At 61.9% G+C, this 115,343-nt stretch carries 114 protein-coding genes, 1 pseudogene and 1 riboswitch (2 of these 116 running past the window's edge); of the genes and pseudogenes, 66 read left to right on the forward strand and 49 right to left on the reverse strand.

Annotation, left to right across the window (positions count from 1 at the left end; translation table 11 throughout):
* The 16 genes and pseudogenes from R4P64_RS18540 to R4P64_RS18615 form a co-directional block, all read left to right on the forward strand.
* A pseudogene (locus tag R4P64_RS18540) lies at nt 1-515 on the forward strand (ABC transporter ATP-binding protein); it begins 555 nt to the left of the window's first position.
* A 74-nt stretch (nt 516-589) separates the two neighbouring features.
* A complete protein-coding gene (locus R4P64_RS18545) occupies nt 590-1,399 on the forward strand; it encodes an ABC transporter permease (RefSeq protein ID WP_317822158.1) in 810 nt (269 codons plus the stop codon).
* Entirely contained in the window at nt 1,396-2,244 is an 849-nt protein-coding gene (locus R4P64_RS18550) for an MlaE family ABC transporter permease (RefSeq protein WP_172935744.1), read from the forward strand. The genes R4P64_RS18545 and R4P64_RS18550 overlap by 4 nt, the downstream gene beginning before the upstream one ends.
* 4 nt (nt 2,245-2,248) lie before the next feature.
* Entirely contained in the window at nt 2,249-3,337 is a 1,089-nt protein-coding gene (locus R4P64_RS18555) for an Mce family protein (protein ID WP_317822160.1), read from the forward strand.
* Nucleotides 3,334-4,347, forward strand: coding sequence for an MlaD family protein (locus R4P64_RS18560; RefSeq protein ID WP_317822162.1), 1,014 nt, complete (start codon nt 3,334-3,336; stop codon nt 4,345-4,347). The genes R4P64_RS18555 and R4P64_RS18560 overlap by 4 nt, the downstream gene beginning before the upstream one ends.
* Before the next feature lie 41 nt (nt 4,348-4,388).
* Nucleotides 4,389-5,348 carry an MlaD family protein gene (locus tag R4P64_RS18565; RefSeq protein WP_317540733.1) on the forward strand — a complete coding sequence of 320 codons (960 nt, stop codon included), beginning with the start codon at nt 4,389-4,391 and terminating at the stop codon, nt 5,346-5,348.
* A 1-nt stretch (nt 5,349) separates the two neighbouring features.
* Entirely contained in the window at nt 5,350-6,375 is a 1,026-nt protein-coding gene (locus R4P64_RS18570) for an MlaD family protein (protein ID WP_317822163.1), read from the forward strand.
* A gap of 1 nt (nt 6,376) precedes the next feature.
* Nucleotides 6,377-7,378, forward strand: a complete 1,002-nt coding sequence (locus tag R4P64_RS18575) for an MlaD family protein (protein WP_317822164.1) — start codon at nt 6,377-6,379, stop codon at nt 7,376-7,378.
* Nucleotides 7,375-8,331 (forward strand): MlaD family protein, encoded by a 957-nt coding sequence (locus R4P64_RS18580; RefSeq protein WP_317822165.1) that lies wholly within the window; start codon nt 7,375-7,377, stop codon nt 8,329-8,331. Before R4P64_RS18575 ends, R4P64_RS18580 begins: the two co-directional genes overlap by 4 nt.
* Nucleotides 8,332-8,372: 41 nt before the next feature.
* Entirely contained in the window at nt 8,373-8,993 is a 621-nt protein-coding gene (locus R4P64_RS18585) for a hypothetical protein (RefSeq protein ID WP_317822167.1), read from the forward strand.
* Nucleotides 8,994-9,074: 81 nt separating this feature from the next.
* On the forward strand, nt 9,075-9,653 hold the full coding sequence (locus tag R4P64_RS18590) for a carboxymuconolactone decarboxylase family protein (protein ID WP_317822168.1): 579 nt from the start codon (nt 9,075-9,077) through the stop codon (nt 9,651-9,653).
* A 92-nt stretch (nt 9,654-9,745) separates the two neighbouring features.
* On the forward strand, nt 9,746-10,159 hold the full coding sequence (locus R4P64_RS18595; RefSeq protein WP_033234071.1) for a molybdopterin-binding protein: 414 nt from the start codon (nt 9,746-9,748) through the stop codon (nt 10,157-10,159).
* The gene (gene modA, locus R4P64_RS18600) at nt 10,156-10,968 is read left to right on the forward strand and encodes a molybdate ABC transporter substrate-binding protein (protein WP_411742689.1); all 813 of its coding nucleotides are present in this window, start codon (nt 10,156-10,158) and stop codon (nt 10,966-10,968) included. Before R4P64_RS18595 ends, modA begins: the two co-directional genes overlap by 4 nt.
* Nucleotides 10,968-11,774, forward strand: a complete 807-nt coding sequence (locus R4P64_RS18605) for an ABC transporter permease (RefSeq protein ID WP_317822537.1) — start codon at nt 10,968-10,970, stop codon at nt 11,772-11,774. The genes modA and R4P64_RS18605 overlap by 1 nt, the downstream gene beginning before the upstream one ends.
* Nucleotides 11,771-12,844, forward strand: a complete 1,074-nt coding sequence (locus R4P64_RS18610; protein ID WP_317822170.1) for an ABC transporter ATP-binding protein — start codon at nt 11,771-11,773, stop codon at nt 12,842-12,844. The genes R4P64_RS18605 and R4P64_RS18610 overlap by 4 nt, the downstream gene beginning before the upstream one ends.
* Nucleotides 12,845-12,878: 34 nt before the next feature.
* The gene (locus R4P64_RS18615; protein ID WP_317822171.1) at nt 12,879-14,558 is read left to right on the forward strand and encodes an FUSC family protein; all 1,680 of its coding nucleotides are present in this window, start codon (nt 12,879-12,881) and stop codon (nt 14,556-14,558) included.
* An 18-nt stretch (nt 14,559-14,576) separates the two neighbouring features.
* On the opposite strand, the gene R4P64_RS18620 is transcribed toward R4P64_RS18615, so the two are convergent.
* Nucleotides 14,577-15,065, reverse strand: coding sequence for a DUF1269 domain-containing protein (locus R4P64_RS18620; protein WP_045068985.1), 489 nt, complete (start codon nt 15,063-15,065; stop codon nt 14,577-14,579).
* Nucleotides 15,066-15,630: 565 nt separating this feature from the next.
* On the opposite strand from R4P64_RS18620, the gene R4P64_RS18625 reads away from it, so the two are divergent.
* The 7 genes from R4P64_RS18625 to R4P64_RS18655 all read left to right on the forward strand — a co-directional run bounded on the left by R4P64_RS18625 (nt 15,631) and on the right by R4P64_RS18655 (nt 22,625).
* The gene (locus tag R4P64_RS18625) at nt 15,631-15,840 is read left to right on the forward strand and encodes a hypothetical protein (protein WP_317822172.1); all 210 of its coding nucleotides are present in this window, start codon (nt 15,631-15,633) and stop codon (nt 15,838-15,840) included.
* Nucleotides 15,841-16,246: 406 nt separating this feature from the next.
* Complete coding sequence (locus tag R4P64_RS18630; RefSeq protein WP_317822173.1) at nt 16,247-17,326, forward strand: ABC transporter substrate-binding protein; 1,080 nt, start codon at nt 16,247-16,249, stop codon at nt 17,324-17,326.
* A complete protein-coding gene (locus tag R4P64_RS18635) occupies nt 17,323-18,144 on the forward strand; it encodes an ABC transporter ATP-binding protein (protein ID WP_233365172.1) in 822 nt (273 codons plus the stop codon). The genes R4P64_RS18630 and R4P64_RS18635 overlap by 4 nt, the downstream gene beginning before the upstream one ends.
* Nucleotides 18,137-19,015: an ABC transporter permease gene (locus R4P64_RS18640; RefSeq protein ID WP_317822175.1), complete on the forward strand. Its 879-nt coding sequence runs from the start codon at nt 18,137-18,139 to the stop codon at nt 19,013-19,015. Before R4P64_RS18635 ends, R4P64_RS18640 begins: the two co-directional genes overlap by 8 nt.
* 35 nt (nt 19,016-19,050) lie before the next feature.
* Entirely contained in the window at nt 19,051-20,397 is a 1,347-nt protein-coding gene (locus R4P64_RS18645) for an LLM class flavin-dependent oxidoreductase (RefSeq protein ID WP_317822177.1), read from the forward strand.
* Complete coding sequence (locus R4P64_RS18650) at nt 20,394-21,629, forward strand: MFS transporter (protein ID WP_317822179.1); 1,236 nt, start codon at nt 20,394-20,396, stop codon at nt 21,627-21,629. Before R4P64_RS18645 ends, R4P64_RS18650 begins: the two co-directional genes overlap by 4 nt.
* 9 nt (nt 21,630-21,638) lie before the next feature.
* Nucleotides 21,639-22,625: an LLM class F420-dependent oxidoreductase gene (locus tag R4P64_RS18655; protein ID WP_033234360.1), complete on the forward strand. Its 987-nt coding sequence runs from the start codon at nt 21,639-21,641 to the stop codon at nt 22,623-22,625.
* Between the two features lie 23 nt (nt 22,626-22,648).
* Here R4P64_RS18655 and R4P64_RS18660 read toward each other — a convergent pair whose 3' ends face one another.
* The 6 genes from R4P64_RS18660 to R4P64_RS18685 all read right to left on the reverse strand — a co-directional run bounded on the left by R4P64_RS18660 (nt 22,649) and on the right by R4P64_RS18685 (nt 30,393).
* Entirely contained in the window at nt 22,649-23,311 is a 663-nt protein-coding gene (locus tag R4P64_RS18660; protein ID WP_033234082.1) for a DUF3239 domain-containing protein, read from the reverse strand.
* Between the two features lie 82 nt (nt 23,312-23,393).
* The gene (locus R4P64_RS18665; protein WP_411742692.1) at nt 23,394-25,481 is read right to left on the reverse strand and encodes a peptidase; all 2,088 of its coding nucleotides are present in this window, start codon (nt 25,479-25,481) and stop codon (nt 23,394-23,396) included.
* Nucleotides 25,482-25,581: 100 nt separating this feature from the next.
* A complete protein-coding gene (locus tag R4P64_RS18670) occupies nt 25,582-27,240 on the reverse strand; it encodes a DNA repair helicase XPB (protein ID WP_092806577.1) in 1,659 nt (552 codons plus the stop codon).
* A 216-nt stretch (nt 27,241-27,456) separates the two neighbouring features.
* The gene (locus tag R4P64_RS18675) at nt 27,457-27,621 is read right to left on the reverse strand and encodes a hypothetical protein (protein WP_165826323.1); all 165 of its coding nucleotides are present in this window, start codon (nt 27,619-27,621) and stop codon (nt 27,457-27,459) included.
* A gap of 234 nt (nt 27,622-27,855) precedes the next feature.
* Nucleotides 27,856-27,981, reverse strand: coding sequence for a hypothetical protein (locus R4P64_RS18680; RefSeq protein ID WP_254922770.1), 126 nt, complete (start codon nt 27,979-27,981; stop codon nt 27,856-27,858).
* Between the two features lie 87 nt (nt 27,982-28,068).
* Nucleotides 28,069-30,393: a helicase-associated domain-containing protein gene (locus R4P64_RS18685; protein ID WP_317822183.1), complete on the reverse strand. Its 2,325-nt coding sequence runs from the start codon at nt 30,391-30,393 to the stop codon at nt 28,069-28,071.
* A gap of 60 nt (nt 30,394-30,453) precedes the next feature.
* Here R4P64_RS18685 and R4P64_RS18690 point away from each other — a divergent pair, with 60 nt between their 5' ends.
* The gene (locus R4P64_RS18690) at nt 30,454-30,642 is read left to right on the forward strand and encodes a hypothetical protein (protein WP_033234086.1); all 189 of its coding nucleotides are present in this window, start codon (nt 30,454-30,456) and stop codon (nt 30,640-30,642) included.
* A gap of 88 nt (nt 30,643-30,730) precedes the next feature.
* Here R4P64_RS18690 and R4P64_RS18695 read toward each other — a convergent pair whose 3' ends face one another.
* The 3 genes from R4P64_RS18695 to R4P64_RS18705 form a co-directional block, all read right to left on the reverse strand.
* Nucleotides 30,731-31,291: a transglycosylase family protein gene (locus tag R4P64_RS18695; protein WP_033234087.1), complete on the reverse strand. Its 561-nt coding sequence runs from the start codon at nt 31,289-31,291 to the stop codon at nt 30,731-30,733.
* Between the two features lie 8 nt (nt 31,292-31,299).
* A riboswitch (cyclic di-AMP (ydaO/yuaA leader) is annotated at nt 31,300-31,518 on the reverse strand.
* 255 nt (nt 31,519-31,773) lie between these two features.
* On the reverse strand, nt 31,774-32,163 hold the full coding sequence (locus tag R4P64_RS18700; protein WP_138872204.1) for a YccF domain-containing protein: 390 nt from the start codon (nt 32,161-32,163) through the stop codon (nt 31,774-31,776).
* Nucleotides 32,164-32,196: 33 nt separating this feature from the next.
* Nucleotides 32,197-32,424, reverse strand: a complete 228-nt coding sequence (locus R4P64_RS18705) for a membrane protein (RefSeq protein WP_033234089.1) — start codon at nt 32,422-32,424, stop codon at nt 32,197-32,199.
* A 233-nt stretch (nt 32,425-32,657) separates the two neighbouring features.
* Here R4P64_RS18705 and R4P64_RS18710 point away from each other — a divergent pair, with 233 nt between their 5' ends.
* Nucleotides 32,658-33,071, forward strand: a complete 414-nt coding sequence (locus tag R4P64_RS18710; protein WP_165826321.1) for a cold-shock protein — start codon at nt 32,658-32,660, stop codon at nt 33,069-33,071.
* A gap of 67 nt (nt 33,072-33,138) precedes the next feature.
* On the opposite strand, the gene R4P64_RS18715 is transcribed toward R4P64_RS18710, so the two are convergent.
* From R4P64_RS18715 to R4P64_RS18725, 3 genes are all read right to left on the reverse strand, one after another.
* Nucleotides 33,139-33,624 (reverse strand): DUF2771 domain-containing protein, encoded by a 486-nt coding sequence (locus tag R4P64_RS18715; protein WP_033234362.1) that lies wholly within the window; start codon nt 33,622-33,624, stop codon nt 33,139-33,141.
* Nucleotides 33,625-33,626: 2 nt separating this feature from the next.
* Nucleotides 33,627-35,303, reverse strand: a complete 1,677-nt coding sequence (locus R4P64_RS18720; protein WP_219111489.1) for an MFS transporter — start codon at nt 35,301-35,303, stop codon at nt 33,627-33,629.
* 71 nt (nt 35,304-35,374) lie between these two features.
* Nucleotides 35,375-36,211, reverse strand: coding sequence for a glutaminyl-peptide cyclotransferase (locus R4P64_RS18725; protein ID WP_317822187.1), 837 nt, complete (start codon nt 36,209-36,211; stop codon nt 35,375-35,377).
* A gap of 38 nt (nt 36,212-36,249) precedes the next feature.
* On the opposite strand from R4P64_RS18725, the gene R4P64_RS18730 reads away from it, so the two are divergent.
* From R4P64_RS18730 to R4P64_RS18740, 3 genes are all read left to right on the forward strand, one after another.
* Nucleotides 36,250-37,062 (forward strand): DUF3027 domain-containing protein, encoded by an 813-nt coding sequence (locus tag R4P64_RS18730; protein WP_317540920.1) that lies wholly within the window; start codon nt 36,250-36,252, stop codon nt 37,060-37,062.
* Between the two features lie 68 nt (nt 37,063-37,130).
* Entirely contained in the window at nt 37,131-39,803 is a 2,673-nt protein-coding gene (locus tag R4P64_RS18735; protein WP_317822538.1) for a sacsin N-terminal ATP-binding-like domain-containing protein, read from the forward strand.
* A gap of 10 nt (nt 39,804-39,813) precedes the next feature.
* Nucleotides 39,814-40,368 (forward strand): phosphatase PAP2 family protein, encoded by a 555-nt coding sequence (locus tag R4P64_RS18740; protein WP_033234094.1) that lies wholly within the window; start codon nt 39,814-39,816, stop codon nt 40,366-40,368.
* Between the two features lie 7 nt (nt 40,369-40,375).
* Here the strand turns inward: R4P64_RS18740 and R4P64_RS18745 are convergent, their stop codons facing one another.
* A complete protein-coding gene (locus R4P64_RS18745) occupies nt 40,376-40,630 on the reverse strand; it encodes a DUF2530 domain-containing protein (RefSeq protein ID WP_092806589.1) in 255 nt (84 codons plus the stop codon).
* Between the two features lie 115 nt (nt 40,631-40,745).
* Here R4P64_RS18745 and R4P64_RS18750 point away from each other — a divergent pair, with 115 nt between their 5' ends.
* The 3 genes from R4P64_RS18750 (at nt 40,746) to R4P64_RS18760 (ending at nt 44,093) form a co-directional block, all read left to right on the forward strand.
* Entirely contained in the window at nt 40,746-42,200 is a 1,455-nt protein-coding gene (locus tag R4P64_RS18750; protein ID WP_033234096.1) for an NCS2 family permease, read from the forward strand.
* 63 nt (nt 42,201-42,263) lie between these two features.
* Nucleotides 42,264-42,695 (forward strand): MarR family winged helix-turn-helix transcriptional regulator, encoded by a 432-nt coding sequence (locus R4P64_RS18755; RefSeq protein ID WP_033234097.1) that lies wholly within the window; start codon nt 42,264-42,266, stop codon nt 42,693-42,695.
* 90 nt (nt 42,696-42,785) lie between these two features.
* The gene (locus R4P64_RS18760; protein WP_095888700.1) at nt 42,786-44,093 is read left to right on the forward strand and encodes an MFS transporter; all 1,308 of its coding nucleotides are present in this window, start codon (nt 42,786-42,788) and stop codon (nt 44,091-44,093) included.
* Here the strand turns inward: R4P64_RS18760 and R4P64_RS18765 are convergent.
* Nucleotides 44,077-44,625, reverse strand: coding sequence for a hypothetical protein (locus R4P64_RS18765; RefSeq protein WP_317822188.1), 549 nt, complete (start codon nt 44,623-44,625; stop codon nt 44,077-44,079). The two genes, R4P64_RS18760 and R4P64_RS18765, sit on opposite strands and share 17 nt — an antisense overlap.
* A gap of 67 nt (nt 44,626-44,692) precedes the next feature.
* On the opposite strand from R4P64_RS18765, the gene R4P64_RS18770 reads away from it, so the two are divergent.
* Genes R4P64_RS18770 through R4P64_RS18780 form a run of 3 tightly spaced genes read left to right on the forward strand, consistent with a single transcriptional unit; the run spans nt 44,693 to nt 46,393 of the window.
* Entirely contained in the window at nt 44,693-45,301 is a 609-nt protein-coding gene (locus R4P64_RS18770; protein WP_317822189.1) for a TetR/AcrR family transcriptional regulator, read from the forward strand.
* Nucleotides 45,302-45,332: 31 nt separating this feature from the next.
* Nucleotides 45,333-46,139 carry a TrmH family RNA methyltransferase gene (locus tag R4P64_RS18775; protein WP_045069787.1) on the forward strand — a complete coding sequence of 269 codons (807 nt, stop codon included), beginning with the start codon at nt 45,333-45,335 and terminating at the stop codon, nt 46,137-46,139.
* On the forward strand, nt 46,139-46,393 hold the full coding sequence (locus R4P64_RS18780) for a DUF2537 domain-containing protein (protein WP_172935731.1): 255 nt from the start codon (nt 46,139-46,141) through the stop codon (nt 46,391-46,393). Before R4P64_RS18775 ends, R4P64_RS18780 begins: the two co-directional genes overlap by 1 nt.
* 4 nt (nt 46,394-46,397) lie before the next feature.
* Here R4P64_RS18780 and R4P64_RS18785 read toward each other — a convergent pair whose 3' ends face one another.
* The 3 genes from R4P64_RS18785 to serC form a co-directional block, all read right to left on the reverse strand.
* Nucleotides 46,398-47,390 carry a DUF6928 family protein gene (locus R4P64_RS18785; RefSeq protein WP_317822191.1) on the reverse strand — a complete coding sequence of 331 codons (993 nt, stop codon included), beginning with the start codon at nt 47,388-47,390 and terminating at the stop codon, nt 46,398-46,400.
* A 90-nt stretch (nt 47,391-47,480) separates the two neighbouring features.
* Nucleotides 47,481-48,455 (reverse strand): septation protein SepH, encoded by a 975-nt coding sequence (sepH, locus tag R4P64_RS18790; RefSeq protein ID WP_317540752.1) that lies wholly within the window; start codon nt 48,453-48,455, stop codon nt 47,481-47,483.
* A 190-nt stretch (nt 48,456-48,645) separates the two neighbouring features.
* Entirely contained in the window at nt 48,646-49,773 is a 1,128-nt protein-coding gene (gene serC / locus R4P64_RS18795) for a phosphoserine transaminase (protein ID WP_033234102.1), read from the reverse strand.
* Between the two features lie 192 nt (nt 49,774-49,965).
* On the opposite strand from serC, the gene R4P64_RS18800 reads away from it, so the two are divergent.
* Nucleotides 49,966-50,943: an iron-siderophore ABC transporter substrate-binding protein gene (locus tag R4P64_RS18800; protein WP_317822194.1), complete on the forward strand. Its 978-nt coding sequence runs from the start codon at nt 49,966-49,968 to the stop codon at nt 50,941-50,943.
* 76 nt (nt 50,944-51,019) lie between these two features.
* On the opposite strand, the gene R4P64_RS18805 is transcribed toward R4P64_RS18800, so the two are convergent.
* The gene (locus R4P64_RS18805) at nt 51,020-52,147 is read right to left on the reverse strand and encodes a citrate synthase 2 (RefSeq protein ID WP_033234104.1); all 1,128 of its coding nucleotides are present in this window, start codon (nt 52,145-52,147) and stop codon (nt 51,020-51,022) included.
* 245 nt (nt 52,148-52,392) lie between these two features.
* Between R4P64_RS18805 and pdxH the strand changes: the two genes are divergently transcribed.
* The 5 genes from pdxH to R4P64_RS18830 all read left to right on the forward strand — a co-directional run bounded on the left by pdxH (nt 52,393) and on the right by R4P64_RS18830 (nt 57,599).
* Nucleotides 52,393-53,106: a pyridoxamine 5'-phosphate oxidase gene (gene pdxH, locus R4P64_RS18810; protein ID WP_219111481.1), complete on the forward strand. Its 714-nt coding sequence runs from the start codon at nt 52,393-52,395 to the stop codon at nt 53,104-53,106.
* Nucleotides 53,103-54,368, forward strand: coding sequence for an MFS transporter (locus tag R4P64_RS18815; protein ID WP_033234105.1), 1,266 nt, complete (start codon nt 53,103-53,105; stop codon nt 54,366-54,368). Before pdxH ends, R4P64_RS18815 begins: the two co-directional genes overlap by 4 nt.
* A gap of 40 nt (nt 54,369-54,408) precedes the next feature.
* Nucleotides 54,409-55,356: an aldose 1-epimerase family protein gene (locus R4P64_RS18820; RefSeq protein ID WP_317540755.1), complete on the forward strand. Its 948-nt coding sequence runs from the start codon at nt 54,409-54,411 to the stop codon at nt 55,354-55,356.
* A 449-nt stretch (nt 55,357-55,805) separates the two neighbouring features.
* Entirely contained in the window at nt 55,806-57,104 is a 1,299-nt protein-coding gene (locus R4P64_RS18825) for a citrate synthase (protein ID WP_138872223.1), read from the forward strand.
* A gap of 132 nt (nt 57,105-57,236) precedes the next feature.
* Nucleotides 57,237-57,599 carry an FKBP-type peptidyl-prolyl cis-trans isomerase gene (locus R4P64_RS18830; RefSeq protein ID WP_003940440.1) on the forward strand — a complete coding sequence of 121 codons (363 nt, stop codon included), beginning with the start codon at nt 57,237-57,239 and terminating at the stop codon, nt 57,597-57,599.
* 90 nt (nt 57,600-57,689) lie between these two features.
* Here R4P64_RS18830 and R4P64_RS18835 read toward each other — a convergent pair whose 3' ends face one another.
* Nucleotides 57,690-58,451, reverse strand: coding sequence for an ABC transporter permease (locus tag R4P64_RS18835; protein WP_045069042.1), 762 nt, complete (start codon nt 58,449-58,451; stop codon nt 57,690-57,692).
* On the reverse strand, nt 58,448-59,401 hold the full coding sequence (locus R4P64_RS18840) for an ATP-binding cassette domain-containing protein (RefSeq protein WP_317822201.1): 954 nt from the start codon (nt 59,399-59,401) through the stop codon (nt 58,448-58,450). Before R4P64_RS18840 ends, R4P64_RS18835 begins: the two co-directional genes overlap by 4 nt.
* Before the next feature lie 94 nt (nt 59,402-59,495).
* On the opposite strand from R4P64_RS18840, the gene R4P64_RS18845 reads away from it, so the two are divergent.
* Nucleotides 59,496-60,299 (forward strand): TetR/AcrR family transcriptional regulator, encoded by an 804-nt coding sequence (locus tag R4P64_RS18845; RefSeq protein ID WP_317822539.1) that lies wholly within the window; start codon nt 59,496-59,498, stop codon nt 60,297-60,299.
* Here R4P64_RS18845 and R4P64_RS18850 read toward each other — a convergent pair.
* Nucleotides 60,234-61,217 carry a sugar-binding transcriptional regulator gene (locus R4P64_RS18850; RefSeq protein ID WP_317822203.1) on the reverse strand — a complete coding sequence of 328 codons (984 nt, stop codon included), beginning with the start codon at nt 61,215-61,217 and terminating at the stop codon, nt 60,234-60,236. The two genes, R4P64_RS18845 and R4P64_RS18850, sit on opposite strands and share 66 nt — an antisense overlap.
* A gap of 238 nt (nt 61,218-61,455) precedes the next feature.
* Here R4P64_RS18850 and R4P64_RS18855 point away from each other — a divergent pair, with 238 nt between their 5' ends.
* From R4P64_RS18855 to R4P64_RS18865, 3 genes are all read left to right on the forward strand, one after another.
* On the forward strand, nt 61,456-62,286 hold the full coding sequence (locus R4P64_RS18855) for an MIP/aquaporin family protein (protein ID WP_317540758.1): 831 nt from the start codon (nt 61,456-61,458) through the stop codon (nt 62,284-62,286).
* A 64-nt stretch (nt 62,287-62,350) separates the two neighbouring features.
* Nucleotides 62,351-63,859: a glycerol kinase GlpK gene (gene glpK, locus R4P64_RS18860; protein ID WP_141486396.1), complete on the forward strand. Its 1,509-nt coding sequence runs from the start codon at nt 62,351-62,353 to the stop codon at nt 63,857-63,859.
* Nucleotides 63,860-63,907: 48 nt separating this feature from the next.
* Complete coding sequence (locus R4P64_RS18865) at nt 63,908-65,617, forward strand: glycerol-3-phosphate dehydrogenase/oxidase (RefSeq protein ID WP_317822205.1); 1,710 nt, start codon at nt 63,908-63,910, stop codon at nt 65,615-65,617.
* 32 nt (nt 65,618-65,649) lie between these two features.
* Here the strand turns inward: R4P64_RS18865 and R4P64_RS18870 are convergent, their stop codons facing one another.
* A complete protein-coding gene (locus tag R4P64_RS18870; protein WP_317822207.1) occupies nt 65,650-66,861 on the reverse strand; it encodes a low temperature requirement protein A in 1,212 nt (403 codons plus the stop codon).
* Between the two features lie 124 nt (nt 66,862-66,985).
* On the opposite strand from R4P64_RS18870, the gene R4P64_RS18875 reads away from it, so the two are divergent.
* The 3 genes from R4P64_RS18875 to R4P64_RS18885 all read left to right on the forward strand — a co-directional run bounded on the left by R4P64_RS18875 (nt 66,986) and on the right by R4P64_RS18885 (nt 69,297).
* Complete coding sequence (locus R4P64_RS18875) at nt 66,986-67,756, forward strand: helix-turn-helix transcriptional regulator (protein WP_317822209.1); 771 nt, start codon at nt 66,986-66,988, stop codon at nt 67,754-67,756.
* A gap of 94 nt (nt 67,757-67,850) precedes the next feature.
* Nucleotides 67,851-69,017 carry an LLM class flavin-dependent oxidoreductase gene (locus R4P64_RS18880; protein ID WP_045069061.1) on the forward strand — a complete coding sequence of 389 codons (1,167 nt, stop codon included), beginning with the start codon at nt 67,851-67,853 and terminating at the stop codon, nt 69,015-69,017.
* A gap of 1 nt (nt 69,018) precedes the next feature.
* Nucleotides 69,019-69,297, forward strand: coding sequence for a hypothetical protein (locus R4P64_RS18885; protein WP_317822210.1), 279 nt, complete (start codon nt 69,019-69,021; stop codon nt 69,295-69,297).
* 9 nt (nt 69,298-69,306) lie between these two features.
* Here R4P64_RS18885 and R4P64_RS18890 read toward each other — a convergent pair whose 3' ends face one another.
* A complete protein-coding gene (locus tag R4P64_RS18890) occupies nt 69,307-71,739 on the reverse strand; it encodes a lysylphosphatidylglycerol synthase transmembrane domain-containing protein (RefSeq protein ID WP_317822211.1) in 2,433 nt (810 codons plus the stop codon).
* A 225-nt stretch (nt 71,740-71,964) separates the two neighbouring features.
* On the opposite strand from R4P64_RS18890, the gene ppk2 reads away from it, so the two are divergent.
* A complete protein-coding gene (ppk2, locus tag R4P64_RS18895) occupies nt 71,965-72,933 on the forward strand; it encodes a polyphosphate kinase 2 (protein ID WP_162487757.1) in 969 nt (322 codons plus the stop codon).
* A 10-nt stretch (nt 72,934-72,943) separates the two neighbouring features.
* On the opposite strand, the gene mgrA is transcribed toward ppk2, so the two are convergent.
* Genes mgrA through R4P64_RS18915 form a run of 4 tightly spaced genes read right to left on the reverse strand, consistent with a single transcriptional unit; the run spans nt 72,944 to nt 76,649 of the window.
* Entirely contained in the window at nt 72,944-73,975 is a 1,032-nt protein-coding gene (gene mgrA, locus R4P64_RS18900) for an L-glyceraldehyde 3-phosphate reductase (RefSeq protein WP_317822213.1), read from the reverse strand.
* 16 nt (nt 73,976-73,991) lie between these two features.
* Nucleotides 73,992-75,335, reverse strand: a complete 1,344-nt coding sequence (locus R4P64_RS18905; RefSeq protein WP_317822215.1) for a HAMP domain-containing sensor histidine kinase — start codon at nt 75,333-75,335, stop codon at nt 73,992-73,994.
* Nucleotides 75,332-76,036, reverse strand: a complete 705-nt coding sequence (locus tag R4P64_RS18910; RefSeq protein ID WP_033234120.1) for a response regulator transcription factor — start codon at nt 76,034-76,036, stop codon at nt 75,332-75,334. The genes R4P64_RS18905 and R4P64_RS18910 overlap by 4 nt, the downstream gene beginning before the upstream one ends.
* Nucleotides 76,037-76,073: 37 nt before the next feature.
* Nucleotides 76,074-76,649: a TetR/AcrR family transcriptional regulator gene (locus tag R4P64_RS18915; RefSeq protein ID WP_033234121.1), complete on the reverse strand. Its 576-nt coding sequence runs from the start codon at nt 76,647-76,649 to the stop codon at nt 76,074-76,076.
* Nucleotides 76,650-76,738: 89 nt separating this feature from the next.
* Here R4P64_RS18915 and R4P64_RS18920 point away from each other — a divergent pair, with 89 nt between their 5' ends.
* Nucleotides 76,739-77,734, forward strand: coding sequence for a hypothetical protein (locus R4P64_RS18920; RefSeq protein WP_045069791.1), 996 nt, complete (start codon nt 76,739-76,741; stop codon nt 77,732-77,734).
* Here R4P64_RS18920 and R4P64_RS18925 read toward each other — a convergent pair.
* On the reverse strand, nt 77,731-78,108 hold the full coding sequence (locus tag R4P64_RS18925) for a DUF952 domain-containing protein (protein WP_317822218.1): 378 nt from the start codon (nt 78,106-78,108) through the stop codon (nt 77,731-77,733). The two genes, R4P64_RS18920 and R4P64_RS18925, sit on opposite strands and share 4 nt — an antisense overlap.
* A 76-nt stretch (nt 78,109-78,184) precedes the next feature.
* Here R4P64_RS18925 and R4P64_RS18930 point away from each other — a divergent pair, with 76 nt between their 5' ends.
* A complete protein-coding gene (locus R4P64_RS18930) occupies nt 78,185-78,772 on the forward strand; it encodes a TetR/AcrR family transcriptional regulator (protein ID WP_095888704.1) in 588 nt (195 codons plus the stop codon).
* A gap of 10 nt (nt 78,773-78,782) precedes the next feature.
* Nucleotides 78,783-80,132 (forward strand): cryptochrome/photolyase family protein, encoded by a 1,350-nt coding sequence (locus tag R4P64_RS18935; RefSeq protein WP_095888703.1) that lies wholly within the window; start codon nt 78,783-78,785, stop codon nt 80,130-80,132.
* A gap of 62 nt (nt 80,133-80,194) precedes the next feature.
* Here R4P64_RS18935 and R4P64_RS18940 read toward each other — a convergent pair whose 3' ends face one another.
* Nucleotides 80,195-81,415 carry an MFS transporter gene (locus tag R4P64_RS18940; protein ID WP_317822221.1) on the reverse strand — a complete coding sequence of 407 codons (1,221 nt, stop codon included), beginning with the start codon at nt 81,413-81,415 and terminating at the stop codon, nt 80,195-80,197.
* A 105-nt stretch (nt 81,416-81,520) separates the two neighbouring features.
* On the opposite strand from R4P64_RS18940, the gene R4P64_RS18945 reads away from it, so the two are divergent.
* Complete coding sequence (locus R4P64_RS18945; RefSeq protein ID WP_033234124.1) at nt 81,521-82,108, forward strand: TetR/AcrR family transcriptional regulator; 588 nt, start codon at nt 81,521-81,523, stop codon at nt 82,106-82,108.
* 29 nt (nt 82,109-82,137) lie between these two features.
* Here the strand turns inward: R4P64_RS18945 and R4P64_RS18950 are convergent, their stop codons facing one another.
* Entirely contained in the window at nt 82,138-82,719 is a 582-nt protein-coding gene (locus R4P64_RS18950; RefSeq protein ID WP_033234125.1) for a TetR/AcrR family transcriptional regulator, read from the reverse strand.
* 85 nt (nt 82,720-82,804) lie between these two features.
* Between R4P64_RS18950 and R4P64_RS18955 the strand changes: the two genes are divergently transcribed.
* The gene (locus R4P64_RS18955) at nt 82,805-83,191 is read left to right on the forward strand and encodes a DUF1304 domain-containing protein (protein ID WP_033234126.1); all 387 of its coding nucleotides are present in this window, start codon (nt 82,805-82,807) and stop codon (nt 83,189-83,191) included.
* Between the two features lie 323 nt (nt 83,192-83,514).
* Here R4P64_RS18955 and R4P64_RS18960 read toward each other — a convergent pair whose 3' ends face one another.
* The 8 genes from R4P64_RS18960 to R4P64_RS18995 all read right to left on the reverse strand — a co-directional run bounded on the left by R4P64_RS18960 (nt 83,515) and on the right by R4P64_RS18995 (nt 92,082).
* Nucleotides 83,515-84,360 carry a mycofactocin-coupled SDR family oxidoreductase gene (locus tag R4P64_RS18960; protein WP_033234127.1) on the reverse strand — a complete coding sequence of 282 codons (846 nt, stop codon included), beginning with the start codon at nt 84,358-84,360 and terminating at the stop codon, nt 83,515-83,517.
* A gap of 92 nt (nt 84,361-84,452) precedes the next feature.
* Nucleotides 84,453-86,369, reverse strand: a complete 1,917-nt coding sequence (locus R4P64_RS18965) for a propionyl-CoA synthetase (RefSeq protein WP_045069082.1) — start codon at nt 86,367-86,369, stop codon at nt 84,453-84,455.
* Between the two features lie 126 nt (nt 86,370-86,495).
* Complete coding sequence (locus tag R4P64_RS18970; protein ID WP_317822224.1) at nt 86,496-87,560, reverse strand: hypothetical protein; 1,065 nt, start codon at nt 87,558-87,560, stop codon at nt 86,496-86,498.
* Nucleotides 87,557-89,044 carry an acetyl-coenzyme A carboxylase carboxyl transferase subunits beta/alpha gene (locus tag R4P64_RS18975; RefSeq protein WP_033234129.1) on the reverse strand — a complete coding sequence of 496 codons (1,488 nt, stop codon included), beginning with the start codon at nt 89,042-89,044 and terminating at the stop codon, nt 87,557-87,559. Before R4P64_RS18975 ends, R4P64_RS18970 begins: the two co-directional genes overlap by 4 nt.
* 75 nt (nt 89,045-89,119) lie before the next feature.
* The gene (locus R4P64_RS18980) at nt 89,120-90,313 is read right to left on the reverse strand and encodes an ABC transporter permease (protein ID WP_092806647.1); all 1,194 of its coding nucleotides are present in this window, start codon (nt 90,311-90,313) and stop codon (nt 89,120-89,122) included.
* On the reverse strand, nt 90,310-91,206 hold the full coding sequence (locus R4P64_RS18985) for an ABC transporter ATP-binding protein (protein WP_033234131.1): 897 nt from the start codon (nt 91,204-91,206) through the stop codon (nt 90,310-90,312). The genes R4P64_RS18980 and R4P64_RS18985 overlap by 4 nt, the downstream gene beginning before the upstream one ends.
* Nucleotides 91,207-91,241: 35 nt before the next feature.
* Nucleotides 91,242-91,778: a hypothetical protein gene (locus R4P64_RS18990; protein WP_095888705.1), complete on the reverse strand. Its 537-nt coding sequence runs from the start codon at nt 91,776-91,778 to the stop codon at nt 91,242-91,244.
* Nucleotides 91,771-92,082 (reverse strand): helix-turn-helix transcriptional regulator, encoded by a 312-nt coding sequence (locus R4P64_RS18995; protein ID WP_033234132.1) that lies wholly within the window; start codon nt 92,080-92,082, stop codon nt 91,771-91,773. Before R4P64_RS18995 ends, R4P64_RS18990 begins: the two co-directional genes overlap by 8 nt.
* A 92-nt stretch (nt 92,083-92,174) precedes the next feature.
* Between R4P64_RS18995 and R4P64_RS19000 the strand changes: the two genes are divergently transcribed.
* From R4P64_RS19000 to R4P64_RS19010, 3 genes are read left to right on the forward strand one after another with little or no spacing between them, the layout of a single operon-like run.
* A complete protein-coding gene (locus R4P64_RS19000) occupies nt 92,175-92,594 on the forward strand; it encodes a hypothetical protein (RefSeq protein WP_317822227.1) in 420 nt (139 codons plus the stop codon).
* A 34-nt stretch (nt 92,595-92,628) separates the two neighbouring features.
* Complete coding sequence (locus R4P64_RS19005) at nt 92,629-93,042, forward strand: VOC family protein (protein ID WP_033234134.1); 414 nt, start codon at nt 92,629-92,631, stop codon at nt 93,040-93,042.
* Nucleotides 93,043-93,618: a TetR/AcrR family transcriptional regulator gene (locus R4P64_RS19010; RefSeq protein ID WP_033234135.1), complete on the forward strand. Its 576-nt coding sequence runs from the start codon at nt 93,043-93,045 to the stop codon at nt 93,616-93,618.
* 13 nt (nt 93,619-93,631) lie between these two features.
* Here R4P64_RS19010 and R4P64_RS19015 read toward each other — a convergent pair whose 3' ends face one another.
* From R4P64_RS19015 to R4P64_RS19025, 3 genes are all read right to left on the reverse strand, one after another.
* Nucleotides 93,632-94,471 carry an aldo/keto reductase gene (locus tag R4P64_RS19015; protein ID WP_317822229.1) on the reverse strand — a complete coding sequence of 280 codons (840 nt, stop codon included), beginning with the start codon at nt 94,469-94,471 and terminating at the stop codon, nt 93,632-93,634.
* A 132-nt stretch (nt 94,472-94,603) separates the two neighbouring features.
* A complete protein-coding gene (locus R4P64_RS19020) occupies nt 94,604-96,235 on the reverse strand; it encodes an ABC-F family ATP-binding cassette domain-containing protein (RefSeq protein WP_317822231.1) in 1,632 nt (543 codons plus the stop codon).
* Between the two features lie 31 nt (nt 96,236-96,266).
* A complete protein-coding gene (locus R4P64_RS19025; RefSeq protein WP_033234138.1) occupies nt 96,267-96,863 on the reverse strand; it encodes a class I SAM-dependent methyltransferase in 597 nt (198 codons plus the stop codon).
* Between the two features lie 118 nt (nt 96,864-96,981).
* On the opposite strand from R4P64_RS19025, the gene R4P64_RS19030 reads away from it, so the two are divergent.
* Nucleotides 96,982-97,830, forward strand: coding sequence for an aldo/keto reductase (locus R4P64_RS19030; protein ID WP_092806665.1), 849 nt, complete (start codon nt 96,982-96,984; stop codon nt 97,828-97,830).
* Between the two features lie 68 nt (nt 97,831-97,898).
* Here the strand turns inward: R4P64_RS19030 and R4P64_RS19035 are convergent, their stop codons facing one another.
* Nucleotides 97,899-99,050 carry an NADH:flavin oxidoreductase gene (locus tag R4P64_RS19035; protein WP_233366127.1) on the reverse strand — a complete coding sequence of 384 codons (1,152 nt, stop codon included), beginning with the start codon at nt 99,048-99,050 and terminating at the stop codon, nt 97,899-97,901.
* A 106-nt stretch (nt 99,051-99,156) separates the two neighbouring features.
* On the opposite strand from R4P64_RS19035, the gene R4P64_RS19040 reads away from it, so the two are divergent.
* Complete coding sequence (locus tag R4P64_RS19040; RefSeq protein ID WP_033234140.1) at nt 99,157-99,621, forward strand: MarR family winged helix-turn-helix transcriptional regulator; 465 nt, start codon at nt 99,157-99,159, stop codon at nt 99,619-99,621.
* An 11-nt stretch (nt 99,622-99,632) separates the two neighbouring features.
* The gene (locus R4P64_RS19045; protein ID WP_242484456.1) at nt 99,633-100,031 is read left to right on the forward strand and encodes a DUF5313 family protein; all 399 of its coding nucleotides are present in this window, start codon (nt 99,633-99,635) and stop codon (nt 100,029-100,031) included.
* A gap of 16 nt (nt 100,032-100,047) precedes the next feature.
* On the opposite strand, the gene R4P64_RS19050 is transcribed toward R4P64_RS19045, so the two are convergent.
* The 6 genes from R4P64_RS19050 to R4P64_RS19075 all read right to left on the reverse strand — a co-directional run bounded on the left by R4P64_RS19050 (nt 100,048) and on the right by R4P64_RS19075 (nt 106,400).
* On the reverse strand, nt 100,048-100,842 hold the full coding sequence (locus R4P64_RS19050; RefSeq protein WP_092806673.1) for an MHYT domain-containing protein: 795 nt from the start codon (nt 100,840-100,842) through the stop codon (nt 100,048-100,050).
* 33 nt (nt 100,843-100,875) lie between these two features.
* Nucleotides 100,876-101,463, reverse strand: a complete 588-nt coding sequence (locus R4P64_RS19055; RefSeq protein ID WP_033234142.1) for a GTP-binding protein — start codon at nt 101,461-101,463, stop codon at nt 100,876-100,878.
* Nucleotides 101,444-101,815: a DUF742 domain-containing protein gene (locus R4P64_RS19060; protein ID WP_033234143.1), complete on the reverse strand. Its 372-nt coding sequence runs from the start codon at nt 101,813-101,815 to the stop codon at nt 101,444-101,446. The genes R4P64_RS19055 and R4P64_RS19060 overlap by 20 nt, the downstream gene beginning before the upstream one ends.
* A 5-nt stretch (nt 101,816-101,820) precedes the next feature.
* The gene (locus tag R4P64_RS19065; protein ID WP_095888401.1) at nt 101,821-102,237 is read right to left on the reverse strand and encodes a roadblock/LC7 domain-containing protein; all 417 of its coding nucleotides are present in this window, start codon (nt 102,235-102,237) and stop codon (nt 101,821-101,823) included.
* A complete protein-coding gene (locus R4P64_RS19070; RefSeq protein ID WP_317822236.1) occupies nt 102,234-105,071 on the reverse strand; it encodes an ATP-binding protein in 2,838 nt (945 codons plus the stop codon). The genes R4P64_RS19065 and R4P64_RS19070 overlap by 4 nt, the downstream gene beginning before the upstream one ends.
* Nucleotides 105,072-105,293: 222 nt before the next feature.
* Complete coding sequence (locus tag R4P64_RS19075) at nt 105,294-106,400, reverse strand: NAD(P)-binding domain-containing protein (protein WP_317822237.1); 1,107 nt, start codon at nt 106,398-106,400, stop codon at nt 105,294-105,296.
* A 115-nt stretch (nt 106,401-106,515) separates the two neighbouring features.
* On the opposite strand from R4P64_RS19075, the gene R4P64_RS19080 reads away from it, so the two are divergent.
* The 7 genes from R4P64_RS19080 to R4P64_RS19110 form a co-directional block, all read left to right on the forward strand.
* Entirely contained in the window at nt 106,516-107,247 is a 732-nt protein-coding gene (locus R4P64_RS19080) for an enoyl-CoA hydratase (protein WP_045069110.1), read from the forward strand.
* Between the two features lie 69 nt (nt 107,248-107,316).
* The gene (locus R4P64_RS19085; protein WP_033234147.1) at nt 107,317-108,432 is read left to right on the forward strand and encodes an MBL fold metallo-hydrolase; all 1,116 of its coding nucleotides are present in this window, start codon (nt 107,317-107,319) and stop codon (nt 108,430-108,432) included.
* A 68-nt stretch (nt 108,433-108,500) separates the two neighbouring features.
* Nucleotides 108,501-110,999, forward strand: a complete 2,499-nt coding sequence (locus tag R4P64_RS19090; protein WP_317822238.1) for an HAD-IC family P-type ATPase — start codon at nt 108,501-108,503, stop codon at nt 110,997-110,999.
* Between the two features lie 116 nt (nt 111,000-111,115).
* A complete protein-coding gene (locus R4P64_RS19095; protein WP_033234149.1) occupies nt 111,116-111,307 on the forward strand; it encodes an antitoxin in 192 nt (63 codons plus the stop codon).
* Nucleotides 111,308-111,401: 94 nt separating this feature from the next.
* A complete protein-coding gene (locus R4P64_RS19100; RefSeq protein WP_033234150.1) occupies nt 111,402-113,063 on the forward strand; it encodes a Na+/H+ antiporter in 1,662 nt (553 codons plus the stop codon).
* Nucleotides 113,060-114,274, forward strand: a complete 1,215-nt coding sequence (locus R4P64_RS19105) for a lipase family protein (protein WP_317822239.1) — start codon at nt 113,060-113,062, stop codon at nt 114,272-114,274. The genes R4P64_RS19100 and R4P64_RS19105 overlap by 4 nt, the downstream gene beginning before the upstream one ends.
* Nucleotides 114,275-115,343 carry the 5' portion of a histidine kinase gene (locus R4P64_RS19110; protein WP_116102162.1) on the forward strand. The gene runs 149 nt beyond the window's last position, so 1,069 of the gene's 1,218 nt are visible here — the first part of the coding sequence; it begins with the start codon at nt 114,275-114,277; its stop codon lies beyond the right edge, outside the window. It begins immediately after the preceding gene.

Genomic DNA, 115,343 nt, shown 5'->3' on the forward strand with positions numbered 1-115,343 from the left:
TCAATGCTCAGTCCGATGCGACGATTCTTATTGTTTCGCACAACATCAACCTTGCTCGTACGGTTCCGGACAATATCGGGATGCTGTTCCGCCGTCAGTTGGTGATGTTCGGTCCTCGTGAGGTGTTGCTCACCTCGGATGAGCCGGTGGTCAAGCAGTTCCTCAACGGCACGATGATCGGTCCGATCGGTATGTCGGAGGAGAAGGACGAGGCTCAGATGGCGCACGAGCAGGCGCTCGTGGATGCCGGTCACCATGCCGGTGGTGTCGACGACGTCGAGGGCATCGTGCCGCAGATGAAGGCGACGCCCGGTAATCCGGAGCGTCAGGCTGTTCGTCGTCGTCAGGAACGCGTCCGTCAGATCATGCACACCCTCCCACCGCTCGCGCAGGAAGCCATTCGGGAAAGTCTTGCATCGGAATCGTTCGAATCCGACGTGGCGGCACCGTATTACGACGATTCTGTGACCGGCGAGATTCCCGTGGTAGAAGACGGTTGGTTCGTATCGTCATGACAACAGGAACAGACATGCTGCCCCACGAGTCGGCGACGATGTCGCACAAACCCGTGCGGAGACAGCCATACGTCATGATCGCTAGGCTGCGTACCTATCTGACAGAAACCCCGATGCGGAGCTTGGCTACCTTGGGACGTTCCGCTCAGTTGGCGGCAGAGATCCTCACATATACCGTCACCGACATCGTGGCGTTCCGGCTTCCTGTCCGTGAAGTTGCCGAGCAGATGTGGAAGTTGCTCAAAGTGACAGCTTTGCCGGCATTGCTGATGGCAGTGCCGATCGGTGCGGAGGTGTCGGTCCAGGTTGGCGGAATCATGAATCAGGTCGGCGCCAATTCGCTTGCCGGTGCCGCAAGCGGTTTGGGTGTTGTCGGTCAGGGTGCACCCATGGCAGCCGGTTTGCTGATGAGTGGCGCCGCAGCGTCTGCTATCGCGTCGGACCTGGGCGCGCGTGCCATTCGCGAGGAGATCGAAGCTATTCGGGTGATGGGAATCGACCCTGTCCAGCGCTTGGTGGTTCCGCGATTCATCGCGATGATCGCCATCGCCCCGATGTTGTGCGTTTCGATGATTGCCGCCGGTGTTGCTGCAGGACTTATTATTTCGGCAAATGTGAACAACGTGGTCCCCGGCAGTTTCTGGCAGTCGTTCGGTTCATTCGCCACAACAACGGATTTGGCGTTCTCAGTACTCAAGTCGGTACTGTTCGCGGCCATTGTGGTCTTGATCGCGAGCCTGCGTGGCCTCGAGGCAAAGGGTGGACCCAAGGGTGTGGCGAATGCCGTCAACGCCTCGGTTGTCCTGAGCGTGTTCTGTATCTTCATGACCAATTTGGGTGTCAGTCAGCTGCAGATGATGTTCTTCCCGGCGAGGTTGGCATGACGGGCGGCGGAGTGCTGTTGCGTCCTGCTCGCGCCGTGGGGCAAGCGGTATCACGCGGTGTCGAGGAAGTCGGCCAAGCCGCGGTGTTCACTGCCAAGACGATCTCGCTGTTGCCGAAAACTGTTCGGCACTATCGGAAACAGACGATGACCACGATGAACAACATGGCGTGGGGCAACGGTTCTCTGATCGTCGACGGTGGCGTCGTGAGCTTGATGTTCTTCCTCGGTGTCGCAGTTGGGGCGGTAGTTGCCATTCAGGCCTTCATGGCTTTCGATCTGTTGGGCTTCGGAGCACTTACCGGGATTATCGGTTCTTTCGGCAACGTCCGGGTAATCGCGCCGATCATCACCGGTATCGGGTTCGCAGCGCAGGCTGGGTGCCGCATGACAGCGGAGATCGGCGCCATGCGGATCTCCGAGGAGATCGATGCCACGGAATCGATGGGCTTACAGGCAATTCCGTTTGTGGTGGGTACCAGGTTGATCGGCAGCATGCTGATTGTCATTCCCGGATATCTGATGGCACTCGTGGTCAGCTTCATCACCGGAGGTTTCATCATCAAGACTTTTCACAGCCAACCGTCGGGCACCTACGATCACTACTTCAGTCAATTTCTCAGTGTTCCCGATCTGGCGGCCTCGGTACTCAAAGCCGTGATCTTCTGTGGTGTCGTGACGATGATCCATTGCTACTACGGCTATTTTGCCAGCGGCGGTCCGGCCGGCGTCGGTGCTGCGTCTGGGCAGGCGATCAGGGCGAGTTTGGTCGCAATTGTTGTTCTCAATTTTCTCATGACTGTGGCGATTTGGGGCCTCAGCCCCGAGTTGGCGTTCAAAGGATGATGCGGTGAGCAGATCGAGCAGTCAGGACTTCCTGCGTGGGGTGCCGAGGCGGCAAGCCAAGGTTCTGCAGTCAGCGGGACTGGGTGTGATCGCAACGGCATGTGCGATAGTCGTCTCCGCAGTCTGGATCCTTCCGAAGTTCGACGAACCCAGTGGGATGCCGATCAGCATCGACGTCCCGTTTGTGGGACCGGGTGTCACAACCGGCACCAAAGTCATCTTGCGTGGTGGCGAGGTCGGGGAGGTGGTCCGTCTCGAGCGGACGGATTCGGAATCCGTTCGCTTGGATTTGGAGCTCGATCACAACCAAATCGGCGGACTCACAGATACATTCGACGTCGACTTCCGGCCCCGCAACTACTTCGGCTCGACGGCCGTGAATCTGGTCAGCCGTTCCGGTGGTGTTGCATTGGCGTCCGGGGCGACACTCGAGCGGCTTCCCCTCGGCGACTTCACGATGTCCACCATGATCGAGAAGGGCTCGTTGACGATTGACGGCACCTTGACCGATTCCATGATCACCACGCTGAACAAGACGATCCGCTATACCGACGGATTGACTCCGTTGTTCGACGCCGGACTGATTGTGGCCGACCGGGTCGCTCAGACTCAGCAAGAGCTGCCGAGCGATCTCCTCGGGTACTTCAACGACGTTCTCGACGAGATGCCGGCGTTCAACCGAGCGGCGATCGACGCACTGACCAGCATCTACTACAGCGTGTTCAACGTGAAGCCGGACGGATCGATCGGAGTCGACGACGCGCTCTTGGACGAGGCAGATCAAGGACTTGCATTGGCGGCAACCAAATTGTTCGGACAAGCCGGCGCGCTGTTGGCCTCGCACGGAGAAGAATTGACGCCGGTCACCCAGGTGGTTGCGACGATCGCGGACATGATCCCGCACCTTCGGGAGGACGGCGCGCGGCCCGAGCGACTACGAGCATCGATCGAAAGCCTCGACAGTGCGTTTTCCGACACGGATACGGGTAAGCGCCTCGATCTGCGCATCGTCCTCGACGACATTCCGTCTTTGGCGGTACCTCTCGGAATCACACGCGCGTCCGCGCCCCTCGGTGAAGGAGCAGGCGAGTGAGAATCAGTTCGGAGTATGCCGTCACGCTGATCAAGCTTGCCGTCGCGGTACTGATTTCGGCACTGCTGTTCGTCATTGTGGTGAGCGCGATGAAGAACCCGGTGTCCGGTGAAACACGAAGCTATAGTGCTGAATTCACCGACGTATCGGGTTTGGGCATCAATGGGGACGTAAGGACACAAGGTGTTCGGATCGGAAAGGTCGAGGGTGTCGATCTTGTTCGTGAAGATGGGCGCAGCGTTGCGAAAGTCCGTTTCACCATGGAGACCGACTACGACCTGACCGAGAACACAATCCTGGCAGTCAAGTATCAGAACCTTACCGGCGTGCGCTATATCGATGCGGAATTCCCGGCACTTGCGGGCAATTCGGTGGAGTCGCTCTCAGTCGACCGGACACATCCGTCCTTCGACATCACGACGCTGTTCAACGGACTGCAACCGGTGCTGGCCACGATGAGCACAGACGACATCAATACCTTCACCGAGAACGCAATTGCGCTCTTGCAAGGTGACGGCGGCGGGTTGGCTCCCATGCTCGACGACGCCCAGAAGCTGGCTGATCTCGCGCACGACCGCGAACAGGTGTTGTCCACACTCACCGGTAATCTCGCTCGTATTTCCGACAGCATGGGCGGTCGTTCGCCTGAAGTCGTGGAGTTCCTGGAGTCGGTCAGTTTTCCGATCGCAAAAGCGATGTCGGTGCTCGACGAATTTCCGAAGACAGCGAAGTTCGGACCCGAGTTTCTCACTCCGATAAAGCGTCTCATCGACGGTTCGGGGCTCCACCCCGGAATGGACGTCGACAAGATGATGTCGGACGCGTTCTCGTCGATGCCCGATGCTGCGGAGGCTCTGCGACTTCTGCCCGTGGCCTTTGCCGGCCTTCAATTGCCCAACGCCGCACCACAGGGTCCCGATGCATTGCAGTGCAGCAACGGAATTGCTCAATTGCCCAGTGAGGTCAAGGTTTTGCTGAGAGGTATCGAGGTGGTCGTATGCAACCCTTGACCAGAATTCGAAAGCGCATGCCGCCCGGACCGGAGTCGGAGGTGAGGCGACAGGTTGCCTACGGCTCGGTAGTTGTACTGGCTTTGGTGATTGTGATCGTCCTCGCGACGGTGTTCTACCTCAACCCGCTCGGACGGAAGACCTTCTCGTTCAGGACTACTGACGCGTCGGCGATTACCGTCGGTCAGGACGTACGCGTCGCCGGGATCGGCGTCGGATCGGTGACCGCTGTGTCGATGGAGGCGGATTCGGTAGTGGTGGAAGCCGAGATCGAAGATTCCGTCCTGGTCGGGTCCGACTCCCGCATCGAAGTGCGGATGCTCACGCCGGTCGGCGGGTACGCCATCACCTTGATTCCTCTCGGCGAAATACCCATCGGCGACCAACCGATTCCGATGGAACAGGTTCAGGTTCCCTACTCCATCGGCGACGTGCTTCAAGCTGCACCGAATACGACGGACAACGTCAAGGGCGAGACGGTCGACGCAAACTTGGACGAGGTCGCTCGGGCCCTCGGCGACAACCCGTCCTCGGTCGGTTCGGTCATCTCGGGAATGACGAGTATCGCCCGAATCATGGACGAACAACGTGAGCAAGTCCGTACCGTCGCCGCGCTCGCCGCGGAGTACACCCAGACATTCAATGCCAACCGCGAATTCGTCTTCGATCTCATCCGGCAGATAGACATCGTCCTCTCCACGTACAACACCACTCACGTGGGATTCAACGAGGCTTACCGTTTGCTCGGCGAGGTCTTGATGACACTTGCGCCCTTCGAGTCGTATTACCTCGACCACAAGGAAGAGGTGCTCGGCGCAGTGAACCAGGCGAAGTCCGTCATCGAGGATTTCCAGACCACGGTCGGACCGACGATCACCAATCTCGAAACGATGAGGTCGCAACTCGCCGCCTGGTTGACACCTGACGGACTGGCCACCATTGCGGGAGGTCAACTCATGGCATCCGATATCTGTGTTCCGGTTCCCGGACGGAAGTGCTGATATGACCAAGAATTCACGTGTATTCCTGACTGTGGGTGCCCTAGTCGGAGTTGCTCTTGTCACGGTGGCCGGCGTTGCTGCGGCCACAACTGTGACCAGGGAGGACCGTTCGCAATTCTGCGCGGAGATGCCCGACGCAATCGGTCTGTATGCCGGGAACCCGGTGACACAGATGGGATACGAGGTCGGTCGAGTCGAGTCCATCGAACCCCGGGGAGACCATGTCGAGGTGACCTTCTCGTTGGCTTCCGGACGAGCGTATCCGGCAGACGTGCGCGCGGTTACTCGATCGAAGTCGATCCTGGCCGATCGCACCCTCGAACTGGTGGGAAACTACAGCACCGGTCCGGAGATGGCGTCGGGGAGCTGTATTCCGCTGGAGCACAGCTACACTCCGAAGAGCATCTCCGAGATTACGGGTTCGGCTGCTGATTTCATCGACGCAATCGCGCCGAACGACGGAAATCAGAGCGTCGCTGCCACGGTGGCGGGACTGGAAGAAGCATTGCGGGGGCAAGGAGACAATGCGCGTCAGTTGATGACGCATGCCGCCTCCGCTGCCTCGAATCCAGACAAACTCATTGCGGATATCGGTTCGGCGATCGCGAACATGGCCCCGCTTTCCGAAGACGCGCTGCAGAATTGGAGTTCGATCCGGTCGATTGTCGAGCAACTTCCCGACATCGTTGCAGCGGGGCCCTCGCTGTGGCCAGGAGTTATTGCAGTGTGCGAGGGTATCGGCTGGCTGGTCGCGACGCTGGACGACATCCAGCAGAGTTACGGCGCCGATATTTGGTCCTTCATGCACGGAAACGCCACAGCGTCGATAAAACTGGCGGCAACTCAGTCGAAAGATCTTGCCGGACTCATATCTTCGATTCCATCTGTTGCCCCACTGCTCACACAGCAGTCGTCGAATCAGAACGAGATCAGCTTTGCGTATCAACCGGCGACCGTGAAGTTGGATTCCGCGACCGAACTTCCAGTAGTCAGTCTGCTCGACCTTGTTCTCTTGGAAGGGAAGTGACGTGACGATCAACAGAGTTCGAAAGCTGCTGTGCATCATCACCTGTGGTGCAGCCCTGTCGAGCCTGTCGGCTTGCTCGCTCGGGCCGGACGATTTGCCCTCGGCGCGAAGCGGTATCGGTGAGGGCTACGAGATGATGCTGGAATTCTCGAGTGTGATGAACCTGCCGACCGGCGCAGACGTGATCATGGATGGCTTGCGAGTGGGCGAAGTGCGCTCTCTCGAAGTGTCCGACAACATGGTGACGGTTCATGCCGGCATCAGAACCGATACGAAGGTCCCCGCGAATGCGGGTGCCATTATCCGCCAGGACACGCTTCTCGGAGACACCTACATCGCGATTACCCGAGACCCCGAGATTCCTGGTGGCACAATCCCACCCGGAGGCACCGTTCCGGTCAGCCGAACCATCTCTCCGCCTCAGCTCGAGGACACTATCGCGGTTCTGGCGAACTTCGTGAACGGCGGAAGTATCCAGAAGATCGAAGACGTCATGGGCCGGGTGAACAGTGTGATGCCGTCGAAGGCCGCAGTGGGCGACCTTGCGTCGATCGTGGCAGTGGACATGCACGACCTGGCAGGTCGCACCGGTGAAATCGACCGGACTTTGGACGGATTGAATGCAACGGCGCTCTCGATGACGGATCGTGGGGAACAACTGGCCACGATATTCGACCCGTCAGCAGTCCATTACTGGCGCCGTGTGGCGATTTCCGTCGTATCGCACATCGGTCAGATCCTTCCCTCCGTCGGAAGTGTCTACGAAGGCGGACTGTGGATGGTGCCGATGTTGAACTCCATGGCCGACTCGGCGGATTCCATCGGTGAAACGTTGGTAGAAGCGCCACGGACATCGGTGACCGTAGCGAATTTCCTTCGCACCACCTTGATTCCGTTTGCGCAAAACCCTTCGATCGACGTCAAGTCCGTCGAAACGTCAGGCGGCGACCAAGTGATCGCCGACGCCGAGAACGTCCTTCGTTTACTAGGAGCAGTGAAATGAGGGGCAAGACACTGATGTCCGTCGTCGGGATGATTGCCATCGCGGCAGCATCATTCGTGTACATGGGTAAGGCGGGTCTGCAGTTCGGTGCGTTCGAAAATGTGAACTCTGCTCGGATGGAGATCCGCGACACCAACGGTCTTGTGGTCGGTTCGAGGGTGCTGTTGAGAGGGGTGGCAATCGGGCACGTCAGCGAAGTGAGCGCATCAGCGGACAGCATCGAAGTTGGATGGAATTACACACGTGGGCAGAGCATTCCAGTTGACAGCGTCTTTCGCGTCGACAATCTTTCTGCGCTCGGCGAGTCGTATCTCTCGGTTCTTCCGCCATCGGAATCCGGGCCGTTCATGCAGGACGGGGACAGCGTTCCGGAGTCCCAGGTCGTGGTGCCGACAACTTTCAAGGAACTGTCCGAACGGTTGACCAGGCTGCTCGAGCAGGTGGATCCGGTTCAGGTACAGCAGATTTTCGAGACCGTGGACATCGCGCTGCCCGACGACTTTGCTGTGCTGAACAATCTCAGCCGAGCGGGAGAGCTGTTGGCTGCCACACTGGCCCAGCAATCCGACAACGTCACTACGCTGTTCGAGACCTTGCAACCCCTTCTCATGGAGAGCGGCACCCTGCCCGCGGGACTACGAGACTCAACTCCTCAGGTCGCAGAATTCGGCCAGGGATTCCACGACCTTCTGACCGGAATTCATTTTGCGGTGGTGAAGGGACCTCTCCGTGACGGTATCGCGGAAGGTGTCAGCCCATTTCTGGGTGAGTTGCAGACTTTCCTCGACGAAACCGCTCCGTCCATCGAAGCGATCGGAGTGAATCTACTTCCCGCAGTACAAGCCGGCGCCGCCTCCGTACGAACCGTCGACATCGGGCGCTTGCTCGACAACATTCTTGCGGCTACCGCATCCGGGGACGCGTTGACCGTTCATGCACGAATTCCGGGCTGACTGTTCATCACCAAGGCACGATGCAACGAAAGGCAAAAATCATGCAGGATACCGCCGTTACCGAAACTGCTGCTGAAGTCGATACCGATACCCGAACGTTCGAATCGTCAACCGATTCCGGTCGCGCGGTACCTCGAACGGTGGCGTTGAAACCCCTTGTACTCGGTCTTGTCGTCGCATTTCTGGTGATCGGTCTTGCGGCGGTGACGTGGCAGCTTCGGTCCAAGTCGGATGAACTCTCCGCGATCCACTCGGCAGAAGCCGGTCGAGCACAGGCCGAACAGATCGCCTTGGATTATGCGACCGGGGCCGCGGAGATGGACTTTCGGGACCTGCCGGCCTGGCGAGCGAGATTGACCCAGGGAACCAGTTCGGAACTGTCCAACCGGTTGACACAAGCGTCGTCGTCGATGGAGCAGATCATCTCGCCGCTCCAGTGGACATCCACTGCGCAACCGATATCCGCAAAGGCCGTAGCGGGTGACGGCGGTATTTATTCGGTGGACTGCTTTGTCAGTGTCATGACCACCAACAGTCAAGCTCCCGAGGGAATCATGTCGACAGCGACGTACAAACTCACCATCGACAGTGGAGACGACTGGAAGATTACGGAGATCAGCGGAATCGACTCGGCACTTTCCGGCGATAAGGCTCCTCGATGAGACGATCACGTTTAGAACGCGGTATTCGTTCCACTCTGTAAGTGGCACCGATTGTGGTGCCGCAGACTTACGGAGGTTGTCATGCCCCGCATACCCGCAGTGGCGCCCGGTGACGGCGGACCACTGATCAAAGTGGCGTACAAGTTCGCCGCCCGGCAGTTCGACGAGGTCCCTGAACCGTTTGCCGTGCTCGCGAACCACAAGAAGCTGTTTCTGGCGGCCGCCGGGCATGAAATGGCAGTGCAGAAAGCGTCCAAAGTTCTGCCGGTGAGTGTCCGGGAGTTGGCGGTCTACCGAGTCGCCTCTACCGTGGGTTGTTCGTGGTGCGTCGACTTCGGCACGATGCTCGCGCGTCTGGACGGCCTTGACGTCGAGCGTTTGAAAGCGATTGAGCATTATCGAGACTCGCCGCTCTACAGCGAGGACGAGCGAGCAGCCATCGCGTACGCGGACGCGATGACAGGCGACCCACACGGTGAGCACGGAGTTACCGACGAGCATGTTGCGGACCTCGAGAGTCGGTTCGGTAGGGCAGGCGTGGTGGAGCTGACCTATCAGATCGGGCTGGAGAACATGCGCTCGCGAATGTATTCCGCGTTGGGAATCACGGAACAGGGATTCGGTACCGACTCCTGCCGAGTTCCGTGGTCTCAAGAGTAGAACTCCGCAAGAGCGGATGAATTGATCTATTTTTAACGCACTTGCGGACATTTTGGCTTGTTCGGGGCTGCTGCGAGCCCTACGATCATGAGGTGCCCAACATACGAATACGCGAAGCGGCCGGGCTACTGGGTGTCAGTGACGACACCGTGCGTCGGTGGATCGACAGCGGGCAGCTGAGCGCGGCAACCGACGATTCGGGTCGCAAGGTGATCGACGGCGCCGAACTGGCTGCGTTTGCGCGATCCAACGCGGCTCCCGCTCCCGTAGACCCGCTAAGTACCGGGACGTCGGCCCGCAACCGGTTTGCCGGCCTCGTGACCAAGGTTGTCACCGACACGGTGATGGCGCAGGTCGAAATGCAGTGCGGTCCGTTCACCGTGGTCTCGCTGATGAGCACCGACGCCGTTCGTGAATTGGGATTGGAAGTCGGCAGCATCGCGGTTGCCGTAGTCAAAGCCACAACCGTGATCGTGGAAACCCCGTCAACGTTGAAAACGCAGTGAGGAAATCAGTGAAAAAAGCGCTCGGAATAGTTGCCTCAGGTGTTCTCTCGCTTGCTCTGGTGAGCGGTTGCAGTAGCTCGGACAGCTCGTCACCTTCGACGTCGACGGCGGCTGCCAGTACTTCGGCAACAGTGACCGGCGACATCACCGTTTTTGCGGCGGCATCGCTGAAGAACACATTTACCGAACTCGGCAAGGAATTCGAGGCCGAAAACCCCGGAACTACAGTTACTTTCAGTTTCGCTGGTTCGTCGGATCTGGTTGCGCAGATCATCCAGGGCGCTCCCGCGGATGTGTTTGCGTCGGCTGATGCGGCAAACATGAAGAAGGCCACCGACGCTGGAGTTGTTGCAGGTACGCCCTCCGACTTTGCGAGCAATACTCTCACGATCGTGGTGCCGCCTGGTAACCCGAAGGGAATCACCTCGTTCGCTGATTTGGCCAAGGAGGGAACACAATTGGTGATCTGTGCTCCCCAGGTTCCCTGCGGGGCTGCCACAAAGAAGGTCGAAGAAGCGAGCGGTGAAAGCCTGAAGCCGGTCAGTGAGGAGTCCTCGGTAACCGACGTGCTGAACAAAGTCACCTCAGGTCAGGCAGATGCCGGCATCGTGTACGTAACAGACGCGAAGTCGGCGGGCGAGAAGGTCGAGACCATCGCCTTCCCCGAGGCCGCTTCCGTTGTCAACCTGTACCAGGTTGCAGCACTGAAGGATTCGAAGAACCTCACCACCGCGACCAAGTTCGTTGATCTCGTGAGTGGCCCGAAGGGTCTGGTTGTGCTGACGAATGCAGGATTTGCCGCTCCGTGATGCGAATCAGAACGGCAGTCCGTGCTCCGCTCGGGCTGCCGGTATGGATTTATCTCCCTGCCGTGATCGGCGGGGCCTTCGTGATAGTTCCGTTGCTCGCGATGCTGCAGACGGTGCAATGGTCGCAGTTCTGGCAACTCGTGACCTCGGAGTCGTCGATAGCGGCTCTGAAGCTGAGCCTGAAGACCGCGGCGATGAGCACAGTGCTCTGCATTCTCTTCGGGGTACCGATGGCTGTGGTGCTGGCGCGCAGCAGTTTCCGTGGACTGTCGGTACTGCGGTCACTGATCTTGCTGCCGCTCGTCCTGCCTCCGGTAGTGGGCGGAATCGCGCTGCTCTACACGTTCGGCCGTAAAGGGCTGATCGGGGAGCAGTTGGAGGTGCTCGGAATTCAGATCGCATTCTCCACGACCGCCGTTGTTCTGGCACAAACGTTTGTCGCGCTGCCGTTTCTGGTGGTCAGTCTCGAAGGGGCACTGCGGACGGCAGGCACTCGTTACGAGGCCGTGGCATCAACGCTCGGAGCCAGGCCGACCACGGTGCTACGACGCGTCACCCTGCCGCTGGTGATTCCCGGTCTGATCTCGGGAGCCGTACTCGCCTTTGCGCGAGCGTTGGGGGAGTTCGGTGCGACGCTGACCTTTGCCGGGAGCCTGCAAGGAGTCACACGCACCTTGCCGCTGGAGATCTACCTGCAACGTGAGAGTGATCCCGATGCTGCCGTGGCACTTTCGCTGGTTCTGGTCGTTGTTGCCGTGGTCATCGTCGTCGCCGTCCGTGGCCGCGGATCGGCAGGATCACTGTGAGCGGCTTGCACGTGGATGTCGAAATCCCCGAACGCGACGTGATCGCCTCGTTCGACGTTGCCGCCGGTGAGGTGACAGCGATACTCGGCCCGAACGGCGCCGGAAAATCGACGGTGCTGGCTGCTGTTGCGGGACTGCATCATCCGAATCGTGGGCGAATCGAACTCAATGGACGGGTGCTGACCGATACCGCTGCCGGAGTCTGCGTGTCTCCGCACAAACGTGGGACTGTCCTGCTCGCTCAGGACGCACTGCTCTTTCCTCATCTCAGTGCCGTGGACAACGTCGCGTTTGCACCGCGCAGTGCCGGGCGGTCTCGTCGTGAATCCGCGCAGGCGGCCCGCCACTGGCTCGGCGCCGTCGACGCCGGCGAGTTGGCGGATCGGAAACCGTCGCAGCTGTCCGGGGGCCAGGCACAACGTGTTGCAGTGGCGCGGGCACTGGCGGCTGAGCCTGAACTACTGCTCCTCGACGAACCGATGTCAGCACTCGACGTATCGTCGGCCCCGGCGCTGCGTTCCTTGCTGCGACGAGTGCTGCGAACCGGTAACCGCACAGCCGTTCTGGTGACTCACGACGCGCTTGATGCCTTGGCGCTCGCGGATAGCGTCGTGGTTATGGATGGTGGACGCGTCGTCGAACGTGGAGATATGCGGACGGTGCTGACGCGTCCTCGTAGTACGTTTGCCGCCAGGATTGCCGGAATCAATCTGCGTAGTGGCGTCATGATCGAGGACTGCGCGATCCGAACTCCTGGTGGTACCGCCATCGCCGGCCTTGCCGAAGTGGCTGTGCCAGTGGGTAGCCCAGCAGTTGCGATGTTCGAACCCAGTGCTGTGTCGGTGTATCTCCATCCGCCGCACGGAAGCCCTCGCAACGCGTTCGACGTCACTGTTGCCGAGATCGAGAATCGAGGCTCGACGGTTCGGGTACGCGCCGAGGACGACGAGGGCCAGCCGGGACTTTCGGCCGACATCACGACAGCAGCGGCGGCCGAGCTCGATCTCGTACCGGGCGCGACGGTGACCTTCGTTGTCAAAGCGACAGAGACGCTGATCTACGCTCAGTAACGTCTCACACGTTATTCGGCTCGAAGGATGGGTAGTGAACCCCGAAGACGCACCACCAGGGGAGCCTGCCGTCGTTCCCGCACCACGGCCTGCGCGGAGTGTGTTGTTCGGATTGCCGCCGGTGGGAAACCGATTTCCAGGAGCCGTTCGGGTGGCGCTCGCTCTCGCGATTCCGGCGACAGTCGCGACGCTTCTCGGATACGGCTCTGCGTCACTTCTCGTCGGGCTGGGAGCCTTCGCCTCGATTTACGGTGAAGGCCGGCCATACCGGAGCCGGTGGAAAGCCGTCGGCATTGCCGCGTTGGCCTTGACGCTTCTCTCCTTCATCGGCGCATCGGTGGGCGAACCGATCCACCGGGCTATCTCCGAAGGCGCCCCCGAGGCTCTCCTGATACTCGTCATTCTGGTCATGGCAGTCGTGGTGTCGACCTGTGCGTTCACCGTTGACGCGTTGCGATTGGGGCCACCAGGAGCGTTCTTCCTCTTGTTGACGACAGAGATCAGTTCGGTGATCGCCACTCCGGGACAACCGCCGACAGAGGTTGCCCTGTGGACGGCCGTAGGCGGAGCGAGCGCACTACTCGTATCCATGACGGGGATACTGTGGGCGCCGAGAGCGGTGGAACACGCTGCCGTCGACGCGGCCGTGTCGGCCGTCGACGAATACGTGGCGGCGACAGATCAAGCGAACCGTCACGCTGCCGCGCTGCGACTTCAGGATGCATGGCAATGCCTGTACCGCGGAAAGATTGTCGGTACCGATCATCCGCTCACTCGTGAGCTGGAGCGCGCGCAGATGCGGATGGCGCGAGCACTGGCCGACGATCACGACCCGGAGTTGATGGCGGACGCAGCTTTCGACATCGACGAGGTAGGTGTGTATCCGCCTTTGCCCGACCCGACGATCCGGTACAGATTTCTGCGGGCCTGCAATCCGTCCAGTCGAGCGACGATCACTGCAGTCCGGCTACTTCTGGCCTGCATCGCAGCGGGAAGCCTGACGGTTCTTCTCGGAATCGACCGACCGGATTGGGCAGTGATCGCAGCCGCGATGGTTCTCCACCAGGGGCCGGATCGAATTCTGGGAACCTATCGGGGGATTCACCGGATCGGCGGGACCGTTCTCGGGTTACTCGTGCTCGGCGGGGTGTATCTGTGGAGCCCGACCGGCCTTGCCATGGTGGCGGTACTTGCTGTGCTGCAGTTGGGAATCGAGCTGTTCCTGGTGCGCAATTACGGAGTCGCCGTCATCTTCATCACGCCGATGGCGATCCTTCTGGGTGCCGCCGGTGGCGCACACGGCACCGTGCAGCATCTGGTCCTGAGTCGAATGATCGAAACAGCAGTCGGCGTTGTGGTCGCACTGATCGTGCTGTGGACTGTGGGCCGCCGTGCTCATCGCCGAACTTTGGAGTGGGTCGACGGGCGCGTGGCGCGACTGCTCGGCGTGCTGCTCACCGACATTCGGGTGGCACAGCGTGCGCCGAGTGCAGAATTGTGTCGCGATCTGGAGTTCGAACTTCGCGGCGCCGCCATGGCAGGAATCGATGCAGCGCACAACGAACCGGACTGGGTGACACTGAAGTGGGCAGCGCACACCGAGTTGCATCACCTTGGATCCGATGTGCTGCACCGGTTGTCGTTCGGCACCACGGTGTCGCGCTCGCACCTCGAGAATTGGGAACGACGCTACGCGGCGTGCCGATCGAGCTGACCGAATCCACTGTTAGCACTACTCGGCGAACACGTTCCGTAGCTGCTGTTCCTGCTCGTGGCTGAGGTTCGTCGACACCAGTTCACCGGACTGACCGTCGAATGCCTCATGTACCCGGTCGATGATGGCGTCTGAAGTCAGTACGAACAGTGCCGAAGTTCCGGGGGTGACGTTCTTGCGGACACCGGCTATGAATTCGTCGTCGATTCCCACATCTGTCAAAGAACCGGCGAGCGCGCCGATCCCGGCCCCGAGCGCAGCTCCGAGTAGCGGGATGAAGAAGAGCAACCCGAATAGCAGTCCCCAGAATGCGCCTCCGAGTGCGCCGGCACCGGTGACGTTGTTGAGCTGGCGAGTCTTGGGCTTATTTGCCCCTTCGGGCCACGACACAAGCGCTGCGTCGCGAATCTTGATGAGTTCCTGTCTCTGAAGGTCTTCGAGTGTGGTGATCGCGGTATCCGCGCCCGAGGGCGTCGGGAACTTCCACACCGTCAAGGTTGCACTCATTCATTTACTCCTTTACCTGCCGAGATTTTCCCCGAAGTTGACGGTAGAGATGCGGTTCCGGTGAGCGGTGTCCTGCGTTTCGATACCGATCCATCCTCGATTTCGACTCTCCCGAACACATCACCCGGCACGGATGATCCGGTGACCTAGTGGGGAGGTTCGGACCGGGTCAACCCGAGCAACACGATGAGGCCGCGCGGCAACAACCACTGTGATGTGACTGGCACACCTTCGGCCGACTCGAGCTCTTGCGTCATGGTCTCCTCCGAACGAATCGCGATGGTGTCCGGAAAAGAATTGCACCGGAAGTTATTTGCTGTCATCACCCGGAATAGATGAGCGCTCATCCTTTCGGGGTGATGCCAGAAGACCGGATTCTTCCGATACTGATCGCACGACGATGTTGCGCAGAAGGAGACATCATGACAAGTACAGGGACATCTCCAGCCAACCACGCTGTCCGGCAAGGCTTTGCGATCGGCTCTGCGGCGGCCACGTCACTTTCGTTCGTGGCGGACATCGGTGATGCGATCTAGAACGATCTCGATATTTTCGGGTGGAGACCGTGGGCGAAGAATCCTCGAATACCGAAGACTTTGACGATGATTCAGACTTTGACGATGATCCAGACTTTGACAATGATTCAACGGAACGTAGGTACGAACTACGCGAACCAGCACTTATCCTCGACGGCCGAGTATTTTACTCGGTAATCTTTGTTGCCGCCCTGGCAACACTTGCGGCTGTCGGAATGCTCGGTGGATTCAGTGTTTGAGAATGATGCAGCCCGATAGCTACTTGCAGTGCCGATCGAGCTGACCGAACAGCGGACTACATGTCCCGTTTCGGTGGTCTTCACACATTGAAATCCGGCGTGAATAAATCGTTGACCCACGTAGGGGGCGCCGACATATGGTGTCGGCACTGCCTACAAAGGTACTGCCTTCGACGGTATTACCAGCCAAGGTACTGCCTTCCACGTTTGGAGTCCCACGTGTTCTCGTCCTGTCGCTGTTGTCGCTGAACCGACAACCACCCGCATCTGCCTCCGCAGAGCACATCGTACGACGCTGCGTGAACTTCACCCGTCGAGCGCTCTCTGCAGGACATGACGTTTCGGTACAGCCGAGGGCCGATGTAGCCGATCACGGCACAAATCATCTTCTACAGGAAGCACCTTCATGATTCGCCCCCGTTTCGCGCGCTCTGTCGCCGCGGCCCTCGCACTTGTCTCTCTAGCCGGCCTCGCCGTCGCATGCTCCGGTTCCTCCGACGAAGTGGTCAAGACCGCTGACGGTAAGACCGTCCTTCGCTACGAGGGGAGCGCAGGTCAGGTGTTGTTCCCCGAACTTGCCGCCGACCTCGGGTATTTCGACGACGTGCAACTCGACTGGATCGGCGACACCACCAGTGGTCCGCAGAGTATCCAGAATGCAGCCACCGGTCAGACCGACTTCGGCGGAGCCTTCAACGGAGCCGTCGTGAAGTTGGCTGCTGCCGGATCTCCGATCACTTCGGTCATCGGTTACTACGGCTCGGACAAGCAGAGTTTCAATGGGTACTACGTACTGGACGGTAGTCCGATCACATCGGCAAAGGACCTGATCGGCAAGAAGGTCGGAATGAACACCCTCGGGGCGCACCACGAGTTTGTCGTCCGTGAATGGCTTGCGCGGGAAGGTCTTACGCCGGACGAGATCAACCAGGTGGAACTGATCGTTGTTCCGCCGGTCAACACGGAACAGGCACTACGCCAGGGTCAGATCGACGTCGCAACCCTCGGATCGGTCTTCCGAGATTCTGCCCTCGAACGTGGAGGTCTGCGTGAGCTTTTCACGGACGAATCGCTGTTCGGATCGTTCACTTACGGCACGTTGGTATTCCGCGACGACTACATCGCGCAGAACAAAGATGCAGTCGCTGACTTCGTGCAGGGAACAGCACGCGCCATTCGTTGGACGCAGACGCACTCGCGCGATGAAGTAGTCGCCAAATTTACCTCGATCATCAACTCTCGGGGACGCAACGAAGACACGAAGCTGATCAGCTACTGGAAGAGCCCGGGAGTCGCCGGACCCGGTGGAGTGATTGAGGACGTCGAGATCAGTACCTGGATCGACTGGTTGACCCGCAACGGTGAATTGGAGGAAGGGAAACTGACTCCGGCGGACATCTATACCAACACATTCAACCCGTACGCCAACGGGACGTACACACCCGAAAGTGGCGCTGACGGACAGGCATTGGAGGTCGGAAAATGAGCACTCAACCGAAACTTCGGCTAGAGGACGTCACCAAGGAATTCGACATTCGCGGGACGAGTGAAAAATTCACGGCGGTCGAGGGCATCAACATCGACGTGGCACCGGGCGAGTTTCTGGTCCTCGTCGGCCCCAGCGGCTGCGGCAAGTCCACTCTGCTCGATCTGCTCGGCGGGCTCAGTTCTCCTACATCAGGTCGAATCCTTTTGGACGGCAAGCAGATCACCGGTCCGGGGCTGGATCGCGGAATTGTCTTCCAGCAGTATGCTCTGCTGCCGTGGCGCACTGCTCGTCACAACATCGAGTTCGGATTGGAGGCCAAGGGCGTCAAGAAGAGCACACGACGCGAACTTGCCGATCATTACCTCGAGTTGGTCGGCTTGGAGGGCTTCGCCGATCGGTACCCCCACGAGCTGTCCGGCGGTATGAAGCAGCGGGTCGCTATCGCTCGCAGCCTTGCCTTCGACCCGGAAGTGTTGCTGATGGACGAGCCGTTTGCGGCATTGGACGCACAGACGAGGGAATCGTTGCAGGGCGAGTTGCTCCGGATCTGGAAAGCGACAGGCAAGACGATTCTGTTCATCACTCACGGTATCGACGAGGCCATCTATCTCGGACAACGCGTGGCCGTCTTGACGTCCCGGCCTGGCCGGGTGAAGACGATCGTCGATATCGACATCGATCGGACCGCCGCGGATGTGCGCTCCGGTGAGCAATTCCGCGATTACCGGCACCAGATCTGGACCCTTCTGCACGGTGAAGTGGAACGTGCGCGGACCGATGAGCTCGATCCGACGAAGGAGACCGCGAATGTCTAGCGCACTGGCAATCCCGGAATTGGTTACCGCGCCGGAACCGACATCAGAGCGGCGGGTCGGCTCTGTGACCCGAAAGTCGGCCGATCAGGTCGGCGCCGCAGCACGTTACGTGCGATCGACGGCATGGCGCATCACAAAGCCTTCGATTGCCATCGCTGTGCTTTTCGGAATCTGGGAATTAGCACCACGCTTCGGGTTGGTGGACAGGGTTTTTCTCCCACCGTTCAGTGAAGTGGTGTCGGCGTTCTTCACTCTGGTCGGTAACGGCCAACTGCAAGAACACGTCACCGCAAGCTTGTCTCGTGCCTTGACCGGATTTTTTGTGGCAGTAGTGATCGCGGTTCCGTTGGGCATCGCGATTGCGTGGTACCGCCCCGTCTCGGATTTCCTCAATCCGATCCTCGAACTGTTTCGCAACACAGCGGCTTTGGCGCTACTGCCCGTATTCGTGCTGATACTCGGAATCGGTGAAGAGTCGAAGATCGCGCTGGTGATCTATGCCTGCACCTTCCCGATCCTGCTCAATACGATCTCCGGAGTGCGCAGCGTTGATCCTTTGCTCGTCAAATCCGCTGTATCACTCGGATTTTCCCCGATCAGGCTGTTCCAGAAGGTTGTCCTCCCGGCCGCGGTACCTACGATCTTCACCGGGATTCGGATGTCGGCCGCGTCGTCGATCCTCGTGCTGATTGCAGCCGAAATGGTCGGAGCCAAAGCCGGTCTCGGATATCTGATTACTGCATCCCAGTTGAACTTCCAGATCCCGAACATGTATGCGGGCATCATCGCAATCTCTTTGCTCGGTCTTAGCCTCAACGGTGTCCTGGTGCTGATCGAACGCCGGCTCTCACGCTGGCGTCCCGCCACCTGACACTCGTCACTCTACGAAAGGAACGTTCTTTCATCATGTCCGAACGACAGTTTCACCTGAACGCATTTCTCATGGGCGTCGGCCACCACGAAGCAGCGTGGCGTCATCCGAATACTGATGCGGCTAACTTGTTGGATGTCAAGCATTTCCAGAATCTGGGCCGCATCGCGGAACGCGGGAAGCTCGACTCGGTGTTTTTTGCCGACGGTTTGGCCGTCGGTCCGCGCGTCAAGCACAATACCCAGGCGATTTTCGAGCCGGTCACCTTGCTGTCGGCGATAGCGGCAGCGACAGACAAGGTTGGCCTGATCGCCACGGCTTCGACCAGTTACGGCGATCCGTACACTCTCGCGCGGAAGTTCGCTTCGCTCGATCACATCAGCGGTGGCCGCGGCGGGTGGAACATCGTGACGTCGGCCGGCGCCGATGAAGCCGCAAACTTCGGACTGGGTGCAGTGCCGGCGCACAGTGACCGTTACGAGCGGGCCGAAGAGTTTGTCGATGTGACGCTTGATCTCTGGGACAGCTGGGAAGAGGGCGCAATCCTCCTGGACGAGGAGACTGGCGTGTTTGCCGACCCGGACCGCGTGCACCGCATCGACCACGACGGTCCACGATTCTCGGTGGCCGGGCCGCTCAATTCGCCGCGATCGCCGCAGGGCCGGCCACTACTGGTACAAGCTGGATCTTCCGAAAGCGGTAGAGACTTCGCGGCGCGATATGCCGAAGCCGTCTTCACTGCGCAGCGAACACTCGAACAGGGCCAAGACTTCTACTCCGACCTCAAATCTCGTTTGATCAGGTACGGCCGCAATCCGGGCGACCTCAAAGTGCTGCCAGGAATCGTTCCCTTCATCGCCGACACTGAAGCCGAAGCAAAAACTCTCGAGCAGTCGTTCACCGATTTGATTTCTCCGGAGTACTCGCTGCGTCAACTCTCGAACATGGTGGGCGTCGACCTCACGGAACACTCGCTCGACGCACCTCTTCCGCCGTTGCCCGATCTTGATCACATCCAGGGCAACAAGAGCCGATACCAATTGGTCAAGGACTTGGCTGAGACCGAAAAGCTCACGGTCCGTGAGCTGATCGGCAAACTTGGCGGTGGGCGGGGACACCGCACCTTTGCCGGGACGGCGGAGCAGGTTGCCGACGAGCTGACCGAATGGTTCGACAAAGGTGCAGCCGACGGTTTCAACATCATGCCGCCGTACCTGCCGGGTGGGCTCGAGATATTTGTCGATCGGGTTGTGCCGATTCTGCAGTCCCGGGGGCTTTTCCGTACGGAGTACACCGAATCCACGTTGCGTGGCCACTACGGGCTTGCGGAGTCGGTCGGTAAGCGCTCGCGGGCTACGGTGGCCGTAGAAGTGAGCGCGTGACGGAAACAGTTCCCCGAGCGCAGCCAGGAGTAGGCGCGCTGAAGCCGTTGGTGACAACGGTTTTTGTCCCGGCTGCGATTTTCGGAATCGGCCAGGGCGCGGCGGCGCCGATCATGGCCGTGACCGCCCGGGACCTCGGGGCGTCGATCACCGTTGCGGGACTGATCGTTGCGCTCGGCGGATTGGGCGCTGTTCTCGGTGATCTACCGGCCGGCCGGATAGTCTCGCGTTTCGGCGAGCGTCGGTCCATCATCGGCGGAAGTGCTCTCGGTGCAACAGGAGTGGTGATCTGCCTGTTCGCCGCGACTCCCTGGGTACTGGGAATCGGAGCCCTGCTGACCGGACTGGCAAATGCGGTGTGGGGCCTGGCTCGGCAGAGTTACCTCGCTGAGACGGTTCCGCTGAGCTTGCGAGCCCGGGCGATGTCGTCGTTCGCGGCGATGTGGCGTCTGGGATTCTTTCTCGGACCACTGATCGGCGCCGGGGTGATTCTGATGATGGGCACCCGCGGCGGATTCCTGGTTCAGTTGGTCGGTGTTGTACTCGCCGGGGCTCTGATGGCACGCGTTTCCGATCCACCGCGCACGGTCGACGCGAGCGGCGGCGCACACCGACTCGTCACGTTGACCGACATTCTCGGTCGACATCGCGCACCGCTGTCGACACTGGGCATCGGATCTGTCCTGATGGGCGCCGCTCGGGCGTCGAGGGAAGCGGTACTTCCACTGTGGGCATTGCATCTCGGGTTGGACGCTGCCCAGGTCAGTGTGATCTTCGGTGTGGGCGCGGCAGTGGATCTCCTGTGCTCGTATCCGGCCGGGCACATCATGGACCGCTACGGCAGAAGATTGGTGGCGGTCCCGTCGCTCACTGTGATCGGAGTGTCGTATCTTCTGCTGCCGCTGTCGACAGGAGCACTGGGATTGACCGCGGTTGCCGTTGTCATGGGCATCGGCAACGGGTTGGGCAACGGTGTCATCATGACGTTGGGTGCGGATATCGCTCCACCGGACGAGCGGGCCGAGTTTCTCGCAGCCTGGCGCCTGACCCATGACACGGGGATGTTCGGCGGACCTCTTGCGATTGGTGTGCTTGCCGCTGCGGTTCCACTCGGTTGGGCCTTTGCAGTTCTGGGAGCGACGTCCTTTGCCGGCGCGGCAGTGATGCACCGATATATTCCGCACTATTCGCCGTCCGTGGCGGCGCAGGCGGATCGCGGACGGTCTGGGTAGGCTCGCATGATGCGATTCGGACTCTTTGTTCCTCAAGGCTGGCGCCTGGACCTGGTTGGCATCGACCCTGCACAGCAGTGGGAGGTGATGCGTGACTTCACGTTGCGGGCGGAAGCGGGACCGTGGGAGTCGGCGTGGGTGTACGACCACTTTCATACGGTTCCTGCGCCGACGGAGGAAGCAACGCACGAGGCATGGACCCTCATGTCGGCCCTTGCCGCGTCGACGTCGAGTATCCGGTTGGGCCAGATGTGTACCGCCATCAGCTACCGCAACCCGGCCTATCTCGCAAAAATTGCGGCCACCACCGACCTGATCAGTGGCGGTCGTGTCGAAATGGGTATCGGCGCCGGCTGGTACGAGCAGGAATGGCGCGCCTACGGCTACGGTTTCCCTTCTGCCGGTGAGCGACTCGGCCGTCTCGACGAGGGAATCCAGATCATGCGACAGTCGTGGTCGACCGGCAGCGCGACGCTGGACGGCAAGTACTACCAGGTCGACGGCGCTATCTGTCGACCACTTCCACTTCAGGACAAGGGAATCCCGTTGTGGATCGCGGGCGGCGGCGAGAAGGTCACACTGAAGATTGCAGCAAAATACGCGCAGTACACCAACTTCGACGGAACACCCGAAGGATTCGGGCGCAAGTCCGAGATCTTGAAGAAGCACTGCGATACGGTGGGCACCGACTTCGACGCCATCGTCCGCTCCGCAAACTACAACGTTGCCATCGGATCGACGGAAGCCGAAGTGGCCGAGCGGCTTCGGGTAGTCAAAGACCGGCTGACGCCTCTGGTGGGCGAAGCTGCTGCCGAAGCGTCGCTGGACGCGTTCCGCGGCATGCCCGCAGTCGGAACTCCGGAACAGATCATCGAAAACCTGTCAGCTCTCAAGGCACAGGGGCTTGAATACGGGATCTTCTACTTCCCCGAAGCTGCGTACGACACCTCGGGCATCGAGTTGTTCGAACGTGAGGTATTGCCGGCACTGCGCTAGAGCAGTTGCCTCAGCGGCAGTTGCTAGCGCAGGTTGTCGGGCAGGTCAGCCGGCTCGATCATGACGCGGCGTTCCGGGTGGGTGCGAACTTCCTTCGAATCAGCGAGTCGACTCTGAAGGAAGTTCCACTCACTTGCACTGATCGCTGCGGTGGCGCGGGCCAGGACTCGGGCGTCCTTGGTGCCCCATTCGATGGGCATCGGGTTGACCATCTGCCAGACGTCGTCCTTGCTGCGTGTGGAGCGGTCCGACCGTAGGGCGACCGACGGAACACGATCGCCGACCTTCCAATGAGGGTTGAGTCGGACGTTTCGGCTGACCAACGCGTATCGCGGTCCTTGCGTCGACGGCTTCGCGACGTCGATCAGCGCGGTCAGTGTCGCGGCGCGAGGGTGAATCTCGGAGACGATCGTGGGGACCAACGGGTTTTCGCTGTACAACTTTTCGATGCTTCCCACCTTGCGTGGCGCCCATACGGCCACGCCCAGCGAGCTGATCGCACCGACAGCGAGAACAGCGCCGGCGATGGTGGACCACACCGCACCCATGCTGATGAGCCAGGCGGCAAGCGCAGCGAGGATGAGGGCGAAGATCACGGCAGAAACCTGCAGACGACGGACATCGGCCAACGTGTCGTTGACGGACTTCGCGTGAGCCTTGTCGACGGTGAACTGGAAATCAGCCACTGGTGTGTTCCTTCGCAGGTGGCGGGCGGGTGTACTCGGTCGAGGGCTCCTGAAAACTCCAGGAGCCACTCCACCAGGGTAGCTACTTCCGCGCGCGCTCCCACATCTGCAGGTAGGCCTCCGCGCCGCGGCTCATGTCGTCGATAATCTGATCTCCATCCGGCCCTGCGGCAATACGCATGTCCGCAATCCAATCGGGGATCATTCCGTACTGAGCCACACCGTCGACGTTGACGTCGAAGACGCGGTCACCGGCACGCTGCTTGTCCATGACAGTGCCGTCGAAGGCGGTGTACGGGTACTGCAAAGGATTGACGTCGGCATCACTGCGCGGCGCGGCCTGGGGGCCGAATCCGTTGGTGTCGGCGCCGTAGCCGAATCCGAAGTAGTAGTTTTCGCTTCGCATCTCCCGGGCTTCGCGCCACTGGTCGATGAATCCGGTCTCGCCGTGCTTACCGTCGGAAGCATCGAGTGTGCCCGCGTACAGCGCAACAAATCCACCGAGTGCATAGATCCGCCGGTAGAAGCTTTCGTCGCTCCAACTGTGGCTCGACACAACGCCGGAGTACTGGGCGGTTTCGAGGATACCGAGTGTCGCGTCCGCTGCCTTGACGCTCATGTGGTCGATGTCGATGATCATGCCTCGATCCATCAACCCACGGATGGTGTGCTCACCGAGAGCGCTCAATCCACGTGAATTACATTGCGCACCGGCCGGATACACCGGAAGCGTCACGCCGGGTGGGAGTACGGCGAGGAGATTCTGGGCACCGTCGACCTTGGTGGGCAGCTCGTTGTCCTCGGCGACGCCGGTGCACGGTTCGGACTGCCAGAACTCGCCGGTACCCAGGTAGTTACCGATGTTGACGGCCACCCCGGTGATGCCACCGTCGAAACGCGTGCCACCTAAGGCATTGTCGAACTTGTGCGTGACGATCATTTGCCGGACACCCAGATCGTAGAGTTCGTCCAGACCGCGATCGATGTCTTCGGTCGTGCACTGCGGCACATCGTTTCGCAGTGTGCACCCGAAGGGTTCCGACACCTCGATACCCAGCGTGACGGCCAGTTTTCCGTCGGCCGCCACCTGCCGGGCTTCGGCCGGAGAGCTTACGATCCGGAACCAGCCACGGCCGGGGCCGCCGTACTGTGCGTCGACGTAATCCTGGATCTCACGTGTCTGCTTGGCCTGGATCCGGATCGTCTCCATTTCGTCGCACGGATTGCGTTTGGTCGGATACAGCTCGCACAGAACACGATTGGCAACGAGAAGGTTGGTGAAGATGCGCAAACCGCCGCGCCACGCGCGTTCCACCCACGTGTAGTAGGTCTGCTCGTGAGTCAGGGAATCGTGAGCCGGCCAATCGGGGAAAGTGGGCCACCCGGCGGTGTTGTGGGTTGCGAAGGGATCACCGAAGGAGAGTACGTTTTCGAGTAGCGCCGGCATGCCGTTGGGTTGATGGTCCGGGCAGTCGACCAGCGCGGCGGTGACGCCTTGGGGATCAAAAGGCTTACCGCAGTGCAGATTTCCTCCCATGAACTCGGACGCGTTCATATGCACGTGCGTGTCGATGAATCCGGTGACCTCGCCGCCCGGGCCTATCTCCGACGGCGCACCAGTAGCGTTCACTTCGGCTTCCGGGAAATCGGCGCATCCGGTGCGGGGGATCAGGGCAAAGGAGGCGGCTTCCGGAGCGACACCGGGTTCGGTCAGCGACAGGGTGGAATCGTGGCTGACCAACGCTCGACCGTTTGTGGTTGCAGTGAGAACAAATGTGTCGCCGCTCGACATCACTGTCCAGTCCGTCGACGGGGTCGCGATTGGCGTTGCCACGACGCCGCCGGCGCCGTCATGGGCAAGCATCGATCCGTCGGTGCCGTAGAACATGAACCGGCCGAGTTGCGCCGCATGGAGCCTGAATGATTCGGCGTCGTCGACGGTTGTTCCGCCGCCGCGGTAGCCGCTGCCGTCCCGGTTCACGAACGCACCGTCGGCACCCTGTAGTGCGTAGCAGCCGTTCGCAAGCTGATACACCGTTGTACCTGGGGCGACCGGAGTCGCCGAACTGACGCCGGTGGTGGCAACCACTCCGATTGCAGACAGCAGCGACGCTGTCAGAAGCGCAACTGCGACGCCGAGACGACCGCGTGAACGTGTAACCGAGCGCAACATGCGCGACTCCCCGATAGGCACAAGTGTGACAGGGAGCACGCTATCGCGATATGGACGTCCGTCCAGCTAATTAGTGAAACTTGTTATAGAAATGTGTTCAACCGATGGCTGGGCCCAACAGGTCGTCCGCGTCGGTGATTCGATACGCGTACCCCTGTTCTGCGAGGAACCGCTGACGGTGTGCCGCGTACTCGGCATCGAGCGTGTCGCGGGAAACCACCGAATAGAAGTGCGCCTGACCGCCGTCGTGCTTGGGTCGCAGGAGGCGCCCGAGTCGCTGAGCTTCTTCCTGCCTCGATCCGAAGGTTCCCGAAACCTGTACGGCGACAGACGCCTCCGGAAGGTCGATCGAGAAGTTCGCGACCTTGCTCACCACCAGCGTCTGGATCTCGCCGTTACGGAACTGATCGAACAGGATCTCGCGTTCCTTGTTCTTGGTCGATCCCTTGATCACCGGTGCGTTCAGGGCTTCACCGAGTTCGTCGAGCTGATCGAGATACGCACCGATCACCAAGGTCGGCGAATCCGGATGTTTGGCCAGAATCGACTTCACGACAGCAATTTTGGTGTGCGCCGTCGAGCACAGTTTGTAGCGCTCCTCCGGTTCCGCCACCGCGTAGGACATGCGTTCGGCGTCCGTCATCGTCACTCGCACCTCGACGCAATCGGCCGGCGCAATCCAACCCTGCGCCTCGATGTCCTTCCACGGAGCGTCGTAACGCTTGGGGCCGATGAGCGAGAATACGTCGCCCTCGCGGCCGTCCTCGCGGACCAATGTTGCTGTGAGGCCGAGGCGACGACGCGACTGAAGATCGGCAGTCATGCGGAACACCGGCGCGGGCAGCAGATGAACCTCGTCGTAGATCACCAAGCCCCAGTCGCGGGAGTCGAATAGTTCGAGGTGCTTGTACTCACCCTTGGTACGACGCGTGATCACCTGATACGTCGCGATCGTGACGGGTCGAATTTCCTTGCGCTCACCGGAATATTCGCCGATTTCTTCCTCGGTCAACGACGTGCGGGCGATGAGCTCACGCTTCCACTGACGACCGGCAACGGTATTGGTGACGAGGATGAGTGTGGTGGCCTTGGCCTTTGCCATGGCCGCCGCGCCCACCATCGTCTTACCGGCACCACACGGCAGCACGACGACGCCCGAGCCGCCGGCCCAGAACGAATCCGCCGCCATCTGCTGGTAGTCACGCAGTTCCCAATGGCCCTCTTCGAAAGCGAGATCGATCGGGTGCGCTTCGCCGTCCACGTAACCGGCGAGATCCTCGGCCGGCCAGCCGATCTTGAGCAGCATCTGCTTGAGGCGACCGCGCTCACTCGGGTGCACGATCACGGTGTCGTCGTCGACCTTCTCGCCGAGCATCGGTGAGATCTTCTTGTGCCGCATCACCTCGGTGAGCACTGCGCGGTCGAGGCTGACCAGGATGAGGCCGTGAACCGGGCTCTTGACCAACTGCAAGCGTCCGTACCTGGCCATGGTGTCGACGATGTCGACCAGTAGGGGCTGCGGGACGGCGAACCGCGAGAACGAGACCAGTGCGTCGACTACCTGCTCGGCGTCGTGTCCGGCGGCACGGGCATTCCACAAGGCCAGGGGCGTGATGCGATACGTGTGGACGTGTTCGGGGGCCCGTTCGAGCTCGGCAAAGGGTGCGATTGCCTGTCTGGCATCGCCGGCGCGCTCGTGATCGACCTCCAACAGCAGCGTCTTGTCGGATTGGACGATCAACGGTCCGTCGGTCACGAAGTCCTCCTGGTGTAGCGAATGCGATGGTGCAGCCGTGTAGCGAATGCAGCAGTGTCGCGGCAACCCTGCCATTGTCCTGCCATCGCGGTGAATACGCCAAGTGACGGGCAATACACAACGCAAACAGGGGTGCCCGCACTTGGGCACCCCTACGTCAACGTGGCACAGTTGACGGCTATTCCTGACCCCGTATTTCGGAGACGCGGAAACTTCCTATTTCTGCGCCACCGCAGACTTTCGCATTTCCATGACATGAGTTATCGCTTCGGAAATTCCGGAGCGATAGCCGATATTCTTTTCGCTGTCACCGGGAGTTGAATCCAGTTCTGATTCAAGTCGGGTTTGAATGCGATCAAGCGCATGGATTGTTCTTTTCACGGTGGGTCCTTTGTTTTACGAACGACCCGATAACAAACTTCCGGGTCGACGAGCGTGTTCGTCGAGGACGCAGACCGCGGCCAGTGTCATCCCGGCAACATATCCGCGGGACCGTGGATCTGTGCCTCTTCTACTGGACCTGAACTGGTCGAACGTCTCGTGAAGGTAGTCGAGCGCATCGGTCTCGGCTTGCATGATGAAAGTTTTTCGAGAGAAGAACGAAAGTATTTTCCGTCAGCTCCGCTTTCTCTTGCGGATCAATTCCGAAGAATCCGCAGCTTTTTCGCGCTTTTCTGCGCGGCGTTCCTTGATCGACTGGGCGGGCTTTTTCATATTCTTGCCCGGTGCCTTGTCAGCCATTGTCGCTCCTCATTTTTCGAAGTGGCAATCACAAACTGACCTCGACCATACTTCATTTACAGAAAAAAGCCAGTTGCCTTTTTCCGATCACTTTTTTCCGGTGTCGACAGGGCTGACGGAGGTGATGCGGTGCAAGGTGAATCGGCGCACTGCGCCACTCGCCGGATCGAATGCGTCCAACTGCCCGCCGCCCACGCTGACCGGATCGACGATGCGATGCGTGGCCACCCCCTGAGCGTCGACGTAGCCGATGTTGACGCTCTTTCCCTCGCGGGCTGCGGACGAGAGCAGCGCGATGGCGGCGGCATTGCTTTCCCGCGATCCGTCGGCGCGAACGCCGCCCCGGCCGGGTGTGGCAGCGCGGTCGCCGGCTCGCATCGTTCGCACCAGTGCGTCGAGCTGTTCCGGCGACGGACTCGACGGCGTTCGGGTGGCGTGCCGCAAGCGACGGTTCGGGATTCGAGCCCCGCGCGGGCGCAGATCGACGAGGGCGCCCGACGAATCCTCGCCTGCGGGCGCAAAGCCGGCAGCGCGAAGTTCGGCCAGAACTTCCCGCAGCGGTGCCTGGGACACCGCCACCGTGGGGGCGAGGGCGCGCAAGGCCAAGGGCTCCGCGACGGGGGAAGCGAGAACCTCGGCCAAGAGGGATGCGTCCTCGCATCGGATGAACGACGCGGCCACGCCCGCCCGCAACCGGCCGTGCCGGCGTGCAACGTCGTCGATGAGGTACGAAAGCGATTGTGGTACCGGAGTTTTGGACTTCGTGCTGAACATCGTCTGCAGTTCCGTCGCCGTCAATCCGGCATCAAGTGCTCGGCGGATACTGCTCTCGCTTATGCGGTACATCGACGCCGCACCGGCCGATTCGATATCGGCTACCAAGGTCACCTGCTCGAGCAGGTCAGGTACCAGCGGGCCGGGTGCGACCAACGTCAGGTCGGCCTGAACCAGGATGTAGTCGATCGGCTTTGGCAGCGCCGCCGCCATTTCGGCTTCGGCGTCGCCGCCGTGCAGCATCGCCCGGCCCGGTGAACTCAGTGCGCCCCGCGCCACCAATCCGAGAGCCGACGCCTCCGCAAGTGTGTTTTCGACTGCAAATGTCCGAAGCCGGCCGCTCCGTCGGGGATGACGCCACGCAAGTGAACGGCTCACCTCGGCGGGCGAGGCGCTCTGCCCACTGTCGAGTTCGGCCAAGAGTCCGAGAATCGACGCCCGGTCTCTCGGTGCAGACGGCGCGCGGCCCTCCTCCGCCAGCGCGGCGATCGGCTTGTCGGACGGATCGCGCATTCCGATCATCCAGGGGACTCGGGGGACATCGATCCACGCCGACGCCAAGACCTCCCATTTGCGGGCCGTGGTCGCGTTGAGCCAACCGTCGACCGTTATCGTCGGGGTCCAGTAGTCGTCCGCGGTGTCGGACGCCGGGGCGGGGTCGGGGGTGCCGCTGGCAATCAATCCGGCGGCGGCGAGGAGTTCGACCACAAGATTGAGCCGACTCTCGTCGAGGTCCGCGGCCTTCGCGATACGTCGTAGTTCACGCACTCCGAGTCCACCGGCGCGCAACGCCGGGGCAGGTGCGGCCCCGAGAACGGCGATCACGTTTTCGCTCTGGCGAACCAACTCGAGGGCTTCGCCCGCGGCCGCCGCATTGACGTCGGCAGGTTTGAGTTTGTCGCCGGTGATCACCGGCGCGGTGAGCGTTGTCGGATCGAAGACCGGTTCGCCGCGGATAACCTGACGTACCGTCGCCGGCAACTCCACCGTCTGCTCGTCCAACCACCGGAGCAGGCCGGCCGCCAGGAGTTTCTGCACGGGACGATCTGCGGGCGTTTCCGGAGCCGCGTCGCGGGTTCGGCCGATGGGGCTCGAGTTGGCCAGCGTCTCGAGCAGACCGCGTTCACGTTCGCCGAGCGAATTGAGCGCAGCGGTGATCTCAGCTTCCGACATGGACTCGGCGGGCTCGAGGGCGCGGCCCAGTCGCCACGGGATGGTGTCCATGGCAGCGGGGACGATGCTGATCGGATCCGTGCCCCAGATGAGCGCATAGGCCCGCATCTTCGCAAGCGAGGCATCGACTGCCTTCTTGGTGACCTTGCCCTTGCCGGTGAGGGCGCGGGCAGCGAGCGCGTCGTTCAATTCCGCGCGCGTCATGGGGGTTTCCTCGGCGCCGGCGAGCGCCAGCAGTTCGAGAAGTCCGAAGTCCAGTGTGTCCAGCTCGTCGGCTGCTCTACCGACCGACGCGCGTTGCTGTGCGCGTCCACTGAGCACCACCATCGTGCTCGGCGGCGGCACAGCGAGATCCGGCCGCAAACGCAGCAGTTCCGTCAGCTCGGCGTCAGTGCGCGCCGACAGCCATTCGGTCAAACTGTCGGCTCCGGAAGTGCCCGCCTGGGTGCCACGTATTTCGGTCATCAGGTATCAGATTAGAGACCTGGTATGTACGGCGTAACGGAGTCCTGTCAAAATGGCTTCGTGGCCAACAATTCGAAGCAGCACTATGTAGATCCAGGATGGCCGGAAACTGCAGACGGAGATCACGCAGTGACCGAATTGTCATCGACCCGCTCCGGTGGACTTTCACCGTTCGGCGAGGACACCACCTTCCCGTTACCGGTGGAGTCACTTCCTTACATCCATCCGTACACCGTCATCAATCGCTAGATCCACTACGCGAAGAAGGCCCGCACCGAATCGGTGCGGGCCTTCTTCGTAGCTGGGTGCGTTCGAGCGGAACGCGCAGTTCGCAGTCCTACTTCAGGAAAGACTTCGCGGTGTCTGCTGCTGCAAGGATCTGGGGATCGACGACGATGCCGTTGGCCTCGGCGAATGCAATGGCCTGATCGATTGCGTCGGAGACCGGATGTGCGACGGTCTGAGCGACCTGCTGTGCCGGTGCGGCGGGTGCGGCCGGCGTCGTGGCCGGAGCGGACCGCTGCGTTGCGCCGCTGCTCAGACCGAGGCTCGAGGAGCAGGACGGCCAAGCGCCCCATCCCTGGTTGGCCAGGACGCGCTCGGCAACAACGATCTGCTGCTCGCGAGTGGCGTTGTTTGCGGTGGCTGCGTACTCGCCGCCGCCGTGTGCGTTCCACGTGCTGGGGGAGAACTGCAATCCGCCCTGGTAGCCGTTGCCGGTGTTGATGGCCCAGTTGCCGCCCGCTTCGCACTGTGCGAGGCGATCCCAGTCGGAATCGGGGGCAGCGCTGGCGGTACCTGTGGCTGCGATTCCTGCTACACCCATGATGGCGCCGGTGACGGCGACCTTGGCGACAGTGCGGCCTGCGGTGGTGGGCTTGCGATGGCGTCCGCTCATGATCGTGAATTTCCTCTCCACACGCGCCTGCGAGGTCAGCTGTCGGGTTCGGGCTGAGAGGTTGCCCGGCCTCGCCTTTCCTGGCTGGAAAGGGTCTGGCTTCACCCCAAGGTTCGAATGTGTTGCTTGTCGAACCGGTGTCAGGTGGAGAACATTTCTGCTCTCACAGAGGACTTTGGGTCCCCCGTCCTTGTCCCTGGAATGCTCGAAAGTGGGAAGTTCCGGTACCCGCGGGACAAGGTTTGGCGCGGCGGGCCGGAGGTGGCCGGAGTTTCCCGGCCGGAATTCACGGTAACGGCTCTCACCGCTCATGTCACCATTTGATAACGCGGCGCGCCGAATGGGATACAAACCCGCCGCGAAAGCGCAGGGGACTCTTCCCAGGTAGTGAAGGATTCCGCAGTGAAGGTTCTCTTGTGGCTATTCCGTTATCCACCCGTAATGTGATGAAGGTCACACCGTTATCGGTGGGGAATTGGAAGCTATGCGTAGTTCACGCGATTGACGTCGACGATCTCCTTGCCCAAAGGCATCAGTGAGATCGGAATCATCTTCAGGTTCGCGACGGCCAAGGGGATGCCGATGATCGTGATTGCCATTGCCACCGCCGTGACAATGTGGCCGATCGCCAGCCAGATACCGGCGATGATCACCCAGATGACGTTGCCGATCATTGAACCGACACCAGCAGTCGGCTTGTCGACGACGGTCTTACCGAACGGCCAGAGGGCATAGATGCCGATTCGGAACGCGGCGATACCAAAGGGGATCGTGATGATCAGGATGCAGCAGATGATGCCTGCCGCGAAGTAACCCAAGGCCAACCAGAATCCACCGAAGACCAGCCAGATTACGTTCAGGAGAAGTCTCATGGTCGGTGACCTTTCGGTTGGGGTGACGGGAGATCAGCGGGCGCGACGACCCGCCCTCAAGGTGTAGACGATGGCCAGCAGAAAACCGACCGGACACGCCAAGGAGATCAAGTACAGCGCCAACCCGGGCGGTGTGTCGCTGAAGATGTTGATCGCGAAGATGGCGACGAGTGCGAGGAGTCCGATGAAAAACAACCCCATCGCGACTCGAAACAAGCCGTTTCCGGTGCCGGAAGTGCTCGGGTTCGGTTGAGTGTCCACATCTACAAGGGTAGTGCCCAGCAAACGTGGGTGCCGAGACCGGTTCGTCACAGGTAGACTGTGAGCCGACTGCGCGTCCCGTCAAGCAAGTTCGGGGCGCGTTCTTTTGCATTCTTCGACCGGAGTCGTTTACTTCGTCGGGGTGATGCGAGCAGGACCATCGAGGCTCGTACGCGAGCCTTCCGAAAGTAGTGGGACGCCAGTCCCAGACGAGTGATGAGCGGGTGAACGCGGTGCCAACCGGCAAGGTGAAGTGGTACGACGTCGAAAAGGGTTTCGGCTTTCTGTCGCAGGAGGAGGGGGAGGATGTCTATGTACGTGCGTCTGCCCTTCCCGAAGGTGTGGAGGGTCTGAAAGCAGGCCAGAAAGTCGAATTCGGTATGGCTGCCGGTCGACGCGGTCCGCAGGCGCTGAGCCTGAAGGTGCTCGAGCCTGCCCCGTCGCTGCGCGGCGCATCGGCGCAGCGACGTGAGCCGGTTGTCCGCAAGCACACCCCGGACGAACTGCACGGCATGGTCGAAGACATGATCACGCTGCTCGAGGCCAAGGTTCAGCCTGACCTGCGCAACGGCAAGTACCCCGACCGCAAGACCGCGCAGCGGATCTCCGAGGTTGTCCGCGCCGTGGCGCGTGAGCTCGACAGCTGATCAGTACGAGACAAGAAAATGCCCTGCACTCCTCTCGGGATGTGCAGGGCATTTTGTATGTCAGCGGTCAGGCTGTCTTGATCGACCAGATCAGTAGCCCCTGCTCGCTACCTTCGCCGACAGCAAGGTGGATCTCCACTCCCACCAGTTGCTTCTCGGGTTCGGCTTCGACGGTGACTGCCAACGATTCACCGGCTCCGAAGAAGCGAGGCTCACCGGTCTGATTGCCGTCGGCGTCTTCGTAGACTGCCAGCATCGCCCACTCGGCGTCCGAGACTTCCTTCGACAACGACAACTGCAACGGGTATCCCTCGGGCACGTCGAGTTCGTACACATCGCCGATCTGCGCGCACTGTGACAGGTCGATCGTGCAGAACCCGGCAGGCTGAGTCTCGATGGTGCGACCGTGCGCGTACGCGGTGATCTGCGGGAGCCCATCGGGCTCGTCGTTGATGTTCTTGATGATCACGACCAGAACCGAGACGTAGGCAACCAGCGCCACCACCATCAGGACACTGACCGCTGCCACGATCTTCTTTGTTCTTGCGCGCATGATCACTGCGGAGTACTTCCTTGTCCTCGATCGGATTTGCCGGTGTAGATCACTTCGGTCACTTCTTGCTCGGCCAGATCAGGCCGCTTGCCACCGAGCCCGGGCAGAAGTGAGCTGCCTCGGTAACTCAGGAACGTCTGCAGCAGACCGATCGTCAAGAACACCGAGACAACAGTGAACCCGATCCAGTATTCAGTAGGCAGCAGAACGCCCAACGCCCCGCCCAGCACCCAACTGAGCTGGAGGACGGTTTCGGATCTACCGAAACCGGACGCAATAGATTCCTCGGGCAGATCGTGCTGCAGCGACGCGTCAAGAGAGACCTTGGCCAAAGCGCTCGCCGCGGACGCGATCAGTGTCGCGAGCGCGGCCGTCAGCAAGTTGTCGGTCAAAGCCGCGATGACGGCGATGATCCACACCGACGCGGTGCAGCGAAGAACGACGAGGGCGGGTCGACCCAGTTTGAGTCGCGCACCGGCAGCATTGCCACCGAAGTTGCCCAGCCCTGCGGCAGCGCCGACCAGGCCGAGCATCATTGCTTGCTGCAACGGCTCGTGGTCCGTTTTGGATTTGGCGACAAACGCTATGTACAACGTGAGGAAGCCGGTGAGTACGCGAATGGTGCCGTTGCCCCACAACCCGATGATGACCGCGCGTCCGAGTGGCTGACGCACTTTTGCGCTCTTGATGCCCGAAGCGCGTCCGCCGCCTGCTGTGTGTTGTTCGTCCGGGTGATAGGTGATGGTGGCGGGAACTTCGCCTTCGGTCACCTCGACCCACGACGGAATGCGCATGCTCAGGTAGGCGCCGAACACCGTCACGACCACGGCGAACCAGAGGGCACCAGGCGATTTGAAGGCGAGTGCGAGTGCGCCGGCCACAGCGCCCGCACCGATGGTTCCACCGATCAACCCGAACACGGTGAGCCGCGAATTGACCCTGACCAGGTCTATTTCCGGTGGCAGTACACGTGGAGTCACCGCACTCTTGAGTACCGAGAACGATTTACTGAGCACCATCATGCCGAGGGCAGCCGGATACAGAATCCAACTGTCGAAGTTGAACACGAGGATCAGCGCCAGCACGGTACGAAGTCCGAACGACGCCGCCAGTGCGATTCGGCGGCCCCGCTGCAATCGGTCGAGCATCGGTCCGATGAGGGGAGCGATAACCGCAAACGGAGCGATGGTGATCAGGAGATAGAGCGCGACCTTCGTTTTGTCCTCGCCAGTGGCAGCGGAAAAGAACAGGGTATTTGCCAAGGCCACCGCGAGAGCTGCGTCGGTCGCGTTGTTGGTCATCACCGCGTACGTCAACGCGGTAAGGCCGGACTTGTCCGCGCCGTCGGCTTTTGCGGCGCGCTGGAACGTAGCGATGCCCTTGTTCGTCAGTTCCCGGCTGCGCATCGCGGCCACTCGCGTGACCGTGAGCTTGCGGGGCATCGGCGGGGCTTTGGGCGCGTCGGAACTGCTCTTCGAGCCCGAACTTCTGGCCTCGTCGCCATCGCCGGCGTCGTCACGGGAGCCGGGGATCGGGTGAAGCGGAGGTAACGGCGCGCGACGCGCCGACGGCCGCGTCGCCGGTGGGTAATTGTCGTAACCGGGATGCAAAGTCTGCCCTGCGGATTCGTCGGGAATTCGCCGGGTATCGGGGTCGTAGGGTTCGCGCGGTCCGGTCACCACTCAATTCTGTCCTAGTCCGTGATCTGCGACCACGCACACCCCTGACGAGTCGAGGGGAAAGTTGGAAATCACTCGACAAATCGAACTTCGAAGATCTGTGGCCAATACTTTCCGGTCAGGAGAAAACGGTCGGTTCCGGGTATCTGGGCGATTCCGTTGAGGACGTCGACCGGGTTGGCGGATCCGTTGGTATCAAGGCGGCTGCGCAGCGGTGATGCATCGATCACGCCGCTCACGTGCCCGCCAGCTGGATCGATCGCAACGATTGTGTCGGTCTGCCAGACGTTTGCGTAGATGGTTCCGTCGTCGGCGCATTCCAGTTCGTTCAGATCTGCGACCGGCTGACCGCCGCGAGTGGCCTCCACCGAATCGGTGACCACAAATGTGTCCGGATCGCGGAACACCAGCGTCGACGTGCCGTCGCTGGTGACCAACTGATTCTCGAATGCACAGATCCCCCAGCCCTCGGTGGTGAGCGGAAATCGGCCGCGCTCGGTGAGAGTGTCCTTGTCGCGGACAATCGCGACGCCGTTCTTCCACGTCAATTGCCACAGGTCGTCACCGATCACGGTGATGCCCTCACCGAACAGTGGAGGCGGCAACTCGGCACGGGCAATATCGGGACCGGAGACCGGGGTGCCGTCGAACTGCGTCGAGCGCACCCACGATTCCCCGACGCGCCCGGTGCTTTCGTACAGTCTGTCTCCGTCGATCTCGAGCCCCTGGGTGAAGGCCCCGCCGTCGTGGTCGTAGACCTCGATCACCTCGGCGGAGAGCTGTCGAGGAAAGTTGTCGGCCCCGGAATCGGGCGTTTCCTCATCCGTTGTCGAGCACCCCGCAACACCCGATGTGATCACTGCGAGCGCTGAGGCGATGCTGATGAAACCGGCGCGTGACCTACTCATCCGTCCAGCATCGCAGCCCTGTGCGTTGCGTACTTGTGGTGGTGCGGCAAACTGGAGGAGTGAGTGTTGCTACTTCTCCTGAGCGTGCAGTGCCGCGCCCCGTACTGGCCGATGCCGTCGATCTTGCCCGAGCAGCTGTAGTAGAGCTGCGCGAAGGCGGAGTCGGTGCATACCTCGGCGTGACGTCGGAGGATGAATTCGCCGCTACCCATCGTTTTGCAGCAGACCTTCCCGGCTACCGCGGGTGGCAGTGGGCTGTTGTTGTTGCCGCAGGTCCAGACGATACTCGCGCCACCATCAGCGAGCTGGCGTTGCTGCCCGGACCGGACGCACTGGTTGCGCCCGAGTGGCTTCCATGGGATCAGCGGATTCGTCCCGGAGACCTGTCGCCAGGCGACCTGCTGGCTCCGCCGGCGCAGGATCCGCGACTGGTTCCCGGCTACGTCGCGAACGGCGACCCGGAGGTCGACGACGTCGCCTTGGAACTGGGTTTAGGACGCAAGAAGGTCATGAGCCTCGAGGGCCGGCTCGACGCGGCTACGCGATGGTCCGAGGGAGAGTTCGGACCAGACTCCGACATGGCGAAGGCAGCGCCGTCGACCTGTGGGCTGTGCGGCTTCTATCTTCCGCTGGCAGGTTCGTTGCACGCCGCGTTCGGCGTGTGTGGCAACGAACTGTCCGCTGACGGCCGCGTCGTCCACGCGAGTTACGGCTGCGGCGCGCATTCCGACACCAGCCTTCCGCTCGGCGCCGGCTCTCCGGCTTTCGACGCCTACGACGACGGAGCCGTCGAGATGTCGAGCACGTCTGCCTCGGGCACCGAAGATTCGGGTTCGGTATCCACCGAGTAGGGGATCCGTTCGGGACCGGCGCGCTCCGCGACGCCACGCTGCGCGCGTGGGCGGAATCGCCGACGCGTCTGCGCGAGGACGCGGCCACCGAATCGGATTTGGCTGCAGCGGGTTACCGCGACAGGTTGCTCACAGAACTGGCACAGAACGCTGCCGACGCGGCGCTGCGGGCCGGGGCGCCTGGTTCCTTGTGGGTTGATCTCGACGGTTCGGTGCTGACTGTTGCCAATACCGGTCGACCGCTCGACGAGGACGGTGTTCATGCACTGACTGCTCTTCGTGCTTCGGGCAAGATCGATTCCACCGATGGTGTTGTCGGGCGCTACGGCGTCGGATTTTCCGCCGTTCGTTCGGTCGGTGACGAGCTCGAGCTGCGGTCGACTTCGGGTTCGATTCGATTCTCCGCCAAGGAAACTCGAAGCGAGATCGAGAAGGCCGGTCTGAAGGTTCCGGAGTCGGGAGTGCCGGCCCTGCGTCTGGTGTGGCCGTCGGAGGCGTCGCCACGCGCCGGCGCAGATTCGGAGGTAGTGCTCACGCTCCGCGACGACGTCGACGGCGGCGCCCTGTTGTCTCGGATGGCACGTGAAGCCGTGGATCTGCTCCTCGAGCTACCGGGTTTGACGTCTATTCGGCTGGGCGACAAAAGCTTTGAGCGTACCGAGCGTCTACTGGACTCCGGGCTGACCGAAATCTCGATCGGCACGCAGGTGTGGTGGCAATACCAGAGCGCCAAGGCCCGCTGGATAGTTCCGGTGAAAAACGGAGTAGTCGCACCGGTCACCGAAGACGTACTGCGGGCGCCGACGCGATCCGACGAAGAATTGTCTGTCCCGGCGCTTGTAGTCGCGGACATCGCGATGCAACCGGATCGGCGACGGATATTGCCCGGCGCGTCGATTGCCGCGCTGGCTGGGGGCTACGCGGATTTTGTCGGTGCGTTGCCGGCTGATCAGCGCACATCGCTTGTGTCCGTTCCGGCTTTTGCGCGAAGTGAAGTGGATTCCCTTCTGCGGGAAGCGCTTCTGAAGGAACTTCAGGAAAATGCCTGGCTTCCGGTTGTGGGGGAACCTGACCGGGCGCCGCAGCGGGCATCGGTAGTTCCTGGTCTCACCGACGATTTGGCGGAATTGCTCACCGACGTCATCGGCGGATTGGTTGTTCCCGAACTTTCCGGACCTCGCCATGAGCGGGCTTTGGCGGCGGTGTCGACACATCGGATCGGGTTGGCGCGCATCGCGGAACTGCTCAGCGGACTCGATCAGGAGCCGTCGTGGTGGTACCGGCTGTACGTGGCGCTCGAGCCGTTGGTCGTCGATGCTCTGGCGGTGGAAGAGCTTGGTACGCTACCGGTTCCGCTGTCGGACGGACGAATTGTCACCGGTCCGCGAACGGTGGTTCTTGGTACCGAACTCGGCGATTCGGTGCCGCCGGTGCCCTGGACCCGGCTTGTGCACCCGCAGGCATCGCACCCCCTGCTCTCGCGTTTGGGCGCAACGAGCGCGACGGCGACGGATCTGTTGTCCGACCCGGCGTTGCGCGCGCTGATCGAGGATGCTGCCGACCAAGATGATTCCGTAGCAACGGAATTGGCGTCGACGGTTCTTTCGCTCGCCGCGCATGTCGCGCCTGGCGCCGCGCCGTCATGGATCGGCGAAGTGCTGCTACCGGATTCGGACGGAGAGCTGTGCTCCGCGGACCAGTTGCTCCTGCCCGGCGCACCACTGGCGACTGTCCTGGTCGACGACTCACCTTTTGGCACGGTGCAGCCGAGCTTTGTCGAACAGGTGGGGGAGCAGGCCCTGCGCGTCGTCGGCGTCGGCTGGGGTTTCACCGTCTTTCGTGAGGAGTTGCCGTCCGGACCCGATCACGATCTCGATTCCGAGGGTCAGTGGTGGGACACGTTGGGGGAGGACCCCGAGTACATCGAGGCGGTCCGTGACCTCGACCTGGTCGACGAGAACCGATGGGCAGATGCGCTGACCCTGCTGCTGGAGTCACCGGCAACGAGAACCCTGCTCGAGGACCGTCGGGGATACACGGCGTGGTGGCTGCGCTCGCACGCCGAATTGGGCGGCGAGATACTGGGTTTGCTGCGCGCACCACACGATCGCACGTTCGAGGATCTCCTCGATGTCGCCGACCACCCTGGCAGCGAGTATCTGAGCTCCGTCTTGGCGTCCGATACCGTCGACGATCCGGAACTGGCTCAGCTGTTGCTCGATCGGCTCGCGGATCCACTGCGTATGCCCGCACCGGCCGTCATCGCCCGAACCCACCACTTGCTTGCCGACGCTTCCCGGCGACGCGTCCTCGATCTGGACGAGTTGAGCTTGCCGAGCTTCGTTCGTGGGCTGTCCGGTGAACTTGTCGACCCCGGTGATGCATTGGTTCTCGATCGGCCGTGGCTCGGTCCGGCATTGCCGACACAACGAATTGTTCTGGGTAGCTTCGAGACGGCGGAAGCATTGGCGGATTTGCTCGATGTCGCGACGGCATCGTCTGTCGTAGGCGGTCAGGTCGTGAGCACGGGCGTGCGAAGCTCATGGGCGGCGCAGCCGCACGCGGTCCTGATGTTTGCGGCGCTCGGACGGGAAGTACCCGGCGGCGAGGTAGTGATTCATCACGAACTCTCCGTCCGGTTGACCGGCGCCGTGGAGGCCACGGTGAGTGTGCCGTGGTGGGTGGACGGTGACGGTATCCATCACGTGATGCGTGTGTGGGCAGCTGCGCAGGGGATATGAGGGGGGAACAGTGTCGTTCGATCAGTGGGTACTTGATTCTGCAGTCGACCAACGGACGCCGTGGCTTGTGGATGTGGTGGATGTCATCACCGACAGCGGTGGAACCTTGGCCGCCTGGATCATCTCGACGGTCCTGACGATCACCTTGTTGATGCGCGGTCGGCGCATCGACGCTCTCCTCGTGGCGGGCTCCATGCTGACCGGACTGCTGGTGATGAGTGGGTTGAAGCGTATTTTCACGCGAACCCGGCCACCGGTTCCGGAGCGCCTGATCGAGATCGACTCGTACTCTTTCCCGTCCGGGCACGCCATGATGACGGCAATTCTTGCGACGGTGGTGGCTGCTGTGATCGTTCGGCTGACGTTGCCGTCGCTCGTTCGAGTCACGATGCTTGTTTCGCTCGCGCTGTACACCGTCGCTGTCGGGTTTTCCCGCGTCTACCTCGCGGCGCACTGGATGACGGACGTCCTGGCAGGGTGGGCGTTCGGTGTCATCTGGGCGGGTGTGTGGATCCTGGGAACCTCTCGCTCGCGACAGCGCCGCCGCGAACCACAGCCGGTCTGATCGCTTCTCAGAGCAGTCCGGCGCCCTGTTGGGCACCTCGACGGCCTCGGCGGGCAGCGCGGCGTTGGAGCCAGAAGAGGCTGTAGCCGAGGAATCCGACGCCGATCCCGGCGTAACAGATGGGCAGTGCTCCCGACCAGCGATCACCGCTGAGGAGGACCACGGCTGTAGCGACCACCCACGCCAGCGTGCCGACGACGAGAGCCGGCGCCGGTGCGGACAAACGGTCGATAACGGTTGTTGTGTTGGGCGTCTCGTTCACAAAATTAACGCTACCCGTACCCCTGTGCCCTACTCTCCCTTATGCGACCGGCCTTCGTACGCCGGCACACGGCGGCGCAAGAACACCGGCGACCTATGACAGCGATGGGAAAAAGATGGCGGCACCCGGGAAAATTCTCGATACGTATTTCAAGATCAGTGAACGCGGATCAACGATCTCCACGGAGGTTCGCGGCGGTGTTGTCTCGTTTGTCGCGATGGCGTACATCGTGGTTCTCAACCCGCTGATCCTCGGTAGCTTCTCGGCGGATGACGCCGTCGCAAAGACCGACGTCCTCGGAAACATTCTGCCGGTCAACCAGGTGGCTGCGGTCACCGCCCTGGTTGCCGGTCTGATGAGCATCGCGTTCGGCATCATCGCGAACTATCCGTTTGCGATCGCGGCCGGCCTCGGTATCAACAGCCTGCTCGCCGTCACGATCGCCCCGCAGGTCACGTGGCCGGAAGCCATGGGCCTGGTGGTCATCGACGGCATCATCATCGTCGTGTTGGCGCTCACCGGTTTCCGGACCGCCGTGTTCAACGCGATTCCCAATGCACTCAAATCGGCCATTGCCGCCGGTATCGGCATGTTCATCGCGTTCATCGGTCTGGTCGACGCCGGATTCGTCCGTCGGATCCCCGACGCCGCAGGTACGACGGTCCCCGTCGGGCTCGGTATCAACGGTTCCATCGCGTCGTGGCCGACTGCGGTCTTCATCTTCGGTGTTCTCATCATGGGTGTGCTCGTGGTGCGCAAGGTTCGTGGTGGCCTGCTCATCGGCATCATCGCCACGACCATCCTGGCTGCGATCATCGAAGCGGTTGCAGAGGTCGGACCGTCGCTCGGAACCAACCCCAAGGGCTGGAACCTCAGCGTTCCCGCGATCCCCGACATGTTCGGTGGCATGCCCGACTTGAGCCTGGTCGGGGACTTCAGTCTCTTCGGCGCGTTCACCCGAATCGGTGTTCTGGCAGCCAGCCTGCTCGTGTTCACACTCGTTCTCGCGAACTTCTTCGACGCCATGGGCACGATGACGGGACTCGGCAAGGAAGCCGGATTGACGGACAAGGACGGCAACCTCCCCAATGTGGGTAAGGCGCTCGTCGTGGAAGGCGCCGGTGCCATCGTCGGTGGTGGCGCGTCTGCGTCGTCGAACACGGTGTTCGTGGAGTCGGCGTCCGGTATCGCGGAAGGCGCTCGGACCGGCCTGGCAAACGTTGTGACGGGTCTACTGTTCCTGGTCGCGATGTTCCTGACACCGCTGTATTCGGTAGTGCCGATCGAGGCCGCAGCGCCGGCCCTCGTCATCGTCGGCGCACTGATGATCGGTCAGGTCCGTGACATCGACTTCACGCAGTTCTCGGTTGCGCTTCCCGCGTTCCTGACGATGATCGTGATGCCGTTCACCTACTCGATCGCCAACGGCATCGGCGTCGGATTCATCTCCTGGGTGGTTCTGCACGCTGCTACCGGCGGTGCCAAGAAGATCCACCCGTTGCTGTGGATCGTTGCGGCACTGTTCGTCGCGTACTTCACTGTCGGGCCGATTACCGACGCACTGACGTAAACCTGCAACTGGCTGGTAACCGATAACCCGGCTACCGGCCAGTTGTTGACGTATTGTTCTCGCGTGACCACCGAAACTCGAGCGCTCGCCAGTGATCTGTCATTGGCGGTTGTGCGTCTGAGCAGGCATCTGCGAGGACGACGGGCCGACGCGCAGGTATCCCTGACACAGCTCTCGGCTGTGGCGACACTCTCGCAAGAGGGACCAATGACCCCAGGTGCACTCGCGGCGCGTGAGAAGGTGCAGCCGCCGTCGATGACCAGGGTGGTGGCGTCCCTCGCAGAACTGGGGTTGGTGCAGCGTTCACCCCATCCCACGGACGGTCGTCAGATCATCGTGAGCTTGTCCGACGCAGGTAATGCGCTACTCGCTGACGAGACCCACGCGCGTGAGGCTTGGATGAACGAGCGACTTTCCGACTTGAGCGCCGAAGATCTGGCAACACTTCGCGGTGCTGTCGAGATCATCACAAAGATCGTCAGCGCCTCCGAATAACCGCTTTCCATGGTGTCGCGGTGAGGTAGTTGCTCACGCGAATGATCGCAGGAGCAAGATGGGGTAGTGCCCCGTGACCCCGAATCCGGCATGTTTGCCGCACTCCGCAACCGAAACTACCGTCTCTGGGCGTCCGGGCAGATCGTGTCCCTGGTCGGAACGTGGATGCAACGCATCGCTCAGGACTGGCTGGTTCTGACGCTGTCCGACGGTAATGCACTGGCAGTCGGCATCGTCATGGCATTGCAGTTCGGACCGACGCTGTTCCTCTCGGTGTGGGGCGGTGTCCTCGCCGACCGGTACGACAAGCGGCGCATTCTCATCTTCACGCAGTGGGCGAGCGCGTTGTGTGCCCTGGTGATGGGTGTCCTGGACGTCGGCGGGTTCGTTGCTCTGTGGCACGTGTATCTGATTGCGTTTGCACTTGGCTGTGTATCGGCGGTGGATGCGCCGGTGCGCCAGTCGTTCACCATCGAAATGGTGGGCAAAGAGCATCTGTCCAACGCAATTGCGTTGAACTCCATGACTTTCAACACCGCACGCATTATCGGTCCGGCCATTTCCGGGGTGCTGATCAATCTGATCGGTACGGGTTGGGTTTTCCTGCTCAACGTCGCGACCTTCGGTGGTGTGCTTGTCGCATTAGCACTGATGAATGCGAAGGAATTGATCCCGTCGGAACCGACGCCGCGCGCCAAAGGACAGGTGCGTGACGGATTCCGATATGTGTGGGGCCGTAAGGACCTGCGGGTCATCATGGTGTCGGTTTTCATGGTCTCGACGTTCGGCCTGAACTTTCCGATCAGCCTCGCGGTGATGGCGCGTACCACGTTCGATCGCGGCGCCGACGCCTACGGATTGCTCTCCACCACACTCGCTGTGGGTACCTTGGCCGGCGCCGCGTATGCCGCCAGACGCAAGGACGCTCCGCGGCTGCGCACGTTCCTCAGCGCGGCAGCGGCGTTCGGTCTCTTCGAAATTGCTGTCGGATTGATGCCCACCTACCCGCTGGTGGCGTTGATGCTGATTCCCACCGGCGCACTGACACTGACCTTCACGACGTCGGCGATGAACATCCTGCAGATGTCGGTGCCGTCGGAGATGCGGGGGCGGGTGATGGGTATCTACATGCTCAGCTTCCTCGGTGGCACCCCACTTGGCAGTCCGATGCTGGGCTGGTTGGCCGACGCCGTCGATCCGCGGGCACCGTTGATCATCGGTGGCGCGATCTCGCTGGTGTCCGCCTCCCTGGCGGGGGTATATCTCCTGCGCAGCGAAGGCCTCAAACTTCGGTTGAAAATGCCCGACGACGGCGGACGCCTGCCGGTGTTCGACCTGCGTCCTGCCGTCGTCTGTGATGCGACCGAGCAAGCGGTGGAAGCTAACCGCGCACCGTGAGCTTTTCTCTCTTCGGAAAAACGGTGTAGCTGAGGGCGATTGCGCCCCACACTGCGAGAACCACGGTGAGTGTGCGGATCCAACTGCTCAGTGCCTCGGTGCGAGAGGCGTCGCCGACCATGATGATCGCGGCGGCGAGTAGCCCACACGAGATGGCCCAGGCCAATGCTGCTTTCCCGAATTCACGCCACTCTCGGACCGCCCGCGGCGTCCCGTATTTCGGAGGTGCGACGGGCTTCGGTCCACCGGCGAATCGGTAGGCGAATCGCGCGTCGGCCCACGAGATGAGGCTGTGCCCGAACGCAATGGATACACCGATGTAGGCGGCCGCCAGTCCGTGGCTGGCGTTTGCCTGCCCGCCGTCGCGCAGATCAAGGGCTGTGGCGACCAGAAGTACGACGTCGACCAGGGGAGCGCAGATCAAGAGGCCAGCGCCGACGCCGGGTTTCCGGAACAGGTACCGAGCCGTCAATCCTGCAGCGATGAAAACCCAGAACATGATCTCGCAGGCAACGATGAGTGTGACGATCATGGGAACTCGTTTCTAGTACGACTGTGTTAGTAATTGAAAACTAGCACAGCTGTGTTACTTTTGTGAAGTGGTGAAACGACCCAGTTCCGAAGAGCGCCGTGAACAGATCGCGGAAGCGGTCTGGCGTGTGATCAGACGCGACGGAATGGCCGCCGCCAGTGTCCGTACCGTCGCCGACGAGGCGGGCATGTCCACGGGCTCCCTGCGACACTTCTTCGCGACTCAATCCGAGCTCTTGCTCTTTGCCATGGAATTGGTCTCCGTCCGCGTCGAGAATCGAATCGCAGGCATTGAGTTCGATCCCGACATCAGGCGGGCGATACGGCAATTTGCCGAACAATTTGTGCCCCTCGACGCCGACCGCCGCGAAGAAATGCAGGTCTGGGAGGCATTCGCCGCGGCATCGCGAACAGAACCGGACTTGGCGGTGGTCCGGGAGCGGACGGATCGAACCCTGTTCGGGCACTTCCGTCAGTTCGTCGACGCGTTGAGTGATTCAGGTTTTCTTCGGTCCGGCAGTTCCATCGACAGCGAAGCAATGCGCCTGCACGCGCTGGTCGACGGGCTTGCCGCGCACGGTGTCAACAATCCTGACCGGGTGAACCCGGCCGCGATCACCGAAGTGCTCGACGCCCATTTCGATTCACTGATCACCGCAGCCGGGAGCAGTGACTGACGACGTCGTCCGATACGGCACCATAGAAGCCGTGGTTCACGTCATCGATATCTCAGATCCAGCCGATTCCCGGTTGGATGACTTTCGCGATCTCAACTCCTCCGATCGCCGACCCGACCTCCCCGAAGGAAAGGGTTTGGTCATCGCGGAGGGGGTATTTGTCACCCAGCGACTGCTGACCTCGCGTTTCGAGCCGATCAGTCTCCTCGGGGTCGATCGCCGACTGCAGGAACTTGCCGAGGACCTCGACGGTGTTGATGTTCCCTTCTATCGAACCAGTGCGGAGGTGATGGCAGAAGTGGTCGGATTCCATCTCAACCGTGGAGTGCTTGCCGCAGCTGCCAGGCCGACGCCGCTTGCTGTCTCGGACATCCTGCAGGACGCCCGAACAATTGCCATTCTCGAAGGCGTCAACGATCACGAAAACCTCGGCTCGATGTTTCGCAACGCCGCGGGGCTCGGAGTCGACGCCGTACTTTTTGGAAAGGGCTGTGCCGATCCGCTGTACCGCCGTTCGGTCCGCGTGTCCATGGGGCACGTACTGCGAGTTCCGTTTGCCCATGTCGAGAAGTGGCCGTACGACCTGGAAGAGCTGCGCAGCAACGGTTTTCAGCTCATCTCGCTCACGCCCAATCCGGAGGCCGTGACGCTGGCCGAAGCGATGACCGGAGACAAGGTAGCCCTGTTGCTCGGCGCCGAAGGTCCTGGCCTGACCGAACATGCCATGCGTGCGACGGATATTCGCGCAAAAATCCCTATGGCGCCGGGTACGGATTCACTCAACGTCGCCACCGCCGCCGCAATGGCCTTCTATGAACGAGTCAGGACCCGGCAGTAATGCCGACCGGAACTCCCTGGTTCACCGGTGTTGTGGTATCGATTTTTGCCGCAATGCTGTCCACTGCCGCGGTAGGCGCGTTCAGCCAGGGCCTGGCACACGTCAACGTGTTTCTTGCCGTTGCGGTCAACGTCATCGCGGTGGCCGGCTTGGCTCCCACCGTGTGGCGGTGGCGGGCCGTCCCCATCTGGCGATGGGTGGTTTACGGTGCGGTAGTAGGCATTCCGTTGGGGTGGATAGCCGCGATCGCCTGAGTACTCAGTGGAAGCCGAAGTATCGGGCCAGGCGGCTTCGCTTCTTCGGCTCGGGAGTTGGAGCCTCAGGAATTGGAGCCTCAGGAATTGGAGCCCGGGGGACTTCTGGCGCGTCGGTGAAATCAGGTCGAGGGGGCTCAGGTGCGACGGGTGTCGGGGGCTTCGGTTCCCTTGCCTTCGGTTCTGTTATCGGTGGATCTGGTTCGGGCGCAACAGCAACCGGTTTTGCCGGCGGAACGGGTGTCGGAGCTGATAGTGGGATCTCAACTGGTTCTGGTGCTGGAGGCTTGGGCTTTGCCTGCTGCGCCTGCTGCGCCTGCTCAGGCTGCTCGGTTGTCGGCACCGTCGCCTTCGGGGCTTCCGACTTCTGGTGAATCTTGAATCCCCACAACAGGATTTGAGTCTTGTCGAGATCGCCCTCGTGCGGCGCACCCGTGTATCGGAATCCCAGCCATTCCGCGTTGGCGGCCTCGGCGAACTGCTGGGGGTGGAACGGCAGTGCTTGCGGATCGGGCAAAATGCCTGGGGGGTAACGCAAGGGGTGCTTGCCCGACCAGTAGGGCAACTCCCAAGTCTGTGGGATGCCGATGTTCTCGACGATGTCGATCGGGAGTGCGCTGAACGAGCGTCGCAGCTGGCCGTTTTCCCAGATGGCAAAGGACCCTTGCGCGCGGTCGGGTGACGAGCTGACCAGGAAGGTGAGCGGCGCGTGCGGCGAAAGTAGCCAGGACTCAGGAAGTTCCGACGGAAGGCAGGCGCTCAACTCTGCGCTGGCGACGACGCTGATGTTCTCGTAGGTGCCGATGAAGAGATAGCCGGGTTGTACGGTCGCAGCGATCGACAGCGGGTGTGGGCCGAGAGACTCGAACTCTTTGCCGGGGTGTAGTCGCTGCGCGATCGCGAGTGCCGCGGCCTGGTCGGGCTGCGGGTACAAACTCAGTTCAGCGCGAACGTCATTGTTGTCGACAAACCAAATTGTTGATACACGTGCAGCCACCGATCGCCCTCTCTCCTGAACCCTCGCTGCTTAGAAGAATACGACGAATCGGCCGGTGATCTTGCCGCCGGTCCGCTCCGGGAGGGAGCGTCAGCGGCCGCTGCTACGCACACCGAGGAGAACGTCGTCCCATGAAGGAAGCGCGGGCTTTCCGCGCTTGTCCTTGGTCGACGATTGTTGCGGCGCTGCCTTGGGCGTGACGTCTTCGGCAGGTTCCGGGGTTTCTACGTCCATCTGCGGCTCGGGCTCGGCTTCGACCTCTGCCTCGACCGTCGGAGCCTCCACGCGAGCCGGAGTCTCCACGCGAACCGGAGTGTCTACCCGAGCCGGGATTTCCGCGACTGGGGGTATTTCGGTGACAACCGTGACAGCGTCGTGAGTATCGGCTTCAGGGTTGACTTCTTCGTCCGGTTCGAAGTTGTTATCGATCCGTGACAGTTCGGGTCGCTCGTAGACCACCGGTGCCAGACCGCGCAATGGGCGGCCGAAATCCGGATCGATCAAGTCGAATGCAGTGTCGTCGAGCGCGACGATGGTTCCACCGTGAGCGTCCGGCTGATAGCGCCAATGTGCGGCGTTGGTGCTGCGCCCGGCCTGCCATTGCAGCTGAGCCACCCAGTGATTGTCCTCGTCGCGCCAGGCATCCCACGTGGCGTCGTCGATGGTGTGGCCGCGGGCACGAAATGCGTGAGTCACGATTTCCGCGAGCGTCGGCACGGTGGGTCCGTTGTCACGGATCGGGTGCCCACCCTGCGCCATTTCTGCTGCTCGGGAGCGTTCGAGAAGGACGGGGTATGCGTAGCGCTCGACCTTGCTGACCGGGATGCCGGCTTCCTTGGCGACCTGCTGGACGGAAGCGCCGGATCGGATGCGGGCCTGGATTTCGCGGGGGCGGAGCTGGCTTTCGTTTTCGATCTCGATCTGGCCGAGTCGAGCTACATCACCCCGGCACGCTGCGCGCAGTTTGTCGTCGGCAGGGAGTCGAAATTTTTGGCCGGTTTCGGCGTCGGCGCACACCACATGCGATCCATCGGGTTCAAGTCCGATCACTCGAAGCTCTCGCACATTGACCTCCCTTATCGCGCCGGCTCGCGACTTTGCGCCGCAGTCAACTGTAATTCATTTGTGATGACCAGCCCGGCAGGACACTCCCGGCAGACCGGTCGCGTACGGATATCAACGCAATCACGCCGCCGGCCTCGACTCGCGGATGGAGTCTGGGCCGGCGGCGTGATACGAGAACTACAGGCGTGGCTCAGCCGAGCTGCGAGACGACCCAGTCGATGCTCTTGGTGAGAGCGGTGACATCTTCGGGGTCGATGGCCGGGAACATGCCGACGCGCAACTGGTTGCGGCCGAGCTTGCGGTACGGCTCGGTGTCGACAATTCCGTTGGCGCGCAGGATCTTTGCAACCTCGGCTGCGTCGACGTCGTCGTTGAAGTCGATGGTGCCGACAACCTGCGAGCGGTGTGCCGGATCAGCGACGAACGGCGTTGCGAACTCGCTGGCCTCGGCCCAGTTGTACAGGCGTGAGGACGAGTCGGCGGTGCGTGCGGTGGCCCAGTCGAGGCCTCCGTTGCTGTTCATCCACTCGATCTGGTTGGCGAAGAGCAACAGGGTTGCCAGTGCCGGAGTGTTGTACGTCTGATCCTTGGAGCTGTTGTCCACGGCGATGGGCAAGGACAGGAAGTCGGGGGTCCAGCGTCCCGAATCCTTGATCTCTGCGACACGCTCGAGGGCGGCCGGGCTCATCAGTGCGATCCACAGTCCACCGTCCGAAGCAAAGCACTTCTGCGGAGCGAAGTAGTAGATGTCCGAATCGGCGACGTTGACGGGCAGTCCGCCGGCGCCCGAGGTGGCGTCGATGGCGATCAGGGCGTTCTCCGAACCGGCGGGGCGCGAGACGGGGATAGCAACACCGGTCGAGGTCTCGTTGTGTGCCCAGCCGATGAGGTCGACAGACGGGTCGGAGACCGGCGCCGGTGCGCTGCCCGGATCAGCGGAGACGACGATCGGGTCACCGATGAACGGGTTGGCCTTGGCGACCGAAGCGAACTTGGAGCTGAACTCGCCGTTGGTCAGGTGCAGCGACTTCTCGCGGATCAGGCCGAATGCAGCGGCATCCCAGAATGCGGTGGTTCCGCCGTTGCCGAGGACAACCTCGTATCCCTCGGGGAGGGAGAACAGGTCGGCGAGACCCGAACGAACGCTGGCGACAACGTTCTTGACCGGCTTCTGGCGGTGGCTGGTGCCGAACACCGAAGCGCCCACGTCGACCAGGGACTGCAGCTGCTCGGGGCGAACCTTGGAAGGACCGCAGCCGAAGCGTCCGTCAGCGGGCTTGAGATCGGCGGGGATGATCGGGGCGGTAGCGTCAGCCATTGGTCAGTGCGTCCTAAACGTCGAGGAACCTTTGCCGGGTTAGTTTAGACGGCTGCGGTGTCGTAGTGGACGGTCGAGGTGCTGCGACGAGTGTCGAAACGCTTCGTGGGTCCGCAAAATGAGACCCCACCACCAGTGTTGCGGCTCGGTTACTATCGCCACCACAGTCGATTCGGCAACGCGAGGACACTCATGAAAGTTCGCTCCATAGCCCTGCTGTTCGTCACGGCGATTGTTCTGACTTCGTGTGCCTCGAACACGACCGATTCCACGGACGAATCCGGCGCAGACGGCGGTGCGTTCCCGGTGACGATCGACACCGAATTTGGTGCGGTAACCATCGAATCCCAGCCTGAACGCGTGGTGGCGCTCGGTTGGGGCGACGCCGAGACGGCACTAGCGCTCGGCGCTCAGCCAGTGGGTGCCAGCGACTGGCTCGCATTCGGCGGCGACGGCGTCGGCCCCTGGGCACAGGGGCTGTACAAGGACTCACCAGAGCTGATCGGAACCATGGAACCGTCTTTCGAGGCGCTCGCGGCTCTGGCTCCTGACCTGATCCTCGACACGAAGAGCTCCGGGGACAAGAGCCGGAACGACCCACTGGCGAAGATCGCGCCGACAGTCGGTATGCCCGTGGGAAGTGACGCCTACCTCACATCACTCGACGACCAGGTCACATCGGTCGCGACCGCGCTCGGTGTGCCCGAGAAAGGTGAAGATCTGCTCGCACAGATCGACGCGCAATACGCAGAAGCGAAGGCGGCACATCCGGAGTTCGCAGGAAAGACAGTCACGGTCATCGCCTACACATCCGAAGGCTGGGGCGCCTACGTGACCGGCGACTCGCGAGTCGATTTCATGACCGAGCTCGGGTTCGTGAACAATCCTCGAGTTCAAGCCGTGCCAACCGAGAACTTCTTCATCCCGGTGTCGGAGGAGAACTTGGACATGCTCGACGCCGACTTCGTTGTTGCGTTGCCGATCTACATGCCGACCACGGACGTGACGAACAACGCACTGTTCCAGCAGATTCCGGCCGTGAAGGACGGACGTTTCATAGTCCTGGACAGTGACTCGGATATCTCCGATGCATTTTCGACGAATTCGGTGCTGTCCATACCGTTTGCGCTCGAGCAGTTGGTTCCACTTATCGCCGAACGTGTTTCCTGACGTCGTTCCGACATGAATCAACCGGCCGGGTACCTCGTGCGAGGTACCCGGCCGGTTGATTGTGCTGCGGAGAAACTTACGAGTGGCTGATCTGATCCCAGCCCTCGACGGACTCGGGAGTACGCGGTGCCGGGCCGGTGTAGATGGCTGCCGGGCGAACCAGTTTGCCGAGGCGCTTCTGCTCGAGGATGTGTGCACACCAACCAGCGGTGCGACCACACGTGAACATGGCAGGCATCATGTGCGCGGGAACCTCGGCGAAGTCCAGGATGACGGCAGCCCAGAACTCGACGTTGGTCTCGATCGCGCGATCGGGACGACGCTCACGCAGTTCTGCCAGCGCTGCCTGCTCGAGAGCTGCGGCAGCTTCGTAGCGGGGAGCGTTGAGGCGCTTCGCGGTTGCACGGAGCACGCGGGCGCGGGGATCTTCGGCGCGGTAGACGCGGTGCCCGAAGCCCATCAGCTTTTCCTTGCGGTCGAGGATTCCCTTGACCAGTGCGCGGGCGTCGCCGGTCTTCTCGGTCTCTTCAATCATCGGGAGAACGCGGGCCGGTGCGCCGCCGTGCAGCGGGCCGGACATCGCGCCGATGGCGCCGGAGAGCGAAGCCGCGACGTCGGCGCCGGTGGAGGCGATGACGCGGGCCGTGAAGGTGGAGGCGTTCATGCCGTGCTCGGCTGCCGAAACCCAGTACGCGTCGATTGCCTCGACGTGCGCGGGATCGGGCTCACCCTTCCAGCGGACCATGAAGCGTTCGGTGACGGTCTTGGCCTCGTCGATGCGTTTCTGCGGAACTGCCGGCTGGTAGATGCCGCGAGCGGACTGTGCGACGTACGACAGGGCCATGACGGACGCGCGGGCGAGCTGATCGCGAGCGGTGTCGTCGTCGATGTCGAGGAGCGGCTCGTATCCCCAGATGGGGGCCAGCATCGCAAGTCCGGCCTGGACATCGACACGGACGTCGCCGGTGTGGATGGGGAGGGGGAACGGCTCGGCCGGCGGCAGGCCGGGGCCGAAACGGCCGTCGACGAGCAGTGCCCAGACGTTGCCGAAGGTCACCTTCTGGCCGACCAGGTCTTCGATGTCGACGCCGCGGTAACGCAGTGCGCCGCCGTCCTTGTCAGGTTCGGCGATATCGCTGGTGAAGGCTACGACGCCTTCGAGTCCGCTCACAAAATCGTCCGGTATTGCTGCGCTCGCTGCCATTCTCGTGGACTCTCCTCGTTCGAGTGCGCCAGGTCTTCAGTCGCACTGCCTCAGCTTCCGTGACTGCGCCTCGGTGCTCGCAGGGATGAGCACGCACCGTGTTTCGTACTGCGCAATCGTCTGGTCCCGATTCGGCTGCTGTCGCTGGTGCGGCTCGCGGTTCGGATCGGGTCTAGCCACGGCAAACTTTAGCGCGTCCCGAGTAGTCGGTGGCCGGTTGGTACCCGGGAGTAGCGTTCTGGGCTGTGTCGAAGGAACGTCAGGACCCGGTGGTGGTGAACAGTGAACTCGCTGCGATGCGTGTGGGGTACCCGCAACCAGGCAGTGAATCGGAGGCCGTGCACGATCGGATGCGCGTCGAGTTGGACGTAAGTCAGGTTGCCGACGGTTGGTTGCCACTGATGCGTCAGTGGCTGTTGGACGCCGTCGAGGCGGATGCGCCGGAACCGAATGCGATGACGCTCTCGACTCTCGGCGAGGACGGTCACCCCGCGTCGCGGACCGTGTTGTGCAAGGGGCTCTCCGATGATGGGGTCCTCTTCTTCACCAATTACGGTTCGGACAAGGCCAGGCAACTCGACGCCCATCCGTATGCGTCGGCCAATTTCACCTGGCTGACCCTGGCCCGCCAGGTCACTGTTCGAGGTGCAGTCGAGCATGTGAGTCCGCAAGTGACACAGGAGTATTGGCGAACCCGTCCGCGAGGATCGCAGCTCGGAGCGTGGGCGTCCCATCAGTCGCAGCCCGTCGAATCACGCGCCGTCTTGGACGAACAACTCCGTGAGGTGGCCGCACGCTTCGGCATCGACGGAGAGATTCCCGTGCCGCCGCACTGGGGCGGGATTCTGATCCGGCCGGAGTCCGTCGAGTTCTGGCAGGGCCGCGCCAACCGTATGCACAACCGGGTCCGCACCACCGTCGTCGACGGTCAGTGGTCCGCAGTTCGTCTCCAACCGTGAGGCGGGTTCTCGCGGACACGACTCCGCTCGAAAATCTCGACTACCGCCGCCTGTGGACCGCCGGCATCGTCACCGTTATCGGCGCCCAGCTCAGTGTTGTGGCTGTTCCGCAACAGGTGTACGAGATCACGCGCAGTTCGGCCTATGTCGGTCTGACCGGAATCTTCGGTCTCGTCCCGTTGATCGTTTTCGGGTTGTGGGGCGGTGCCCTCGCCGACGTGATGGATCGGCGACGGCTCCTGATGATCACGTCGATCGGACTCGGCGTCACGTCGGTGCTGCTGTGGATACAGGCGGCGCTCGGTGTGAACAACGTGTGGCTCGTGCTCGTGCTGTTCTCCGTGCAGCAAGCGTTTTTTGCGGTCAATCAGCCGACACGGGCGGCAATCATTCCGAGGTTGATACCGGGTAGGCAGCTGCCTGCTGCGAACTCACTGAACATGACGGTTGTGCAGTTCGGCGCGATCGCTGGTCCGATGCTTGCCGGAGTGCTCATTCCGACTGCTGGGTTGCAATTGCTGTACCTGCTCGACTCGATCTTCCTGCTCGCCACACTGTGGGCGGTGTGGAAGTTGCCGGCGATTCCGCCGACAGGCACGTCGCGACGGGCCGGTCTGAGCGAGGTCCTTGGCGGCTTTGCCTATCTGGCCACGCAGAAGGTGCTGCTCGCGTCGTTTGTCGTCGACATCATCGCGATGGTGTTCGGGATGTCGCGGGCACTGTTCCCGGAAATCGCGCACGAATCGTTCGGTGATCCCGTCACCGGCGGCTTTGCCCTCGGACTGTTGTTCGCCGCGATGTCGGCGGGAGCCGTTCTGGGCGGCGTGTTCTCGGGCTGGCTACCGCGGGTGGAGTACCAGGGGCGTGCTGTCTTGATCTGCATCGCGTTGTGGGGACTGTCGATGGTCGGTTTCGGTGTGGCCGTGTACTACGCCAGTCCCGGATCCAGCGTGCTTCTGCTCTGGGTGGCGGTCGCGTTCCTCGCGGTCGGTGGCGCCGTCGACATGATTTCAGCGGCGTTCCGCAGCACGATGCTCCAGCAGGTCGCGACGGACGACATGCGTGGTCGACTCCAAGGCGTCTTCATCGTGGTTGTCGCGGGCGGTCCGCGTATCGGCGACGTGGTGCACGGCGCTGCTGCCTTCCTGTTCGGAACGGGGGTGGCGGCGGCCGGCGGCGGCGTTTTGGTGGTAATCGGCGTTGTCGTGTCGGCGATCATGTTCCCGACATTCGTCGCTTACCGGGTGGGACGCGCCGTCTGACGTCCTAGTATGTGGGCGGTTTGTGGGGGAAACTGATTCCATGACGCAACCGCACAGCACGGGCAAGGGCGGCTTCGAGATCCGTGGTGGGGGTTATCGTGCCGAAATCGCGGCAGCCGGAGCAGGTTTGCGATTGCTTGATCACGAGGGGCCGTCCGGCAAACGTGCGCTCACCGAAACCTGGGAACTCGGATCGAAGCCGCCGCTGTCGGCCGGTTTGGTCCTGGCACCATGGCCCAATCGGATTCGGGACGGGCACTTCATGTTCGACGGTATCGAGCATCAACTCGAGATCACCGAACCGGTCCTGAACAACGCCAGCCACGGGTTTGTGCGTCGTCGCAATTGGAACCTCGTCGATCACACCTTCGATCGCGTCGAACTGTCGGTGGACGTCGGCCTGCACAAGGGCTGGCCGTATCCGCTTGCGCTGTCGATCGTCTACGCAGTGGACGAAACAGGATTGACGGTCACCCACACCGCGACCAACAAGGGCGCCACTCCGTCGCCCTTCGGACTTGGCACGCACCCGTTCATCCGCGTCGGTGATGTCCCACTCGACGAGTGCTCACTGCACCTGGCAGCGGGAACACGATTGCCGATCGATCCGGAGCGGATGCTGCCTAATGCGTATTCGCAGGCCGTCGAGGGCACGGATTTCGATTTCCGGACCCCGCGCCCACTCGAAGGTGTGCAGCTGGACACGCCGTTCAGTGCATTGGACGTGGTCGACGGTAGTGGCCGCACACAGCACGAATTGCTTGCGCCGGACGGGACCGGGACCGCACTGTGGACGACGCGCGAGTTTCCGTGGATTCAGGCCTTCATCGCTGATCCCGCAAACGGTAAGGGCTATCCCGACCGTGGTCGGGCCTTGGCGCTCGAACCGATGACATGCCCACCGGACGCCTTCAACTCGGGAATCGACATGTTGATTCTCGGCCCGGGCGAAACGTGGTCCGGCGTATGGGGGATCCGTGCAATTTAATCCAGTGGATCGCGCAATTTGATCCGGAGGATCGTGCAATTCGATCCGGAGGATCGTGCTCTGTGATCTTGGGATCGAGCGCTGGGCACTGTGATCCGCATCCCAGATAGTGGGAGGCTGTAACAAACGGCTGCGAAGTCTCGATAGTCGGGATTTGCCGAACACCGTTCGATTCGGCGGCACATTTTGCGCGGTGGGGCTGGATCTGTGAGGCGTTGCGCGAGAAGGAAAGTCCAGATCAAGGCCATGTGCGAATCCTGAAATGCGAGCTGGAGCACAGTACTTCGGCGCTCTGAAACCTGTTGCAGTTTCGGGGTATATGTCCGACGCTGATCGACGTGCAAAACCCCCGTGGAGCGACCCTCCCTGGGCGCGTTGTGTTCGGTGCGACTAGTTTCTAGTTGATCGTATGTAGTTACTCGTTGGTTTGAGCTTGAGAGGGATCCTTCGTGCCCGCTGACAATGACACAAAGCCCACGCTTACTTACCCCGGTGGTGAGCACACGATGTCCATTGCCAGGGCAACCGAGGGCAATGACGGCATCGAACTGGGAAAGCTGCTGGCCGATACGGGGTACACCACCCTCGACCCCGGCTTTGTGAACACCGCATCCACCAGTTCCGCAATTACCTACATCGACGGCGAGAAGGGAATCCTGCGCTACCGCGGATACCCCATCGAGCAGTTGGCAGGTAAGTCCACCTTCATCGAAGTCAGCTACCTGCTGATCTACGGTGAGCTCCCGACCGACGCACAGCTCGAGTCCTTCACGGACCGCATCCGTCGCCACACTCTTCTGCACGAAGACCTCAAGCGGTTCTTCGACGGATTCCCGCGCAACGCACACCCGATGCCGGTTCTTTCCTCCGCAGTCAACGCGCTCTCTGCGTACTACCAGGATTCCCTGGATCCCGAGGATCCGGAACAGGTGGAACTCTCCACCATTCGCCTTCTCGCGAAGCTGCCGACCATCGCGGCCTACGCGTACAAGAAGTCCGTCGGACAGCCGTTCCTGTACCCGGACAACTCGCTGAACCTGGTCGAGAACTTCATGCGCATGACGTTCGGTTTCCCGGCCGAGCCGTACCAGGGTGATCCCGAGATCGCCAAGGCACTCGACATGCTGCTCATCCTGCACGCAGACCACGAGCAGAACTGCTCCACGTCCACCGTGCGCATGGTCGGCTCTTCCGACGCGAACCTCTTCACCTCGGTGTCCGCCGGCATCAACGCACTGTGGGGCCCGCTGCACGGCGGCGCCAACCAGGCCGTGCTCGAGATGCTCGACGACATCAAGGCAAACGGCAGCACCGCAGCCGAGTTCGTCCGCAAGGTCAAGAACAAGGAAGACGGCGTGAAGCTCATGGGCTTCGGGCACCGCGTCTACCGCAACTACGACCCGCGCGCCGCGCTGGTCCGCGAGACCGCGCACAACATCCTCGGCAAGCTCGGCGGCGACGACGAACTGCTCAATATCGCCATGCAGCTCGAAGAGGCCGCCCTCACGGACGACTACTTCATCGAGCGCAAGCTGTACCCGAACGTCGACTTCTACACGGGTCTGATCTACCGCGCGATGGGCTTCCCGCCCCGCATGTTCACCGTGCTCTTCGCCATGGGCCGTCTGCCCGGATGGATTGCACACTGGCGTGAAATGCACGAGGATCCGGCTACGAAGATCGGCCGCCCGCGCCAGATCTACACCGGCTACACCGAGCGTGACTACAGAGACATCACGTCCCGCTGACGCGTGACCTAGCGACATCACGTCCCGCTGACGCGTGACCTAGCGACATCACGTCCCGCTGACGCGTGACCTAGCGACATCACCACCCGCTAGTCTTCTGTACACATTATTTCGCCTCAACGAGGAGGACCCATGAGTAGCAAGCCCGTAATCGAGTTCCAGGAAGGCCCCGCGCCGACCGATCTGGTCATCAAGGACCTGGTTGTCGGAGAAGGCGCCGAAGCCGTTCCCGGTGGCACCGTCGACGTTCACTACGTCGGTGTCGAGTTCGAGTCCGGTGAAGAGTTCGACTCTTCCTGGAGCCGTGGTGAGTCCATTCAGTTCCCGCTTCGTGGCCTGATCAAGGGTTGGCAGGACGGCATCCCGGGCATGAAGGTCGGCGGACGTCGCCAGCTCACCATTCCGCCGGAGCTGGCATACGGCCCGGCCGGTGCAGGACACCAGCTTTCCGGCAAGACCCTGGTCTTCGTGATCGATCTGCTGGACGCCAAGTAATTACTGTGCGCCTTTATTAACCCCCCGCGGTTAATAAAGGCGCACAGCACAAGAGCCCCGCACCGTCAGGTGTGGGGCTTTCTTGTGTGGTCAGTGCGCCGTCTTTCGTCGGTAAAGCCAGTTCGACCACACAAATCCCACGGCGGCGATGCCCACGCACCACGCGAGCGCGATCACGGCACTGTTCCCGATCGGCGTGCCCATCAAGAGTCCGCGCACCGTCTCGATGATCGGGGTCACCGGCTGGTGACGGGCAAACCCCTGCAGCCAGGACGGCATGGTCTCGGCCGGTACGAAGGCAGTGCTGACGTAGGGCAGGAACATGATCGCGAAGGTGAATCCGCTTGCAGCCTCCGGGTTCTGAGCCAAGAGTCCCAAGGCTGTCGAGAGGTACGACATGGCAAAGACGAAGGCGACGATCACGGCGGCGACGCCGAGCCAGCGCAACGGATCGCCGGTGGGCCGAAATCCCATGATCAGAGCGACGACGATCACGATCGCCGTAGTCAGCACGTTGCGGACGACGCTGGCCAGTACATGCCCGGTCAAGACGGACGATGGTGAGATCGCGAGCGTTCGGAAACGGTCGATGATCCCGTCCTTCATGTCGCTCGAGACGCTGACGGCGGTGGTGGAGGCACCGAAACCGGCACACAGCAGAATGATGCCTGGCACGACATAGTCGATGTACTCGGTGCCGGTATTGATAGCGCCGCCGAAGACGTAGACGAACAGCAGCATGAGCATGACCGGCAGGGCTATCGCGGTGATCATCGAATCAGGGCTGCGGAGAACGTGTTTGAGATTTCGGCGAAGCATCACCGAGGAGTCGATTGTCATGGTGGAGGTCATCGAACGTTCGCAATCTCGGGTTGGCCCGATCCGGTGAGTGCGAAGAACACGTCGTCCAGATCCGGAGTGTGAACGGAGAACTTCTCGACGGTGATCGACGGGTCGTCAATCGAGTCGAGGATGGCTTTGATCGACGGCACCGTCCCGTCGGAAGGGATGTGCAGGGTCAGAATCTCGGCATTCGAATGTGCTTGCGGAAGTGACGCCGCGGCGAGATCGAGTTGAGCGAGGTTCTCGAATTGCAGCGCGACATGGCCGCCCGGAACCAGACGTTTGAGTTCGTCCGGTGTTCCCTCGGCGACCAGACGACCACCACTGAGCACACCGACGGTGTCGGCCAATTCGTCTGCCTCGTCGAGGTATTGGGTGGTGAGGAAGATCGTGACACCTGAAGCCGTGAGACCACGAACTATCGACCACATTTCGTGGCGGCTTCGCGGGTCCAGGCCGGTGGTGGGTTCGTCGAGAAAGACGACGTCCGGTCGTGCAACGAGGCTCATCGCGATGTCGAGTCGTCTGAGCATGCCGCCCGAGTAGTCGCCCGCTCGCTTGTCACCGAAGTCCGTCAGGTTGAACTGGTGGAGCAGTTCGTCGGCACGTCTTCGAGAGTTCTTCCGGCCCAGGTGATTCAGCTCGCCCAGGAGGGTCAGGTTCTCGGATCCGGTCAACAGTGTGTCGACGGCCGCGTACTGCCCGGTGACGCTGATGCGTCGGCGAACGTTCCGTGGATCGCCGGGAAGCGAATGACCGGCCACAGTGACCTCGCCGGCGTCGAATGGAATGAGGGTGGTGAGAATTCTTACGGCCGTTGTCTTTCCGGCGCCGTTCGCGCCGAGGAGCGCGTACACCGATCCGGCCGGGACCGACAGGTCGAGTCCGCCCAGAACCTGTTGATCGCCGTAGCGCTTGCGAAGTCCGCGGACCGAGATTGTGGGGATCGTTCCTGACATCGAGACCTCCAAGTGAGAACTGTGTATGGCATAAACTCGCGTTTATAGCGTACACAGTTCTAGGATGAGGGCAAGAGCAAAGAGTGGGAGCTGTATGGATGGCGGCGCGCTACCGAGGGCGGTCGAACTGGCCTGGGGACTGGATCAGCCTGGAACGCGGGGTCCCAAGAAAGGGCTCAGTCTCGACCAGATTCTCGACACCGCGATAGAGCTTGCCGACGCTGAAGGTGTCACCGCGCTGTCGATGGGCCGGGTGGCCAAATCCCTCGGATTCACGACCATGTCGCTCTATCGCTACGTGGCGAGCAAAGACGAACTGATCGAACTGATTTCGGATCGAGTGATCGGCCCACCGCCGGTGATTCCCGACAGTGTGACCTGGCGCGTCAAGCTCGAGGCGTGGGCGAATCAGGAGTACGCCACGATGCTGAGTCGACCGTGGTGGCTCAAGCTACCCATCACGGCTCCACCGACCGGGCCCAACAACATGGCGTGGCTCGACGCGGGCCTGAGCGCCCTCGACGGGGTCGCTCTGAGTGCTGCGTCGAAGTTCCAGGTGGTGACCAACGTGTCGTTGTTCGTCATCGGCCGCGCCCGCTTCTCGGCCGACCTGGCCTCGCGGTCGGCGCAATCGGCAGACGACGACGTCGCATACGGTGCTCTCATTGCTCGTGTCATCAATCGCGAGGACTTTCCCTACCTCAGTGCCGCAATCGAGGAGGGTGGCTTCGAGGACGGCAGCCCGGAGGGTGAAGCAGCCGGCGATGACGCTTTCGATTTCGGTTTCTCGCTTGGCCTACTTCTCGACGGAATCGAGAAGCTGGTGCAGCGGTCAGGACACCAGCGCGGTGGCACTGACGTCGTCGATGATCAGGTCGGTGATCAGCCCACCTCGTAGTGCGCCTTCCAGCGCGGGCAACTTTGCCGTTCCGGCGACAATGCACACGCGTCTGGCGACTTTCTCGAAAAGGTCGAGACGCGGACCACTCGCGCGCTCGTTGAGTTCGATTCCGCGGTAGCTCCCGTCGGACCGGAAGAAGACGGTTGCGATGTCGCCGACCACGCCGTCGCGTCGAAGCGCTTCTGCTTCATCGGGTTCGAGGTATCCGGCGGTGTAGACGTGACTCGGTACGTTGCCACCCGGCACGCCGATGCTGAAGACTGCCAGGTCCATTCGCTTTTGCATGTCCAGTACGCGTTTGATACTTCGTTCGCGCCACAACTGCTCCCGGGTCTCCGGGTAGTCGAAAAATGCGGGGACCGGAAATCCTTGGGGGAGAGCGCCATAGGCGTCGGCGATAGTTCTGATGATGTCACTGGCGTACGAGATTCCCGTGGTGCGAGTGTTTGCAGCGCCGTTGAGTTGCACTACGTAAGAGTTGTAGGTGCGTTTGGGGGCGAGGTGCTTGCTGACCTCGCTGAGTGTGGTTCCCCAGGCGATCCCCATCACCATGTCGCTGTCGAAGAACGACGCCAGTAGCCTGCCGGCAAAAGTCGCGACCTTTTCGAGGCGTTCGAGATCTCCCACGAGTTCCGGAACCGTCACCACGTGTGCACGCACCCCGTATCGCTCCGAGAACTCGCGCTCGATGCGCGGTGCTTGGCCGTGTGGGGTGCTGATCTTGATCTCGACGAGTCCGGACGTGCGCGCATAGGTGATCAGTCGCGAGACTGTGGATCTGGATACACCCATGTCGCGGCCGATGGCGGCCATCGTCTGATCTTGGAAGTAGTAGAGGCGCGCGGCCTGGACGGCGTCGGAGATGCGAGGGTCCGCGGGGTCGGAGGTCGGGAGGTCGGAGGGCGGGGATTCCATGGCATTGTCCTGTCTGCACGTTCGTGCACGAGCGCTGAACCGAATCTTATCGGAGTAGCACCTGGCCGCCACACTCCAACGCGACAATTCCCTGAAACGTATCTGTTACCCGCGTTACGGTGCGGAAATGCCCGGTTTGCACGTATGTGCACTGGCTATGCATGAATGTGCAACTGGCCTTACGCTACGGATGCAGCAATCCAAACTATGACATGCATCACAATGGAGTGAGGGTGGGATGGAGAAAGCCAAGCGATTAGGGCTCCCCGGCGAGTTGGCAGCCGAGTTCGCAGGAACGATGATCTTGATCTTGTTCGGCGTCGGAGTTGTGGCGCAGGTGGTGTCCGGCGGGAGCGGCGGAGGGCTCGGTGGGCATGACAGCATCGCGTGGGCCTGGGGCCTGGGTGTCATGTTCGGAATCTATGTCGCCGGCCGGGTGACGGGTGCTCATCTGAACCCTGCCGTGACGTTCGCCTTCGCGATCTTCCGGGGATTCTCCTGGCGCAAGGTGCTGCCGTACACCCTGGCGCAGACCGCTGGAGCCTTCGTCGCCGCGTTGATCGTCCGCTGGAATTACAACGACATGCTCAATGCAATCGATCCCGGACACACGACCGCCACTCAGACGATCTTCTCGACCATGCCCGGAAACGGAACGCTCCCGGTCAGTCTCGGCTCGGCGCTGATCGATCAGATCATCGGCACGGCTATCCTGTTGTTCCTCATTGTTGCAGTCACCGATTCTCGGGGAACTCCGCCACTCGCGAATCTCGCGCCGTTCGTCGTCGGCTTGATCGTGGTGGGAATCGGATTCGCCTGGGCGACCAACGCGGGCTACGCCATCAACCCGGCGCGCGACTTCGGACCACGCTTGGCGTCGTATCTCACCGGCTACGGCAGTGCGTGGCGAGATCAGTACGGGAGCCTGTATTTCTGGGTGCCCATTCTGGGTCCCCTGATCGGTGCTCCGATCGGAGTGTTCCTCTACGACAAGCTGGTTGGACGATTCCTGCCTGACGACGAGTCGGCAGAGAAGGCGATCGAAGAGCCGGCGACGATACCGGCGTGATCGCGAATCAACATCTCTGACAGTAAATCTCTCGCACTTTTCTCGATAGCAAAGGGGTAGCACGATGGCGCAGTTCGTAGCCGCGATAGACCAGGGGACCACCTCCACACGTTGCATGATCTTCGATCACAGTGGGCATGTGGTTGCCGTCGAACAGCACGAGCACACACAGATCTTTCCGCAGGCAGGGTGGGTCGAGCACGATCCGATCGAGATCTGGGACAACGTCCGCAACGTCACCGCGGGCGCGTTGGCCAATGCGGACCTGACCGCGGCCGATATCGCATCCGTCGGAATCACCAATCAGCGAGAGACGGCGGTGGTGTGGGAACGCGCGACCGGAAAACCCGTCTACAACGCAATCGTCTGGCAGGACACACGCACCGATCGAATCTGTACTGCACTCGCCGGCGAGGACGGACCGAAGAAGTACACCGAAGTCACCGGACTGCCGTTGGCCACGTACTTCTCGGGTCCGAAGGTCAAGTGGATACTCGACAATGTCGAGGGTGCTCGCGAGAAGGCCGAAGCAGGCGAGTTGTGCTTCGGCACGATGGACACCTGGGTGCTGTGGAACATGACCGGTGGTGTCGAAGGCGGAGTGCACGCCACCGACCCCACCAACGCGTCGCGCACTCTGTTGATGGATCTCGACACTCTCGCATGGGATTCGGCGATCTGCGCCGACATGGGTATTCCCGAATCCATGCTTCCCGAGATCCGTAGCTCGTCCGAGATCTTCGGATTCGTTCGTGAGCGTGGCACGCTGTCCGGAGTGCCGATTGCAGGAATCCTCGGCGATCAGCAAGCAGCGACCTTCGGTCAGGCCTGCCTCTCACCGGGCGAAGCGAAGAACACTTACGGAACCGGCAACTTCGTGCTCCTCAACACCGGCACCGAAAAGGTGATGAGCAAGAACGGATTGCTGACGACGGTCTGCTACAAGATCGGTGATCAACCGACGATCTACGCGTTGGAAGGATCGATCGCCGTGACCGGTTCGCTGGTTCAGTGGTTGCGGGACAACCTCGGAATGATCAGCAGTGCAGCAGATATCGAGGTGGATGCGCGTTCGGTGGACGACAACGGCGGAGCGTACTTCGTGCCCGCGTTCTCGGGTCTTTTTGCTCCCCACTGGCGTGCGGATGCCCGCGGCGCCATCGTCGGCCTGACTCGGTTCGTGAACAAGGGTCACCTTGCCCGTGCGGTGCTCGAAGCGACCGCGTATCAGAGCCGTGAGGTCATCGATGCGATGAACCTCGACTCGGGCGTCGATCTGAAGGTTCTCAAGGTAGACGGCGGAATGGTCGCGAACGAACTGCTCATGCAGTTCCAGGCCGATCTGCTCGATGTCGAGGTGATCCGTCCGGTGGTTGCAGAGACCACGGCATTGGGCGCGGCGTATGCAGCCGGTCTCGCAGTCGGGTACTGGGACAGCGAGGACGATATCCGCAGCAACTGGGCGAAGGACAAGAGTTGGACGCCTTCGATGGATTCGGCCGAGCGTGACCGGTTGTACGCAGGTTGGCAGAAGGCCGTCACACGGACCCTGGACTGGGTCGACGCGGACTGATCCTGCGTCCCCAATTTCTACCTATTTTCAAGTGAAGGAACCCTTTTCATGAGCACAGCACAAGCATTGAGTCCGTCCTCGCGGGCGGAGTCGCTGAAGAAGTTGGAAGAAACCGAACTCGATGTCCTGGTCATCGGCGGTGGCGTGGTCGGCGCGGGCAGCGCACTCGACGCCGCAACTCGAGGTCTGAAGGTGGGCTTGGTGGAGGCACGTGACTTCGCGTCCGGAACCTCGAGCCGGTCCAGTAAGTTGTTCCACGGCGGACTGCGCTACCTCGAGCAGTTCAATTTTGCGCTCGTGTTCGAGGCACTGCGTGAGCGGTCCCTGGTACTGAACTCGCTGTGTCCGCACCTTGCGAAGCCGGTGCCGTTCATCTACCCGCTCGAGAAGCTGATCGACCGGCCGTACGTCGGTCTGGGCATCGGCGTTTACGACGTGATGGGCGCAGGCCGTGGGGTTCCCTCACACCACAAGCATGTGGGAAAGAAGAAGACCCTCGAATCGTTCCCTTCCGGAAAGCGTTCTGCCATCCGCGGTTCGGTCAAGTTCTACGAGGGACAGGTAGATGATGCCCGGCACACGATGATGCTGGCGCGCACGGCAGCCGAGTACGGCGCGCTGTGCGTCAACAGCACGCGCGTCGTCGGTTTCCTCCGCGAGGAGGACCGGGTTGTCGGTGTGAAGGCAGTGGACCTGGAAACCGGTCGCGCGTTCGAGATCCGGGCTCGCCAGGTCATCAACGCAGCAGGCGTGTGGACTGACGAGATTCAGGAAATGGTCGGTGGGCGAGGACAATTCCAGGTCCGCGCGTCCAAGGGCGTGCACCTGGTCGTCCCGCGCAACCGCATCAACTCGTCAACCGGAATCATTACGCGGACCGAGAAGAGCCTGCTGTTCGTGATCCCGTGGGGAAGCCACTGGATCATCGGTACGACGGACACGGACTGGAACCTCGACCTCGCGCATCCGGCAGCGAGCCGAAGCGACATCGACTACATCCTCGGTCATGTCAACAAGCTCCTCCAGGACGAGCTGACGCACGAGGATGTCGTCGGTGTGTACGCGGGACTGCGTCCGTTGCTGTTCGGCGAATCGGATTCGACCAGCACTCTCTCCCGTGAGCACGCGGTGTCGAGTCCGGTTCGGGGTTTGACGGTGGTGGCCGGTGGCAAGTACACCACCTATCGCGTGATGGCCAAGGACGCAGTCGATTCCGCGGTACACGGACTCGAACAGAAGGTGCCGAAATCCTGCACCGAGCGTATCCAGCTGGTGGGTGCCGACGGTTATTTTGCCGCACACAACAATCGGCATCTCACCGCTGAGCGCACCGGGCTCCACGTTTCGACCATCGAGCACCTACTCGGGCGGTACGGCACTTTGGCTGACGAGTTGTTCGAACTCATCGAGGCGAGGCCTGAACTGGGGCAGCCGTTGGACTCCGCCCCTGAGTACCTCAAGGCGGAGATACACTACGCCGCGAGTCACGAGGGTGCGCAGCATCTCGACGACATCCTCACCCGTCGTACCCGCATCTCCATCGAGGTGACCGACCGCGGCGACGCGGCAGCCGCGGAAGTAGCCGAACTGGTTGCGCCGGTGCTGGGTTGGACTCCCGAGCACATTGCCGAGGAGATCGAACACTACCGGTTGCGTGTTGCAGCCGAGCGGGAATCGCAGGAGCAGCCCGATGACCTGACCGCTGATGCGGCGCGCCTTGGTGCACCGGACGTTCGCACGGGCGTCACCGTAGGGTGACTTCCGCTGTGCGCCTTTATTAACCGCGGGGGTTAAGAAAGGCGCACAGCAGAGCGGCGCGAACGCCGTACCTGCGCGTACTCGTAGCCATTCTGCCAGGCGACGGTGGCCACCAGCACCCAGATGATCCACGTTGCGCTCATATGTGTGCCGACGATGCCCATGACGATGGGGATGGCGGTGCAGGGGAGCGCCCAGCCGAGCAGCCACCGTCGGTCCGATCGCGCAAACAGCCCCGCCACGGTGCTGATTCCGAAATAGACTGCGATGCTTCCGCACAACAACCACCGCAGGTTCGCGGGGGTGTGTTCCGCGCCGTGTTCGGTGGCAGCTCCGAGGCCCGCGACCAGAACCGCGATAGCGCCGGTGGTGAAACAGTGCAGAGCCATGTCGATGCGAGCGGGAAACTTCTCGGGCTGCAGGTGCGGAACACCGGCGTGGCCGTAGAGAAGCGAGAGTGCCCACATGCCCGAGAGCAGCACAAACGATCCGACTGCGAGGCTGACTACCGTCGAGTCCCAGGTGAGCTTCGAGGCCGCGGAGATCACGAGGATCACACCCTCGCCTAATACGATGATGACGTACAGGCCCAGCCGCTCGGCAAGATGAGCCCGATCGGAGTGCAGGGCTTCGAGTTCGGGCAACCGGTCGTCCTTGAACCCGCGAACCTTGATGATGCGGTCGAGCTTTTCCTGCGCGTCTTCCATGATCGCGCTGCCGGAGACGACGAACATGATCAGCAGATCGATGGTCACGCCGGCGGTCCAGAGCCAGAACCGAGTTTCGCCCTCGAACCAGAACGAGACGATCCACGGGATCACACCGAGAGACATCTGGGCGATCGGCCAGTCCACGACTATCTGGCCGTTGTGCCACACCCGACTCGCGAGCAGGCGTACGGCCACGTAGGCGACAGCGAAGGCCAGCGCATGGTTGTCGTGGATGCCGGCCACGGCCGCCATCATGACGGCCAGTCCGAACATGGCGATCAGCATGCTCGGGATTCGGACGCGGTCGCCGGCAACGTTGCCGTACATCGTGAACGTCGCCCACGCGGTCCAGAACGCGAGATAGAGCAGTGCGTACAGAGCGATATCAGACCACGACGGCGAACCGTGGAGCAGGTGAGCCAGCTGACCGATGCCGGCAACCACGACCAGGTCGAAGAACAATTCGATCCATGACGCGTGTCTCTCGAGCACTGCCTTCTGCTTCGAGTCCGGTTCATTTCCGAGTTCCGACATAAAGCTCAGTATCGGTTATCGGCATCAACAGTGCTGGTAGGCGACGAAGTTGTCCGTTTTTTCGAAGTTGTGCTTATGCTGTCCGTTGAGTGATCTGGATCATAGTTCGGGTGAGGTGGTCGACGTGCACGGTAGCGGTAACCTCGCGCTGTCCGCTGCGGACTACGACCGTGTCTTTGCGATCCTCGACTACTGTTCGGCCGCGAGAACGCTCGATCAGCTCAAGAACCTCCTCATGGTCGCGTTGCACGATCACTACCGCTGCCCCAACACCACCTTCCTCGTCGGTCCCACATTCACGTCGGCATTCGCTGACCCGAATCCGGTGACCACGGGTCGGATTACTCCGATTCTCGACGAGTATCAAGCGCGGTGGTATCCCGATGACGTGTTCGCGACAGCGCAATCTCGGGCGACATTGATGTCGTCCCCGGCCATCACCCACACTCAATTATTCGATGTGCCATCGGAATCGGCGACGTACCTCAGCGATTTTCTTTATCGCAAGCGTTTGCACAGCGCAGCGGTCATGCACCTCCAACTGGCTCATGGCGTTCACGGATTGGTCGGGATTTTCGATTCGGAGGGCAAGGATCTGTCCGCGACCGACGTGGCGGGTTTGGGGATAGTGGGTCGGCAACTATCACTGTTGTGTCAGACCTTGCCCGGTCAGTCGAGTCCGAGTTGGCAGGAAAAGTTGACGCGGCGGCAGCGTGATCTTGCCGAACTGTTGGCCGACGGCCATACCAACGACGAGATCGCGGTGATCTTGTCGTTGAGTCCCGACACGGTGAAGAAATACGTCAGCCGGATCCTCGCTGTGCTGCACGTGCGCAATCGGGCGGAGTTCGTGAAGTTGGTCTACCAGCACAAATTGGCCGACCAGCAGGCCTGAAATTATCCACTTTCGTGCACTGTGACTGGCGTCACTTGATGGATAGCCTTTGTGTGCACGGCCAAGAATTGGACCACGGCACAAGGAGAAACTCATGAGCAGGCTTCGCTTCGGGTATTTCATGGCACCGTTCCACGTCCCCGGACGTAATCCGACGGCAGCGTTGCAGCGCGATCTCGAACTGGTCGAACATCTCGACCGGTTGGGCTACGACGAGGCGTGGTTCGGTGAACATCACTCCGCCGGAAGCGAAATCATTGCATCACCGGAAATTATGATTGCCGCGGCATCGCAGCGGGCACCGCGAATCCGGTTCGGAACCGGCGTGACGTCGCTGTCGTATCACAATCCCCTGTGGGCAGCTGATCGAATCATGCAGTTGGACCATCTGACTCACGGTCGCACGATCTTCGGCGTCGGGCCCGGATCGTTGCCCACCGACTCGGCGATGATCGGACTCAATCCGACAGACACGCGAGAGTTGTTGCAGGAGAATCTCGACATCGTCGTTCGGCTGCTCCGCGGCGAGACGGTATCGGCAAAGACCCGCACTCACGAGTTGTTCGACGCGAAGCTGCAACTCGCCCCGTATTCGGAGAACGGTATCGAAATAACCGTTGCCGCAGTCGCTTCCCCGACCGGGCCACGCCTGGCCGGCACACATGGTCTGGGTTTGCTGTCCATCGGTGCGACCCTGTCCGCCGACGGTTTCGATGCGCTGGCACATCATTGGAACGTGATGGAGGAGCGCGCAGAAGCCAACGGCACCACGGTGGACCGTCGCAGGTGGTCTCTGGCGGGGCCGTTCCACATCGCGGAAACCGAGGCGGAAGCGCGCAAGCAGGTGGAGTACGGAATCGAGGAGTGGTTCGACTACTTCCAGCACGTCGCGGCCTTCCCTCAGATGGCGGTCTCGGGGTCTCGTTTGAACGAGATGATCGACTTCGTCAACGAGGCGGGAATCGGCGTTATCGGCACGCCGGAGCAGGCTCGGCGTCAAGTGCAACGACTGTGGGATCAGTCCGGTGGATTCGGATGCATGCTGCAGATGGGACATGACTGGGCGAATCCGCAGGACACGCGTCGTTCGGCAGAGTTGTTCGCGCAGGAGGTCTTTCCCCATTTCCAGGGGCAGGCGCAGGCTACGTTGGATGCAGCGCAGCATGCACGGGCCGTCCGGGAGGGACATGCCAAGGCACAACTCGACGCGGTGGATCACATGACGAAGAAGTACGCCCAAGAGGTCGCAGACAAGGCCTGACGTGTACATCAGGGTCGAGGAAGGCCGGGTCAGCGTCGAGGATGCCGGGAACCTACGGGACTTCCATGTCGAGGTGCCGTCGGACATGACCGAGCGTGAACTCGACGAGGTGCTGCGCGCCCGGGATTTCGGTTATGCGCGCGGTGCAAGCGCTTTCATTCTCACGAAGCGAATCGAGAACGCTGCGGCAGGCGTAGCGGAGATGATCGACTACGCCAAGCGTAAGGGCTGGATAGACGAGGACGGAAAAGCCTTGCAAGCCCACGTTGTTCGCACGTAGCGGCTTCTTTCAGACCATGTCTTTCTTCTGTAGCCATCGCAAGATGGGCCAACCGCAGAAGACGGGCAGCCAGCAGGTCAGCACGCGGTAGAGGAGGACCGACGGGACCGCAATGCTCGCGGGGAGTCCGAATGCCGTCAGGCCGCCGATGAGGGCGGCCTCGACGGCGCCGACGCCGCCGGGTGTCGGGGCGGCAGATGCAAGCGTTCCGCCGATCATGGTCACGATCGTGACGGTGATGAACGTTGTTCCGCCGCCGAACGCTTCGACGCTGGCCCACAGTGCCAATGCTGCGCCGAGAGTTGTTGCCGCACTTCCGCCGACGATGATGAGGAAGCGTGTGGGGTTACGTGCCAGCTGACTCAGTTCGCCGAGAACCTCGGTGATCTGTGGCTTGAGATCCTCGTTGAGCCAGCGCCGCAGTTTGGGGATGAACATGAATGCGCCCAGAATTCCCAGGGCGATGCCGCCGATGAGGGACAGCACTGTCGTTCCGGGGATGAAGTGCGACAGGTTGGCATCTCGGCCGGCCACGACGGAGAAGAAGATCAGCAGACCCACGTGGGTCACTACTTGAACCGTCTGTTGCAACGCCACTGCAGCTGTGGCTCGGACGGTTCCGAGTCCACCCTTCTGGAGGAAGCGCACACTCAGTGCCAGACCGCCGACACCGGCCGGCGTGGTGGTGGCCGCAAACGTGTTGGCCACCTGCATGATCAGCAGATGTCGATAGCTGACCATCGACGACGCGCAGGCCCACAGCGCTGCGGCGGCACCGACATACGTCAGTGCTGAGACTCCGAGTCCCAGCAGTGCCCACCACCAGTTGGCGGTCTCGAGTTCGGACAGGAATGTCGGCACCTGAACCACGAACGGGTAAGCGACGTAGACCAAGCCGATGAGGAGCACCAGCTGGATGATCTGATTGCGACTGAATCGTGTGACCTGTGCCGGGGCGACTTTCTCGATGCCGTTCTTGGCGCCGACTTCGTCGCGGATCTCGGTCATCAGCGGGGTGGAATCGGGGATTCCCTTGCGGATTCGGTTCGGCATAGCTGAGGCGGTCAATCGTCCGGAAGCGGCAAGAATTGTTTCCGCGCCCTGGGTGCGGATAGCCGCGTCCACAGCCGACTCGACGCCGAACAGTGCTGCCGTGGTGAGGAGCAGCTGTGCGTTGTCCGATTGCATCTGCACGTCGGTAGCGCCGAATTCGGAGTAGGCGTAACCGCCGAACAGGACTCCGCCGCCGTCGATGTGGATCTCGGATGCACGGAGGTCGCCGTGTGCCATCTGGTGGACGTGCGTCGTGTGCAGTGTCTGCCACAGTGTGTCGACAAGCTTGGTGGACGGACCGTCCGCGTCGAGATCCTCGATTTTCTGATCGCGGGCAGCGACGGTGAGTGGGATCCCACGGGGAGTGGGGCGAGCGTACATCTCCCAGCCACGATCGAGTGGTGCGGTTGCCACCGCCTTGGAACTTGCGAGTCCGATGTCGGCAAACGCGATTCCCATCAACGCACGATGTTCGACGGCTCGGCGGAGCGACGCATGACGCGGCGGAGTCTCGCGATTGCGCAGGGAAATCCAGCGGAAAGTCTGCCGGATCACGCCGCTGCTGCGCTGATTCTGTCCGTACAGTTCGACGGTCAGATCCTTGCAGAGTTCGTCATCGGGGACTTCGTCGACGGCTGCGGACAGGACAAGTGGGCCGAGACCTGACGGGCTGACCACTCGGAACGCCGTGACCCGGTAGCCGCGTTTCGACAGCACACGCACTGCGGAATCGAGCGGAACTTCGAGAGCGGGTGTGCCGACCAGCAGGACGATGACGGCACCGATGAGATAACCGACGGCCAATCCGAGCATCGACCGGGCGGGCACGATCGCACTGACGACGAGGTGGATCGGCGCGAACAGCAGAAGCAAGGTCCACCAGACTCGTCGCCACTTCTTTGCCAGCCACGGTCCGGACACGGTCAGAACGGCGGCCAGCATCGCGATCCAGCGGGGATCGTCGAGGAACTGGGACAGGAAGGTGGCGTCGAGGCGGTCGGGCACGTCGAGGTGCCATTTCGGGGCGGAGAGGCCGGTTCCGGTGAATGACAGCGCCACCAGCGCACACATCGCCGCCGCGGCATACCCGGCAAACAGTTTCCAGCGTCTGCCGACGATCAGTTCGATGAGAATCGCGAACGGCAGAGCCAGGATAGAGAGGCCGTACAGCAGGTACACCGTGTCGGACAGGCTGGGCGAGAGAACACCGACGATGTTGGACACGGAGGTCTCGAGGGCGTCCCACTGACTACGGGTGATCAGCGAACCGGCGATCACACCGCCAAGGACTACCGCAGCAAATACGACGCGCATGATGTCGCTGGTTCTGCGTTGCAGCGGCGGCAGCAGACTTCCCGTTACCGGGATGTCCCGTCCGTCAACACGCATATCCTCAGAACTCTTCTCATGCAGGTATCGGCAGCCGTTGTGGTTACCTCGACTCAAAGTACCGTGCCGGCGTCAGTGCGCCGCAAGGCAGCGACGTGTTGTCCATCCGCGAGCAAGCACGTGTTGCCGCGCGTTCGCGGTAAATGCAGCAGAGATCGTACGTGGCCGGACATCAGAGCGTAAAATTCACATTCCGGATGCTCGACGGTAAGGAGCGCACCACTTATGAGTCCTGAGTCGAACGGTGTCGACGGTCGGGTTCCAGACTTGTCCGTCAAAGGCGCCAGAATCTCCGTGACCGAGGACTACGCGCACGAGATCGACGAGATTGCGAACCTGACGGACAAACTCGGGGGGCTGGAGCCTGCCGAATACGCGGATGCCTGGAAACAGGGGTACCCGTACGAGAAGAAGATGTCGCGGCGGGAGTACGAGCGTAAGAAGCGCCGCCTCCAGATCGAATTGCTCAAGTTGCAGCTGTGGGCCAAGGAGACCGGTCAGAAGATTCTGATCATCTTCGAAGGGCGAGACGCGGCGGGCAAGGGTGGTTCCATCAAACGGTTCACCGAACATCTCAATCCGCGTGGCGCGCGCGTCGTTGCGCTGGAGAAGCCGACCGATATCGAGCGCACACAGTGGTATTTCCAGCGGTACGTCGCGCATCTTCCGAGTGGCGGCGAAATCGTGATGATGGACAGGTCGTGGTACAACCGCGCCGGCGTCGAACGTGTGATGGGGTACTGCACGCCGACGCAGTATCTCGAATTCATGCGGGAAGCACCGGACTTCGAGCGGATGCTCGTCAACTCCGGGATTCACCTGCACAAGCTGTGGTTCTCGGTGAGCCGTGAGGAGCAGTTGGCGCGGTTCGCCGCCCGTCGAACCGACCCGGTGCGTCAGTGGAAGCTTTCACCCACTGACCTTGCCTCCCTGGACAAGTGGGACGACTACACCCAGGCCAAGGAGGCGATGTTCTTCTACACGGACACCGGCGACGCTCCGTGGACGGTGATCAAGAGCAACGACAAGAAACGCGCTCGGCTCGAGGCGATGCGTCACGTGCTCGCCTCCTTCGAATACCCCAACAAGGATCACCGGGTTGTGGGAATCCCGGATCCCCTGATCGTCGGACCGGCGTCAGCCGTCTTCGAAGAGGGCGAGCACGTCAACGTCGAGTTGCCGACCCTGGCCTAGGTCCGCCTGTTCAGATCGAACTGGCCTCCGCCCACAGATTGATGCCGCTCTCACGCGCGTGTCGATCGATGGAGGCGAGTTCGTCGGCGCTGAACTCGAGATTGTCGAGTGCTCCGACGTTGGCTTCGAGCTGCGGCACACTGGATGCTCCGATCAGCACCGAGGTGACGCGCGAATCGCGGAGCGCCCAGCTGAGCGCGAGTTGCGCCAATGACTGGCCACGACCACGGGCGATGGCGTCGAGGGCCCGGATGTGGGTCAGAGCATCGTCGGTGAGCCACGACGGGTCGAGTGATTTGCCTTGTGCCGCACGTGAATTCTCGGGGACGCCGTCGAGGTAGCGGTCGGTGAGCATTCCCTGGGCCAAGGGGGAGAACGCAATCACGCCGACGCCGAGTTCGTCGACAGTGGCGAGTAGATCCTGTTCGATCCAGCGGTTCAGCATCGAGTAACTCGGCTGGTGGATCAACAGCGGAACACCGGCTGCTTCGAGTAGTGCGGCGATCACGCCGGTGCGCTCGGGGGAGTACGAACTGATCCCCGCATACAACGCCTTGCCCTGCTGGACGGCGCTGACGAGAGCTCCGGCAGTCTCCTCGATCGGGGTCTCCGCGTCGGGGCGGTGACTGTAGAAGATGTCGACGTAGTCGACACCGAGGCGGCTCAGCGACTGGTCGAGTGAAGCCAGCAGGTACTTGCGTGAACCGCCGAAACCGTAAGGGCCCGGCCACATGTCCCACCCGGCTTTCGACGAGATAATCAACTCGTCGCGATGGGATGCAAAGTCCTCCCGCAAGATCCGTCCGAAATTGGTTTCGGCACTGCCGTACGGCGGGCCGTAGTTGTTGGCCAGATCGAAGTGGGTGATGCCGAGGTCGAATGCGCGTCGTAGCACGGCCCGTTGGCGGTCGATGGGGACGTCGTCGCCGAAGTTGTGCCACAGGCCCAGTGAAATGGCGGGAAGCTTCAACCCGCTCTTGCCGGTACGACGGTAGGGCATGGTGTTGTAGCGATCGGGCTGCGCGACATACGGTTCGGACATTGTTCCTGCCTTCGATTCAGTGGTGCGTTGACAGATCCTTGAGTTCGATCAGCAGTCGTGCACCGCCCAACGGGCTGTCGTGGAACGATGTGCTGCCGCCGTGTATGGAGGCTTGCTGCGCTACCAGTGCAAGCCCCAACCCGGAACCGGTCTGACTCGCAGTGGACCCGCGGGTGAATCGCCCGAACACTGCCTCTCGCTCGTCTACCGGGATACCTGCCCCGTTGTCGTCGACGGTGATGGTGAACTCGGCGGGTGCGGCGGCCCGATAACTCAGCGTGATACGCACTTCGGTGGCACGGCCGTGCCGCACGGCATTGGTGATGGCATTGTCGAGAATCAGACGAATTCCACCTGGGAGTGCGTGAATGCGATACGGCACAGGCGAATCGGCGGCGTCGACGCTCACGCGCAGATCCGGATACAGGCGCATCGCCTCCTCGGCGGCGATATCGCACACTTCGATCAGATCGGTGTCCTTGAAGTCCTCGGACGTGGACAGTTCGCCCTTCGCGAGTCGCTCGAGGTCTCGCAGGGTCGATTCCACCCGTCCTTGAGCGCGGGCGAGGTCAACCAGAATCTCTTGTCTCTGAGACTGGTTCAGATCAAGGGTGGACAGCACTTCGATATCTGTGCGCATCGCTGTCAGTGGAGTGCGTAGCTCGTGTGCGGCAGCGGACGCAAAGTCGCGGGCAGTTGCCAATGCCGACGTCGTGCCAGCTTGTGCGCTGGCGACGTCCTTGAGCATCGACTCTGCTGCTGCCGCAAGCTCGTCCGCCTCTCGGATGCCGGAAACCTGCGTCGCGAGGTCCGGGTCGCGTCGGGCGATCCGGCGGGTCAATTCCACCAGCGGACGCACAGCGGGGCCGCCGAACAACCACCCAAGGGCGGCGGCAGCGGCCACGGCGCCCAGTCCGAAGAAGGCAACCTGACGTTGCTGTTCGACCGTGATGTCGCGAGCTTCTGCATACGGAACTGCCAGTGAGACAAGAGCGTTGATGCCTTCGGCTTTCGAGGTGTATGCGCGGTACTTGGTTCCGTCGACTTCGACGGTTTCCGAACCCGGCGGCAGTTCCGGCAACCGGGTGGGTGTGCTCGACATGACCGTTCCGTCGGTGGCGGTGCGGATCGTCACCGAGAACGCGCCGGCGTCCCCGAACGCTCCGAGGAACGGGCCGGCCGTCGCAGCGTTGGCCACGAGTACCGTCGACGCGGTTTCGAGGCGACGGTCCAACTGTGCCAGGTTGTTTCGTGCGATGGCCAACGCCACGACAGCCCCGAGTGCGAGGACGATGAACGTGGCCCCCAACGCGGCAGCGGCAGCTACTCGGATTCGGAGTGAGTATTGCCGAGGCTTCACGGATTTTCCCGCAGGACAAAACCGACACCGCGCACGGTGTGCAGCAGTCGCGGCGAGCCGCCCGACTCGAACTTGCGGCGAAGATATCCGATGAACACGTCAACGACGTTGGTGTCCGCGACGAAGTCGTACCCCCACACAAGTTCGAGGAGGCGTTCGCGGGTGAGAACGATGCCGGAATTGTGTGCGAGCACTTCGAGCAACTCGAATTCGCGTTTGGTCAACGGGACCTCACTGCCGTCGACGCGAACGCGTCGTCCGGACAGGTCGATGTCGAGATTGCCGACGCGCAAGGTGTTGGCGCCTTCGCCGCGGTCACTGGCCGGGGCATTGCTCCGCCTCAGCATTGCCCGGATCCGAGCGATCAGTTCGGCGAGGACAAAGGGTTTGACCATGTAGTCGTCGGCTCCGGATTCGAGTCCGGCAATCCTGTCGTCGACAGAATTTCGGGCACTCAGCACACAGATGGGGATTTCGTTGCCTGCAGCGCGTAGCGCGGTGACGACTCCGGTGCCGTCGAGTACCGGCATGTTGATGTCGAGAACCACCGCGTCAGGATGCTTGTTCGCGATCACACGGAGGGCGTCGGCGCCGTCGACCGCCGTCAGGACGGTGAATCCCGTAAGCCTCAATCCGCGTTCGAGGGAAGAGCGGACGTCGGCGTCGTCGTCGACCACGAGGATGAGCGGAGTGTCGGTCACCGCCCTATTGTGCCCGCGGGATTGTCAGATTTGGGGATCAGACCGGTAAATCGGTGCCGTCCGGTCGTAGACCGGCCATGAACACCGCGACCAACCTCGGGACCAGGTTCGGCATGGCCTCGTCGGACAGTTCGATTTGTGGGCGGGTCAGTTTGGCCAGGGCCATGACAAATTCGAGGGGTTGAAGATCGGCGCGGACCAGTCCGGCGCTCTGAGCGGCGCCGATTGTCGCGGTCATCTTCGCTTTCGTCACCTCGCGCACTGCCAGAACTTCGGGGGCCAACTCGGTGAAACTATGTTCCACCAGGGCAGGAATGAGCGCACCCAGGCGCAGTTCCACGAGCCGATCCACCAACGTGTGCCACGCGTTTGTCGGATCGGTTGGCATCGCTGTGAGGGCGATGTCCGCAGCCTCTCGGACGTCGGTCAGCGTCGCGACGGCGACCGCGGTCACCAGGTCCTCGCGCGTCGGAAAATTGCGATAGAGCGTGGCTATCCCCACTTTCGCTAGTTCTGCGACCGCGTCGAGGGGGGCGTCGTGCCCACGCTCGGTGAACACCGCTCGTGCGGCGTCGACTATTGCGTTCCTGCGTTCGCGTGCATCGGCTCGCACATTCACCTCCGGTATTGACAGTTCATCATAACCGGAGGAATATCTTCCACAAATAGTGGAGGAAAAACTTCCACTTAGGGAAGGTGATCATGAACGTCGAAGCTGAAGCACGGGATCGCAAGAAGCTGGTGGCCGTGGTGTTGGGCTTGTCCGCCGTGATCGGGCTGATGCTGCTCGCTTTCGTGCTGCCCTCGGTAAACAGTGGCCCGCACGAACTGAAGTTGGGCATCACCGGTCCAGTCCAGGCAACCACGCAGATCAGCGCCTCGCTCGAGGCGACCAAGCCGGGTGCCTTCGACACCCAGAACTTCGCCGATGTCGACTCCCTTCGCGACGCGATTCGCAATCGAGACGTGGTCGGCGGAATCGCCGTCGACGCGACCGGCCCTCACGTGCTGATCGCGACCGCCGGCGGTACGCCGATCGCTCAAACCCTGACCGGGGTGGCCAACGGCCTCTCGGAGGCTTCGGGGGCACAAGTGCCCGTCGAAGACGTTGTGCCGCTGACGGCGGACGATCCGACTGGTGCTGGGCTCACGGCATTGGCCCTGCCGCTGGTGTTCGGAGGAATCATGCCTGCTGTTGTTCTCGTGCAACTGTTTCCGCGCAGTATCGTCAAGCGAGTGCTGGGCGCCGTCGGCGTCGCGGTTGTCGCTGGTTTTGCACTGACTGCCATTCTGCAGTTCGGCACCAATAGCCTTGACGGAAACTACCTGCTCACCGCCCTAACGCTCACCGTGGGTATTTCGGCTATTTCGCTCCCCATTCTGGGGCTCGAATCGCTGCTCGGGATGAAGGGGTTCGCGTTAGGCGCCGTCACGATGATGTTCGTCGGCAATCCGCTCTCGGGGATGGCGACAACGGCGGCGTGGTTGCCTGCGGGTTGGGGTGCGTTGGGGCAACTGCTCCCGCCGGGCGCCGCAGGGGCATCAGTCCGCTCGATGGCCTTCTTCGACGGCAATGGAGCAGGCACACCACTACTGGTGCTGTTGTGCTGGATTGCTGCGGGGATTGCGCTGTGCGTTGCCGCCGGCCGGAAGAAGTCGTCGATGCCGGTAGCCGAACCAGAGGCTGTGCTGGTCTAGCGGGCGTGGGTTGCGTACGGGGTCAGGTCGGGAATCGGCCAGGCCCCGTCAACGCGTTCCACGGCGAGTTCGGCGACCACGGTGTCCTCGTCCATCGGTAGAGGTCGGAGAATTCGAGGCTTTCCGGCCTCCCGTTCGACGTCGATGCCCGCGGAGGTCAGAGCGTCCTCGTCGATGACGGCGACGATCAGCGGCAGGGTCAGGTCGCCGAACACCAGATCGAGCACCGAAGCGGGTGCGTCCGGGGTGGTTGCGCGGATGAATCCCGCCTCGTCGTAACTGATTCCGCGAGTGGAGACCTCATATTCACCGAAGCGCTTGCACGCTTCCCAATCGTCTGCGATTGCGACGTGGACGAGTCGTTGTCCGGTCATGGGGTGCTCCTGTAAGGTTCTAGTTAATGAAACGTCAACGTAGCATTAATTGCGTGGCACCGTAATGGGGGACTTGATGGAGCAACCTCGCCGACGAGGGAGAACCAGTGACGCCGAGCGCGCTGACCGGCGTAACGAAATCCTCGACGTCGCGGTCGACTCGTTTCGGGAAGTCGGCTTTGCGCGAACGACCATCGATGCGATTGCCACGGCGGCCGGCGTCGCCAAGCGCACCGTGTACAGCTACTTCGGCGACAAGTCTGCGGTGTTTGCAGCTGCCGTCGCACGTCAGCACTCGTACGTCGAGAATGCAGGCAGTGGCCAGTCCGACCTTCTCGCAGCAGCAGTGGATATCGTCGTCGCCTTGCATAGCGAAAATTCGATTGCACTGCACCGCATGATGATCGGTGAGGCATTGCAGTTCCCTGACCTGGCGGCAGCGTTCTACGAATCCGGCCCAGCCAAGTCGATTGCCTTCCTGGAAAAGATATTGCTCGATCAGCACGGTGAGGAGGCTGCGCTGTGCGCGGATCAGCTGTACACCTTGCTGCTCGGTGAGGAACACCGTCGGCGATTGCTCGGGATCGCCTCCGAACCGACACCCGAGAAAGCTGGGCAACTTGCTGCTCGGGCGATGGGGTGCGTTCTGGGATCTGATCGGTAGGCTCGACGGGGTGAGCAACTCTGTGGTCTGGTTTCGACGCGATCTGCGGGTAGGTGACCTTCCTACCCTGAGTGCGGCGTCGGATGCCGGCGGTGAGGTGTTGGGGCTGTTCGTTCTCGACGAGAAACTACTCGGACCGGCAGGCTCACCCCGCCAGGATCAACTGTTCGCCAACTTGACGGCGCTCGATCAGCAACTCGACGGACGATTGATGGTTGTTCGAGGTGATCCGGCGGACGTGGTGCCCCGTGTAGCGGAATCCGTTGGCGCCGAAGAAGTTCACATCAGTGCCGACTACGGACCGTACGGCCGGCGGCGCGACGCTGCAGTGGCGGAGCAGGTGGAGTTGATCGCGACCGGTTCTCCGTACGCCGTAGCGCCCGGACGCGTCACCAAGGCCGACGGTGATCCGTACAAGGTGTTCACGCCGTACTTCCGTCAGTGGATGGAACACGGTTGGCGGGGCCCCGCGTCGACCGATACGCAGACCGTTCGTTGGTTCGATCCGAGCGGCAAGGACGGTGGCCCGCGCCGGGTGAAGATTCCCGTGCCATCCGGCTCCGTCAGTGATTTCGTCGGTGAGGCCGGTGCGCTCGAGCAGTGGAAAGAATACTGCGAGAACGATCTTGACCGGTACGACGACGAACGCAATCGGCCCGATCTCGACACCACCAGCCGGATGTCGATTCCGCTCAAGTACGGCACGATCCATCCGCGAACCATGTTGGCAGATCTTTCCAAGCGACTCGGCGACGGCGCTCAGGCTTATCGTCGCCAGCTGGCCTGGCGAGACTTCTACGCAGACATCCTGTTTCAACGCCCCGACAGTGCACGGAAGAACTACGACAACAAGTTCGACCGCTTACGTCACGACGGTGGAGCCGACGCAGACGCCGTCTTCACTGCCTGGTGTGAGGGCAAGACAGGTTTCCCGATCGTCGATGCGGGCATGCGGCAACTCGCGGCCGAGAACTGGATGCACAATCGGGTGCGAATGATCGTCGCGTCCTTCCTGGTGAAGGACCTGCACATTCCGTGGTGGCGCGGTGCGCGGTTCTTCATGCAACACCTCGTCGACGGTGATCTGGCGTCCAATCAGCACGGCTGGCAATGGACAGCGGGGTCGGGAACCGACGCGTCACCGTTCTTCCGGGTATTCAACCCGATTACCCAGGGCGAGAAATTCGACCCAGACGGGAGCTATGTCCGCCGGTGGGTGCCTGAACTCCGGGATGTGCCTGGCAAGGCAGTTCACTCGTTGAAAGCCATGCGGCCGGCGGACTATCCGGATCCGATTGTCGACCATGCGGTCGAACGTGAAGAAGCCCTGCGGCGTTACGGCGAGATCAAGGTGGAGTGAAACCGTCGATCGATCGCTGCCGAAAGAATCAGCAGGGAGAAAATCTACTCGCGAATGGATGGCTACGAGACTTTGCGTTCTCCGGTCATCAACAGTCCGACCAGCGCGGCGGCCGCGAGAACCATGACAAGTGCCCCATAACCGCGCGTCGTATCCACCAAGCCCACCTTGCCGACCAGATAGCCGGCCAGCAATGCCGGAAGGCTGTTGGCCAGGTATGCGATGACGTACACGGTGGACAACAGACCCGCGCGTTCGTGGTTCTCGGCGAGCGGCATGACAGTGAGGATGGTTCCCTGGAACCCCGCTCCGAACCCGATGCCCGCAACGGCTGTACCGGCCAGAATCAGTACCGCAGAGGATGTTTCAGCGCCGACGAGTGTGACGGCCACCCCGAGCACCAGTGCTGTGGTTCCGATCAGCATCACAGTCCGGCCACCGAGTGTGCGGAAGGTGAGCACTGCGGCCGCTCCGAATCCCGTCAGCGTTGCGACCATGACGGCTCCGATGAGAGAGCTGTGAACCTCGAGTGCGTTGCGCGCCAACGCCGGTCCGAGTGAGAGGTAGAACCCGCCCAACGCCCAAACCGCGATCAGGCACGGTGCGGTCAACGCGATCATCGTTCGTGCTTGGCGGGGAACGGCAAGGGTGGGGCGTAGCGACTGCCAGGCTCCTGGCCGTCCGCCCGAGGTTTCCGGCGCGGCCCATACCCCGAGGATTTCGAGAGCGACCAGTACGAGGAGAACCAGGTAGACAGTGCTCGTTGGTCGGGGGAGGTGCTCACTGATGAGGCTCGAACCCACCGCGCCGACGGCAAGGCCGACTGTCGGAGCGACACTGTTGATGATGGACCCGCGGCCGGGAGTGCGTTCGAGGTCGATCAACGCAGAACCCAAAGCGCTGATTGCTGCGCCGGTGGCGACTCCCTGCACGACGCGGGCGATCAGCAGGATCGCCAAGCCGTCGGCCGAGGCGAACAACACGAGCGAGACTGCCTCGAGAGCGAGCGCTCCGAGCAGGACCGGACGTCGGCCGATGTGATCCGACAAGGACCCGGCGGTCAGGAGTGTGGCGAGTAGTGCGAGGGCGTAGATGCCGAAGACGAGCGTCGACGCGAGCGAGGAGAATCCCCACATCTGTTGGTAGTGCTCGTACAGCGGCGTCGGGGTCGCGGACGCGCCCAGGAACGTGGCGATGATGACGGCGATCAGTGTGAAAGCTGCTCCCCGACCCAGGCGCGGGCGTGCGGTGCTCTCGGTCGGTGGTGAAACGGTCGTTGTCATAGCGCTCCCGTGCGGGTGGTGAAGACCTCAAACGCAAATACTTTGCGTTTGGGACGCTACGCCTGGCAATGTCCTAATGCAACATCTTTGCGTTAGGATTGATTCATGAGTCCGTCCACAGGTCCGCGCCCCGGTGGCCGCAGCGCGCGCATCCAACAGGCTGTGCACGCGTCGGCGCGCAAGTTGTTGGAACAGCGCGATCGAGCAGAGATCACGGTCCCGATGATCGCGACCGACGCGGGTGTGACCCCGTCTACCATCTATCGGCGGTGGGGCGACATCAACGAAGTCTTTGCGGACGTCTCGATCGAGAGACTGCGCCCGGATGCCGACCCGCGTGAAACGGGTTCACTCCGAGGAGATCTGACAGTCTGGGCGCAGGAGTACCTCGAGGAGATGTCCGCGCCGGTCGGTCGTGCGTCGCTGCGAGATGTGCTCATGAGCGACGATCAAACGCACGCACCAGATGGCACCAAGAAATTCAAGTGCGCCTTCTTCTGCCGTACGCAGATCGATGTGATACTCGCGCGTTGGCCGGAAGCTGTTGCAGTGGATGGTGATTCGGTGGTGGATCATGTAGTGGCGCCGATCATCTACCGAATTCTGTTCGACCTTGAACCGGTCTCGCCGCAACGAGTCGCGGAATTGGTAGACCAGGCGCTTGCCCTCGAGGTGCGGGTCGCTACGGAGTGAGCTGGTTTGAGTGATCTTCGAAGAATCTGCTAACTCCATTCGACAAGCAAGCGGCGTGCAGATTCCAGGGTTGCGCTTGCCTGTGCGGTATCGACCCGGGCCAAAACGAGCGCGCTTACGGTGCAGGAGAGGAGAATTCGGGTTCGATCCGCGAGCGTGGCGGCCGTAGCGCTCGGGAATGAGGCTTGTAACCCACTGGCGATCGCGTCGGAGAGTTCTTGCCGGTAGCTGCGAATCACAGCCGCGACGGCGTCGTCGTGCGCGCCGATGCCCGCTGCTGCGTTGAGTAGCAGGCACCCGCGTCTGGGTGAATCAGGTGTCATGGTTGCGATGGCGCCGCGCAGGGAGGTGAGGTAGCGCTCAACCGCGTCGGGCGTCGGATTGTCGGTCAGGCCGCGCAGGCGCGGGCGGATGACGTGTTCGAGGTACATCTGCACCGCCGCGTCGAATACGCCGCGCTTGTTGCCGAACGAGTTGTAGAGGCTCGACCGACTCAAGCCGGTTGCCGTTTCGAGGTCGGTGAGCGACGTTCCTTCGTATCCGCGAGCCCAGAACACATCCAACGCTGCGGTAATCGCGCTGGTGGAATTGAACTCCTGTGACCGGGCCATCAAAAGCCACCCCTTTCTGTATCGTTCGGTCCAGTATATATTGGACCGAACGATACAGAATTCGCCGAAACTCAGGAGTCCACCGATGAACGTCGCCGGCTACATCTTCGCGGCACTGGCCGCAGTTGTGCACGTCTACATTTTTGTCCTCGAATCGATCCTCTGGACGGCGCCGAAGACCCGCGCCACATTCGGTGTGAAGTCGGAGGAAGAAGCGCTGACAACAAAGCCGCTGGCGTTCAACCAGGGCTTCTACAACCTTTTCCTGGCGATCGTCTCGGTGATCGGCATCGTCGTCGCAGCAACAGGTTCGGCGTCAGTGGGAATCGCGCTTGTTCTCGCGGGAACCGGGTCGATGGTTGCGGCGGGTCTTGTCCTGATCCTGTCTTCGCCGGACAAAGCGCGCGCCGCGGTCGTTCAGATGCTGTTCCCGGCTATCGCAGTGATCTTGTTGGTGATCCACCTGCTGTAAGGATGGGACGGTCGGGATGGGTAAAAGATCCGATCCGGTTCGATAATAGGTGGTGAGAGGCTTGCCGCGTTTGTCCGAATCTGAAAAAATACCGCCGATTGGCGCGCACTTTTCCGAGAATGCTTCTATCCTGGTCTTGGGTTTGTTGCGCATCCCACACAAGAGTTTCCTACTTCAGACGAGGAGCGCCTATGAGGTTGCCGACTACTTGTTCTGTTGCTACGAAGGCTTGATCAAGCCGAGAATTGCCCCTGCCGGATGGTGCTCGAGACCCATCCGGCAGGGGCAATTTTGTGTGCCTAGCCGCCTAGCCGCCTAGCCGCCTACCCGCCGGCGAACTTTTCCGACGTGCCCAGGTCGATGGGCAACGCGATACCGGTGATTCCGCGTCCGGCAGGTCCCACCAGATAGAACACCGCGTCGGCGATCACCTCGGGATCCACCCACGGATGCGGCAGGAGATTCAGCTTCGACATGATGGGCGCGGTGTCCTCGAGAACCGGGTTTTCCAGATCCGGCCGGAATGCTCGAACCATGGGTTCGTTGTCGATCATCGTGGTGCGCACGTTGCCCGGATGCACTGAATTGACCCGGATGTCGGCCCAGCCGAGCTCGTTGGCCAATGACTTCGCCAATCCGCGGACGGCATGTTTGGACGCCGAGTAGTGGGCGATGCCCGGCACGCCCCGCAGGCCCGCCATGGAACTGATCAGCACAATTGATCCGCCTCGGTTGCCACTCATGATGTGGGGGATTGCGACCTTTGTGGTCAACCAGACGCCGGTGACGTTGATGTCCATCAATTCACGGAATTCTTCCGGGCTCAGATCCCACGACAACTTCGCTGATGCGGCAATACCGGCATTGGCGATGACGATGTCGAGTCGGCCGAACTTCTCGACACCGGCATCGACCGCTGCTTTGAGCGCGTCATGATCACGGGTATCGGCGACGGAGGCGGAGATGCGTCGGCCCTGCGCCTCTACCAATTTGACGGTCTGAGCCAGGTCCGCCTCGGTAGCCATGTCGTATCCGGCTGTCGCGACCGGTGAGCACAGATCCACCGCGATGATGTCTGCGCCCTCGGACGCGAGGCGCACGGCGTGTGCGCGGCCCTGACCGCGGGCCGCTCCGGTGATGAATGCGACCTGTCCGTCCAATGTGCCCATGTTGATTCCCCTGCCCGTGTGACTACCTGAAACCTAGAACATGTTCATCTTGCGGGTTCTGGCGGTGCCGGGCAGGGGAACCGGAAAATTTGTTATCCGCGAAGGAGTTTCGTCAGATCTTCGAGGACGGTCGCGTCCTCGATGGTGGATGGCACTGTGTACTCCTCGTTGTCGGCGATCTGGCGCATGGTCTTGCGTAGAATCTTGCCGGAACGAGTCTTCGGTAGGGCGCCCACCACCGTTACGTCGCGGAACGTGGCGACGGCACCGATCTGATCGCGGACCCGGGCGACCAGTTCTTTGCGCAGCGTCTCTGGATCGATGTCGACGCCGGACTTGAGTACGACGTAGCCGCTGGGACGCTGTCCCTTGAGTTCGTCGTGGATGCCGATGACGGCGCATTCCGCGACTGCGGGATGGCCTGCGACAACAGCTTCCATGCTGCCGGTCGAGAGGCGATGGCCCGCAACGTTGATCACGTCGTCACTGCGGCCGAGGACAAATACGTAGTTGTCCTCGTCGATGTAGCCGGAATCGCCGGTGAGGTAGTAACCGTCGAAGGTGGAGAGATAGGACTTGACGTAGCGATCGTCGTCGCGCCACAGTCCGGCGAGTGTGCCGGGAGGCAGGGGGAGACCGATCACGATGTTGCCCTCGGTGCCCGCCTCGACGAGTTCGCCCTTGCCGTCGACGATTTCGACGCGATAGCCGGGGCACGCGACGGTGGGGGAACCGGCCTTGATCGCCATGGGTTCGAGGCCACGAAGGTTTGCGCAGATCGCCCACCCGGTTTCGGTCTGCCACCAGTGATCGATGACCGGACGGTCGAGAACGCGGGTCGCCCATTCGTACGTGTCGGGGTCGAGGCGCTCACCGGCGGCGAACAGGGTATCGAGCGACGAGATGTCGTACTTGGCAATCTCTTTCGCGTCGGGATCGGCTTTGCGGACAGCGCGGATTGCTGTCGGCGCGGTGAACAGCGCCGAGACCTTGTACTCGGAAATGATGCGCCAGAACGCGCCGGCATCCGGCGTTCCGACGGGCTTGCCCTCGTACATGACCGTCGTGGCTCCCGCGAGAAGCGGGCCGTAGACGATGTACGAGTGGCCGACCACCCAGCCGACGTCGGACGCGGTCCACCACACCTGGCCAGGGGAGATGTTGTAGAGATTCTTCATCGTCCAGGTCAAGGCAACAGCGTGTCCGCCGTTGTCGCGCACAACGCCCTTGGGCTTACCCGTGGTGCCCGAGGTGTAGAGGATGTAGAGCGGATCGGTAGCGGCGACAGAGACCGGAGCAGCCGGCGTCGTGTCGGAGATCAGCTCGTCCCAGTCGAACCACGCTGCGCCACTGGACTTGTAATCGGCCGCCGAACCCGGAATCTGCTCACGATTTTTCACGATGACGGTGTGCGCCGGTGTCGCGGAAAGCTGCAGAGCCTTCTCCACCATCGGCAGATATTCGATGGTGCGGCCCGGCTCGAGGCCACCAGACGCGGTCACCAGGACAACCGGGCCGGCGTCGTCGATACGAGTTGCGAGTTCCTTCGCGGCAAAACCGCCGAACACCACCGAGTGCACTGCGCCGATCCGCGCACAGGCCAGCATCGCAATTGCTGCTTCGGGGATCATCGGCATGTAGATGATTACGCGATCGCCCGCCACAACACCTTGGTCGCGAAGCACACCGGCAAACAGTGACACCTGCTCGAGCAGTTCCGAGTACGTGTACGTGGCCTTGGTGGGGACCATCGCGGAGTCGAAGATCAGTGCGGTCTGATCGCCGCGGCCGTCACGGACGTGGCGATCGAGAGCGTTGAAGCTCGTGTTCAGCGATGCGCCCGGAAACCAGCGGTAGACGGGCGCCGTGGAGTCGTCGAGAGCTGAAGTGGGAGCCACATCCCAGTCGACTGCCTGCGCAGCGTCGAGCCAGAACTTTTCCGGCTGGTCCATGCTCTCGCGGTACGCGTCGGCATAGGTGGTGTGGGACGCCGGCTGGCTCTCGCTCATCGATGTGGGTCCTTTCCTCAACTTCGGACATCTGTGACGGGAAACACCTTAGGCCAGGTAGGGGACAGATTGGGGCTGAGGATGGCCGGGAAGGTTCCTTTGCGCTGGACGGGCTCGATTTGTCGGTCAGTGGCGGGTTTCGAGCGCGGGGTCAGGAGCCGGCGCGAGTTCTGCCTCCTCGCGTCGAATCGTGACGCGGAGTACGGCGAGCAGGAACAGTGAGAGAACAAATCCGGTGAGGGCGCCGAACTGATCTTGGGCAAACAGGAACACCTGCGTCACGAGAAGGTTGACGACGATGGAAGCCCGCAGCAGTCGCAACGCGCGTAGGTAGCGTCCGCGGAACAGGAACCACACACCGAGAATGACCAGGATTCCGGCGGTAACACTCGACAGCAGAACCACAAGATCGGAGATGTCCTGCGCGATGATCTCTTCGTCGGTCACAAACGCGACGACGACGCTGATCACTGCGCTGAGTGCGTCCAGGACAAAGATTGCCAGCACGACGCGACGGACTATTCGATGACCGACAAAGGCGTCGAGGCGGGCCGAGACCGAGTTGCGCCACTGTGTGATCCGCGATTCGATACCGTCGCCGGTGGGGGTGTGTGAGTGCAGACCAGCCCTGATCGAACCGGCCAAGTCGGCAAGCGTGGGGTCGCGGACTCCGTCGAGAACGCGCAGTGCATGGTTGTAATGAACGGTATCCAGTTGTCCGAGAGCAAGATCCGACAGCGCTCGCGCGCCGATGGACAGTCGATGGCGGTCGTTCATGCCGCGCCGGATCACCACTTCACGCGCTACCAGGTAGAACAGAACAAAGACGACGTACATGATGGCAATGGCGGGTTGGTAGAAGTAGTTGACGTCGGACGTGACGAACTTGCCGATCTCGTCGATGAACAACCCGAATCCGATGCCGCCGATCAGCGATGCGCGGTCGCGGATTCGACTGCCTTCCGTGATGGCTGTCATGACGATCGCGACCGCCATCAGTAGTCCGCCCCACAGAACATGCGCGATATGCAGTGCACCGCCGCCAATCTGGGGATATCCCATGGCAGCGAGGTAGGCACGGGTGATGAGCACCGTGGCAATCGAGGCGAAGAGGAACACTTCGAAGCGCGCCAGCGCGGCGCGGTCGTAGCTGTGCGTCAGTACGCTCGGATCGGTCGCCTTCGGATTCACCGGGGTACCCCCAAATTACGATAGCGAGAGATCCGCGCAGAGGTTCTGTCGACGGTGGATTCAGTTGCCAGCAGGGCGAGTTCGTGCGAGATTGCCGCCCCGACGCGTTTGGAGAACTCGACGGGTTCGTCTGCCGCATCGGGCCGTTCGGGGATGATGGCGTCGACGATGCCGTCACGTAGAAGGTCCGACGATCGAATTCCCTGGGCCGCGGCCATCTGCGGAGCGTGGGTGATGTCGCGATGCACGATCGCACTGGCGCCTTCGGGTGGCAGTGGGGCGAGCCAACCGTTCTGTGCGGCCAACACCCGATCGGCCGGCAGAAGCGCCAATGCGCCGCCGCCAGTGCCCTGACCGAGAAGCACAGAAACCGTGGGCGTCTTCAGCATCACGAGATCTGCTATGCAGCGGGCGATTTCGGGAGCCAGTCCGCGTTCTTCAGCCTCCTTGGACAGCGATGCTCCGAGCGTGTCGATCACGAGAACCAAGGGAAGTTGTAGTTCTTCCGCCAGTTTCATGCCGCGTCTCGCCTCACGCAGCGCCGCAGGCCCCATGGTGTTCTGGGTTGACTGCCCACTGCGATCCTGCCCGAGCAGGATGCAGGGGTAACCTCGGAACCTGGCGAGCGAGAGCAGGATCGTCTTGTCGGTCTCACCTTGGCCCGTGCCACTGAGCGGTACCTGTTCGGTGGCAGCATGGCGCAGTAGTTGCCGGATACCCGGACGGTCTGCGCGGCGGGACAGCATCACCGACTGCCAGGCCGGAACGTCGGGGATCTCGGGAACATCTGCGGATTCGGGTGCTGACGGCGCCGGGGGATCGCTGAGAACACACAGTGCTCGATTGACCAGCAGGCGAAGACGTTCGACGGGCACCACACCGTCGATGACGCCGTTGCGGTACAAGTTTTCCGACGTTTGAATGCCCTCGGGGAACTTTTCGCCGTACAGCGACTCGTAGACACGTGGTCCGAGAAAGCCCACCAGTGCGCCGGGTTCGGCAATGGTGATGTGACCAAGCGATCCCCAAGAGGCAAATACGCCACCGGTGGTGGGGTTGCGCAGGTAAACCAGATACGGCAGATGTGCCCCCTTGTGGAGTGCAACAGCCGCAGCGATCTTGACCATCTGCACGAAGGCAACGGTGCCCTCCTGCATCCTGGTTCCGCCGGACGTGGGGGAGGCCAGGAGCGGAAGTTGTTCTGCCGTGGCACGTTCGACGGCCGCCGTGATTCGTTCCGCTGCGGCGACACCGATCGAGCCCGCGAGAAAGCTGAAATCGCAGGCGATTACCGCGACCCGACGCCCACGAACGGTGCCGACGCCGGTAGTTACCGACTCGTCGGCACCGCTCTTTTCCCGAGCTTTGGCAAGGTCTGCGGCGTACTCCGGGCCGGGATGGACGTCGAGCGGCGCCACGTCCCAGGAGGCGAAGCTCCCTGGATCGAGTACCTGCGCCAGTAATTCCTCGGCCGAGATTCGCACAACACCCTCCGTATCAGGTAAGCACCTTCGCTGCGGACGAACCTACGGGGCGAAGTGCGTGAGTGTGAAACCGGATCAGCGGCCGAAGGCTTCCTTCCACGAGACGACCTTGCCGATGCGAAGGATGGAGCGCTGGTAGATCTTTGCCGCGATCATCGAGAAGATGACGGTCACAGTCACCATCAGCACGATGGTGCCCACGATCTGGAATGGCGTTGCCACACCCGCAGCGATCCGTAGCGGCATGAGGATGGCGGAGAACGGCGGAATCCAACTGAGAACGTTGCTCAGAGTTCCGTCCGGATTTCCGACGGTGGAGAACGCGATACCGAACATCGCCACGATGAGTATCACCAGTGGTGCGGCTGTGGCGTTGACGTCTTCCTGCCGCGACACCATGGAACCCGCGGCGGCATAGAGAACGGCAAAGAATGCGAACCCGAGAATGAACCAGCCGATGGTGCCGATCAGCACGCCGATCGCGGTTCCGGTCACAGTCAGAAGCCCGGTTGCCAGGCCCGTGCCAACTCCGGCTATCGCGTACGCGGCCAGCTGGAGTAGTCCCACCGCACCGATTCCGAGTACCTTGCCCCACAACAACTGCAACGGCCGAAGCGTCGAAAGTAGCAGTTCGACAACACGACTCGACTTTTCCTCCACGACACCCATTGCCACGTAGGTGCCGAACAACATGATCTGCATGTACAGCAGCGCCACCGCTGCAACGGACAGCGCGATGCGCTGACCCTGCTCGGGGTCTGGCGGATCGAGAGTATCGACGGTGACCGTGGCGGCTGCCGTGGCGTTGGCAAGCTGCGCCGGATCGACTCCCGCCTCGGTCAGCGCGGTCGATTGCGCTTGCTGGGCAACGGAACTCTCGACAACCACTCGCAGGTTGGTGTCGATTTCCTTGTTCGTGACGACGGTGACGCTACCGCCGTCGCCCGGTACGACTGCGAGGTCGAGGTTTCCGTCCTTCACGTCGGTGCGGGCTGCTTGCTCGTCGCTGTACTCCTTCACCTCGACCGGAGTTCCGATCGCGTCGCCGGTGGTGACAAGAGTCTGCGAGAGCGACTGATCGCCCACCACACCGATCGTGGACTTGCTGTCGTCACCGCCGGAGAACAGCGAGATGCCGATGATGCCACCGACAATCGCGATCAGAATGATGATGTTGCTGATCAGGAAACTCTTTTTGGCTATCTGCGTGGTGAATTCGCGCCGCGCGACCAACCCCACAGCGCGGGCCCCACTCAACTGTGTACTCACGCTGCAACCACCTCGCGGAACAGATCGGTCAACGACGGGCGTCGACGGGTGAATTCGTGAACCGGGCCCGTTTTCAGAGCAGCGTGCAGGATCTGCTGATCGTCAGCGGTGGCGTCGACGCTCAGGAGCGTCCGTCCACCGCCGTGGCTGATTGCCGAGACGCCGATGAGGTGATCGGCCCAGCCGGCGGGAGCGTCGGGCGCATGCACTTCGAGCTGGGCATTTCCCTTACCGCGCAACTCGTTCACTGTTCCGATCTCGCGCATACTGCCCCGGCTGATGATGCCCACACGATCACACAGGCGCTCCACCAGTTCGAGTTGGTGGCTGGAGAATATGACGGGCACGCCCGTGCGCGCCTTTTCGACCAGGACTTCACTCATGACGTCGACAGCTACCGGGTCCAAACCCGAAAAGGGTTCGTCCAGCACCAGTACCGCGGGATCGTGAACCAGTGCGGCGGCGAGTTGCACACGTTGCTGATTGCCCAGCGACAACGAGTCGACGGTGTCCTTGACTCGACCGGCGATGTCCAAGCGTTCCGTCCAGCGCTCTGTCGCCGCCCGTGCGTCAGCCTTGGACAGGCCGTGTAATTCTGCGAGGTAGGACAATTGGGTGCCCACCTTCATTTTCGGATACAGCCCACGTTCTTCCGGCATGTACCCGATGGTGCGGCGCACATCGAGGTCGACAGGTTTGCCGCCGAGCCGGACCTCCCCGGAGTCGGCCGCAAGCACACCGAGGGCGATGCGCATGGTCGTCGTCTTTCCGGCGCCGTTACTGCCGACAAACCCGAAGATCTCCCCTGGATGCACCTCGAAGCTGAGGTTGTCGAGCGCAACGACGTCGCCGTAGCGTTTCGAAATGCCGTCGATCGTGAGGGTGGCTGGCATGGTTCCTTCCCATCGGTCGAAATGTTCTACTGCGGTCAGTCTGTGTCGCCAGGTTCCGGATCGGGTTGCGTCCAGGCAATGATCATCGCCGGTGTACATGCGCCGATCAGCATCGCGGTGATTGCCATCCCACCTCCCGAGTACGCCAGTCTCTCTACATTCCACCCCACTGTCGAGGTGAAAATCAGGAATATCGCGACAATGAAGACCAACGTTTGGGTTACGGTCAGCGCGATCGAGCGGGCACTGTTGCGCTGCTGGATCTCCCATTCGTCCAGCGCATCACGTGGCGCGTCGCCCTGACGCCCTGAGACCACTTGTACAGATGTCCACAGGGGCAGAAATACGAAGGTAAGCGGCACCCAGAGCAAGGGCGCCACGGTGGTGTTGAAAAGAAATGCGACTGCCAAGACGATCATCGCGGTGAATACGACGCCGAGCGCGGTCACGAGCACCCGTCGGCGCCGACGGGTTCGCCACTTCGGCAACCAATGCCGGAAAGTTTCCTCTTGCTGCAGGAACTGTCTGGTGCGGCGCGCCTGGTAGCGGTCGATCAGATTTAGTTCAATCAGATTCGTTTGGGACACTGGTCTTTTCGCTCCCTTCGGTGATCCGGCCCGGTCGGTAGACCTCGGTGGACAGGGGGCCGAACTCCGCGCGGGAGAACACCGCTTCCACCGGGAGGTCGAACACGTCGCAGATGCGGAACGCGAGATCCAGGCTGGGGTAGTGGTCGCCGCGCTCGAGCGCGCCGACGGTCTGGGGATTTACATCGACAAGGTGTGCCAACTGCGCCCGAGTCATCTTTCGCTCGGCACGAAGTACACCGATGCGATTGAAGATGGGGAGCGAGGCTCCCCGCCGGACTGGGCTCATGCATCAAAGTGTTGTAAAAACCCAACGTTTTGTCAAGGATTCTGCATTCAGAAGTCATGCCGGCATGTGTCGATCGGATTAGGGTTTGCGATATGGCTACGGATGAATTGGTGCTCGAGAAGTCCCATGTTGTGATTCAGGTGCGCGAGGACGGCAGCTACAGCGTGGGGTCGCAAGGCCGGGGCGAGGTCTGGCACGCGCCGATGGAAAAAGGTGCCGTCGTCGGCATCGGGCAGCACACGCCCGGCGACGTCGAGGGTGAATCGTGGTGGGTGGTGTACGGGCAATCCGATGCGCAGGCCGACGTGACGGTTCGCCTCGAGGACGGTTCCCACGTTCCGGTACTGCGCATCGGCGACATCTTCGTTTGTGAATGGGTGAGTGTGCCGCAGCGGGCGTTGCTCTATCGATCGGATCGTCCGGTGGAGTCTCAGCCGACCAACTTGTCGGTGCTCTTTGCCCGTCCGCGGTTCATGCCCAACGCGCCGTTCCCGGAGAACGATCGCCTGTAGAGAGTGTTACGGTACGTACTGTACCGTTTAGAATATGACGTCCTGGCCCGCAGAACTTCCCGTTGTTCAACTGCGCATTGCGCGCCCCACCGATCGGCTTGCCGAGGTAATTGCCTTCTATCGCGATTGTGTGGGCTTTGCCGAGTTGTATCGATTTGCCGGGCATGCGGGATACGACGGCATCATGCTCGGGCTGCCGGATGCGAGTTATCACCTCGAATTCACTACTCACGAGGATGGCAGTCCATGTCCGGCGCCCACCCGCGACAATCTGCTGGTTCTGTACTTCACCGGAGAGTCTGCGATGTACGAGGTGGTGCAGCGGTTGGGTGAGGCCGGGCATGAACCGGTCGAGTCCGAGAACCCGTACTGGATCGAGAACGGCGGCATGACCTTCGAGGATCCCGACGGATGGCGCCTGGTCCTCATGCCGCGGCCGGTGCTCTAAATGGTGCGCACGCGTGACGACCGTATCGACGACGCCGTCATTACCGCAGCTTTGGAGTTGTTGGCAGAGAAGGGTTATGCCGAGCTGTCGATCGGATCCGTCGCATCGAGAGCCGGTATTCACAGGCCCGCGATTTACCGGCGATGGCCGTCCAAGCGGCATCTGGTTGTCGATGTTGTTGTCGGACAGATCGGTATCCATCCGACGCCGGATACCGGCGATCTTCGCGCCGATCTGATCGCCGGCATCACGACTGTGGTTGTGGGACTGCGGGACACCGTTGTCGGCTCCGTGCTTCCAGCGCTGGTTGCGGACCTGGCGGCAGACCCGGAACTGGCCAGCACTTTCCGTGAGTCCTTCTTCGAGCCGCGACGCAATTCCACTGCGGCAGTGCTGGAATCGGCGCGCGCTCGGGGCGAGATTCGTGAGGACTTCGACCTGGGTTTTGTGCTCGACGCACTCGCAGCACCAGTCTATTACCGGGCGCTGTTCCGGCACCTACCCCTGGACGTGCACCTTGCGGAGCAGGCGGTCGATACGGTCCTGCTCACATTGGCACCGCGCGAAGAATCGTGATTTCTTTTTCGGCTCAGTTCAATTCGAGCGGATCTGGACCGACACGAGTGTTTGTGTTCAGCGCGTCGATTGCTGCCGACTGATCGGCGCTCAGAGCAAAGTCGAAGATATCGGCGTTGTCGCGCATGCGCTGCGGTGTCACTGTCTTCGACAGTACGGTGTGGCCCTGTTCGATGTGCCAGCGCAAAATGACCTGCGCCGGCGATTTGCCCAGTGCCGCAGCGATGTCGACGATCGTCGGATCATCGAGGATGGTGCCCTGGCCGAGCGGGCTCCACGCCTCGATCTCTATACCGCGGTCTTGTGCATATTTCCGCGATGTGTGCTGTGCCAGCCTGGGGTGCAGCTCGATCTGGTTGACGGCGGGTGTGATCGAACTGTGCTCTGCCAGTAGATCGAGGTGCTCGGGGAGGAAGTTGGAGACGCCGATTGCTCGGGTACGTCCGGACGCGAGGATTTCCTCGAACGCCGCCCAGGTCTGCGCGATCAGGCCCTTGCCCGGCGCCGGCCAGTGGATCAGGTACAGGTCGACGTAGTCCAGGCCGAGCTTGCTCAAACTGGTGTCGAACGCTGCCAGTGTGCGGTCGCGGCCCTGATCGTCGTTCCACAACTTGGTGGTCACGAACAGTTCGTGTCGGGGGATGTCCGAGGCCGCGATTGCGCGGCCGACGCCGGCTTCGTTTCCGTAGATCGACGCGGTGTCGATGTGGCGATATCCCAGGTCGAGGGCGGTAGCGGTGACATCCTCGGTCTGCTCGTCCGGAACTTGGAACACGCCGTATCCGAGTTGCGGAATGGTGATCGGTTCGCCGGTGGTTCCGTGGGTCAGTGTGCGGTCGGGTATCGACAACATCGTGGGTGCCTTTCGAGACTCGAGGTGCCGCGACGGCCTTCTGGGCCGCAGCGACCTATGCCGCGCATGCAACTATTGCGTGCGCCGGATAAATGGTTGCACACGCGTGTTGTCTGCGCAAGCGCGGGACTGCTACTCCTCGAAAAGTTGCCCGTCCTCCATCCGCCACTTCCGGGTGCTGCGAGTGGAACTGAGCATCCGACGATCGTGAGTGACAAGAAGCAACGTGCCCTCGAAGGATTCCATTGCCTGCTCGAGTTGCTCGATCGCCGGCAGGTCGAGGTGGTTGGTGGGCTCGTCGAGCACGAGCAGGTTGACCCCGCGGGCCTGGAGCAAAGCCAGTGCCGCCCTGGTTCTTTCGCCGGGGGAGAGGGACGCTGCCGACCGCAGCACGTGATGCCCGCGTAGACCGAATTTGGCGAGGAGAGTACGGACGTCGGCGTCGGGCCACTCCGGAACCTGGGCACCGAAAGCCTCGACCACCGGCTGATCACCCTCGAACAGCCCTCTGGCCTGATCGATTTCGCCGATAGCGACACCGGATCCGAGGGAAGCGATTCCCTCGTCGGGAGTGAGTTTGCCGAGCAGGACATTCAACAGGGTGGTCTTACCGGCGCCGTTGGCGCCGGTGATGAGAATGCGGTCACCCCAATCGATTTGCGTCGTGACGGGTCCGAAGGTGAACTGGCCGCGGGTTACCTTGGCGCCGTTGGTGGTTGCGACCACAGATCCGGATCGGGGAGCGGCCGCGATTTCCATGCGCAACTCCCATTCCTTGCGAGGCTCCTCCACCACGTCGAGGCGCTCGATGCGGCGCTGAGTCTGACGGGCTTTGGCCGCTTGCTTTTCCGTCGACTCGGTACGCAATCCGCGGCCGATCTTGTCGTTGTCCTTGGCCTTACGGCGCGCATTGCGTACGCCGTGTTCCATCCAGTTGCGCTGCATCTGGGCGCGATCTTCGAGTTCGGACCTGGTGCCCGCATATTCTTCGAACGCCTCGCGGGCGTGCTGGCGAGCAATCTCACGCTCAGCAAGGTACGACTCGTACCCGCCGTCGTAGACGGCGATATTCTGTTGTGCCAGATCAAGTTCCACGATTCCGGTGACGGTGCGCGAAAGGAACTCGCGGTCGTGGCTCACCACAACCAGGGCCGCTCGCGTTTCTGCGACAAAGCGTTCGAGTTGCTCGAGGCCACGCAGATCGAGATCGTTGGTGGGCTCGTCGAGCAGCAGGATGTCGTAGCGAGAAAGCAGCAGCGACGCGAGGCCGGCGCGAGCCGCCTGACCACCGGACAGCGCCGTCATGTGTGCATCGAGGGGAACTCCGAGGCCCAGTTCGTCGACAACTTTTTCCGCGCGTTCCACCAGGTCTGCGCCGCCGAGCGTGAGCCAGCGCTCGAGCGCCGGCGAGTACAGGTCTTCCGCGGAATCCGCGAGGGTTTCCGCAGCGGCGTTCATGACGTCTTCGGCGTGCGTGACTCCGGTGCGTCGGCCCAAGAATTCGAGAACGGTCTCACCTGCGATGCGGTCGGGTTCCTGCGCCAGGTAGCCAACAGCGGCGTCGGGTGGGCTGAGGGTGATCGACCCCTCCACATCAGCGGTTCCGGTTCCGGCCAGCGCTGTCAGGAGCGTCGACTTGCCCGCGCCGTTGGCGCCGACAAGTCCGATGACATCGCCGGGGGCGACGGTGAGATCGAGATCGGAGAACAGGGTGCGTTCTCCCCGGGAAGCTGAGAGTCCGCTGATGCGCAGTGTTGCAGTCACAGGTGAAGTATCCCCTGTGCTGCGCACAGCGTCAGCGTCGCACCAGGTGATACCAGCACGGATGGGCCGCACGGGCAGGCAACGGCGCATCGGCCATATCGGCCGGATCACTCGACACCATGGTCCAGCCGTCGAAAGCTCGGGCGACGTCGTCCTTCGACACGCCATGCGGCATCGGCCATCGATGGCCTGGACTGAAGGCGAACATGATCAACGACGCTTCCGGTGCCGTGACGGCATTGACGGACTCCGCGTATTCACCGCGCTCGTGATCGTTCAGGCCGTGGAAGCATCCGATGTCCAGGACCAGCATGTGACCCGGGTCGACTGCGATGTGCAGATCGGTTGCGTCCTCATGCAGGAACCGAATGTTCGAGTGGGCCTCGCGGGCCCGGATCCGTGCTTTGTCCAGAGCTTCCTGCTCGTTGTCGACTCCGGTGACCTGCCAGCCACGCTTTGCCATGTCGATGGAGTGCTTTCCGGTTCCGCATCCGATGTCGAGGGCGCGCCCGTTGTCGGGGACGGGGATAAAGTCGAGTAGAGCGGACAGTTGGGTGTCAAAACCTCGCCGGGTGTGCTCCCACGGAGTCACTCCCACTTTGTAGGCGAGATGGTAGGGAAGATTCATCGCCGTCCCTTTCCCTCGAGGAGATTTCAAGGCGTGTCTTCCAAGGTAGACGGGGTTTTAGGGCAGGACAAGGGGGCATGCGCGGGAACACTCCACCGGTTTGCCGCGTTGACTGGGTATGACCGAACCACAAGACGTGACCACTGTTCCGAGCATTGTGTTGGCCGACGGCAAGGCCATACCCGCTTTGGGATTCGGTGTCTTCCAAGTGCCGGACGACCAAACTCGAGACGCCGTATCAACCGCCTTGCAGGCTGGTTATCGAAGTATCGACACCGCCAAGATCTACGGAAACGAGGCCGGTGTCGGGCAGGCGATTGCCGAGTCCGGTATCAACCGCGAAGACCTATACATCACCACCAAACTGTGGAATGACGATCAGGGATACGAGTCGACGCTGGCGGCATTCGACGCGAGCCTCGAGCGACTCGGCCTCGATTACCTCGACCTCTACCTGATCCACTGGCCGGTGCCGTCGCAGGACCTTTACGTCGACACGTTCAAGGCATTCCAGAAGCTCAAGGCCGATGGTCGGGTGCGGTCGATCGGTGTTTCGAACTTCACCGTCGACAACCTCGAACGGGTGATCGGGGAGACGGGTGAGGTGCCGGTCCTCAACCAGATCGAATTACACCCCAAGTTCAACCAGTCCGAACTTCGCGCCTTCCATACCGGCAAGGGGATTGCCACCGAGGCGTGGAGTCCGCTCGGCCAAGGCACGCTGCTCACGGATCCCGTCATCACCGCGATCGCCGACGCCCATGGCGTGACCGCCGCTCAGGTTGTCATTCGTTGGCATCTGCAGATCGGCAATGTCGTGATTCCCAAGTCGGTGACACCGTCGCGTATCAAGGAGAACTTCGACGTCTTCGGATTTGCATTGACGCCGGACGAGATCAATGCCATTGGATCACTTGATGATCCGGCCGGTCGAATCGGTCCGAACCCGGCGGTGTTCGGGAGCTAGATCAACGAATACTGCAATAAGGCAACGGCACTCCCACTATCGAGTGGGAGTGCCGTTGCCGTGTCGGATCAGTTCAGATGTGTGCGGTGCTCTGCGGTGAAAGCGATGTGTTCATCGGTGCGTCCGGTGCGGAGTTTCTCCACCCACTCGGGGTCGGCGAGAAGTGCGCGCCCGATGGCGACCATGTCGAATTCGCCGTCCTCGTACTGAGCTTCGAGACGCTCCAGTCCGGTGACATCGGATGCCGCGTCGGCGGTGAAGGCCGTGGTGAACACAGAATCGAGCCCGATGGATCCGACTGTGATGGTGGGCAGGCCGGTCAGCTTCTTCGTCCAGCCGGCGAGTCCGAGTTTGCTGTCGTCACCGCCCAGTTCGGCGAACGCCGGCTCCCAGTGTCGCCTCGTCGACGGGTGCAACACATCGACTCCCGCATCGACCAGCGGAGCGAGGATGCGCCCCAGTTCCGCCGGACTCTGGGCGATCCGAGCGTCGTACTGACCGGACTTCCACTGCGAGAAACGGTAGACGATCGCGAACTCGTTTCCGACAGCCTCTCGGATGGCAGCGACAACCTCAGCCGGGAAGCGAGTTCTGGCTTCGAGCGATCCGCCATATGTATCTGTGCGGACATTTGTTCCAGCCCAAAGGAATTCGTCCAGTAGGTAGCCGTGCGCGCCGTGTAGTTCCAGGCCGTCGAATCCGGTGCTCTGTGCGTTGAGGGCGGCATCGACCCAGGCCTGCTTCAGTGTTTCGAGATCAGACGTGGTGAATTCTCGTCCCAAGCGCGTGCCGTCGAGCGCCAAACCGGACGGGCTGACGGTCTCGACCTCGGGATTGAGGCGGGAGTTCTCGCCGCGCTCGACACCCAGATGCCAGAGTTGCGGAATGATGGATCCGCCCTCGGCGTGGACGGCGTCGACAACCGAGCGCCAGCCGTCCAGGCTCGAGTCGCCGTAGATGCGCGGAACTCGGGTATGCGGGCCGGCGGCGGGGTCTGGGATGTACGTGCCTTCGGTGATGATCAGGCCGACACCACCGGCTGCTCGACGACGGTAATACTCGGCTACGTCGGCTCCGGGAATTCCGTCGGGCGAGAACGCGCGGGTCATCGGGGCCATGGCAAAGCGGTTACGCAACGAGAGTGATTTCACCTCGAAGGGCTGGAAGAGACCGCGCAACGCGGAGGCCTCGGGGGCGTTCGAAGTGGGGGAAAGAGTCACAGGTCTGTTCAACGTGGCGGCCTCGACGACTATTCCGGGTGATGGCAGTCGATATTAGTTAGTGCAGTATTAGTTATCGCACTAACTAATCTGCTACGGTGTACTCATGACCACGCAGGAGTCGCTCACCGATCCGCTGGCACTCGACCGCCAGGTGTGTTTTGCGCTCGCCGTTGCGAACCGGGCCGTGCTGTCCGTATACCGTCCATTGCTCGAGCCGATGGGCCTCACGCATCCCCAGTATCTCGTGATGCTGGCGTTGTGGGGGAAGGCCCCGATGGCGGTCAAGGAAATCGGGCAAGCATTGCAACTCGATTCGCCGACGCTGTCACCGCTGCTCAAGCGTCTCGAGGCGTCCGGGCTGATCACGCGAACGCGGAGCCGGGCTGACGAGCGCCAACTCGACGTCGATCTCACCGAAGCTGGTGCAGCTTTGCGGAGCGAGGCGGAGAAGATTCCGCCGGCAGTGGTGGAGAAGCTTGGTGTGGGACTAGCTGAACTCGAAGAACTTCACACGGTGCTCACGCGTGTCAATGAAGCCGCGTTGCGTGCTGGAGCACTAGACCAATGAAAGGTAAGGATATGTCTACCGTGCCCGCAGGAAAACAGCGGACGTCACCGAATCCTATTCAGTGGCTTGGCTATTCGTTCGGTCGCAAGTTGCCGGATTCCATGCAGGAATGGGTGCGCAACGATCTGATCGGCGATTGGGCGGTGCCACGTCACCTCGTTCGCAGCATGGTGCCGTTCCTGCCGGTTTTTGCGGTTTTCATGCTGTTCCCGGGTCCGTGGGCGCTGCGAGCGTCCATGGTGCTTCTCGGAGTATTGCTGGCGTTGTTCTATTCCGTTTCCTACATGGCGCAGAACAGGTCTCGTCGACTCGAACGCCACGGCCTGCCCGCGGATCTGGAAAACCCGAAAAAGGTCACTCGTCACGACGCCGAGAAGGCCGCATACGACAAGCTGTACGGCCACAGTTAGTCGGGCCGTACGAACTTCAGTCCCTAGTTGCGAACTCGCGTGCCTCGAATGCCAGATCGTCTGCAGCGGAATCCATGCGGGCGATCTCGCGATCAGGCACCGTCAGGACGGCGACGATCGGCACTGCCATCGCAAGAAGTCCGATGACAAAGACGGGGAAGAGGAACGCGAACACCTCGAGCCCGACGGGTGCGGGGGCGGACGTGTCGTGGACAACCTCCACCGCTGCCATACCGGTGTAGTGCATGCCGACCACGGCGACACCCATGATCACACCGGCGATCAATCGCATGACGGTGGATTCCATCACCATCGTGAACCACAACGCGGCGGTGCCGGCCACAACGGCGATCACCAGTGACAGTGCGACGAAGTACATGTTGTAGTTGATCTCACCCTGAAATCGCAAGGCCCGCATACCCGTGTAGTGCATGATGTTGACCGCGATGCCGACGAGGAAGCCGGCGGCCAGGAGCCGAGACCAGCGGAATTCTGTGCCGACGATCAACAAGCCGACAAATACTGCGGTCACGGACATCAGCGCCGAAATGATCGTCCAGGTCAGACTGTAGCGAATGGGACTGCCGGGCACGGCAAACCCGAGCATTGCGATGAAGTGCATCAACCAGATACCGACACCGCCGATGGACAGTGCGCCCATGAACAACCAGCGCAAGCGAGCTGCCGGGTGGGTGGCCGCCGCGCCGTGTCGGGTGCATGCCAATCCGATGACCGATCCCGAGACTGCAACGGCGAACGCCAGTCCGAGCAGCCAGATTCCCATCGAGAAATGGTGCATTTCATCCGACATGCCAGTTCCTTAGGTTTGTTGTTGTCAGAGGTGTCAGTACAGTGCTGCGGCCGCGATACGTTCGAGCGCGTACTCGGTGATCGTGATCAAGGCCTGCTTCGCAGATTCCCGGTTACGCGCGTCGATTTCGATCATCGGGACGCGGTTGGGCAGCGCGAGAGCCTGACGAAGATCACTCGCGGCGTGGATCGGAGCTCCGTCGAAACGGTTGACTGCCACGATGAACGGCAATCCGCGTGCTTCGAAGAAGTCGACAGCGGCAAAGCTGTCTTCGAGGCGACGTGTGTCGACGAGGATGACCGCTCCGATGGCGCCGGTGATGAGGTCGTCCCACATGAACCAGAACCGTCGTTGACCCGGTGTGCCGAACAGGTACAGGACCAAATCGTCGGCCAGCGTAATGCGGCCGAAATCCATTGCAACTGTTGTGGTGTCTTTGTTCGGTGTCGCGCCGAGGTGGTCGATGCCGTCACTGGCGTCTGTCACCAATGCTTCGGTGCGCAGCGGCACGATCTCGGAGACCGTCCCGACAAGGGTGGTCTTTCCGACACCGAAGCCGCCGGCGATCACGATTTTCGTCGAGGTGACGCGAGATGATGCGTCAGAGTGCCCGAAGTCCACTGAGGGTCCTTTCGATCAATTCGCGGCGCTCGACCGCAGTCGCATCGCTTCGCAGAGTGGCTTGTACTTCCAATGCCCCGGCGACGATCAGATCCGCCACCAGGACTCGGGCCACCCCGATCGGAACACCAAGGTGTGCACCGATTTCCGCGATGGAGATCCGCTGCTCGCAGAGGGAGACGATCGAGGTGCGAATGTCTTCAGGTGCAAGGCGCCCAGCGACGGCATCCTCCATCGTCGCGACAATCGCTTCGATGGGGAGGTCGATGGACGGCTGAGTCCGACCTTCGGTGAGCGCGTATGGACGAACCAGACTCGGTTCGGGGTCAACGCGTTCGGGGTGATTGGACATGAGTATCAAGAATCCCGACCCGAACGAGCGGCAATGTCCATCGTCGGGCCGACTCGGTCGACCAGAGTTGCCATTTCGTACCCGATCTGACCGATATCGCATCCCGCAACGGCCAGCGCGGCCAGGTAGGCGCCGCTGCCGACGCCCATCAGCAGTAGATAACCGTGCTCCATCTCGACAACTGATTGCAGGACGGCTCCGCCGTCGAACAACCGTGACGCACCGGCGGAGAGGCTGGCGAGTCCCGAAGTCACAGCGGCCAATTGGTCAGCTCGATCGAGCGGAAGGTGGGTGCTCGCAGCACTCAACAGTCCGTCGGCCGAGACGATGATCGCGTGGCTCACTCCCGGTACGTCGCGGGCGAAACCCGAAACCAACCAGTCGAGTGAGCGAGGAGTCTCTTGGGCTCCGGCTGAATTCACTGTTCTCCTTCATCGTTGCGCACATTCGCACCACTGGGCGTGGTCGACCCGACAGTATTCTCGGTGCTACGACGCCGTCCGCGACTGACGCCGGACTGGTAGTCGCTCCACCCGCGTCTGACGTTCTCCGGATCCGTGCTCTGGCGGTGAGTGCCCGAGCGCAATGGTGCATTGGTGCCGCCGACAGTGCCGGGAACCAACCTCGCACCACGATCACGGATGGGTAGACCGGAGTCGGCGATTCTGGTGACGGGCAATTCGAACGACGCCCGGGCCGCAAGCCACCCCTGGTCGGCTTCTGTTGTCCAGGCGACTTCACCTGTGGCAGAAGCTGTCCCCGCTGTCGGGTCGACCAGCCACTCGGACACCATGCGGGCGTAGATCGGTGATGCTGCCGGGGGAGCGGAGACGGGCGCATCGGAAGGTTCCGTTGCGCGTGCGCCGGTACGTGGTGGGAAACCGTCGCGCGCACGAGAGGAGAAGAACGCCGCGGTGTTGGTCGGGGCGGTGGAGTTGAGTCGGTGCCTCGGTGCCGGTTCGGTGATTGGCTCCGGGGCAACAGTTTCCGCCGGAGCGACGAAATGCTCGGCAGGTGATGCACTCGGTTCGGGCGTCGGCGCCGCTGTGACGGGATCGCCGATTCCGGCTGCCCCGCTGGCACCTGGTGTGCGACGCGGCAGCCCGATCGACTCGACAGGGGCGCTGGCGCCGAGTTGCGCGGTCACAGTTGTGGGAGCGCCTCCGACGGGCGTCGGCAGGACCGCCCTGACGGTGTTACCAGGCTGACGCTGCGGAAGTCCCGCAGCGGACATGGTGGGTGCTTGCGCGCCCATCGAATATGTCTCGGCCACTGTGGGTTCGGGAGCGCGCACAGGCTGAGCCGATAGCGGCGGTGCCTGAACGGGAGCAGCATTCCTGGCCGGAGCACCCTGGTGGGCCGGACTAGTGAACGGTGCAGTCACTGTGTCAGACGGATGCGCTTCGAGCAGTGCCGCGGGTAGGAGGATCGAGGCGGTGATGCCGGCGCGGTCGGGTGCATTGCCGGTGGGCCGCAGTCGAACGGAAATGTTGTGTCGCATACTGATCCGGCTGATGACGAACAGTCCCATGTGCCGGGCAGTGTCCGGCGTCATCTCGCCGCCCGAAGCCAGGCGCCCGTTGGCGTCGACAAGATCCGCTGTGGACATTCCCAGTCCCAGGTCGGCGACCTCCACGAGCATGGAGCCGTCGTTGGTGCGGGCCGCGTTGATGGTCACGGTCGACTCGGGCGGTGAGTATCGCAGTGCGTTGTCGAGGAGTTCGGCAACAATGTGTACGACGTCTGCGCTGGCTTGTCCGCTGATGACGGCGGACGGAATCTGACCGAGCCCGACGCGAAGGTAGTCCTCGACTCCGGAGACGGAGGCGCGCAGAGCGTCGGCAAGCTGGATCGGCGCGGTTCGACCGCGTCGACTTTCGGTGCCGGACAGGATGAGAAGGTTCTCGCCGTTGCGTCGCATTCGGGCCGCGATGTGGTCGAGGCGGAATAGGTTTTCGAGGCGCTTCGGGTCGTCTTCGTCCTGCTCGAGTTGCTCGATCAGGCCGAGTTGCTGTTCGACGAGGGACTTGTTGCGCCGTGACAGCGTTTCGAACATGTCGTTGACCTGGCGTCGCAGGGTTGCCTGTTCGCCTGCCAGGCTGATGGCCTGCCCGTGCATGTCGTCGACTGCGCGGGCAAGCTGTCCGATTTCCTCGTGAGTGTGGACGGGTACACGGGGGATTTCGAGGTCGCTGATCTTTTCGCCGGAGCGGATTCGTTCGATGGCCTCGGGCAGTCCGCGTCGTGATGCTTGCAGTGCCGCGAACCGGAGACGTCGGATGGGATCGACCAACGAGCGACTGATGATCAACGCGATCACGAGTGCGGCGAGGACAGCGGCGAGAACCAGGGCAGTGTCGCGCAGAGCTGCAGTTCGGGCAGTGTTGGATTCGGCGGTCACGCTGGTGCCGAACTGTTCGACGGCTGCGTCGGTGACCTCGTCGTACTGGTCGCTACTGGTTTGCAGTCCGATATCGACCTGACTGCTGAGCGGGGACGACGACGAGGTGGCGCCGATTTCGGCGATGCGGCTCTGTGCGGACGAACGCAGCGCGTTGACGACCACTGCGGTCGGTGAGCTGTCCGATTCGTCTGGTGGTAGCACCTTGTCGAGTGCCGCTAGCTCCACGCCGGCGGTGGTGGCAAGCGCGGTGCGTGTTTGTTGATCGAGGCGGCCGGAGCCGAACAGAACGCGCTGATCGGACAATGCCCGACGTGCTTCCCACAGGGACGAGAACTCGCCGCCGCGCTGACGCAGAATGGGGCGCTGGGATGTATTGATGACGTCGGTGAATGCGCTCGCGATGTTGCTGGACACTTCATTGACGAGTGTGACGAGCCGTGCCGGTGCAACTGCGCCCGCTGCCACTTCGTCGACGATGGATGTGCTGTCCTCCAAAGCTCGGGTGACTTTGTCGTTGAGCACGTCGTCGGCCTGGAACGAGCGGCCGGCGGTGACAAGTTCCTGCATCGAATCGTTCACTGCCGTTGTGGCAGTCGTCGTTTCAGTGCCGGAAGAGGATGCGACTGCGAGGTCGTACAGAGCTTCCTCGAGGTGGAGGGCTGCGGGTACTGCGAGCACTCGTTCGGATGAGGAACTGAGCCTGGAGGCCTCGGCCAGTTCGGCCTGGATCCGGAAGGCGCCGAGTACGACGGCGATGAGCATCGGAACGGCAAGGACCGCGACGACCTTCCAACCGAGGCGCCACTCGCCGATCGACCACCAGGAGGTTGCTGTGTGTGCATCGTGTTTCATGCGGACCGCTTCCCCTTCATATTTGCCCCCTCGCCCAGTCCCCCGGATGGGTCACTGCGCGCACTCCTTCGAGCGCACGCAATCGAAGAAAGGTTAGCTGAACGGTAACAGACCGATCCGTGACAGGCTAGGAGTATGCCGGATTCCGGACCTTGGGCCGAAAATGTCCTGTCTGATCAGCTAAGGGACGAATCGGGCAAACGTAGCCAAATGGAAGCTGGATCAGCGAAGTTCGAGAAAGGACGTCAACTCAGCTGCAGCTGCCTGGCCGGCGCGGTTCGCGCCGATCGTCGACGAGGAGGGCCCGTAGCCGACCAGATGCACACGAGGATCGGAAGCCACCTGAGTTGCGAGGCGACCGCTCATCTCGATTCCGCCGCCGGTCCCACGCAGTCGAAGCGGCGCCAGGTGGTCGAGCGAACTCCGAAACCCAGTGCACCACAAGATGACATCGGCATACACGGTTGTGCCGTCGGCCCATCGCACCCCGTCCGGAAGGATCTCCGAGAACATCGGTCGTCGCGTCATCACGCCACGTTCGCGTGCCGCACGAATGGCAGGCGTCACCGGAAGGCCGGTGACCGACACGACCGACCCTGGCGGCAAACCGCGTCGTACTCGGTCCTCGACCATGGCGACGGCATCCCGACCGATCTCCGGGGAAAACGGTTCGTCGCGGAACTCCGGTTCGCGACGCGTCACCCACGTGGTGGTCGTTACCTGTGAAATCTCGTCGAGCAATTGCACCGCGGAGATGCCACCACCGACAACGACAACATGTTTGCCCGCGAACTCGTTGGCCGAGTAGTAGTCCTTGGTGTGTAATTGGCGCCCACGGAACGACGCGGCACCACGGTAGTAAGGAATGAACGGGCGCTCCCAGGTTCCGGTCGCATTGATCAGCCCGCGGGCCGCGTAGACGCCGTGGTCGGTCTCGATCCGCAGACGTTCCTGCCTCGGACACACCACTCGCGTATGGACGGGTCGGTGGACGGGCAATTCGAATTGCTTCTCGTACAACTCGAAGTAATGGGGTACCGCAACCGACGCCGGTACCTGCTCGGCGTCGGTTCCCGTTGTTTCCGCGAACGACATACCCGGGAGATCGTGAACTCCGTTGACGGTGCTCAAGGTCAGGCTCGGCCACCGAAACTGCCAGGCACCGCCGGGACCGGCTGCGTGATCGAGCACGATAAATCCCGATTCGGGTAGAACAGAGAACTTGCGGAGGTAGTACGCCGCGGACAATCCGGCCTGGCCGGCGCCGATCACCACGATGTCGACATCGACGCTCTCGCTGCGTCCCTCGTCACTATCGTTCGTACTCATCGGTAATCTAACCTCCTGATGCGCAGAACTCTGCGGTGAGAGAACTACGTGGTCGGCAAACTGCATTCGGATCAACCCTTGCGCACGAGCCTTCCAGAAAAGAAAGTGAGCGGACATGATCGGGACTTCCCGTGACGGCAATGTCGTGACCATCGAATTGCAGCGTCACGAGCGCCGCAACGCGCTCAGTGCGGAACTCTGCATCGCGATCAAGGACGCAGTGAATGCCGCCGTCGCCGATCGCGCTCACGTCATCGTGATCACCGGCCAGGGGTCCGCATTCTGCGCCGGTGCCGACCTGTCCGGTGACGTGTACATGGAAGGCTTCACCGACCGACTTTTCGAGATGCTCCGCTCGATCGACACGGCGCCGATCCCGGTGATCGCCGCGGTCAACGGTCCGGCCATCGGTGCAGGCACGCAGCTGGCCATTGCCTCCGACCTGCGCGTTGTCGCCCCGGCTGCGCGGTTCGGCATTCCAGCGGCGACGCTGGGTGTGTCTGTCGACAAATGGACGATGCGACGGTTGGCGTCACTCGTCGGCGGTGGCCCCGCTCGCACCGTTCTCCTCGGCATCGAGCAGATCGGCGCCGAAGAAGCATTCAACCGCGGACTTGCCAACAAGATCGGCACCCTCGACGACGCCCAGGAATGGGCGCACCGCATCGCCAACCTCGCACCACTGTCCTTGCGTCATATGAAGATGGTCCTCAACGACGACGGAACGATGGAAGAACAGTCGCCCGAGCAACTCGACGCACTGCACGCCGCGTGGCTCAGTGACGACGTGCAGGAAGCCCGCGCCGCCCGCATCGAAAACCGCCCACCGGTCTTCAAGGGCAAGTAGTCGCGTCCCGCTCCGTCGGCAAATAGTCGCGTCCCGCTCCGAAGGCAAATAGTCGCTAGTCTGGGCCCAATGAAGACGACGACGCTTCTCGGTGCTGCCGCGATCACCGCGGCAGCAGGATGGATAGCCCGCGCCGCATGGGGAATCCCGACGCAGATCGGGGCGTCGCGCAATGCGGTGCAACCCTATGCGGCGATGTCACCGCGATATCGGAATCGTCAGTTCCACAATTCGGACCCCAGCAGCGTGCTCGTGCCGGGCACCGATGCCGGGATGGCAAAGTCGTTGCTCACCCGCGGTTCGACGGGTCGGCCTCGCGCGCCCATCCCGTTGGCGACGCCGCTCGCACCGGCTCAAGCCGGGGGAGCAGCTGTCACGTGGTACGGGCATTCGAGTGTCCTCGTCGAGGTCGATGGCTACCGGGTGCTTGCCGACCCCGTGTGGAGTGAGCGTGTATCACCTTCTGCCACAGTCGGTCCCGCGCGTATGCATGCCGCTCCGGTGGCGTTGGCGGACGTCCCGAGCGTGGATGCGATTGTCATCTCCCACGATCATTACGACCACCTCGACATGGAGACGGTCAAGACTCTGACCCGCACCCAGGCGGCGCCCTTTGTGGTGCCGATCGGGATCGGCGCGCATCTGCGGCATTGGAAGGTGCCGGAGAACCGCATCGTCGAATTGGACTGGGACGAGTCGACGACTATCGGTGACCTGGTGCTTACCTGCACCGAAGCTCGACACTTTTCCGGGCGAGGTCTGGTCCGCAACGCGACCCAGTGGGCATCGTGGGTGTTTGCCGGGCCGAAGCATCGGGTGTTCTTCGGAGGGGACAGCGGATACACACCGCGGTTCGTGGAACTCGGCACCACGTACGGGCCTTTCGACCTGACCCTCCTTCCTGTCGGCGCGTACGACGTGCGGTGGCCGGATATCCACATGAACCCGGAAGAAGCGGTTCAGACCCACGCGGATCTCAACTGCGGCGACCCCACGCGCGGGGTGTTTGTTCCGATTCACTGGGCTACGTTCAATCTGGCGTTCCACTCGTGGTCCGAGCCGATCATCCGGTTGACCGAAGCTGCCGCCGATGTCGGCACGACGGTGGCGGTGCCGATGCCGGGTGGACGGATCGATGCGCTGTCCGCGCAACCGCCGACAAAATGGTGGATTCCCCTGGGGTAACCGATCGACTCGAGGCGGCGATCGGAGTCGGACCCGGTTTTGTCTCGGCGAGTGCGTAATCTTTGACCATGGCTCACGAGCACATCGGTTCAGAAGGCACGGCGACCTCGATCGCGACGGACGGTGACGGGGATGCCGTCGACGTTGTCCGGGGCCTGACCGCAGATCAAGTTGCGTCGCGGATCGCGTCGGGGCAGACCAACGACGTACCCGATCGGGCGTCTCGTTCGGTCAAGGACATCGTTCGCGGCAATGTGTTCACGAGGATCAACGCGATCCTGCTGGTGCTGCTGGTGATTGTTCTGGCAACCGGCTCCGTGATCGACGGAATGTTCGGACTGTTGATCATCGCGAACAGCGGTATCGGCATCATTCAGGAGATCCGCGCCAAGAAAACGCTGGACGCCTTGGCGATCGTCAGTCAAGCGAAGCCCATGGTCCGGCGTGACGGTATTGCTGTTGCGTTGGCCCCCAAAGATGTTGTGCTCGATGACATTATCGAACTGGGTTCGGGCGATCAGATTGTCGTCGACGGCGAAGTGGTGTCGTCGTCGGCGCTCGAAGTGGACGAGTCGTTGCTCACCGGCGAAGCCGATCCGGTACACAAGAGCGTCGGTGAGTCGATACTCTCGGGCAGTTTTGTCGCCGCAGGCAGCGGCGCGTATCGCGCCACCAAGGTCGGCGGCGACGCATATGCCGCGAAGCTCGCAGAAGAGGCCAGTAAGTTCACGCTCGTTCATTCGGAACTGCGGAGCGGCATCGACCGCATTCTGAAATTCATCACGTACCTGATGATTCCGGCTGGTGCGCTGATCATCTACAACCAGCTGTTCTCGAGCGGTGAGTCCCTCGGTCCGGCTCTGAACGGCATGGTCGCGGCCCTCGTTCCGATGGTCCCCGAGGGCCTGGTGCTCATGACGTCCATCGCTTTTGCCGTCGGCGTCATTCGATTGGGCAAGCGGCAGTGCCTCGTTCAGGAATTGCCCGCGATCGAGGGGCTCGCTCGCGTCGACGTCGTGTGTGCAGACAAGACGGGAACCCTGACCGAGAACGGTATGCGGCTATCGGAGTTGAAACTCGCCGACGGGTCTGCCGACGAGTCGGTGATCAAGGCCGCGCTCGCCGCGATGGCTGCGTCCGACCCTCGGCCGAACGCCAGTGTTCTGGCGATCCGTGAGTCCTTGACCGACGACGCAGGCTGGGGTGAAGCTACATCGGTGGCACCGTTCTCGTCTGCGAAGAAGTGGAGCGGGCAGTCGTACGGCGTCCACGGCAACTGGGTGCTCGGTGCTCCGGACGTGCTGCTCGATCCGTCGTCGGAGATGGCGCGTCTGGCAGAAGAAGTCGGTTCAAGCGGACTTCGTGTTCTCATGTTGGGCAGCAGCAACCTGCCGGTCGACGACAGCGACGCTCCGGGCGTCGTGACACCGGAAGCCTTGGTTGTCCTGGAGCAGAAAGTTCGCCCGGACGCGCAGGAAACGTTGGAGTACTTCGCAAGTCAACGGGTAGCCGTCAAGGTCATCTCCGGTGACAATGCCGTGTCCGTCGGAGCTGTCGCGGGTTCGCTCGGACTCGAAGGCGGCGATCGACCGATCGATGCGCGTGAGCTTCCGAGCGATCAGGAGAAACTGGCCGACGTACTTGACGGGGCAACCACCTTCGGACGCGTTCGCCCGGATCAGAAGCGAGAGATGGTTGCGGCCTTGCAGTCTCGCGGCCACACCGTCGCGATGACCGGCGACGGGGTCAACGACGTCCTGGCCCTCAAGGACGCCGACATCGGAGTCTCGATGGGATCCGGCAGTCCCGCGACGCGCGCTGTCGCTCAGATCGTGCTGTTGGACAACAAGTTCGCGACGTTGCCGTACGTGGTGGCCGAAGGCCGTCGAGTGATCGGCAATATCGAACGTGTCTCCAACCTGTTCCTGACCAAGACCGTGTACTCGGTGGTTCTCGCGTTCCTGATCGGAATCACCGGTGTGCTGTCGAAGATGCTCGACTTCGAACCGCTGTCGTACCCGTTCCTGCCGCGCCACGTCACCATCGCGGCCTGGTTCACGATCGGTATCCCCGCGTTCATTCTTTCGCTGGCACCGAACAACGAACGGGCCCGTTCCGGCTTCGTGCCACGCGTGATGCGACTGGCTTTGCCGTCGGGAATCATCATCGGCGTCACCACCTTCATCGCGTACGTGCTCGCGCACCGTAATCACGATCTGACACCTGAGCAGGAAGGCACCACTGCTCTGATCACGTTGATCATGATCGCGCTGTGGGTACTGGCCGTCGTTGCGCGACCGTACGTGTGGTGGAAGTTGGTGCTGATCGGTGGTTCAGTCGCCGGCTACCTGATCTTGTTCGCGTTGCCGTTCACCCGTGAGTTCTTCAAGTTGGATCCGAGCAATGTGGCAGCAACTACACTCGCGATCACTCTCGGTGCGGTAGGCGTCGTATTGGTGGAGGTGTCCTGGTGGGTCAGTGCCCGGTTGCACGGTGAGAAGCGAAAGCTGTTCACCACGCCGGACGATCTGCCCGGGGAACACCATCACGCGGACGCGCAGAAGTAGTTTCCAGCCCCCCCACCTTGATGGCGCTACATTGTTCGACCTGTGAGAATCTATGTGTGTGCGGAGGTTCTACTTTCCGCAGCAGGATGTGCATGAGCACCGGGAGAGGACACAAAATGGGTTTCTTGGACAACGTCAAGGGTCTGGTCGAGAAAGGCCAGGAACTTGCCTCGGAGAACTCCGACAAGGTTCACGACGCAATCGACAAGGTCGCCGACATCGCCGATAACAAGACCGGCGGAAAGTACGGCGATCAGATCGACAAGGCAGCCGAGGCTGCCAAGAAGGCTGTTCCCGAAAAGGAGTAGCCCGCCAGCAATCAGGAGCCCACACCTCGACGAGGTTGTGGGCTCCTGTGCGTCCGCTGGGTGACTTGTCAGTCTGGGCGGGCACAATGAACGGGTGAACTTCACCTGGATTCTGCTGGTCGTCATCGCCGCCATCGCAGTGACAGGGCTGGCGAACCGCCGAAATCTTCAGGCGCCTCTGGTTCTGGTAGCTGTGGGTTCGGTCGCGTCGTTCATCCCGGGAATGCCTCGGCCCGAACTCGATCCACACGTCATTCTGGGTGTAGTACTTCCGCCGTTGCTCTATTCGGCTGCGCTGAAATTCTCGGTGGCGACGTTCAAACGCAACCTCGCGGCGATCTTGCGTCTGGGTGTCGGGATGGTCCTCGTGACGGCCTTCGTGGTCGCCTTCTTCGCCGAATGGCTGGTGCCGGAATTCACGATCGGTGCGGCACTGGTGCTCGGCGCGGTGATCGCACCCACCGACGCGGTCAGCGCCGTGGCAGTGGGACAGAAACTCGGATTGCCCAAGCGTGTCATCGCAATTCTCACGGGTGAGGGTCTGGTCAACGACGCTACTGCGTTGACGTTGTTCACCGTCGCCGTCGCCGCGGTGACAGGTACTCGGATCGCCACGGATTCGCCGTTGCTGTTCTTCGCCTACGAAGTGGTCGGCGGAGTAGCAATCGGCCTGGTTCTTGCATTCATCGTGAAATTCGTGCGCGCTCGGATGTACGATTCGCCGCTCGAAACGGGTTTGGGCCTGGTACTTCCGTTTGCCGCGTATCTAGCCGCGGAAGAACTCCATGCGTCGGGTGTTCTCGCGGTTGTGGTCGCGGGCTTGGTGATCGGGCACTATTCGACGGATGCCTCGATCATGACGAGGCTGCAGGAACGGTCCGTCTGGTCGAGCCTCGACACGCTACTCGAGATGTTCGTCTTCGCCTATATGGGCCTGCAGTTGAGCTTCGTGATCGACGATGTCGTCAACGACGGTCTTCCGGCGGTCAACGTAATCCTGTACGGGCTCGCGGTGTTGGCGGTGGTCATCGTGATCCGACCGCTGTGGTTGTTCCTGAGCTACTCCCGGGTGCGATTCGGAATAACGTTGCGCCGTGGGCAGCGTCAGAAACAGTTGACGTGGAAACAGAACGTAGTCGTGTCCTGGGCCGGGATGCGCGGCGTGGTCACTCTTGCCGCGGCCGGCGGTATTCCGTTTGCACTCTCCTCCGGTGAACCGTTTCCCGGCCGCGGTGTCATCCAGGCGATCGCCTTCATCGTTGCGGTGGGAACGCTGCTCCTGCAAGGTTCCACACTGCCGTTCCTGATCCGCAGACTGGACGTTGCCGATCCCTACGAACAGTTGCGCACGCAGGAGCAAATGGAGTTGGCGCGCACCATCTCTCGTCAAGCCGGTGAGAAAGCGCTAGCCGACGTGGTGGCCAGTCCACCGCCAGGCGTCGCCGGCGCCGAACTTCAGGCAATCATCGAACGCGTGCGACGCTCGATGCAGGCCAGACTCCAAGTGCAGGAGACGGACGAGAACAACGATCGCGATACGGCAATGTGGAATGCGGGTGCATTGTTCGACAAGTTTCGGCATCAGTCGTTGCGTACACAGCGCATGGCGTTGATTGCCGCGAGGGACGACGGCGATCTCGACGACGAGGTATTGCGTACCGTGTTGGAGAGTCTTGATCTCGAAGAGGCTGCAGCTGAGGAACGGGTACGGCGCCGCCGCGCTCGCGCGGCGGCCGGAGGGGATGGCACAGCATGAGTGCACGACTGCGGCACGTGATCTGGGGGACGCTCGCGGCGAGTGCCCTTGTGGTGAGTTCGGCCTGTGGATCTGCAGAAACCGAGGAGACAGCGGGAACGCAGACGCAGTCCACCACATCTGTCGCGCAGGCTCTGCCCGCCCCGGTGAGCGCAGCACGCGGCGTTGTCTTCGAGGACCAACCGTTTGCGACAACCGCTGCCGCCGGAGCGAGCGCCCGGAAGATTCTGTACGGCTCCACATCCGGCGTCGACGGTCGCGAAACACAGGTGTCGGGAACGGTATTCATCCCACCGGGAACTCCGCCCGAAGGCGGCTGGCCCATTGTCTCGGTCGGCCACGGCACGACGGGAATCTCGGACGATTGTGCACCGTCAACGTCGCCGACGCTCCTCGGGGCGATGGGGTTGGTGGAGCCGCTGCTGAACGCGGGTTACGTTGTTGCCGTCTCGGATTTCGAGGGGCTCGGGACTCCTGATCCGCACCCGTACCTGCAACCGGATACCGCCGCCTACAACGTGATCGACGCGGTGCGCGCGGCACGCAACATCGTGCCGGACACGTCGGACAGGTGGGCCACGTTGGGACTCTCGCAAGGTGGTCAGGCGTCGTGGGCAGCTGCGGAGAAGGCAGGCCAGTACGGGGACGGGCTCGAATTTGTCGGTGCGGCAAATCTTTCGCCCGCGGCCGACATCTCGCCGATCATCACCAGTGGGGCGGATGTGAATCTGTCACTGCCCCAACAATTGTTGCTGCCGTACGTTCTCGAGGGTCTGTCGCTGTCCCATCCGGATCTCGAGCGTGACGACTACGTACACGGAGCGTTTGCGGAGAATTACGAACTGCTGTCGTCGTGCCTCACGGCCAGGGCGCCCGAGAAGTTGTCGTTGGTGGGGAAGGTGACGCCGGCCGATACGCGCCCGGCTACTGACGCCGATGCCGATCGAATTCACGGCTGGCTGAGCGACATCGCGCTGCCGCGTGGGCAAGCGAGCGGCCCGATGTATGTGGTGGTCGGGGCAAACGACAACCTGATTCTCCCCGAGTGGACCGAGGCAGCGGTGGCCCGGGCTTGTTCGGACGGCGACGTGATCGAGTTCGTGTCGCGGCCGGGGGAGGGGCATGCTGACGGCCGGGCCGTTCCCGGGGCCGTTCAATGGATTCAGGATCGTTTCAGCGGCGTACCTGCGCCCACTACCTGCGGGGCCTAGATGAGTCCGACGGTCGCGGTCCTGTTTGCCTGCGTGGTTGCCCTTCTCAGCGCGGCTCTGGCGGCGGTCTGGATGCGGACCAGACGCGAGGTCACCTCACCCACCGAACGAGCGGTGCACACGGCGCTGCATACGGCTTCCCTTGCTGCGCGGCCACTTCGGCGCGGACTCGACAGTGAATCGGCTGCCGAAGCGGCACCTCACTTGCGTGAATTGACCGGCGCTCGAGGTTTGGGCATCACCGACGCGGCGGGAGTTGTGCTGGCGTGGAACGGGCCGCACGAATCGATGGCCGAACAATTCCACGATGCGGCACTGCGGGCGATCGAAGGTGAGCGCCGAGTACTCGTGACCCATTCGGACCTGGTGCGGGGCAGTGACGATCACGCGGTGCGTGCCTTGATCGCCCAGCCGCTTCTCATCGAGGACAGCGGCGTTGTCGGGGTATTGGGGATCGTGACGACGGAGGACCCATGGCCCGGCATGCTCGGTGCGATCACGGAGGTCGCGCGCTACGCGTGCAGCCAAATCGAACTTGCGGATCTCGATGCGTCGCGGGCGCGTCTCGACCGAGCGGAAGTGCGGGCACTGCGCGCGCAGATCAGCCCACATTTCATCTACAACGCACTCAATACCGTGGCGTCGTTCGTTCGTACCGATCCGCCGCGGGCGCGTGAGCTGATCCTCGAGTTCGCCGATTTCACGCGCTACTCGTTCCGCTCGGCAGGCGAGTTCACCCTGCTTGCCGACGAACTGCGCAATATCGATCGCTACCTGACTCTCGAGCGGGCCAGGTTCGGTGATGCGCTCGACGTGCGACTGCAGGTGGCGCCCGAAGTGCTCAACGTGGTCCTGCCGTTCCTGGCGCTGCAACCACTGGTGGAGAATGCTGTCCGGCACGGTATCTCCGGCAAACCGGAGGGCGGCACCATCAGCATCGTGGCGGCAGACGAAGGCCCGGACTGCGTCATCAGCGTCGAGGACGACGGCGTCGGTATGGACCCGGACATGCTGCGGTTCGGTTCCCTCGATGCCATCGAATCCGGGGCCGGCCGCCCCAGCGCCCGGG

This window comes from Rhodococcus sp. IEGM 1366 (assembly GCF_033142425.1).
Taxonomy (GTDB): Bacteria; Actinomycetota; Actinomycetes; order Mycobacteriales; family Mycobacteriaceae; genus Rhodococcus_F; species Rhodococcus_F globerula.

Coding starts and splice junctions, on each gene's coding strand:
- R4P64_RS18545 (WP_317822158.1), top strand. CDS start 590: ATGATCGCTAGGCTGCGTACCTATCTGACAGAAACCCCGATGCGGAGC.
- R4P64_RS18550 (WP_172935744.1), top strand. CDS start 1,396: ATGACGGGCGGCGGAGTGCTGTTGCGTCCTGCTCGCGCCGTGGGGCAA.
- R4P64_RS18570 (WP_317822163.1), top strand. CDS start 5,350: ATGACCAAGAATTCACGTGTATTCCTGACTGTGGGTGCCCTAGTCGGA.
- R4P64_RS18580 (WP_317822165.1), top strand. CDS start 7,375: ATGAGGGGCAAGACACTGATGTCCGTCGTCGGGATGATTGCCATCGCG.
- R4P64_RS18585 (WP_317822167.1), top strand. CDS start 8,373: ATGCAGGATACCGCCGTTACCGAAACTGCTGCTGAAGTCGATACCGAT.
- R4P64_RS18590 (WP_317822168.1), top strand. CDS start 9,075: ATGCCCCGCATACCCGCAGTGGCGCCCGGTGACGGCGGACCACTGATC.
- R4P64_RS18605 (WP_317822537.1), top strand. CDS start 10,968: ATGCGAATCAGAACGGCAGTCCGTGCTCCGCTCGGGCTGCCGGTATGG.
- R4P64_RS18620 (WP_045068985.1), bottom strand. CDS start 15,065: ATGAGTGCAACCTTGACGGTGTGGAAGTTCCCGACGCCCTCGGGCGCG.
- R4P64_RS18630 (WP_317822173.1), top strand. CDS start 16,247: ATGATTCGCCCCCGTTTCGCGCGCTCTGTCGCCGCGGCCCTCGCACTT.
- R4P64_RS18635 (WP_233365172.1), top strand. CDS start 17,323: ATGAGCACTCAACCGAAACTTCGGCTAGAGGACGTCACCAAGGAATTC.
- R4P64_RS18640 (WP_317822175.1), top strand. CDS start 18,137: ATGTCTAGCGCACTGGCAATCCCGGAATTGGTTACCGCGCCGGAACCG.
- R4P64_RS18645 (WP_317822177.1), top strand. CDS start 19,051: ATGTCCGAACGACAGTTTCACCTGAACGCATTTCTCATGGGCGTCGGC.
- R4P64_RS18655 (WP_033234360.1), top strand. CDS start 21,639: ATGCGATTCGGACTCTTTGTTCCTCAAGGCTGGCGCCTGGACCTGGTT.
- R4P64_RS18680 (WP_254922770.1), bottom strand. CDS start 27,981: ATGGCTGACAAGGCACCGGGCAAGAATATGAAAAAGCCCGCCCAGTCG.
- R4P64_RS18685 (WP_317822183.1), bottom strand. CDS start 30,393: ATGACCGAAATACGTGGCACCCAGGCGGGCACTTCCGGAGCCGACAGT.
- R4P64_RS18695 (WP_033234087.1), bottom strand. CDS start 31,291: ATGAGCGGACGCCATCGCAAGCCCACCACCGCAGGCCGCACTGTCGCC.
- R4P64_RS18700 (WP_138872204.1), bottom strand. CDS start 32,163: ATGAGACTTCTCCTGAACGTAATCTGGCTGGTCTTCGGTGGATTCTGG.
- R4P64_RS18715 (WP_033234362.1), bottom strand. CDS start 33,624: ATGCGCGCAAGAACAAAGAAGATCGTGGCAGCGGTCAGTGTCCTGATG.
- R4P64_RS18725 (WP_317822187.1), bottom strand. CDS start 36,211: ATGAGTAGGTCACGCGCCGGTTTCATCAGCATCGCCTCAGCGCTCGCA.
- R4P64_RS18750 (WP_033234096.1), top strand. CDS start 40,746: ATGGCGGCACCCGGGAAAATTCTCGATACGTATTTCAAGATCAGTGAA.
- R4P64_RS18760 (WP_095888700.1), top strand. CDS start 42,786: ATGTTTGCCGCACTCCGCAACCGAAACTACCGTCTCTGGGCGTCCGGG.
- R4P64_RS18765 (WP_317822188.1), bottom strand. CDS start 44,625: ATGATCGTCACACTCATCGTTGCCTGCGAGATCATGTTCTGGGTTTTC.
- R4P64_RS18780 (WP_172935731.1), top strand. CDS start 46,139: ATGCCGACCGGAACTCCCTGGTTCACCGGTGTTGTGGTATCGATTTTT.
- serC (WP_033234102.1), bottom strand. CDS start 49,773: ATGGCTGACGCTACCGCCCCGATCATCCCCGCCGATCTCAAGCCCGCT.
- R4P64_RS18800 (WP_317822194.1), top strand. CDS start 49,966: ATGAAAGTTCGCTCCATAGCCCTGCTGTTCGTCACGGCGATTGTTCTG.
- R4P64_RS18805 (WP_033234104.1), bottom strand. CDS start 52,147: ATGGCAGCGAGCGCAGCAATACCGGACGATTTTGTGAGCGGACTCGAA.
- R4P64_RS18820 (WP_317540755.1), top strand. CDS start 54,409: ATGACGCAACCGCACAGCACGGGCAAGGGCGGCTTCGAGATCCGTGGT.
- R4P64_RS18830 (WP_003940440.1), top strand. CDS start 57,237: ATGAGTAGCAAGCCCGTAATCGAGTTCCAGGAAGGCCCCGCGCCGACC.
- R4P64_RS18835 (WP_045069042.1), bottom strand. CDS start 58,451: ATGACCTCCACCATGACAATCGACTCCTCGGTGATGCTTCGCCGAAAT.
- R4P64_RS18840 (WP_317822201.1), bottom strand. CDS start 59,401: ATGTCAGGAACGATCCCCACAATCTCGGTCCGCGGACTTCGCAAGCGC.
- R4P64_RS18845 (WP_317822539.1), top strand. CDS start 59,496: ATGGATGGCGGCGCGCTACCGAGGGCGGTCGAACTGGCCTGGGGACTG.
- R4P64_RS18850 (WP_317822203.1), bottom strand. CDS start 61,217: ATGGAATCCCCGCCCTCCGACCTCCCGACCTCCGACCCCGCGGACCCT.
- R4P64_RS18855 (WP_317540758.1), top strand. CDS start 61,456: ATGGAGAAAGCCAAGCGATTAGGGCTCCCCGGCGAGTTGGCAGCCGAG.
- glpK (WP_141486396.1), top strand. CDS start 62,351: ATGGCGCAGTTCGTAGCCGCGATAGACCAGGGGACCACCTCCACACGT.
- R4P64_RS18865 (WP_317822205.1), top strand. CDS start 63,908: ATGAGCACAGCACAAGCATTGAGTCCGTCCTCGCGGGCGGAGTCGCTG.
- R4P64_RS18870 (WP_317822207.1), bottom strand. CDS start 66,861: ATGTCGGAACTCGGAAATGAACCGGACTCGAAGCAGAAGGCAGTGCTC.
- R4P64_RS18880 (WP_045069061.1), top strand. CDS start 67,851: ATGAGCAGGCTTCGCTTCGGGTATTTCATGGCACCGTTCCACGTCCCC.
- R4P64_RS18890 (WP_317822211.1), bottom strand. CDS start 71,739: ATGCGTGTTGACGGACGGGACATCCCGGTAACGGGAAGTCTGCTGCCG.
- ppk2 (WP_162487757.1), top strand. CDS start 71,965: ATGAGTCCTGAGTCGAACGGTGTCGACGGTCGGGTTCCAGACTTGTCC.
- mgrA (WP_317822213.1), bottom strand. CDS start 73,975: ATGTCCGAACCGTATGTCGCGCAGCCCGATCGCTACAACACCATGCCC.
- R4P64_RS18920 (WP_045069791.1), top strand. CDS start 76,739: ATGAACGTCGAAGCTGAAGCACGGGATCGCAAGAAGCTGGTGGCCGTG.
- R4P64_RS18925 (WP_317822218.1), bottom strand. CDS start 78,108: ATGACCGGACAACGACTCGTCCACGTCGCAATCGCAGACGATTGGGAA.
- R4P64_RS18930 (WP_095888704.1), top strand. CDS start 78,185: ATGGAGCAACCTCGCCGACGAGGGAGAACCAGTGACGCCGAGCGCGCT.
- R4P64_RS18940 (WP_317822221.1), bottom strand. CDS start 81,415: ATGACAACGACCGTTTCACCACCGACCGAGAGCACCGCACGCCCGCGC.
- R4P64_RS18945 (WP_033234124.1), top strand. CDS start 81,521: ATGAGTCCGTCCACAGGTCCGCGCCCCGGTGGCCGCAGCGCGCGCATC.
- R4P64_RS18950 (WP_033234125.1), bottom strand. CDS start 82,719: ATGGCCCGGTCACAGGAGTTCAATTCCACCAGCGCGATTACCGCAGCG.
- R4P64_RS18955 (WP_033234126.1), top strand. CDS start 82,805: ATGAACGTCGCCGGCTACATCTTCGCGGCACTGGCCGCAGTTGTGCAC.
- R4P64_RS18960 (WP_033234127.1), bottom strand. CDS start 84,360: ATGGGCACATTGGACGGACAGGTCGCATTCATCACCGGAGCGGCCCGC.
- R4P64_RS18965 (WP_045069082.1), bottom strand. CDS start 86,369: ATGAGCGAGAGCCAGCCGGCGTCCCACACCACCTATGCCGACGCGTAC.
- R4P64_RS18985 (WP_033234131.1), bottom strand. CDS start 91,206: ATGCCAGCCACCCTCACGATCGACGGCATTTCGAAACGCTACGGCGAC.
- R4P64_RS18995 (WP_033234132.1), bottom strand. CDS start 92,082: ATGAGCCCAGTCCGGCGGGGAGCCTCGCTCCCCATCTTCAATCGCATC.
- R4P64_RS19000 (WP_317822227.1), top strand. CDS start 92,175: ATGGCTACGGATGAATTGGTGCTCGAGAAGTCCCATGTTGTGATTCAG.
- R4P64_RS19005 (WP_033234134.1), top strand. CDS start 92,629: ATGACGTCCTGGCCCGCAGAACTTCCCGTTGTTCAACTGCGCATTGCG.
- R4P64_RS19010 (WP_033234135.1), top strand. CDS start 93,043: ATGGTGCGCACGCGTGACGACCGTATCGACGACGCCGTCATTACCGCA.
- R4P64_RS19015 (WP_317822229.1), bottom strand. CDS start 94,471: ATGTTGTCGATACCCGACCGCACACTGACCCACGGAACCACCGGCGAA.
- R4P64_RS19025 (WP_033234138.1), bottom strand. CDS start 96,863: ATGAATCTTCCCTACCATCTCGCCTACAAAGTGGGAGTGACTCCGTGG.
- R4P64_RS19030 (WP_092806665.1), top strand. CDS start 96,982: ATGACCGAACCACAAGACGTGACCACTGTTCCGAGCATTGTGTTGGCC.
- R4P64_RS19040 (WP_033234140.1), top strand. CDS start 99,157: ATGACCACGCAGGAGTCGCTCACCGATCCGCTGGCACTCGACCGCCAG.
- R4P64_RS19045 (WP_242484456.1), top strand. CDS start 99,633: ATGTCTACCGTGCCCGCAGGAAAACAGCGGACGTCACCGAATCCTATT.
- R4P64_RS19050 (WP_092806673.1), bottom strand. CDS start 100,842: ATGTCGGATGAAATGCACCATTTCTCGATGGGAATCTGGCTGCTCGGA.
- R4P64_RS19060 (WP_033234143.1), bottom strand. CDS start 101,815: ATGTCCAATCACCCCGAACGCGTTGACCCCGAACCGAGTCTGGTTCGT.
- R4P64_RS19070 (WP_317822236.1), bottom strand. CDS start 105,071: ATGAAACACGATGCACACACAGCAACCTCCTGGTGGTCGATCGGCGAG.
- R4P64_RS19075 (WP_317822237.1), bottom strand. CDS start 106,400: ATGAGTACGAACGATAGTGACGAGGGACGCAGCGAGAGCGTCGATGTC.
- R4P64_RS19080 (WP_045069110.1), top strand. CDS start 106,516: ATGATCGGGACTTCCCGTGACGGCAATGTCGTGACCATCGAATTGCAG.
- R4P64_RS19085 (WP_033234147.1), top strand. CDS start 107,317: ATGAAGACGACGACGCTTCTCGGTGCTGCCGCGATCACCGCGGCAGCA.
- R4P64_RS19090 (WP_317822238.1), top strand. CDS start 108,501: ATGGCTCACGAGCACATCGGTTCAGAAGGCACGGCGACCTCGATCGCG.
- R4P64_RS19095 (WP_033234149.1), top strand. CDS start 111,116: ATGGGTTTCTTGGACAACGTCAAGGGTCTGGTCGAGAAAGGCCAGGAA.
- R4P64_RS19105 (WP_317822239.1), top strand. CDS start 113,060: ATGAGTGCACGACTGCGGCACGTGATCTGGGGGACGCTCGCGGCGAGT.